The sequence below is a fragment of the Streptomyces sp. NPDC006739 genome, from assembly GCF_042869815.1.
In the GTDB taxonomy this organism is placed as follows: domain Bacteria; phylum Actinomycetota; class Actinomycetes; order Streptomycetales; family Streptomycetaceae; genus Streptomyces.
In genome coordinates, this window is the sequence record NZ_JBIAGM010000019.1 from 1 (window position 1) to 110541 (window position 110541).

Annotated in this window: 106 protein-coding genes and 1 pseudogene (1 of these 107 only partly in view); 66 read left to right on the plus strand and 41 right to left on the minus strand. The window is 72.5% G+C overall.

Features of this window, described 5'->3' with window-relative positions; genetic code table 11:
* Positions 1-185: 185 nt before the first annotated feature.
* Positions 186-638, minus strand: a complete 453-nt coding sequence (locus ACFYMM_RS31145; protein WP_388392448.1) for a MarR family winged helix-turn-helix transcriptional regulator — start codon at positions 636-638, stop codon at positions 186-188.
* A gap of 408 nt (positions 639-1046) precedes the next feature.
* Between ACFYMM_RS31145 and ACFYMM_RS31150 the strand changes: the two genes are divergently transcribed.
* Positions 1047-1865, plus strand: a complete 819-nt coding sequence (locus ACFYMM_RS31150; RefSeq protein WP_388392451.1) for a putative protein N(5)-glutamine methyltransferase — start codon at positions 1047-1049, stop codon at positions 1863-1865.
* A gap of 7 nt (positions 1866-1872) precedes the next feature.
* On the opposite strand, the gene ACFYMM_RS31155 is transcribed toward ACFYMM_RS31150, so the two are convergent.
* A complete protein-coding gene (locus ACFYMM_RS31155; RefSeq protein ID WP_388392454.1) occupies positions 1873-3951 on the minus strand; it encodes a SpoIIE family protein phosphatase in 2079 nt (692 codons plus the stop codon).
* A gap of 313 nt (positions 3952-4264) precedes the next feature.
* Between ACFYMM_RS31155 and ACFYMM_RS31160 the strand changes: the two genes are divergently transcribed.
* From ACFYMM_RS31160 to ACFYMM_RS31170, 3 genes are all read left to right on the plus strand, one after another.
* Positions 4265-4639 (plus strand): hypothetical protein, encoded by a 375-nt coding sequence (locus tag ACFYMM_RS31160; RefSeq protein WP_388392456.1) that lies wholly within the window; start codon positions 4265-4267, stop codon positions 4637-4639.
* Between the two features lie 109 nt (positions 4640-4748).
* Complete coding sequence (locus ACFYMM_RS31165) at positions 4749-6764, plus strand: FAD-dependent oxidoreductase (RefSeq protein WP_388392459.1); 2016 nt, start codon at positions 4749-4751, stop codon at positions 6762-6764.
* A gap of 29 nt (positions 6765-6793) precedes the next feature.
* The gene (locus ACFYMM_RS31170; RefSeq protein WP_388392461.1) at positions 6794-7336 is read left to right on the plus strand and encodes a PadR family transcriptional regulator; all 543 of its coding nucleotides are present in this window, start codon (positions 6794-6796) and stop codon (positions 7334-7336) included.
* 18 nt (positions 7337-7354) lie between these two features.
* Here ACFYMM_RS31170 and ACFYMM_RS31175 read toward each other — a convergent pair whose 3' ends face one another.
* Both ACFYMM_RS31175 and ACFYMM_RS31180 read right to left on the minus strand, forming a co-directional pair.
* On the minus strand, positions 7355-7894 hold the full coding sequence (locus ACFYMM_RS31175; protein ID WP_388392464.1) for a hypothetical protein: 540 nt from the start codon (positions 7892-7894) through the stop codon (positions 7355-7357).
* A 155-nt stretch (positions 7895-8049) separates the two neighbouring features.
* Entirely contained in the window at positions 8050-9036 is a 987-nt protein-coding gene (locus ACFYMM_RS31180; RefSeq protein WP_388392466.1) for a fibronectin type III domain-containing protein, read from the minus strand.
* 398 nt (positions 9037-9434) lie between these two features.
* Between ACFYMM_RS31180 and ACFYMM_RS31185 the strand changes: the two genes are divergently transcribed.
* Positions 9435-10139, plus strand: coding sequence for a glycoside hydrolase family 75 protein (locus ACFYMM_RS31185; RefSeq protein WP_388392828.1), 705 nt, complete (start codon positions 9435-9437; stop codon positions 10137-10139).
* An 88-nt stretch (positions 10140-10227) separates the two neighbouring features.
* Here the strand turns inward: ACFYMM_RS31185 and ACFYMM_RS31190 are convergent, their stop codons facing one another.
* The 3 genes from ACFYMM_RS31190 to dhaK are packed head-to-tail and all read right to left on the minus strand — an operon-like array spanning position 10228 to position 12278.
* Positions 10228-10638, minus strand: a complete 411-nt coding sequence (locus tag ACFYMM_RS31190) for a PTS-dependent dihydroxyacetone kinase phosphotransferase subunit DhaM (RefSeq protein ID WP_388392469.1) — start codon at positions 10636-10638, stop codon at positions 10228-10230.
* Positions 10631-11239, minus strand: a complete 609-nt coding sequence (dhaL, locus tag ACFYMM_RS31195; RefSeq protein WP_388392472.1) for a dihydroxyacetone kinase subunit DhaL — start codon at positions 11237-11239, stop codon at positions 10631-10633. The genes ACFYMM_RS31190 and dhaL overlap by 8 nt, the downstream gene beginning before the upstream one ends.
* Positions 11240-11285: 46 nt before the next feature.
* On the minus strand, positions 11286-12278 hold the full coding sequence (gene dhaK / locus ACFYMM_RS31200; RefSeq protein WP_388392475.1) for a dihydroxyacetone kinase subunit DhaK: 993 nt from the start codon (positions 12276-12278) through the stop codon (positions 11286-11288).
* A gap of 217 nt (positions 12279-12495) precedes the next feature.
* Here dhaK and ACFYMM_RS31205 point away from each other — a divergent pair, with 217 nt between their 5' ends.
* Together ACFYMM_RS31205 and ACFYMM_RS31210 are read left to right on the plus strand one after the other, a co-directional pair.
* Positions 12496-13389, plus strand: coding sequence for an alpha/beta hydrolase (locus ACFYMM_RS31205; protein WP_388392478.1), 894 nt, complete (start codon positions 12496-12498; stop codon positions 13387-13389).
* A 153-nt stretch (positions 13390-13542) separates the two neighbouring features.
* A complete protein-coding gene (locus ACFYMM_RS31210; protein WP_388392481.1) occupies positions 13543-14217 on the plus strand; it encodes a response regulator in 675 nt (224 codons plus the stop codon).
* A 317-nt stretch (positions 14218-14534) separates the two neighbouring features.
* Here ACFYMM_RS31210 and ppk2 read toward each other — a convergent pair whose 3' ends face one another.
* Positions 14535-15338 carry a polyphosphate kinase 2 gene (ppk2, locus tag ACFYMM_RS31215; RefSeq protein WP_388392482.1) on the minus strand — a complete coding sequence of 268 codons (804 nt, stop codon included), beginning with the start codon at positions 15336-15338 and terminating at the stop codon, positions 14535-14537.
* Positions 15339-15531: 193 nt separating this feature from the next.
* On the opposite strand from ppk2, the gene ACFYMM_RS31220 reads away from it, so the two are divergent.
* Complete coding sequence (locus ACFYMM_RS31220; protein ID WP_388392485.1) at positions 15532-15861, plus strand: SHOCT domain-containing protein; 330 nt, start codon at positions 15532-15534, stop codon at positions 15859-15861.
* A gap of 223 nt (positions 15862-16084) precedes the next feature.
* On the opposite strand, the gene ACFYMM_RS31225 is transcribed toward ACFYMM_RS31220, so the two are convergent.
* Positions 16085-16726, minus strand: coding sequence for a methyltransferase family protein (locus tag ACFYMM_RS31225; protein WP_388392488.1), 642 nt, complete (start codon positions 16724-16726; stop codon positions 16085-16087).
* A gap of 224 nt (positions 16727-16950) precedes the next feature.
* Here ACFYMM_RS31225 and ACFYMM_RS31230 point away from each other — a divergent pair, with 224 nt between their 5' ends.
* Positions 16951-17307, plus strand: coding sequence for an ANTAR domain-containing protein (locus tag ACFYMM_RS31230; protein ID WP_388392490.1), 357 nt, complete (start codon positions 16951-16953; stop codon positions 17305-17307).
* Between the two features lie 72 nt (positions 17308-17379).
* A complete protein-coding gene (locus ACFYMM_RS31235; RefSeq protein ID WP_388392492.1) occupies positions 17380-17697 on the plus strand; it encodes a DUF3040 domain-containing protein in 318 nt (105 codons plus the stop codon).
* 226 nt (positions 17698-17923) lie between these two features.
* On the opposite strand, the gene ACFYMM_RS31240 is transcribed toward ACFYMM_RS31235, so the two are convergent.
* Positions 17924-18487 (minus strand): hemerythrin domain-containing protein, encoded by a 564-nt coding sequence (locus ACFYMM_RS31240; RefSeq protein WP_388392494.1) that lies wholly within the window; start codon positions 18485-18487, stop codon positions 17924-17926.
* Positions 18488-18668: 181 nt separating this feature from the next.
* Between ACFYMM_RS31240 and ACFYMM_RS31245 the strand changes: the two genes are divergently transcribed.
* Together ACFYMM_RS31245 and ACFYMM_RS31250 are read left to right on the plus strand one after the other, a co-directional pair.
* On the plus strand, positions 18669-18860 hold the full coding sequence (locus ACFYMM_RS31245) for a hypothetical protein (RefSeq protein WP_388392497.1): 192 nt from the start codon (positions 18669-18671) through the stop codon (positions 18858-18860).
* 131 nt (positions 18861-18991) lie between these two features.
* The gene (locus ACFYMM_RS31250) at positions 18992-19435 is read left to right on the plus strand and encodes an RpiB/LacA/LacB family sugar-phosphate isomerase (RefSeq protein ID WP_388392499.1); all 444 of its coding nucleotides are present in this window, start codon (positions 18992-18994) and stop codon (positions 19433-19435) included.
* Between the two features lie 66 nt (positions 19436-19501).
* Here ACFYMM_RS31250 and ACFYMM_RS31255 read toward each other — a convergent pair whose 3' ends face one another.
* Positions 19502-19867: a DUF6479 family protein gene (locus tag ACFYMM_RS31255; protein WP_388392502.1), complete on the minus strand. Its 366-nt coding sequence runs from the start codon at positions 19865-19867 to the stop codon at positions 19502-19504.
* 129 nt (positions 19868-19996) lie between these two features.
* On the opposite strand from ACFYMM_RS31255, the gene ACFYMM_RS31260 reads away from it, so the two are divergent.
* The 9 genes and pseudogenes from ACFYMM_RS31260 (at position 19997) to ACFYMM_RS31300 (ending at position 31812) form a co-directional block, all read left to right on the plus strand.
* Positions 19997-20371 (plus strand): ferredoxin, encoded by a 375-nt coding sequence (locus ACFYMM_RS31260; protein ID WP_388392504.1) that lies wholly within the window; start codon positions 19997-19999, stop codon positions 20369-20371.
* A 95-nt stretch (positions 20372-20466) separates the two neighbouring features.
* The gene (locus tag ACFYMM_RS31265; RefSeq protein WP_388392506.1) at positions 20467-21645 is read left to right on the plus strand and encodes an acyl-CoA dehydrogenase family protein; all 1179 of its coding nucleotides are present in this window, start codon (positions 20467-20469) and stop codon (positions 21643-21645) included.
* Positions 21646-21896: 251 nt separating this feature from the next.
* Positions 21897-22541 (plus strand): annotated as a pseudogene (locus tag ACFYMM_RS31270) (RICIN domain-containing protein); the annotation flags it as partial.
* A gap of 118 nt (positions 22542-22659) precedes the next feature.
* Positions 22660-23529 (plus strand): oxygenase MpaB family protein, encoded by an 870-nt coding sequence (locus tag ACFYMM_RS31275; RefSeq protein ID WP_388392509.1) that lies wholly within the window; start codon positions 22660-22662, stop codon positions 23527-23529.
* 122 nt (positions 23530-23651) lie between these two features.
* Positions 23652-25850, plus strand: coding sequence for a tetratricopeptide repeat protein (locus tag ACFYMM_RS31280; protein WP_388392512.1), 2199 nt, complete (start codon positions 23652-23654; stop codon positions 25848-25850).
* 55 nt (positions 25851-25905) lie between these two features.
* Positions 25906-27480 (plus strand): phytoene desaturase family protein, encoded by a 1575-nt coding sequence (locus tag ACFYMM_RS31285; RefSeq protein WP_388392515.1) that lies wholly within the window; start codon positions 25906-25908, stop codon positions 27478-27480.
* 104 nt (positions 27481-27584) lie between these two features.
* Positions 27585-28709, plus strand: coding sequence for an NAD(P)H-dependent flavin oxidoreductase (locus tag ACFYMM_RS31290; RefSeq protein ID WP_388392518.1), 1125 nt, complete (start codon positions 27585-27587; stop codon positions 28707-28709).
* Positions 28706-30256 (plus strand): acyl-CoA synthetase, encoded by a 1551-nt coding sequence (locus ACFYMM_RS31295; RefSeq protein WP_388392520.1) that lies wholly within the window; start codon positions 28706-28708, stop codon positions 30254-30256. The genes ACFYMM_RS31290 and ACFYMM_RS31295 overlap by 4 nt, the downstream gene beginning before the upstream one ends.
* Positions 30257-30315: 59 nt before the next feature.
* A complete protein-coding gene (locus tag ACFYMM_RS31300) occupies positions 30316-31812 on the plus strand; it encodes an acyl-CoA synthetase (protein ID WP_388392523.1) in 1497 nt (498 codons plus the stop codon).
* 45 nt (positions 31813-31857) lie between these two features.
* Here ACFYMM_RS31300 and paaK read toward each other — a convergent pair whose 3' ends face one another.
* A complete protein-coding gene (gene paaK / locus ACFYMM_RS31305) occupies positions 31858-33156 on the minus strand; it encodes a phenylacetate--CoA ligase PaaK (protein ID WP_388392526.1) in 1299 nt (432 codons plus the stop codon).
* A gap of 200 nt (positions 33157-33356) precedes the next feature.
* On the opposite strand from paaK, the gene ACFYMM_RS31310 reads away from it, so the two are divergent.
* Positions 33357-34265, plus strand: coding sequence for an alpha/beta fold hydrolase (locus tag ACFYMM_RS31310; RefSeq protein ID WP_388392529.1), 909 nt, complete (start codon positions 33357-33359; stop codon positions 34263-34265).
* Here the strand turns inward: ACFYMM_RS31310 and ACFYMM_RS31315 are convergent.
* Positions 34262-35884, minus strand: coding sequence for an acyl-CoA synthetase (locus ACFYMM_RS31315; protein ID WP_388392532.1), 1623 nt, complete (start codon positions 35882-35884; stop codon positions 34262-34264). The genes ACFYMM_RS31310 and ACFYMM_RS31315 overlap by 4 nt on opposite strands.
* A 178-nt stretch (positions 35885-36062) precedes the next feature.
* On the opposite strand from ACFYMM_RS31315, the gene ACFYMM_RS31320 reads away from it, so the two are divergent.
* The 6 genes from ACFYMM_RS31320 (at position 36063) to ACFYMM_RS31345 (ending at position 41077) form a co-directional block, all read left to right on the plus strand.
* Positions 36063-36863: a crotonase/enoyl-CoA hydratase family protein gene (locus tag ACFYMM_RS31320; protein WP_388392535.1), complete on the plus strand. Its 801-nt coding sequence runs from the start codon at positions 36063-36065 to the stop codon at positions 36861-36863.
* Positions 36864-36929: 66 nt separating this feature from the next.
* Positions 36930-37871 (plus strand): Zn-ribbon domain-containing OB-fold protein, encoded by a 942-nt coding sequence (locus ACFYMM_RS31325; protein ID WP_388392537.1) that lies wholly within the window; start codon positions 36930-36932, stop codon positions 37869-37871.
* Complete coding sequence (locus ACFYMM_RS31330) at positions 37868-38926, plus strand: thiolase domain-containing protein (protein WP_388392539.1); 1059 nt, start codon at positions 37868-37870, stop codon at positions 38924-38926. Before ACFYMM_RS31325 ends, ACFYMM_RS31330 begins: the two co-directional genes overlap by 4 nt.
* The gene (locus ACFYMM_RS31335; protein ID WP_388392541.1) at positions 38923-40089 is read left to right on the plus strand and encodes a thiolase domain-containing protein; all 1167 of its coding nucleotides are present in this window, start codon (positions 38923-38925) and stop codon (positions 40087-40089) included. Before ACFYMM_RS31330 ends, ACFYMM_RS31335 begins: the two co-directional genes overlap by 4 nt.
* A gap of 82 nt (positions 40090-40171) precedes the next feature.
* Positions 40172-40414 carry a DUF397 domain-containing protein gene (locus tag ACFYMM_RS31340; protein WP_388392543.1) on the plus strand — a complete coding sequence of 81 codons (243 nt, stop codon included), beginning with the start codon at positions 40172-40174 and terminating at the stop codon, positions 40412-40414.
* A 165-nt stretch (positions 40415-40579) separates the two neighbouring features.
* Positions 40580-41077, plus strand: coding sequence for a hypothetical protein (locus ACFYMM_RS31345; RefSeq protein ID WP_388392545.1), 498 nt, complete (start codon positions 40580-40582; stop codon positions 41075-41077).
* Between the two features lie 5 nt (positions 41078-41082).
* On the opposite strand, the gene ACFYMM_RS31350 is transcribed toward ACFYMM_RS31345, so the two are convergent.
* Together ACFYMM_RS31350 and ACFYMM_RS31355 are read right to left on the minus strand one after the other, a co-directional pair.
* The gene (locus tag ACFYMM_RS31350; RefSeq protein WP_388392547.1) at positions 41083-43086 is read right to left on the minus strand and encodes an N-acetylmuramoyl-L-alanine amidase; all 2004 of its coding nucleotides are present in this window, start codon (positions 43084-43086) and stop codon (positions 41083-41085) included.
* A gap of 258 nt (positions 43087-43344) precedes the next feature.
* Positions 43345-44487 (minus strand): aminoglycoside phosphotransferase family protein, encoded by a 1143-nt coding sequence (locus tag ACFYMM_RS31355; RefSeq protein ID WP_388392550.1) that lies wholly within the window; start codon positions 44485-44487, stop codon positions 43345-43347.
* Between the two features lie 256 nt (positions 44488-44743).
* Here ACFYMM_RS31355 and ACFYMM_RS31360 point away from each other — a divergent pair, with 256 nt between their 5' ends.
* Positions 44744-46237, plus strand: coding sequence for a hypothetical protein (locus ACFYMM_RS31360; protein WP_388392552.1), 1494 nt, complete (start codon positions 44744-44746; stop codon positions 46235-46237).
* A 54-nt stretch (positions 46238-46291) separates the two neighbouring features.
* On the opposite strand, the gene ACFYMM_RS31365 is transcribed toward ACFYMM_RS31360, so the two are convergent.
* Complete coding sequence (locus tag ACFYMM_RS31365) at positions 46292-47731, minus strand: PP2C family protein-serine/threonine phosphatase (protein WP_388392554.1); 1440 nt, start codon at positions 47729-47731, stop codon at positions 46292-46294.
* Between the two features lie 337 nt (positions 47732-48068).
* Here ACFYMM_RS31365 and ACFYMM_RS31370 point away from each other — a divergent pair, with 337 nt between their 5' ends.
* Positions 48069-48485, plus strand: a complete 417-nt coding sequence (locus ACFYMM_RS31370; RefSeq protein WP_388392556.1) for an SsgA family sporulation/cell division regulator — start codon at positions 48069-48071, stop codon at positions 48483-48485.
* Between the two features lie 24 nt (positions 48486-48509).
* On the opposite strand, the gene ACFYMM_RS31375 is transcribed toward ACFYMM_RS31370, so the two are convergent.
* Both ACFYMM_RS31375 and ACFYMM_RS31380 read right to left on the minus strand, forming a co-directional pair.
* Entirely contained in the window at positions 48510-49535 is a 1026-nt protein-coding gene (locus ACFYMM_RS31375) for a Gfo/Idh/MocA family protein (RefSeq protein ID WP_388392558.1), read from the minus strand.
* 122 nt (positions 49536-49657) lie between these two features.
* Positions 49658-50752, minus strand: a complete 1095-nt coding sequence (locus ACFYMM_RS31380; protein WP_388392561.1) for a chemotaxis protein — start codon at positions 50750-50752, stop codon at positions 49658-49660.
* A gap of 185 nt (positions 50753-50937) precedes the next feature.
* Between ACFYMM_RS31380 and ACFYMM_RS31385 the strand changes: the two genes are divergently transcribed.
* Both ACFYMM_RS31385 and asnB read left to right on the plus strand, forming a co-directional pair.
* Positions 50938-51717, plus strand: coding sequence for an alpha/beta fold hydrolase (locus tag ACFYMM_RS31385; RefSeq protein WP_388392564.1), 780 nt, complete (start codon positions 50938-50940; stop codon positions 51715-51717).
* Positions 51718-52000: 283 nt separating this feature from the next.
* Positions 52001-53842: an asparagine synthase (glutamine-hydrolyzing) gene (gene asnB, locus ACFYMM_RS31390; protein WP_388392567.1), complete on the plus strand. Its 1842-nt coding sequence runs from the start codon at positions 52001-52003 to the stop codon at positions 53840-53842.
* Here asnB and ACFYMM_RS31395 read toward each other — a convergent pair.
* The gene (locus ACFYMM_RS31395; RefSeq protein WP_388392570.1) at positions 53835-54425 is read right to left on the minus strand and encodes a DUF4232 domain-containing protein; all 591 of its coding nucleotides are present in this window, start codon (positions 54423-54425) and stop codon (positions 53835-53837) included. The two genes, asnB and ACFYMM_RS31395, sit on opposite strands and share 8 nt — an antisense overlap.
* A gap of 125 nt (positions 54426-54550) precedes the next feature.
* Positions 54551-56179, minus strand: coding sequence for an alpha/beta hydrolase (locus ACFYMM_RS31400; RefSeq protein ID WP_388392573.1), 1629 nt, complete (start codon positions 56177-56179; stop codon positions 54551-54553).
* Between the two features lie 242 nt (positions 56180-56421).
* Here ACFYMM_RS31400 and ACFYMM_RS31405 point away from each other — a divergent pair, with 242 nt between their 5' ends.
* From ACFYMM_RS31405 to ACFYMM_RS31415, 3 genes are all read left to right on the plus strand, one after another.
* Positions 56422-57096, plus strand: a complete 675-nt coding sequence (locus ACFYMM_RS31405; RefSeq protein WP_388392575.1) for a chaplin — start codon at positions 56422-56424, stop codon at positions 57094-57096.
* Positions 57097-57445: 349 nt separating this feature from the next.
* On the plus strand, positions 57446-58300 hold the full coding sequence (locus ACFYMM_RS31410; RefSeq protein ID WP_388392578.1) for a GNAT family N-acetyltransferase: 855 nt from the start codon (positions 57446-57448) through the stop codon (positions 58298-58300).
* 62 nt (positions 58301-58362) lie between these two features.
* Positions 58363-59139, plus strand: coding sequence for a GNAT family N-acetyltransferase (locus ACFYMM_RS31415; protein WP_388392581.1), 777 nt, complete (start codon positions 58363-58365; stop codon positions 59137-59139).
* A gap of 41 nt (positions 59140-59180) precedes the next feature.
* Here the strand turns inward: ACFYMM_RS31415 and ACFYMM_RS31420 are convergent, their stop codons facing one another.
* Positions 59181-59444 (minus strand): GlsB/YeaQ/YmgE family stress response membrane protein, encoded by a 264-nt coding sequence (locus ACFYMM_RS31420; protein WP_388392583.1) that lies wholly within the window; start codon positions 59442-59444, stop codon positions 59181-59183.
* A gap of 213 nt (positions 59445-59657) precedes the next feature.
* On the opposite strand from ACFYMM_RS31420, the gene ACFYMM_RS31425 reads away from it, so the two are divergent.
* Positions 59658-61124, plus strand: coding sequence for a hydrolase (locus ACFYMM_RS31425; protein WP_388392586.1), 1467 nt, complete (start codon positions 59658-59660; stop codon positions 61122-61124).
* A 49-nt stretch (positions 61125-61173) separates the two neighbouring features.
* Here ACFYMM_RS31425 and ACFYMM_RS31430 read toward each other — a convergent pair whose 3' ends face one another.
* The 4 genes from ACFYMM_RS31430 to ACFYMM_RS31445 all read right to left on the minus strand — a co-directional run bounded on the left by ACFYMM_RS31430 (position 61174) and on the right by ACFYMM_RS31445 (position 66745).
* A complete protein-coding gene (locus tag ACFYMM_RS31430; protein ID WP_388392588.1) occupies positions 61174-62040 on the minus strand; it encodes a restriction endonuclease in 867 nt (288 codons plus the stop codon).
* A gap of 73 nt (positions 62041-62113) precedes the next feature.
* Complete coding sequence (locus tag ACFYMM_RS31435; RefSeq protein ID WP_388392591.1) at positions 62114-62650, minus strand: cysteine hydrolase family protein; 537 nt, start codon at positions 62648-62650, stop codon at positions 62114-62116.
* An 86-nt stretch (positions 62651-62736) separates the two neighbouring features.
* On the minus strand, positions 62737-65457 hold the full coding sequence (locus ACFYMM_RS31440; protein ID WP_388392593.1) for an exo-beta-D-glucosaminidase: 2721 nt from the start codon (positions 65455-65457) through the stop codon (positions 62737-62739).
* Positions 65458-65560: 103 nt separating this feature from the next.
* Complete coding sequence (locus ACFYMM_RS31445) at positions 65561-66745, minus strand: ROK family protein (RefSeq protein WP_388392595.1); 1185 nt, start codon at positions 66743-66745, stop codon at positions 65561-65563.
* Between the two features lie 125 nt (positions 66746-66870).
* On the opposite strand from ACFYMM_RS31445, the gene ACFYMM_RS31450 reads away from it, so the two are divergent.
* Entirely contained in the window at positions 66871-68325 is a 1455-nt protein-coding gene (locus ACFYMM_RS31450) for an APC family permease (protein WP_388392598.1), read from the plus strand.
* Between the two features lie 109 nt (positions 68326-68434).
* On the plus strand, positions 68435-68959 hold the full coding sequence (locus ACFYMM_RS31455; protein ID WP_388392601.1) for a GNAT family N-acetyltransferase: 525 nt from the start codon (positions 68435-68437) through the stop codon (positions 68957-68959).
* 66 nt (positions 68960-69025) lie between these two features.
* On the opposite strand, the gene ACFYMM_RS31460 is transcribed toward ACFYMM_RS31455, so the two are convergent.
* Positions 69026-69466 (minus strand): SPW repeat protein, encoded by a 441-nt coding sequence (locus tag ACFYMM_RS31460; RefSeq protein ID WP_388392603.1) that lies wholly within the window; start codon positions 69464-69466, stop codon positions 69026-69028.
* A 120-nt stretch (positions 69467-69586) separates the two neighbouring features.
* Positions 69587-70975, minus strand: coding sequence for a cryptochrome/photolyase family protein (locus ACFYMM_RS31465; RefSeq protein WP_388392607.1), 1389 nt, complete (start codon positions 70973-70975; stop codon positions 69587-69589).
* A 219-nt stretch (positions 70976-71194) separates the two neighbouring features.
* Here ACFYMM_RS31465 and ACFYMM_RS31470 point away from each other — a divergent pair, with 219 nt between their 5' ends.
* Positions 71195-71359, plus strand: a complete 165-nt coding sequence (locus ACFYMM_RS31470) for a hypothetical protein (RefSeq protein WP_388392610.1) — start codon at positions 71195-71197, stop codon at positions 71357-71359.
* 21 nt (positions 71360-71380) lie between these two features.
* On the opposite strand, the gene ACFYMM_RS31475 is transcribed toward ACFYMM_RS31470, so the two are convergent.
* Positions 71381-72313, minus strand: coding sequence for a LysR family transcriptional regulator (locus ACFYMM_RS31475; protein WP_388392612.1), 933 nt, complete (start codon positions 72311-72313; stop codon positions 71381-71383).
* Between the two features lie 143 nt (positions 72314-72456).
* Here ACFYMM_RS31475 and ACFYMM_RS31480 point away from each other — a divergent pair, with 143 nt between their 5' ends.
* The 5 genes from ACFYMM_RS31480 to ACFYMM_RS31500 all read left to right on the plus strand — a co-directional run bounded on the left by ACFYMM_RS31480 (position 72457) and on the right by ACFYMM_RS31500 (position 76723).
* A complete protein-coding gene (locus tag ACFYMM_RS31480) occupies positions 72457-72534 on the plus strand; it encodes a putative leader peptide (protein ID WP_362645082.1) in 78 nt (25 codons plus the stop codon).
* 109 nt (positions 72535-72643) lie between these two features.
* A complete protein-coding gene (gene sfnG / locus ACFYMM_RS31485; RefSeq protein WP_388392615.1) occupies positions 72644-73765 on the plus strand; it encodes a dimethylsulfone monooxygenase SfnG in 1122 nt (373 codons plus the stop codon).
* A 43-nt stretch (positions 73766-73808) separates the two neighbouring features.
* On the plus strand, positions 73809-74363 hold the full coding sequence (ssuE, locus tag ACFYMM_RS31490) for an NADPH-dependent FMN reductase (RefSeq protein WP_388392618.1): 555 nt from the start codon (positions 73809-73811) through the stop codon (positions 74361-74363).
* A gap of 5 nt (positions 74364-74368) precedes the next feature.
* The gene (locus ACFYMM_RS31495) at positions 74369-75553 is read left to right on the plus strand and encodes an SfnB family sulfur acquisition oxidoreductase (RefSeq protein ID WP_388392621.1); all 1185 of its coding nucleotides are present in this window, start codon (positions 74369-74371) and stop codon (positions 75551-75553) included.
* A 27-nt stretch (positions 75554-75580) separates the two neighbouring features.
* Positions 75581-76723, plus strand: coding sequence for an LLM class flavin-dependent oxidoreductase (locus ACFYMM_RS31500; protein ID WP_388392624.1), 1143 nt, complete (start codon positions 75581-75583; stop codon positions 76721-76723).
* A 27-nt stretch (positions 76724-76750) separates the two neighbouring features.
* Here the strand turns inward: ACFYMM_RS31500 and ACFYMM_RS31505 are convergent, their stop codons facing one another.
* Complete coding sequence (locus ACFYMM_RS31505; protein WP_388392627.1) at positions 76751-77812, minus strand: acyl-CoA dehydrogenase family protein; 1062 nt, start codon at positions 77810-77812, stop codon at positions 76751-76753.
* A 98-nt stretch (positions 77813-77910) separates the two neighbouring features.
* Here ACFYMM_RS31505 and ACFYMM_RS31510 point away from each other — a divergent pair, with 98 nt between their 5' ends.
* From ACFYMM_RS31510 to ACFYMM_RS31525, 4 genes are all read left to right on the plus strand, one after another.
* Positions 77911-78261, plus strand: coding sequence for a YciI family protein (locus tag ACFYMM_RS31510; protein ID WP_388392831.1), 351 nt, complete (start codon positions 77911-77913; stop codon positions 78259-78261).
* Complete coding sequence (locus ACFYMM_RS31515) at positions 78261-79451, plus strand: RNA polymerase sigma factor (protein ID WP_388392630.1); 1191 nt, start codon at positions 78261-78263, stop codon at positions 79449-79451. The genes ACFYMM_RS31510 and ACFYMM_RS31515 overlap by 1 nt, the downstream gene beginning before the upstream one ends.
* 98 nt (positions 79452-79549) lie before the next feature.
* Positions 79550-80896: an aldehyde dehydrogenase family protein gene (locus tag ACFYMM_RS31520; protein WP_388392834.1), complete on the plus strand. Its 1347-nt coding sequence runs from the start codon at positions 79550-79552 to the stop codon at positions 80894-80896.
* Positions 80897-80929: 33 nt separating this feature from the next.
* Entirely contained in the window at positions 80930-81835 is a 906-nt protein-coding gene (locus ACFYMM_RS31525) for an aldo/keto reductase (RefSeq protein WP_388392633.1), read from the plus strand.
* A gap of 15 nt (positions 81836-81850) precedes the next feature.
* Here the strand turns inward: ACFYMM_RS31525 and ACFYMM_RS31530 are convergent, their stop codons facing one another.
* The gene (locus ACFYMM_RS31530) at positions 81851-82975 is read right to left on the minus strand and encodes a sodium-dependent transporter (RefSeq protein WP_388392636.1); all 1125 of its coding nucleotides are present in this window, start codon (positions 82973-82975) and stop codon (positions 81851-81853) included.
* Between the two features lie 259 nt (positions 82976-83234).
* Between ACFYMM_RS31530 and ACFYMM_RS31535 the strand changes: the two genes are divergently transcribed.
* From ACFYMM_RS31535 to ACFYMM_RS31550, 4 genes are all read left to right on the plus strand, one after another.
* Complete coding sequence (locus ACFYMM_RS31535; RefSeq protein ID WP_388392638.1) at positions 83235-83603, plus strand: BlaI/MecI/CopY family transcriptional regulator; 369 nt, start codon at positions 83235-83237, stop codon at positions 83601-83603.
* Complete coding sequence (locus ACFYMM_RS31540; protein WP_388392641.1) at positions 83603-84532, plus strand: M48 family metalloprotease; 930 nt, start codon at positions 83603-83605, stop codon at positions 84530-84532. Before ACFYMM_RS31535 ends, ACFYMM_RS31540 begins: the two co-directional genes overlap by 1 nt.
* Positions 84533-84649: 117 nt before the next feature.
* Entirely contained in the window at positions 84650-85105 is a 456-nt protein-coding gene (locus tag ACFYMM_RS31545) for a VOC family protein (protein WP_388392643.1), read from the plus strand.
* Complete coding sequence (locus tag ACFYMM_RS31550; protein WP_388392646.1) at positions 85102-86172, plus strand: adenosine deaminase; 1071 nt, start codon at positions 85102-85104, stop codon at positions 86170-86172. The genes ACFYMM_RS31545 and ACFYMM_RS31550 overlap by 4 nt, the downstream gene beginning before the upstream one ends.
* Here the strand turns inward: ACFYMM_RS31550 and ACFYMM_RS31555 are convergent.
* Entirely contained in the window at positions 86154-86669 is a 516-nt protein-coding gene (locus ACFYMM_RS31555) for a DUF664 domain-containing protein (RefSeq protein WP_388392649.1), read from the minus strand. The genes ACFYMM_RS31550 and ACFYMM_RS31555 overlap by 19 nt on opposite strands.
* A gap of 123 nt (positions 86670-86792) precedes the next feature.
* Positions 86793-87716, minus strand: coding sequence for a LysR substrate-binding domain-containing protein (locus ACFYMM_RS31560; protein WP_388392652.1), 924 nt, complete (start codon positions 87714-87716; stop codon positions 86793-86795).
* A 109-nt stretch (positions 87717-87825) separates the two neighbouring features.
* Between ACFYMM_RS31560 and mgrA the strand changes: the two genes are divergently transcribed.
* Positions 87826-88818 (plus strand): L-glyceraldehyde 3-phosphate reductase, encoded by a 993-nt coding sequence (mgrA, locus tag ACFYMM_RS31565; protein ID WP_388392655.1) that lies wholly within the window; start codon positions 87826-87828, stop codon positions 88816-88818.
* 18 nt (positions 88819-88836) lie between these two features.
* Here the strand turns inward: mgrA and ACFYMM_RS31570 are convergent, their stop codons facing one another.
* A complete protein-coding gene (locus ACFYMM_RS31570) occupies positions 88837-89220 on the minus strand; it encodes a nuclear transport factor 2 family protein (RefSeq protein ID WP_388392657.1) in 384 nt (127 codons plus the stop codon).
* A 269-nt stretch (positions 89221-89489) separates the two neighbouring features.
* Here ACFYMM_RS31570 and ACFYMM_RS31575 point away from each other — a divergent pair, with 269 nt between their 5' ends.
* From ACFYMM_RS31575 to ACFYMM_RS31590, 4 genes are all read left to right on the plus strand, one after another.
* Positions 89490-89900, plus strand: a complete 411-nt coding sequence (locus ACFYMM_RS31575) for a hypothetical protein (protein ID WP_388392659.1) — start codon at positions 89490-89492, stop codon at positions 89898-89900.
* A gap of 93 nt (positions 89901-89993) precedes the next feature.
* Positions 89994-92327, plus strand: coding sequence for an FHA domain-containing protein (locus tag ACFYMM_RS31580; protein ID WP_388392662.1), 2334 nt, complete (start codon positions 89994-89996; stop codon positions 92325-92327).
* An 8-nt stretch (positions 92328-92335) separates the two neighbouring features.
* Positions 92336-92920, plus strand: coding sequence for a hypothetical protein (locus ACFYMM_RS31585; RefSeq protein WP_388392664.1), 585 nt, complete (start codon positions 92336-92338; stop codon positions 92918-92920).
* On the plus strand, positions 92920-93900 hold the full coding sequence (locus tag ACFYMM_RS31590; protein WP_388392666.1) for a serine/threonine-protein kinase: 981 nt from the start codon (positions 92920-92922) through the stop codon (positions 93898-93900). Before ACFYMM_RS31585 ends, ACFYMM_RS31590 begins: the two co-directional genes overlap by 1 nt.
* Before the next feature lie 43 nt (positions 93901-93943).
* Here the strand turns inward: ACFYMM_RS31590 and ACFYMM_RS31595 are convergent, their stop codons facing one another.
* The gene (locus ACFYMM_RS31595) at positions 93944-95212 is read right to left on the minus strand and encodes a streptophobe family protein (protein ID WP_388392668.1); all 1269 of its coding nucleotides are present in this window, start codon (positions 95210-95212) and stop codon (positions 93944-93946) included.
* Between the two features lie 214 nt (positions 95213-95426).
* Here ACFYMM_RS31595 and ACFYMM_RS31600 point away from each other — a divergent pair, with 214 nt between their 5' ends.
* Positions 95427-96809 (plus strand): DUF6777 domain-containing protein, encoded by a 1383-nt coding sequence (locus tag ACFYMM_RS31600; protein WP_388392670.1) that lies wholly within the window; start codon positions 95427-95429, stop codon positions 96807-96809.
* A gap of 130 nt (positions 96810-96939) precedes the next feature.
* Positions 96940-97392 carry an ATP-binding protein gene (locus ACFYMM_RS31605; RefSeq protein ID WP_388392673.1) on the plus strand — a complete coding sequence of 151 codons (453 nt, stop codon included), beginning with the start codon at positions 96940-96942 and terminating at the stop codon, positions 97390-97392.
* Positions 97393-97464: 72 nt separating this feature from the next.
* Here ACFYMM_RS31605 and ACFYMM_RS31610 read toward each other — a convergent pair whose 3' ends face one another.
* Positions 97465-98352, minus strand: a complete 888-nt coding sequence (locus ACFYMM_RS31610) for an RNA polymerase sigma factor SigF (protein ID WP_388392676.1) — start codon at positions 98350-98352, stop codon at positions 97465-97467.
* 229 nt (positions 98353-98581) lie between these two features.
* On the opposite strand from ACFYMM_RS31610, the gene ACFYMM_RS31615 reads away from it, so the two are divergent.
* Positions 98582-98977, plus strand: coding sequence for a helix-turn-helix domain-containing protein (locus tag ACFYMM_RS31615; RefSeq protein ID WP_388392679.1), 396 nt, complete (start codon positions 98582-98584; stop codon positions 98975-98977).
* Positions 98978-98982: 5 nt separating this feature from the next.
* On the opposite strand, the gene ACFYMM_RS31620 is transcribed toward ACFYMM_RS31615, so the two are convergent.
* The gene (locus tag ACFYMM_RS31620) at positions 98983-100200 is read right to left on the minus strand and encodes an epoxide hydrolase family protein (protein WP_388392681.1); all 1218 of its coding nucleotides are present in this window, start codon (positions 100198-100200) and stop codon (positions 98983-98985) included.
* Between the two features lie 133 nt (positions 100201-100333).
* On the opposite strand from ACFYMM_RS31620, the gene ACFYMM_RS31625 reads away from it, so the two are divergent.
* Entirely contained in the window at positions 100334-100816 is a 483-nt protein-coding gene (locus tag ACFYMM_RS31625; RefSeq protein WP_388392683.1) for a VOC family protein, read from the plus strand.
* A gap of 43 nt (positions 100817-100859) precedes the next feature.
* Here ACFYMM_RS31625 and ACFYMM_RS31630 read toward each other — a convergent pair whose 3' ends face one another.
* The 3 genes from ACFYMM_RS31630 to ACFYMM_RS31640 form a co-directional block, all read right to left on the minus strand.
* Positions 100860-101738 (minus strand): geranyl diphosphate 2-C-methyltransferase, encoded by an 879-nt coding sequence (locus ACFYMM_RS31630; protein ID WP_388392685.1) that lies wholly within the window; start codon positions 101736-101738, stop codon positions 100860-100862.
* A gap of 62 nt (positions 101739-101800) precedes the next feature.
* Entirely contained in the window at positions 101801-102850 is a 1050-nt protein-coding gene (locus ACFYMM_RS31635) for a family 2 encapsulin nanocompartment cargo protein terpene cyclase (protein ID WP_388392687.1), read from the minus strand.
* Between the two features lie 16 nt (positions 102851-102866).
* Positions 102867-104309: a family 2B encapsulin nanocompartment shell protein gene (locus ACFYMM_RS31640; RefSeq protein ID WP_388392690.1), complete on the minus strand. Its 1443-nt coding sequence runs from the start codon at positions 104307-104309 to the stop codon at positions 102867-102869.
* Positions 104310-104591: 282 nt separating this feature from the next.
* On the opposite strand from ACFYMM_RS31640, the gene ACFYMM_RS31645 reads away from it, so the two are divergent.
* Both ACFYMM_RS31645 and ACFYMM_RS31650 read left to right on the plus strand, forming a co-directional pair.
* Positions 104592-105386 carry a VOC family protein gene (locus ACFYMM_RS31645; RefSeq protein ID WP_388392692.1) on the plus strand — a complete coding sequence of 265 codons (795 nt, stop codon included), beginning with the start codon at positions 104592-104594 and terminating at the stop codon, positions 105384-105386.
* A gap of 34 nt (positions 105387-105420) precedes the next feature.
* The gene (locus ACFYMM_RS31650) at positions 105421-106113 is read left to right on the plus strand and encodes a ribonuclease H (protein ID WP_388392695.1); all 693 of its coding nucleotides are present in this window, start codon (positions 105421-105423) and stop codon (positions 106111-106113) included.
* A 34-nt stretch (positions 106114-106147) separates the two neighbouring features.
* On the opposite strand, the gene ACFYMM_RS31655 is transcribed toward ACFYMM_RS31650, so the two are convergent.
* Both ACFYMM_RS31655 and ACFYMM_RS31660 read right to left on the minus strand, forming a co-directional pair.
* A complete protein-coding gene (locus ACFYMM_RS31655; protein WP_388392698.1) occupies positions 106148-106969 on the minus strand; it encodes a tyrosinase family protein in 822 nt (273 codons plus the stop codon).
* Between the two features lie 33 nt (positions 106970-107002).
* Complete coding sequence (locus ACFYMM_RS31660) at positions 107003-107404, minus strand: tyrosinase cofactor (protein WP_388392701.1); 402 nt, start codon at positions 107402-107404, stop codon at positions 107003-107005.
* A 377-nt stretch (positions 107405-107781) separates the two neighbouring features.
* Here ACFYMM_RS31660 and ACFYMM_RS31665 point away from each other — a divergent pair, with 377 nt between their 5' ends.
* The 3 genes from ACFYMM_RS31665 to ACFYMM_RS31675 all read left to right on the plus strand — a co-directional run.
* Positions 107782-109248, plus strand: a complete 1467-nt coding sequence (locus ACFYMM_RS31665) for an MFS transporter (RefSeq protein WP_388392704.1) — start codon at positions 107782-107784, stop codon at positions 109246-109248.
* Positions 109249-109253: 5 nt separating this feature from the next.
* Positions 109254-109865 carry a TetR family transcriptional regulator gene (locus ACFYMM_RS31670; protein WP_388392708.1) on the plus strand — a complete coding sequence of 204 codons (612 nt, stop codon included), beginning with the start codon at positions 109254-109256 and terminating at the stop codon, positions 109863-109865.
* A 140-nt stretch (positions 109866-110005) separates the two neighbouring features.
* A protein-coding gene (locus ACFYMM_RS31675) for an SDR family oxidoreductase (RefSeq protein WP_388392711.1) crosses the window boundary here: on the plus strand, positions 110006-110541 show its 5' portion. Its footprint extends 370 nt past the window's final position; only the first 536 of its 906 coding nucleotides appear in the window; it begins with the start codon at positions 110006-110008; the stop codon falls past the right edge of the window.

The following is a 110541-nucleotide window of genomic DNA, read 5'->3' on the forward strand; positions in this document are numbered from 1 at the left end:
GTGCCCGTAACACCACCGTCCCGCACCCGCCCCCGAGCACCCGAAACACCCCGCCACCTGGATATATACCCCGAGAAAGAGGAATCCAGCACTAGTAGGACTCCGACCGGGGTTGGGTCGGCCGGTTCGAGGACGCCTGCCGCGACGGTCCGCAAGACGGGCCGGGCCCGCTCAGCCGGGCCCGTTCAGCCGGGCTCGGCGGCAGGCGTCGGCGGCCCCGCGTTGTAGCGCTCCAGATAGCCCGCGAAGCGGATCAGGTCCTCCTCCGGCCAGTCGGCGAGCCGCTCCCGGAAGGCGGCCCGGCGGTTGCGGGTGACCTGGGCGAGGATCTCCTCGCCGGCCTCGGTCGGACACAGCACCTGGACGCGGTGGTCCTCCGGGTCGGGGCGCCGCTCGACGAGGCCGGCCCGCTCCAGCGCGGTCACCTGCCGGCTGACCGTCGACTTGTCGAGGGCGTAGTGCGCCGCCAGGTCGGTGGCCCGGCAGCCGCCGCTCTCCTCCAGATGCCCGAGCAGGGTGTACGACACCAGCGACAGCTCGGGGTGCATACGGCCCGCCGCCGCCCGGGCCCGCCGGGCGAAGACCGTCATCTCGCGCTGGATGGTCTCCACTGCCGTCCTCGCCGCTGTGTCTGTCATGCACGGCATTCTAGTTGCATTATGCAACTTGGCGTGCAGGCCGCGGCGGAGGCGGGCGGCGGGTTCCCGGCCATGGGTACGGGCCACGGAACGCGGCTGGAGATCGACATCGACGCCCGCGGCGGCGCACGCACCGGCCCGGTCCCCGACCTCGGTCCGAGTGGGCATCAGCGTCCCCCACCCGTTGTGCCATGCGTTTTCGGGGAGTTGGATCCGGGACGCCGACGGCCGTTGGGGTATCGTGGGCGCCCGACCGCGGACGGACCCGGTCGCAGGCAGCCGAGGAGGTGGGACCCATTACCGCTGTGTCAGGTCGGGTGCTCTCTCCTCGTGACCGTGCGGTGCACCGCAGGCGGTGACCGCGAGAGCGCCCTTCGGCCCCAGGCTCCCGAAAGGCTCTCGGCTTCCATGCCTTCCTCTCCTCGCACGCCCCGCACCCCCTCCGTGCCCCCGCTCCCGCCCACCGCCGTCGTCCGCGCGCTGCGCGCCGCCGGATGCGTCTTCGCCGAGGACGAGGCGGAGTTGATCCTGTCCACCGCCCGCACCCCCGACGAGGCCGCCGCCATGGTGGAGCGGCGCGTGTCCGGGCTGCCCCTCGAACAGGTCCTCGGCTGGGCCGAGTTCCACGGACTGCGGGTCACCGTGGAACCGGGGGTCTTCGTGCCCCGCCGTCGCACCGAGTTCCTCGTCGACCAGGCCCTGGCCCAGGGCCCGGACGCCACAGTGGTCGTGGACCTGTGCTGCGGCTCCGGCGCGGTCGGCGCGGCCCTGGCCGCGGCCCTCGACGGCATCGAAGTGCACGCCGCCGACATCGACCCGGTCGCCGTGCGCTGCGCCCGCCGCAACCTCGCCGCCGCCGGCGGACACGTCCACACCGGCGACCTGTTCGACGCCCTGCCCGCCTGCCTGCGCGGCCGCGTCGGCATCCTCACGGCCAACGTGCCCTACGTCCCGAGCGCCGAGGTCGGCCTGCTGCCCGCCGAGGCCCGCGACCACGAGCCGCTGGCCGCCCTGGACGGCGGCGCCGACGGCCTGGACCTCCTGCGCCGCGTCGCCGCCGCCGCCCCCGAGTGGCTCGCTCCCGGCGGCTGTCTGCTGAGCGAGACCAGCGAACGCCAGGCCCCGGCGGCGGTGGAGGCATTCGGCCGGGCCGGCCTCAGCACCCGGATGGCGGTGTCACGGGAACTCTCCGCACAGGTGGTGATCGGCGTGCGTCCCGCCCGGTGAGACGGGTCTACGGCAGCTCCTGCGCCCGGGCGATCAGCAGTGCCACGTCGTCGTGGTTGTCGGGATGGTGCAGGGTCTCCAGGAGGAGGTCGCAGGTCTCCTCCAGCGGGCGGGCGGGGTCGTCCAGCAGGGACAGCAGGAAGTCGAGGCGCTCGTCCAGCGAGTGGCTGCGCGTCTCCACCAGCCCGTCGGTGTAGAACACCAGCTCGTCGCCGGGCTCGAAGTCGACGGTGACGGTGGTGAAGCCGACGCCGCCCACCCCCAGCGGCACCCCGGTCGGCAGGTCGAGCAGCTCCGGCGGCCGGCCGGGGCGGACCCGGGCCGGCGGCAGATGGCCGGCGTTGGCGATCCGGCACTGGCGCAGATGCGGGTCGTGGACGGCGTACACGCAGGTCGCGATGGAGTGGTCCAGACCCGAGGTCGTCTTGTCGAGGTGCTCCAGCAGCAGCGCCGGGTCCAGCTCCAGCGCGGCCAGCGTGGTGGTCGCGGTGCGCAGCCGGCCCATGGTGGCCGCCGCGCTGATGCCGCTGCCCATCACGTCACCCACCACGAGCGCCGTCCTGCCGTCCGCCAGCGGGATGACGTCGAACCAGTCCCCGCCCACCTCGCTGGTGGCGCCCGCCGGCTGGTAGCGGGAGGCGACCTCCAGACCGGTGGTCACCGGCGGGTCGCTGGGCAGCAGACTGCGCTGCAGGGTGAGCGCGGTGTTGCGGGCGTTCTGGTACCAGCGTGCGTTGTCGATCTGTACGGCCGCCCGGGCGGCCAGCTCCCGGGCCAGCAGCAGGTCGTCCTCGTCGAAGGGCGCCGGGTTGCCGGTGCGCTTGAGGTCGAGGGCGCCGAGCACCTCGCCGCGCGCGATCAGCGGGACGGCCAGATACGAGTGCACACCCACCTGGCCCAGCAGTACGGCCGTCTCGGGGGAGCGGGCGATACGCGGCAGGTCCTCCTCCTCCACCCGCGCCACCAGCACCGCCTGTCCGGTGCGCACACACTCGGTGATCAGCCGGTCCGGGGCGTAGCGGGTGACCCCGCCGGGCGGGTCCGCGGCCCGGACGGCGTCCGCTCCCTGCTCGGCGCGGACGGCGAGCGCGCGCAGCACCGCGGGCTCGGCCGGCCCCAGCGTGCTGCGGCGGCCCTCCACCACGGCGTCCAGCAGGTCGACGGCCGCCACGTCGGCCAGCTTCGGCACCGCGACGTCGGCCAGCTCCCAGGCGGTGCGGTCCAGTTCCAGGGTGGTGCCGATCCGGGCCGAGGCGTCGGCGATCACCGCGAGGCGGCGCCGTGCCGTCTCCGCCTCGATCCCCGCCCGGTACTGCTCGGTGACGTCCACCATCGAGCCCGCCACGCCCAGCACGTTGCCCATGGCGTCCTCGAGCCGGTACAGCGACAGGGACCAGGCGTGGTCCTCGTCGGGGTCGGCCGGGGTACGGCCCACGATGGACCAGTCGACCAGCGGTTCGCCGGTGCCGAGGACCCGGAGCGCCGCGGCCTCCAGGGCGTCGGAGTCCAGCCCGGGGGCCACCTCCCGCATGGTCCGCCCCACGTGGTCCTCGGCGGGCCGCCCGTTGATCTTCTCCAGGGCGGGGTTGACCGACACGAACCGCAGCTCGGTGTCGAGCACGGCGAGGCCGATCGGCGACTGCGCCACCATCCGTTCGGACAGCGCCACGTCCTGCTCCAGCCGGCGCACGGTCGACTGGTCGGCGGCGAGCCCCAGCGCGTACACGTCGCCGTGGTCGTCCAGCAGCCGCATGTTGCGGAACTCGACCACCCGGGTGCTGCCGTCCTTGAGCCGGATGGGGAAGCCGCCGGCCCAGCTCTGACCGGTGCGCATGACGTCCGCGAACAGCTTGCCGACCAGGTGGACGTGCCGCTCGTGGACCATCAGCCGGGCCGCGTACTGCCCGAGCGCCTCATCGGCCCGGTAGCCGAACAGTTCCTCCGCCTGGGGGCTCCACAGCACGATGCGTCCCTCGGAGTCCAGCACCACCGAGGCCACGCCCAGCACGTCGAGCAGTCCGCCCGGGCGTACCGGCCCGCGCGCGGGTTCGCCCCCCTCGACCGCGGGGGCCCTGGCTGCAGTCATGCCACGCACCGCCTTCGGACGTCCGCACGGCACGTCGTCCCCCGTGCCGACTCCCCTTGTTCCACCGTGCTCACACCCGACTCTCCGTCGCCGTCGCCGTCTCTCTCCACCATCTCTCAACACGGCGGCGGGCGTGCGCCGAAGTCGGCACGTCGGCGCGGTGCACTGCATCGAGCCGTATCAGCGGGACTCCGGCAACCCGAGAGCCGGCCCGCACCGGTCGTGCTCCGGGGCCGGTGGTGATTTCCTGAGGATGGACGCGGCTGGGCGGGGTACCCCGTTCCACCGCAGCACGGCCACGAAAGGAGCGATCATGACCGACGCGGAGCGGTCGCATCCGGAAACCGTCTCGGTGGAGATCAGCGGGTGTTCCAAGGAGGACGCCCGGCTCGTCTTCGACGCCCTGAGCGGCTGTTTCAGCTCCGACCGGGGCGAGGACGAGGTACCGCAGCAGCTCCACGAGACCCGCCCCATGGTGTGGCTCGGCACCTATGACGTTGCCGAGGCCCACCAGAAGTCCTGCACCCCGGTCCGCCTGGACTCGTCCGTCCTCGCGGACGTCCAGGGCGGCTACTGGGCCGTGGACCGCTTCCGGACGACCCTGGACTCGATGTTCACCGTCCACGAGACCTGCGCGGCCTCCGGCGATCAGGAGAGGGACCTGCACCTTCGTCTCGAAAGCCGCTGACCGCGTCCGGTGTGCCCGGGCTCACCTCCCCGTGTTTATGCAACTAGTTGCACAATGGGTGGCGTCTCCTCTAGAACTACAGGCGACGACCACCCGCACGGAGGACCGGATGAGCCGCTACCCGAATCTGCTGAGCCCGCTCGACCTGGGCTTCACCACCCTGCCCAACCGCGTGCTCATGGGTTCCATGCACGTGGGCCTGGAGGAGGCCGAGAACGGCTTCGAGCGGATGGCGGAGTTCTACGCGGCCCGGGCGCGCGGCGGGGTCGGGCTCATCGTCACCGGTGGCATAGCACCGAACGAGGAGGGGCGGCCGTACGAGGGCGGCGCCAAGCTCACCACCGAGGCGGAGGCCGAACAGCACACGGAGATCACCCGGGCCGTCCACCGCGAGGGCGGCCGGATCGCGATGCAGATCCTGCACTTCGGCCGCTACGCCTACCATGAGGACCTGGTGGCGCCGAGCCCGCTCCAGGCCCCCATCAGCCCGTTCGTGCCGCGCGCCCTCACCGACGACGAGGTCGAGCGGACCATCGACGACTACGCCCGAGCCGCCCGCCTGGCCCGGCGCGCCGGGTACGACGGCGTAGAGATCATGGGCTCCGAGGGCTACCTCGTCAACGAGTTCATCGCCGCGCCGACCAACCGCCGCGAGGACCGCTGGGGTGGCTCGTACGAGAACCGCATGCGGTTCCCCGTGGAGATCGTCCGCCGGGTGCGCGAGGCAGTCGGCGAGGACTTCATCATCGTCTACCGGCTGTCGATGCTGGACCTGGTGCCGGGCGGATCGTCGTTCGACGAGGTGATCGCCCTCGCCCGGGCCGTCGAGGCCGCCGGAGCGACCATCATCAACACCGGCATCGGCTGGCACGAGGCGCGCATCCCCACCATCGCCACCTCCGTGCCGCGCGGCGCCTACACCTGGGTCACCAAGAAGCTGATGGGCGCGGTCTCCGTTCCGCTGGTGACCACCAACCGCATCAACACGCCCGAACTCGCCGAGGAATTGCTGGCCGGCGGCTACGCCGACATCGTCTCGATGGCCCGTCCGATGCTTGCCGACCCCGACTTCGTCGCCAAGGCCGCGGCCGGGCGGCCCGAGGCCATCAACACCTGCATCGGCTGCAACCAGGCCTGCCTCGACCACACCTTCAGCGGGCAGATCACCTCCTGCCTGGTCAACCCGCGCGCCTGCCACGAGACCGAACTGGTCCTCGCCCCGACCCGGCTCGCGAAGCGCGTCGCGGTCGTCGGCGCCGGTCCGGCCGGACTCGCCTGTGCCGTCAGCGCCGCCGAACGAGGCCATCAGGTCACCCTGTTCGACGCCGCGAGCGAGGTCGGCGGCCAGCTCAACGTGGCCCGCAAGGTCCCCGGCAAGCAGGAGTTCGACGAGACGCTGCGCTACTTCCGCCACCAGCTCGACACCCACGGCGTGGACGTACGGCTGAACACCTGGGTGGACGCGGCCGATCTGTCCGGCTACGACGAGGTCGTGGTCGCCACCGGTGTCACCCCCCGCGTCCCGGACCTCCCGGGCGTCGACCACCCGCGCGTCCTCGGCTACCTCGACGTGCTGCGCGACGGCGCCCCCGTCGGCGACCGGGTGGCCGTGCTCGGCGCCGGCGGCATCGGCTTCGACGTCGCCGAGTTCCTCACCGACGCCGGCGACAAGGCGAGCGAGGACCCGGCGACGTACTTCCGGCACTGGGGCGTCGACATGGACCACCGGGCGCCGGGCGGGCTGGCCGCCCCCAGCCGGCCCACGCCGCCGCGCACCGTCCACCTGCTGCAGCGCAAGGCCAGCAAGGTCGGCGCCGGACTCGGCAAGACCACCGGCTGGATCCACCGCACCGAGCTGAAGCACCGCGGCGTCACCATGGTCCCGGGCGTCCAGTACGACCGGATCGACGACGCCGGCCTGCACGTCACCATCGACGGCCGCAGCACCGTGCTGGAGGTCGACACGGTGGTGTTGTGCACCGGCCAGGAGCCGCGCCGCGGCCTGTACGACGACCTGCTCGCCGCCGGGCGCAGCGCGCACCTGATCGGCGGCGCGGACGTCGCGGCCGAACTGGACGCCAAGCGCGCCATCAAGCAGGGCACCGAGCTGGCGGCGGCCCTGTAGGGGCCGTACGGCCTCCCTAGGATGAGCCCATGTCACTGCCGCACGCGATCCTCACCGCCCTGCTGGAGAAGCCGTCGTCGGGGCTGGATCTGACGCGCCGGTTCGACAAGTCGATCGGCTACTTCTGGTCGGCGACGCACCAGCAGATCTACCGTGAGCTGGGAAAGCTGGAGGCCGAGGGGTTCATCCGCACGCTGCCGGCCGAGCAGCCGGCCCGTGGGCAGCGCAAGCGGTACGAGGTCCTGCCCGCGGGCCGCGCCGAACTGGCCCGCTGGACGTCCGCGTCCCAGGATCCCAAGCCGCACCGCGACGTCCTGCTGCTGCGACTGCGTGCCGCGGCGGTGGTCGGCACGGCGGGCCTCCAGGGCGACCTGCGCCGCCATCTGGAGCTGCATCGACGGCAGTTGGCCGAGTACGAGGAGATCGAGCGGCGCGACTTCCCGCCGGACCGGGACGGCCCGCAGGACCGGCTGCGGCACCTGGTGCTGCGGGCGGGCATCGACCTGGAGACCTTCTGGACGCGGTGGCTCAGCCACGCGCTGCGGGAGTTGGACGAACTGCCGGACGAGTAGCCGCCCCGGGCGCGGGCGTCAGAGCCGGTGGGGCTTGGAGCGGCGGCGCAGGAACCAGCCGGCGGCGATGACACCGGAGCCCACCAGGGCCGCGCCCACGCCCAGCGTGAGGGGGCCGTAGTCGCGGGCGGCGCCGCCCAGTCCGCCCATCACGCCCCGGGAGGGCGCCGGTGTCGACGTCGAGGAGATCGTCGGGCCGGAACCGCCGGACACGATCACCGACTGGGTGCCCGCGGTACTGCCGTTGGAACAGACCACGACGACGGTGTACGTCCCCGGGCTGACCCCCGTCCAGGCCGCGGACTGGCTGATGGAGGTGCCCGACAGTGCCACCTGCCGGCCCTGGGCGAAGCCCGCCTGGCGGCTGCTCAGCAGGGAGGCGGTGCCCCAGTTGCCGTTGTTCTGGACACACGCGCTGGTGACCACCGAGACCGTGGACCCGATGGCGCTCACGGAGATGCCCGAGGCGGCTGCGGACGGCCCGGCGAGCCCGGCGGGCAGCGCGGCTGCCGCCGCCAGGGTCAGACCGGAGCGGAGGAGGAGTCGGGAAGTGCGCATTGGCTGCCCTCCGGCGGCACGGTTGGCGGAACATCCCATGCACCGCCGGGGGTCGGGAAACGTCCGTGCTGCCTGAGTCGCAGCCAACGCGACGCCGCCCGCTCCCGCATGGGGAGGGCCGCCGGACAGGTGACGGACCCCTCCGTCCGGTGCCGTCAGCCGGCCATTCCCGTTGTCACCGTCCGCTCGGCCGAGAAGCCGCCCCAGGCGCCGTCCGGCAGCCACGCGCGGATCCGCAACCGGTGGCCGGAGCCGGCCTCACGGCCGAGGTAGAAGCTGTAGGCCGCCCGCCCCGGCGGTGGCGTGCCGCCCCACACCAGGGAGGTGGCCGCGCTGCCGTCGACCTGGATCTGGTACTCGGTGACGACCCCGTCCACCGGTGGCGGATTCCACGAGAGGTCGACGTAGTACGCCCCGTCGGCGCGGTGGGTCGTGGCCCGGAAGCCGGTGGGGGCGGTGCCGCGGCCGTCGTCGTGCCCCGGCGTGGTGAGACGCACCGGGGCGCTCGCCGGGGAGAGGTTGTCGGCCGCGTCCCGGGCCCGCACCGTGAAGACGTAGCGGATGCCGGGGCGCAGCCCGGTGACCACGGTCGCGGTCCGGTTCCCGCCGACGCTGTGGATCTTCGCGTCGCCCTGGTAGACGTCGTACGACACCACGCCCCGGTCGTCCCGGGACGGGGCCCAGGACAACCGGACCGCCCGGCTGCCCAGCACCCGGCCGGCCGGCTCGGCGGGCCGGGTCGGCGCCGAGCGGTCCGCCGGGGTGTCGGCCGGTGTCCGGGCCCGCACCTGACGTCTGGGCGGGCCGAGGCGGCCATCGGTGTCCCGGGCCCGCACGGTGAAGACGTACATGGTGGACGGCCTGAGCCCGGTGACGTCCACCATGCGTTGGGGGGGGGCGGGGACCTCGGCGGCCCTGACGGTGCCGCGGTACACCGCGTAGGCGCGCACACCGGCGCCCTCCCCGGTCACCGCGTTCCACATCACGTGCACGCTGTCGGCGCTGCCGGCCGTCGCGGTGACGCCGGTCGGCGCACCGGGCATTCGGCCGCTGTCGCCGTCGGCCGCCCGGCCCCAGCCGCAGGCGGCGAGCAGTGACAGTGCGCCGACGACCACCAGGGAGGGCAGGACAACGCGTCGCACGGCTCGGCCTCCCGGAGGACGGGACGACGGACAGCAATGGTCCGGACCAATATGGCCCCGCCGGTGTCCTCGCATCAAGAGGGCCGCGTTGGCGGGTCGTCCGGGACGTTACGTATGCTGGGACTCCCGATGGCCGAACTCGCCAGCAACGCAGGGGAGTTCATGCCGGTGGCGCGGAAACGCTGTCGTCGCCGATCCCGCGCCGGCGCGGGTGGCCGGGGTGGCCTGGGCCGGACACGGGCCCAGGTTCCCGGCCCCTGTTGCCTTCTCACAAAGTGTCAGAAGTGTGCGCCATCTGGCTCCCTAGCGGTCGCTGAGTGATCGGACCCGACCCAGATTGGGCAGGGTGTCCTCCATGTCCCCCAGGGAGAGGGTCCTTCATCGTGCGTCTTCAGTCCGTGCGCGTCCAGTCACTGACTCTGGCCGCGGCCGGCGCCGCCCTGCTCGCCCCGACGACGCTCCCCGCCACCCCCGCCGCCACCGCCCACCCCACCAAGGAGCCCGTGCTGCACAGCGAGGGCAAAGTCGCCGCCGCCGACCTGCTGGCCCGCGTGCGCGACTGCGCCCAGGTCTCCCGGGGCCGTTACCGCACGGACGAGGGAGAGCCCGAGACCGTGCCGGTCTGTGCCACCGAGGACGCCGTCTTCTGGAAGGCCGACCTGGACATCGACTGCGACGGGCAACGCACCGAGCGCTGCAACCCGCGCACCGACCCGCAGTTCTCCCCCGCCACCGCCTTCCAGCAGTCCGACGGCCGCCACTTGAACGCCGAGAAGCTCCCCTACATCGTCGTGCCCGCGCCGGGCCCCCACTGGGACCACAGCGCCCACGACGTCCGGGGCGGCTCACTCGCCGCCGTGGTCTACCGGGGCCAGGTCCTGTACGCGGTCGTCGGCGACACCGGCCCCCGCGACATCATCGGCGAGGCCTCCTACGCCACCGCACGGGCCCTCGGCATCCCCTGCGACCCCCGAAGGGGCGGCGTGTCCTCCGGCGTCACCTACATCGTCTTCAAGAACTCCCGGGTCACCCCCATCGAGGACCACGCGGCAGCGGTGGCGGCGGGGGACCGGCTGGCCCAGCGGTTCGTGCGCGGCGGCTGACCCCACGCCACCGAAGCGCCCGCCGTCGAGCCGGTGGTGCGCGGCGCCCGGGCCGCGGAGACCGCCCGACGCCCGGCGCCCCCGTCGCTCACACCTTCCGGTAGCTGTACGCCTCCCTGGCGGCAGCCTCCACCGCGTCCAGGTCGGCGCCCGTCGCCGCCGTGACCACCGCTGCCACGGCGCCCTCGACGAACGGTGCGTCCACCAGGCGCGCCCCGTCCGGGAGTTCACCGCCCTCGGCGAGCAGTGCCTTCACGGTGAGCACCGCGCTGCCGAGGTCGGTGAGGACGGCGACACCCCGGCCCCGGTCCACGGCTGCGGCCGCGGCCGAGATCAGCTCCGCACTGGTCCCGAGCCCGCCGGCCCCGGTGCCGCCCGCCGACGCGACGGGCACCGCCGGGGCACCGCCCGCGAGACCCTTCGCCAGCTCGGCCACCGACGCGGCCACCTCCGCGCTGTGCGACACCAGCACGATCCCGACCGGCTCCTCGTCACTCACCTCGCACTCCCGAGGCCACGTCGAGCGCGGCGATCAGCAGGGCCGCCGAGGTGGCGCCCGGGTCCTGGTGGCCGATGCTGCGTTCGCCGAGATAGCTCGCCCGGCCCTTGCGGGCCTGGAGCGGGATGGTCGCCCGCGCTCCCTCGTCGGCCGCGGCCCGCGCGGCGGCGAAGCCGTCGCCGAGCGCGTCGACGGCCGGTACCAAAGCGTCGATCATGGTCTTGTCGCCGGGTGCGGCGCCGCCGAGCGTCATCACCCCCTCCACGCCCGCCCGCAGCGCCTCCTGCAACTGCTCCTCGCTGACCTCGGCGGCCTCCCCGAGCGCCTTGCCGGTACGACGCAGCAGGGTGCCGTACAACGGCCCGGACGCCCCGCCGACCGTCGAGATCAACTGGCGTCCGGCGAGCGTCAGGACGGCCCCCGGGGTGTCCGGCGCGTCCTTCCCCAGGGTGGCCGCGACGGCGGTGAACCCGCGCTGCAGATTGCTGCCGTGGTCGGCGTCCCCGATGGGCGAGTCGAGGGCCGTGAGCCGTTCCGCCTCGCGGTCGACGGCCGCGGCGGTGGCCGTCATCCAACGGCGGAAGAAGTCGGCGTCGAGCACTGGATCTCCTTGCGTGGTAGGGGCGTTGGGCGCTTCTTCCGCCGTATCACATTCCCCAGCGCAGGGCCGGGGTCTTCACCGGCGCGTCCCACAGCCTGAGCAGCTCCTCGTCGACCTGGCACAGGGTGACCGAGGCGCCCGCCATGTCCAGGGAGGTGACGTAGTTGCCGACGAGGGTGCGGGCCACGGCGACACCGCGTTCGGCGAGCACCCGCTGGACCTCGGCGTTGAAGCCGTACAGCTCCAGCAGCGGGGTGGCGCCCATGCCGTTGACCAGGACGAGGACCGGACTGCGCGGGGGCATGTCCTCCACGATGGCGTGCACCGCGAAGTCGGCGATCTCGCCGGAGGTCATCATCGGCCGCCGCTCCCGGCCCGGCTCGCCGTGGATGCCGATGCCCAACTCCAGTTCACCCGGCGGCAGATCGAAGGTGGGGCTGCCCTTGGCCGGGGTGGTGCAGGCGCTGAGCGCGACACCGAAGCTGCGGGAGTTCTCGTTCACCTGACGCCCGATGGACTCCACCCGCTCCAGCGGCTGCCCCTCGGCCGCGGCGGCACCCGCGATCTTCTCCACGAACAGGGTCGCCCCGGTGCCGCGCCGGCCGGCCGTGTAGAGGCTGTCGGTGACGGCCACGTCGTCGTTGACCAGCACCTTGGCGACCTGGACACCCTCGTCCTCGGCCAGCTCGGCCGCCATGTCGAAGTTGAGGACGTCACCGGTGTAGTTCTTCACGACGAACAGCACGCCCGCCCCGCTGTCCACGGCGGCCGCGGCCCGTGCCATCTGGTCCGGCACCGGCGAGGTGAACACCTCTCCGGGACAGGCCGCCGACAGCATGCCGGGACCGACGAAACCTCCGTGCAGGGGCTCGTGCCCGGACCCGCCGCCGGAGATGAGCGCGACCTGACCGGCCACCGGGGCGTCACGGCGTACGATCACCCGGTTCTCCACGTCCACGGTCAGATCGGGGTGGGCGGCGGCCAGCCCGCGCAGCGCATCGGCGACCACGGTCTCCGGGACGTTGATCAGCATCTTCATGGGTGCCTCCTGGTGAGACTTCGTCGTCGTTGGCGGCTCGGGTCACACGCTGATACCGGCAGTATCGACCTTGCGGCCGGGAAAGGTCACGCGGAACAGCCTGCCCCGGCCGCCGGTGATCGGCGGCCTGCACGTGGCTCACCATTGCGCAACGAGTGACGAGCATCCATTATCAGGATTCCTGATACTTCAAAGTTCCAGTGATGGTGGATCCCCCATGCCCTTCAGCACAGACGTCCAGGCCAGAGCGATCCAGCTCATGCTCGGCCGCATGATGGCCCGCGTGCACGTGGACCTGCGTTTCAGTGACACCCCCAAGCGCACCCAGACCCTCAGGGTGGAGACCGGCGCCGGACCGGTGACGTGTGTCGTCTACCGCCCACCAAGCACCGCCGACGTCCCGCCCCCCGTGTACGTCAACTTCCACGGCGGCGGTTTCCTGGTCGGGCGCCCCGAGCAGGACGATCACATCTGCCGCCGCATAGCCGCCACGGCCGGCTGCGTGGTGATCAACGTGGACTACGCCGTCGCACCGCAGAAGCGTTTCCCGGTAGCCGTCACCCAGGCCTACGACGTCACGGCGTGGATCGCCCGGAACGGCCCCGCCAACGACTGGGACGGTTCGCGGCTCGCCGTGGGCGGCCACAGTGCCGGGGCCAACCTGACAGCCGCGGTCTGTCGCCTGGCCCGGGACCGCGCCGCCTTCTCGCCCCGGCTGCAGATCATCGACTCGGCACCGCTCGACCAGCTCGCGGACCCCGCCACCAAGCAGTCCCTGATCGCCAAGCCGTTGCTCAGCCCACGGCTCATGCGGGTCTTCACCGCCGCCTACGTCCCGGACCCGGCCGACCGCGCGCATCCCCTGGTCTCGCCCGGACTCGCCGACGACCTCGACGGACTGCCTCCCGCTCTGGTCGTCACCGCGGGGAACGACCGCCTGCGCGACGAGGGCGACGCGTACGCCAAGGCGCTGGAAGCCGCCGGGGTCCCGGTCACCCACCGTGTCTTCGAGGGCGTCGACCACTACTTCACGCACACCGGCCCGGTGCCGGCGGCGAAAGAAGCCATCGAACTGATGGCCACCACCCTGCGCACCGCCCTCAGCGCCTGACGAGTCGTCATCGGGAACCGCCCTGGCTCGCTCGTCCATCGGCGAGACCTCAGGGCCAGGGGCATGTGTGCCGCGGGTTCGCCGTGGCAAGGTGGACAACAGGGCCGACCGGTCCTGGTCCCTCGGACCCGATCCGAGAACAGGGGGCTTCCCATGGCGGACGGGGAGCGGGGCAGTACCATCCGGGTCTTCCTGCTGGACGACCACGAGGTGGTGCGGCGCGGTGTGCGCGACCTGCTGAGCGACGAGCCGGACATCACCGTGGTCGGCGAGGCCGGCACGGCGGAGCAGGCCCTGGTGCGCGTCCCCGCACTGCGCCCGCAGGTCGCGGTGCTCGACGTACGCCTGCCGGACGGCGACGGCGTGACCGTGTGCCGGGAACTGCGCTCCAGGATGCCCGAGCTCGCCTGCCTCATGCTGACCTCCTTCGACGACGAGGAGGCCCTGCTCGACTCGATCATGGCGGGCGCGTCCGGCTATGTCCTGAAGCAGATCCAGGGTGCGGACCTCGTGTCCGCCGTCCGCACCGTGGCCGGCGGACAGTCCCTGCTCGACCCGAACGCCACCACCAGGCTGATGACCCGGCTGCGCGGCGGTCACCGGCAGGAGGAGCAGCCGGACGAACTGCGGCGCCTGACGGAACGTGAGCGGGAGATCCTCGCCCTGGTCGGGGAAGGGCTGACCAACCGCCAGATCGGCCTGCGTCTCTACCTTGCCGAGAAGACGGTGAAGAACCACATCTCCCGGCTGCTCGCCAAACTCGGCGTCGAGCGGCGCATCCAGGCCGCCGTCATCGCCACTCAGGTCCAGGACAGGCAGCGGCGGTAAGGGCCGCCGCCCATGTGCCGACGGGCGACGGCCCCCGCGCGAGCGTCGTGCCCCCCGGCACGAGACCCGCGCGGACGTCCTCGCTCCTCGTGGGGGACCGCGGGAGAGGACCGCCCCATCTCGTCCGAGCCGCGAGGACGTGGCACCGCGACCCGGTCGACGTCGTGTCCCGGGGGAGGGCCGCGGTCCCTGCCTTCGAGGGTCGAGCCGCGAGACGTCGCCGGGAAGAGGGCCGACCGGCCCTCGGGCACGGGTCGAAAGGCCCCCGCCGCGCCGCCCGCCGTCTCGGGAGGATCAGGTTCGTGCCGGCCGGCTGCTCAGAGGTTCGCCGCATGGTCGGGGACGTAGGTCTGCAGGTCGCGCGGTGGACGCTCGTAGCCGGTCGACCCGGGACGGGGCGGAAGCTCCAGGACCGGCGGCGGCACGTCGTGGTAGGGCACGGTGCTCAGCAGGTGGGCGATCATGTTCAGACGGGCCCGGCGTTTGTCGTCGCTCTCCACGACGTACCACGGCGCCTCGGAGATGTCCGTGTGGACCAGCATCTCGTCCTTGGCCCGGGAGTACGCCTCCCACCGCGTGATCGACTCCAGGTCCATCGGTGACAGCTTCCAGCGTCGCAACGGGTCCTCCAGCCGACGCCGGAACCGCTCCTGCTGCTCGGTGTCGCTCACCGAGAACCAGTACTTGCGCAGCAGGATCCCGTCCTCGACCAGCATCCGCTCGAAGATCGGGCACTGCCGCAGGAAGAGCTGGTGCTCCTCCCTCGTGCAGAACCCCATCACGTGCTCGACCCCGGCCCGGTTGTACCAGGACCGGTCGAACAGCACGATCTCCCCGGCGGCCGGCAGATGCTCGACGTACCGCTGGAAGTACCACTGGGTGCGCTCCCGCTCGGTCGGCTTCGGCAGCGCCGCGATCCGGGCGATGCGCGGGTTGAGGTGCTCGGCCACCCGCTTGATGGTGCCGCCCTTGCCCGCCGCGTCCCGGCCCTCGAAGACCACCACCAGCCGGGCGCCCGCCGCCCGCACCCACTCCTGCAGCTTCACCAACTCCATCTGCAGACGGAGCAGTTCCTTCTCGTACGCCTTGCGCGGCAGCTTCGCCGCGTTCTTGTCGCCCATGTCACTTCCCGCTCGGCGGCTCCCGGAGCCGCCACACCAAGGTCGAGCACCTGGACGCCACCGTACTCACCGGCGCGCAGCGGCGCACTCCGCGGGCCCTTCGCCCCACCGCCCTTCCGCGAGCGAGGATGGACAGGGAGAGAACTGCTGACCCGGTCCTTGTCACGGGATGACCCGGGAAGGTGAGGCACAGATGTTGTTCTGGTACGGCCACGGCATGAACGGCTGGGTCTGGTTCGTGATGTCGGTCGGTACGTTGCTGTTCTGGGCGCTGATCATCACCGTCGGTGTGCTGCTCTTCCGTGCCCTGGCCCGCCCCACTCCGCACGGCCCCGGGCGCGGTGCCTGGCAGGCGACGCGTCCGGCCGACGGCCCCGAGCGGATCCTCGCCGAGCGGTACGCACGCGGCGAGATCGAGGACGAGGAGTACCGCCGCCGTCTGGCCACTCTTCGTGGATCGCCGGCAGGCCCCTCCGGACCCCCGGATCCCTCAGGCCCCCCAGGCCCCCCAGGCCCCTCCTGAACGTCGCCGTCGGACGGCGATCGGATGCGCTGCCGATCTGCGCAGGACAGATCCACCATTCATGGTCCGGGGGAACTCCGAGTGAGATCAAGCCTGTTCGCGAGCGTCCAGACCTGGATCGGCGTGAAGTAGCCCGCATCTCACCCGCCCGGCGGCATTCATGGGCGTGGACCCTGGCCGGTGCCGGCGACGAAGAGGGACTCATGACGCGAGACGCCTGCAGTTACGACTGGCCGCCCGTGTGCGGGAACCCGCCCAGGGCCGGCCGGAGCCTGGGTATGAGCGCCGGGACGCGGGACCGGTAGGCCTCGTAGGCCGCACCGAACCGGTCGGCCATCAGGCCGTCCTCGACCCGCACCCGGCGCAGCAGCCAGGGGACGGTGACGGCGAGGACGACCACCCAGACGCCGAAGCCGAAGGTCAGCATGGCACCGGTGACCAGACCCAGGAGGCCGGTGTAGATGGGATGGCGGACCATGCGGTAGGGGCCGTCGGTGCGCAGTTCGTGGTGCTCGTGGACCATCGGGATACTGGCCCACATGGTGCCCAGCACCCAGCGGGACCACAGCAGCCAGACGGTGGAGGAGACCGCCGACAGAGTGCCCGCCAAGGCGAGTTCGGGTTGCCAGAACTGCAGGTGGTGCCACCAGGAGTGAGGGGAGCGTTCGAGCAGCAGGCGGAGGACGAGGACGCCGGCGATCAGCAGGACCCGGCGGGGCAGAGTGGTGCGCAGGCCGCGCACCCAGCCGCCGAGCCCGTCCTCACTGCGGACGCCGAAGTAGACGGCACCGGCGATCCACGCCGCCACGAAGACGAGGACGCAGGCGCCGGTGAGAGCGACGAGTGCGGAATGTAGCGAGCCCATGCGTCAAGACTCCTCCGCACGGCCGGCGGATCACCAGCACCCAGGGGTTGAACCCGGCCCCCACCCACACGCCGAGTGCCCGCCCCACCCACGGGTGGAGAGACATCGCGACAACATCGCGACAACCGGTCGCGGACCGGTCGCGGGACTCATGCCCGGTCCGGATGGGGGTAGGCGCACGGAGTGGCCGGACGGCTGCTGCTCGGACGGACGGAATGATTCGCATGGCCTTCTTCGCGACGATCAAGGGTATTCCCCTGCGGCCCATGTCGGTGGGCGAGTCGATCGGGGAAGTGGAGCGGCTGCGGACCACGAACGGCCAGCTCCAGCGGGCGGTCTCCTCACACGCGCTGGTGGACCAGGCGATCGGTGTGGTGGTGGTGCTCGCCGGTGTCGACCCCGCGACGGCCTGGGAGGTACTCCGGGAGATCTCCCAGCGCACGAACACGAAGCTCTCCACGGTCGCCGCCGACGTCCTCGACTTCGCCCAGGGAGCCTTCCTCAGCGGGCGGGTCCGCGACGAACTGCGTACCGCGTTCGCCAGTCACTGCGTCCAGGGCGGCCGGGAGGCCTCGGTCTGACCGCTTCGCTCCGGCCGTCGGGGGAACTCGGCAGGGCGAACCGGGCGTGGGCTGGAAGAAGGTGCCGTTGCCGTGGACGACTGGGACCACCTCGACGACGTACGACTGTCCCCCCTGGAGCGCCTCGCCCTGCTGGAGATCGAGTCCCGCCTGTCCGAAGACCGACGCCTGGTGCGCGTCATGCGCGGACCCCACGGGGGCGTACGGCTGCCGTCGGCGCTCCCGTCGGCGGTCGCGCTGCTCGCGATGGCGTCGGTCTTCGTGGTCGTGATGGGCATCCGCACCTCGGACCCCCTTCTGCCGTGGTGCTTCGCCGCTCTGTGGCCCCTGACCCTGCTCCAGGCGATTCGCCTGCTGCGCCGGCTGAGGCGGCGGCCCGGGGGGCGGTGAGGCGGCGGTCCCAGGGGCTGGTCCCTCCGTGGCGCGGAGGACACTCCCGGCCGAGAAGAAGCCCCGAGCCGCGTGAGCCGCGCGGCGGGCCCCCGCCCGCAGACCGAGCGAGGCCCCACCGCGCCGCCGCAGGCCGGCCAGGCCCCCGCCTCCCAGCCCTCGCCTACCGGACAAGCCGGACCAGACCAGGCGGGTCCCGCACGAGCGGGGCCCCGCCTGCTCCTGCTCAGCTTTCCTTGCCCCTCCCCGACAGCGCGTCGCGCAGGCGGTCCACCAGGCCGGTACCCGGCGCAAGGAGCTTGTTGGCCGGCGGGTGGTCCGGCGCCGAGGGGTGCGGGCGGGTCGGTGCGGTCTTCTTCGCGCGGCGGACCTTGTCGCCCAGGTCGTCCAGGGCCTCCGGGGGACAGGCCGCCTCCAGGCGCGGGAAGAGGTTCTGCTCCTCGTCGGCCACATGGGACCGGATCTCGGTCATCAGACTGCTGATGAGGCGGTCGAACTCGGGCTCGTCCGCCTCCAGCGCCTCCAGGTCCTTCATGATCTGCTCGGCCTTGGAGTGGTCCTCGATCTCTTTGTCGGCCAGGGCGTCCCCGCCGGTCAGGTGCTGACGGACGGCCGGGTAGAGGTATGCCTCCTCGGCGACCGAGTGGCGGACCAGTTCGATCGTGGCCTGGTCGGCGAGTACCTTGCGTTCCTTGTCGCCGGGCGGCAGCGCGGCGATGCGGCCGAAGATCTCCTCGACCTCCCGGTGATCGGTCATCAATTCGTTGATGACATTTCCGCCGTGACCCATCCTTCTCCACCTCCAGTCAGAACGAGGCGCCCGCGATACGGCGGGCCGCCGTCGCTCCGAGTGCCCTCTCGGGGGTCCCCTACACGACGAGCCGCCGGTGCCCGTGGCGCCGTGAGTCACTCGTGCCGCCCGGGGAACCCGGCCGGCACAGACCACCCAACACCCGGAGGGAGTCCGGCGCATGTCCAGTCCACAGCAGCCCGAGCAGCGACGCAGCACCAAGGGAGGCGCCACTCCGCAAGACGTCGGTGAACTCAAGGCCCGCCAGGCGGCCCGCCGCGAGACGGCCCGTGCGCAAGGGACCGACAAGGGAGACAAGGGTGGCGGCGAGGGCGGCGGGGTCCCCCCGGACCAGCAGCCCGAACACCCCTGACCCCTCGTTCCCCCGACGTCGTGACCCTGACCCCCGACGTCGCAGAGGTGAGCCATATGGCTCACCTCTGCCCGTCTCCTCCGCCGAAAACGGCTGCGCCCCGGTCTCCCGAACCGGCTACGCTCGCGCCCATGCGGATCTCTGTCTCCTCCGACATGGACGAACCCGTGGCCCGGCTCCTCGTCGACGAGCTGCGGCGGCGCGGGCACGAGGTGCGACCGCATGGCGCCCTGCGCCCCGGAGCGGACCCGCGGTGGGCGGTCTGCTCGGAGGCGGCCGCGCGTGACGTGGCCGAGGGGGCGGCGGACCAGGCGGTGGTCTGCTGCTGGACCGGCACCGGCGCCTCGATCGCCGCGAACAAGGTGCCGGGCGTACGGGCGGCCCTGTGCACGGACGCGTACACCGCGGACGGTGCCCGCCGCTGGAACGACGCCAACGTCCTGGCGCTGGGTCTGCGTCTGACCTCGGAGCCGGTCCTCAAGGAGATCCTGGACGCCTGGTTCACGGCCGAGCCGAGCCGGGACGACGAGGACCGCCGGAACGTGGCCCATGTCGGGAGCCTCGACACCCGCTGATGACACCCGTCAGCTCATGACAACAGCCCATGACACAGCTGGCGTGGTGCGCGGTTTCAGTGTGTTTCAGTGGGCGCCCAGCCCGCCCCCGCCGAACGAGCCGCTGGAGCCCTTGCTCCAGCGCGGCCGGTCCTTGGACTCGCTGGGCCTGGTTTGCATGTTGCTCAGCTCGTACGGGGTGAGCGGACGACCGCCCTTCGGTATCTGCGGTATCTCCTCGGGCTCGCGGTTCTCCCGGACCTCGTGCACCGCGCCCTCGGGCGGCAGCTGCGGCTGCTCCTCCGGGCGGGGCCGCGGGGACTCGCGGTACTTGACGCGGGAGCCCAGCCAGAAGCCCCCGGCGAGGAGGGCGAGGAGGACCACGGCCACCCCGAAGAGTCCGAGACTCATCAGGCCGCTCGCGGCGGCCAGCTGCATCGCTGCGCTACTCATAGCAGAGGAATACCCCTGCCGGAACTGGGTGAATCGGACATATTTCCGTAGCGTGGAGTCACGCTCCGTGCCGGAAGTTCGCCGCGACCCGAGGGGTTTGCCGCGACCGGGTCCGGCTACCCGCCAGGTGTGACACCGTCGACTTCCCAGCAGGAGCTCTACCGGTTCCTGGAGGATCGTTTCACCTGCGCCCAGGCGTGCACCGAGTGCGCTCGGGCCTGCGCGGTGCGCGCGAGCCTCTTCGACCCGGACGGCACCGAGCAGCAGGAGCGCGTGCGGCGCCTCGGCATCATGTGCGCGGAGGTGTGCGACGCCACGTGCCGCATGCTCTCCGAGCAGAACCGGCAGGACGAGAGCGGCATCCGGATCCAGTTGGAGTGGTGCCGTACCGTCTGCCTCGAATGCGCGCACGCCTTCGATGCCCAGGACGGGGCCGAGGACAGTGCGGCCGTCTGCCGCTCCTGTGCCCGGGCCTGCACCGAGTTCCTCGCCACCCTCAACTGATCGAGACCCCGACCCATCGAGAACCATTCCCAATTTCTGGAACACGTTCTACGGTGTGCGCCGTCAGGACCGCCCTTGTGGAGCCTGGAGGCGCCGTGCATCTCGACCACACGCCCGAGCAGCATCGACTGCGCGCCGAGCTGCGCGCCTACTTCGCGGAACTGGTGCCCGACAACGCCTACGCGCGCTACGCCGACCCGGCTGCGCAGAAGCGTTTCTACCGGGACACCATCCGCCGGCTCGGCACGGACGGCTGGCTCGGCGTCGGCTGGCCCAAGGAGTACGGCGGGCGCGGCCTGACCGCGATGGAGCAGTTCATCTTCTTCGACGAGGCCGCCCAGGCCGGCGTACCGCTGCCGCTGATGGCGCTGAACACCGTGGGCCCGACGATCATGCAGTTCGGCACGGAGGAGCAGAAGGCGTACTTCCTGCCGCGCGTCCTCTCCGGTGAGATCGACTTCGCGATCGGTTACAGCGAGCCCGCGGCCGGCACCGACCTGGCGGCGCTGAAGACGCGGGCCGTACGCGAGGGCGACGAGTACGTCGTCAACGGGCAGAAGATCTGGACCACGAACGGCGACACCGCCGACTGGGTGTGGCTGGCCACCCGCACCGACCCGGACGCCCCGCCGCACAAGGGCATCACCATGCTGCTCGTGCCGACGTCCGACCCCGGCTACTCGTGCACCCTCATCAACACCCTGGCCTCGCACGACACCACGGCCAGCTACTACGAGAACATCCGCGTCCCCGTCTCCCGCCGGGTCGGCGCCGAGAACCAGGGCTGGCGGCTGATCACCAACCAGCTCAATCACGAGCGCGTCACCCTCGCCGCCCACGGCACCATGGCGATCCGCGCCCTGCAGGACGTCCAGCGCTGGGCGATGGAGACGAAACTCGCCGACGGCCGCCGCGTGGCCGACCTGCCCTGGGTGCGCCGCCTGCTGGCCCGCACCCACACCAGGCTGGACGCGCTGAAGCTGCTCAACTGGCAGATGGTCACGGCGGTCCAGGAGGGCACGCTCACCCCGCAGGACGCCTCGGCCGTCAAGGTGTACGGCTCCGAGGCCCGGCGGGACGCCTACGCGTGGCTCATGGAGATCGTCGCCGCCGCGGGCCCCCTGAAGGAGGGGTCGGCGGGCGCCGTACTCCACGGCGAGCTGGAGCGCGGCTACCGTTCGGCGGTCATCTTCACCTTCGGCGGCGGCAACAACGAGATCCAGCGCGAGATCATTTCCTGGATCGGGCTGGGGATGCCCAGGGTGCGGCGTTAGCCGCTGTCGTCGAGACATCGGATGCATTGAGAGCGGTCGACAGGGTCGTTGTCCAGGGGTGGGGCGAGCTTTCTGCTGAAGTGGCCGGGCGGGGGCCGCCGCGCGGGAAAGCCGTAGGGCAGTCATCGGATGATCCGATCGCGTCGGAAGCGTTGACCGGGATGTTGGCGGCCCTTACCGTGCTCGCACGAAAACGCACTCCAACCAACATTTCCCAACGTCTTCCGGGCGTGGGCCACCGCCGCCCGCACTACGGCTCCCAGACCGCCTACGTCCTGCCCGTCCAGGGCACCTCGGGCACCTCGTACCTGTACATGGGCGACCGCTGGGGCAACTCGATGGGCGGCACCGTCAACGACTCCCGGTACATCTGGCTGCCGCTGACCTTCCCGACCAGCACGACCATGGACCTGCCCTGGTACCCGCAGATCGGCGTCGACACGGCAACCGGCACGGTCACCGGCGTGGGCGGCGGCCCCTCCTACGACTTCGTCGCCCGGCACAGCGGCAGATGCGTCGACGTCTCGGACAACTCCGCCGCCGACGGCGCGCTCATGCTGCAGTGGGCCTGCAACGGTGGCCTCAACCAGCAGTGGCGGCTGACCGACGCGGGCGGCGGCTACGTCCAGGTCATCGCCGAGCACAGCGGCAAGTGCATGGACGTCACGGGCGCTTCCACCACGGACGGCGCCTACGTGAACCAGTACCACTGCACCGGTGGCACCAACCAGCAGTGGCTGCCGCAGGACCAGGGCAACGGCTACTTCCACCTCGTCGCCCGGCACAGCGGCAAGTGCCTGGACGTGAAGGACGCGTCCACCGCCGACGGCGCCCGCCTCATCCAGTGGACCTGCGGCACCGGCACCAACCAGCAGTTCCAACAGCGCACGTCCTGAGCGCGAGCCACCGCACGCCGTGCCGGGTGAGCGCGCCGGCGGTCCCCGCCGGTGCCGACCTCGTCGTGTTCGACGTGAGGCCCTTGAGACACCTGGCGGCAGTGGTCACACTGCCGGTATGCCCGATGCTGTGAAGGTCCTCCCGGGAGGCGACCCCGGGCTGTTCGGACCGCGTTCGGTGACCTGGCAGATGCACGGCGACCCCATGATGTGGGTCGCCGGCATCCGCGCGCTCTACCTCCAGGCCCTGCACCCGCGCGCGGTGCGCGGGGTGATGCAGAACTCCGACTTCCGCCGGGACGCCTGGGGCCGGCTCATGCGCACCGCCGACTTCGTCGGCACCACCACGTACGGCACCACCGAGGCGGCCGAACGGGCCGGCGCCCGGGTCCGGAAGATCCACCGCCTGCTGGGCGCCACCGACCCGGACACCGGAGAGCGCTACGGCATCGACGAACCCGGGCTGCTGCTGTGGGTGCACTGCGCGGAGATCGACTCCTATCTGCACGTCCTGCGCCGCTCCGGCTACCCGCTCACCGACGCGCAGGCCGACCGCTACCTGGCCGAACACCGGGTCAGCGCCCGGCTGGTCGGTCTCGACCCCGACACCGTACCCGCCGACCGGGCCCAGCTCGCGGCGTACTTCGAGAAGGTGCGGCCGGAACTGGCCGCCGGGGCCGACGCACGCGCCGTGGACGACTTCCTGCTCCGCCCGCCGACGCACCCCCTCCTCGTCCCGGCGCGCGACGTGCTCTGGCGGCGCGTGGCCCACCTGGCGTACGCCTCTCTGCCGCCGTACGCCCACGAGCTGTACGGCAGACCGGTCCCCGCACCCCCCACCGTCACCCGCCGACTGCGCGCCACCGGCACCGTGCTGCGCTGCGTTCCCGCACGTCTGCGCTGGCAACTCCCGCCCAAACACATCCTGCGCGCGATGGCGCGGCTCGGCTCCGGCGCACGCCCGGCACCGTACAAAGCGGGGCGATAGACCGCCATACTGGACGAGCAGGGGGGTGTGTCACGGATCGGGCCGACGCCACGCCGGCCGCGCCGTGACGGCGGCCCCCAGTGGCGGGCGGGGGCCGACAGCGACGGGGGCGACGGCGCGCGATGGGGGAGACCAGGCTGGTCCACGGCCGCTACCGGCTGCTCGATCTGATCGGTCGGGGCGGGATGGGCGAGGTGTGGCGGTCCCGCGACGAGTCCCTGGGCCGGCAGGTCGCCGTGAAGTGCCTCAAGCCGCTCGGCCCGCAACACGACCAGTCCTTCACCCGCGTCCTGCGGGAACGCTTCCGCCGTGAGGCCCGGGTGGCCGCCGCGCTCTCGCACCGCGGGGTGACCGTCGTGCACGACTTCGGCGAGTACGACGGCATCCTCTACCTGGTCATGGAACTCCTCGAAGGCCGCAACCTCAGCCAGCTCCTGGAGGACAACAAGAACCATCCGCTGCCCGTCGCCGAGGTGATCGACATCGCCGACCAGGTCGCCGCGGCCCTCGCCTACACCCACCGGCAGGGCATCGTGCACCGGGACCTGAAACCGGCCAACATCATGCGGCTGACCGACGGCACGGTGAAGATCTGCGACTTCGGCATCGCCCGCCTCGGCCATGACATCGGCTTCACCTCCCGGCTGACCGGCACCGGCATCGCGATGGGCACCCCGCACTACATGTCCCCGGAGCAGATAACCGGCACCGAGGTGGACCAGCGCAGCGACCTGTACTCGCTGGGCTGCGTGCTGTACGAGATCGCCACCGGGGCACCGCCGTTCGACCTGGACGACGCCTGGGCGATCCTCGTCGGCCACCGCGACACCCCGCCCCGGCCGCCGCGCAGCCACCGCGCCGAACTGCCCGCGTACGTCGACCGGATCATCCTCGACCTGCTCGCCAAGGAGCCGGGTCGACGCCCCTTCGACGCCCGTGAGCTGGGGCGGCGCATCAAGGAGGGGCGGACGACGCCGGCGTTCCCGCCCGCCGTGGTGCCGCCCCGGCCGGACGAGCCGACGTCCCGTGCGCCGCGGCTGCCGTCCTGGACCCGGGGCATGACCACCGGCCACAAGGCGGCCGGTGCCGGTCTGCGCGCGGCGGCGCCGGACGCCGGAGCGGCCCTGACCGGCCGGTGGACGCCGCGGCCGGGCTCCGCCGGGACCGGACCCTCGGCCGAGGCCGTCCTGGCCCTCGCCCTACGGCACGGCGAGGGCCTCGGCCTCGGCCGGCGCGGCCGCTGGGAGGAGGCGGGCGAGGTGCACCGGGCGGTCGCCGCCGAGCGCGCCCGCCTCCTCGGCCCCGACCATCCCGACACCCTCGCCAGCCGCTACGAGGTCGCCTTCACCCTCAGCCGTACCGGCCGGGCCGCCGAGGCCCTGGACGGATACACGGAGGTCGCCCGGGCGAGAGCGCGGGTGCTGGGCCCCGACCATCCCGACACCCTCGCCGCCCGTCAGGAAACCGCCTTCGTGCTGGGCCGGCTGGGGCGGCACTTCGAGGCCCACCAGATCTACACGGCGGTCCTGGCCGCCCGGCAGCGCAGCATCGGCGCCGACCATCCGGACACCCTGCGCTGCCGCCACAACCTCGCCTTCAACCTCAGCAGGCTCGGCCGGCTCGACGACTCCCACCGGATGGCCTGCGAGGTGGCAGCCGCCCGCGCCCGGGTGCTCGGCCCCGACCACCCCGAGACCCTGGTCACCCGCTACGAGGTCGCCTACGCGCTCGGCCAGCTGGGCCGCTGGGAGGAGGCCCTGGCCACCTACCGCGAAGTCGCCGCCGTCCGCGCGCAGGTCCTCGGCCCCGACCACCCCGACACCCTCGCCGCCCGCTACGAGATCGGCATCAGCCTGGGCCGCCTGGGCCGCAGCGCGGACGCCCTCCAGCTGTACCGCGACCTGATCGACGACCGCGCCCGCGTCCAGGGCCCGGCCCACCCCGAGACCCTGCGCGCCCGGCACGGCCTCGGCGTCAACCTCGGCCGCCTCGGCCGCTGGGAGGAGGCCCTGGCCGAGTCCCGCGACGTGTGCGCCCTGCGCGAGCGGATCCTCGGCCCCGACCACCCGGACACCCTGGTCAGCCGCCGCGAGGTCGCCGTCGGCCTGGGATGGCTGGGCCGCTGGCCGGACGCGCTGGCCGAGTACCGCTCGGTGGCCGCCGCCCGGGAGCGTGTCCTTGGCCCCGACCACCCCGACACCCTGGCCAGCCGCAACGACGAGGCACACTGTCTGGAGCAGCTCGGCCGGGGAGCGGAGGCCGTCGAGCTGTACCGCAGGGTCGCGGTACTGCGCCAGCAGCGGGCGTCCGGCGGACACTGACCCGGCACCGGCACGCCTCTGGCCGCCGTAGATCATCACGTGTTACGAAGAACGTATGCCCCCACACGAGCCATCCCGGAGCTACGACGCCGTCATCGTCGGCGGCGGCCACAACGGCCTGGTCGCCGCCGCCTACCTGGCCCGGGCGGGCCGGTCCGTGCTGGTGCTGGAACGGCTGGGCCGCACCGGCGGCGCCGCCGTCTCCACCCGCCCCTTCGCCGGGGTCGACGCCCGTCTGTCCCGCTACTCCTACCTGGTCAGCCTGCTGCCCCGGAAGATCGTCCGGGACCTCGGTCTGAACTTCCGCGTCCGTGGCCGCACCGTCTCGTCGTACACCCCCGTGGAGCGGGCGGGCCGGCCCACCGGACTGCTGGTGGGCGGCGGCGAGCGCCGTACCCGCGAGGCCTTCGCCCGGCTGACCGGCGGGGCGCGTGAGTACGAGGCGTGGAAGCGCTTCTACGGCATGACCGGACGGGTCGCCGAACGTGTCTTCCCGACCCTCACCGCACCCCTGCCCACCCGCGAGGAACTGCGCGCCCGCGTCGACGACGAGGCCGCCTGGCGAGCACTGTTCGAGGAGCCCGTCGGCGTCACCATCGAGGAGAACTTCAACGACGACCTGGTGCGGGGCGTGGTCCTCACCGACGCCGTCATCGGCACCTTCGCCGACGCCCACGACGCCTCGCTCGCCCAGAACCGCTGCTTCCTCTACCACGTCATCGGCGGCGGCACCGGCGCCTGGGACGTGCCGGTCGGCGGCATGGGCGCCCTCACCGACGCCCTGGCCACCACCGCGCGGGCGGCGGGCGCGGTGCTCGCCACCGGGCACGAGGCCGTACGCATCGACACCGACGGACACCGCGCCGAGATCGGCTACCGCACCGCCGACGGCGAGGGCACCGTCGCGGCCCGGCACGTCCTGGTCAACGCCTCCCCGCAGGAGCTGGCCGCGCTGACCGGCAGCACCGCCCCCGAGCCCGCCGAGGGCGCGCAGCTGAAGGTGAACATGCTGCTCACCCGGCTGCCCCGGCTGCGCGACCGCTCGGTCGACCCCCGGGAGGCGTTCTCCGGCACCTTCCACATCGCCGAGGGCTACGAGCAGCTGGCCACCGCCCACGCCCAGGCCGCCGCCGGTGAACTCCCCGCCGCGCCGCCCTCGGAGATCTACTGCCACTCCCTGACCGACCGCACGATCCTCGGCCCGGACCTGGCCGACCGCGGCTACCAGACACTCACCCTCTTCGGCCTGCACACCCCGGCCCGCCTCTTCACCCGCGACAACGCCGCCGTACGGGAGGAACTCCTGAAGTCGACCCTCGCCCAGCTCGACGCCCACCTCGCCGAGCCCCTGACCGACTGTCTGGCCGTCGACGCCGACGGCCGCCCCTGCATCGAGGCGAAGACCCCGCTCGACCTGGAACGCGACCTTCGCCTGCCCGGCGGCAACATCTTCCACCGCGCCCTGGCCTGGCCGTACGCCCAGCCCGGCACCGGCCGCTGGGGCGTGGAGACCGGCCATGCCAACGTCCTGCTGTGCGGGGCGGGCGCGGTGCGCGGGGGAGGGGTGAGCGGGGTACCGGGGCACAACGCGGCGATGGCTGTCCTGGAGAGCGACGCCCGGACGATCTGACGGTCCGGACATCCGACGGGCGGGACGACGCGACGGGCCAAATAATCTGACGGGCCATCAGAAAAGCTCTTCCGTCGTCCGGAGGACTGCGGCATCCTGCGCCCATGCAGACGGAGCTGAGCAAGAAACTCGGAGTCGAGTACGCCGTCTTCGGCTTCACGCCGTTCCCCGCCGTAGCCGCCGCCATCAGCCGGGCCGGCGGCTTCGGAGTGCTCGGCGCGGTCCGCTACACGGCCCCCGACGACCTCAAACGCGACCTGGACTGGATCGAGGCACACGCCGAGGGACGGCCCTACGGCCTGGACGTCGTCATGCCCGCGAAGAAGGTCGAGGCCCCGAAGAATCAGACACTGACCGAGGCCGACGTCGAGGCGATGATCCCGGACGGGCACCGGCAGTTCGTGCGGGACACCCTCGCCAAGTACGGCGTGCCCGAGCTCGCCGAGGGGGAGGCGTCCGGGTGGCGCATCACCGGCTGGATGGAACAGGTCGCCCGCACCCAGCTCGACGTCGCCTTCGACTATCCGATCAAGCTGCTCGCCAACGCCCTCGGCTCACCGCCCGCCGACGTCGTCGCCCGTGCCCACGACCGGAACGTCCTGGTCGCCGCGCTGGCCGGCAGCGCCCGGCACGCCCGAAAGCACCAGGAAGCCGGCCTCGACATCGTGGTGGCCCAGGGCTACGAGGCGGGCGGCCACACCGGGGAGATCGCCTCCATGGTGCTCACCCCCGAGGTCGTCGACGCCGTCGACCCGCTGCCCGTACTGGCCGCCGGGGGCATCGGCAGCGGCCGGCAGATCGCGGCGGCGCTGGCCCTCGGCGCCCAGGGAGTGTGGCTGGGCTCCCTGTGGCTGACCACCACCGAGGCCGACCTCCACTCGACCGCCCTGACCCGTAAACTCCTCGCCGCCGGATCCGGCGACACGGTCCGCTCCCGCGCCCTGACCGGAAAACCCGCACGCCAGCTCCGTACCGAATGGACGGACGCCTGGGACGACCCGGCCGGACCCGGCACCCTGCCCATGCCCCTGCAGGGCCTGCTGGTCGCCGAGGCGGTCTCCCGCATCCAGAAGTACGAGGTCGACCCCCTGCTCGGCACGCCCGTCGGCCAGATCGTCGGCCGCATGAACAGCCGGCGCGACGTCCAGACCGTCTTCGACGACCTCACCCGCGGCTTCGAGCAGGCCGTCGACCGCGTCAACCGCATCGCCGGAAGGAGCGGCCAGTGAGCACACCTCCCACCGGGTTCTGGGCCCAGGCGGCCCAGAACCCCGACCGCACGGTCCTCGTCGCCCCCGACGGCGAGCAGTGGAGCGCCGGACGTCTGCACGCCGCCGCCAACCGGCTGGTGCACGGGCTGCGCGCGGCGGGCCTCGAACGCGGCGACGCCTTCGCCGTCGTCCTGCCCAACGGCGTCGAGTTCCTCACCGCGTACCTGGCCGCCACGCAGGCCGGCCTCTATCTCGTCCCCGTCAACCACCATCTGGTCGGCCCGGAGATCGCCTGGATCGTCTCCGACTCCGGCGCCAAGGTGCTCCTCGCCCACGAACGGTTCGCGCGGTCCGCGCGCGCCGCCGCGGACGAGGCGGGACTCGCCGCCACCCACCGGTACGCGGTCGGCACGGTCGAGGGTTTCCGGCCGTACGCCGAACTCCTCGACGGACAGCCGGAGTCGGCGCCCGCGGAGCGCGAGCTGGGCTGGGTGATGAACTACACCTCCGGGACGACCGGACGCCCGCGCGGCATCCGCCGGCCGCTGCCCGGCAAGCTCCCCGAGGAGTCCTACCTGGGCGGATTCCTCGGCATCTTCGGCATCAGGCCGTACGACGACAACGTCCACCTGGTCTGCTCACCGCTCTACCACACGGCCGTGCTCCAGTTCGCCGGCGCCTCCCTGCACATCGGTCACCGGCTGGTCCTGATGGACAAGTGGGTGCCCGAGGAGATGCTGCGGCTCATCGACGCCCACCGGTGCACCCACACCCACATGGTCCCCACCCAGTTCCACCGCCTGCTCGCCCTCCCCGAGGAGGTGCGCGCCCGCTACGACGTCTCGTCCATGCGGCACGCCATCCACGGCGCGGCCCCCTGCCCGGATCACGTCAAGCGGGCCATGATCGACTGGTGGGGCCACTGCGTGGAGGAGTACTACGCGGCCAGCGAGGGCGGCGGCGCCTTCGCCACCGCCGAGGACTGGCTGAAGAAACCCGGCACGGTCGGCAAGGCCTGGCCCATCAGCGAACTCGCCGTCTTCGACGACGACGGAAACCGGCTTCCGCCCGGCGAACTCGGCACGGTCTACATGAAGATGACCACCGGCGGCTTCTCCTACCACAAGGACGAGACCAAGACGAGGAAGAACCGCATCGGCGACTTCTTCACCGTCGGCGACCTCGGTTTCCTGGACGAGGACGGCTACCTCTTCCTCCGCGACCGCAAGATCGACATGATCATCTCCGGCGGGGTCAACATCTACCCGGCCGAGATCGAGTCCGTCCTGCTCTCCCACCCCGCCGTCGCCGACGCCGCCGCCTTCGGCATCCCCCACGACGACTGGGGGGAGGAGGTCAAGGCCGTGGTGGAACCGGCCCCCGGACACGAACCCGGACCGGCCCTCGCCGCCGCCCTCCTCGACCACTGCGCCGACCGGCTGGCCGGCTACAAACGCCCCAAGAGCGTCGACTTCACCGCCGAGATGCCCCGCGACCCCAATGGCAAGCTGTACAAGCGCCGGCTGCGGGACCCCTACTGGGAGGGGCGTACCCGGCCGGTGTGAGCGGCCGTCGTCAGCCCGGTCCTTGACCTCCGTGTGCGGCGGGCCGAGGATCATGTGGCATGACGCAGGGACACGGCAGCACGGTCGACGGGGTGCTGCGGCGCAGCGCCCGGCGCACCCCGGCGCGCGTCGCGGTGCGCTACGGGGCGCGCAGCTGGACGTACGAGGAACTGGACGACGCCGTCTCCCGGGCGGCCGGGCTGCTGCTCGGGGAGGGGCTCGGCCCGGGTGACCGGGTCGGCGCCTACGGGCACAACTCCGACGCCTATCTGATCGCGTTCCTCGCCTGCGCCCGCGCCGGCCTGGTCCATGTGCCGGTCAACCAGAACCTGACCGGGGACGACCTCGCCTACCTCGTCGGCCAGTCGGGCAGCACGCTGGTGCTGGCCGACCCGGACCTCGCCGGCCGGCTCCCGGACGGCACACGGGTGCTGCCCCTGCGGGACGCCGACGACTCGCTGCTGGCGCGGCTCGCGGACGCGCCGCCGCACGACGGTCCCGAACCGCGCACCGAGGATCTGGTGCAGCTGCTGTACACCTCCGGCACCACCGCCCTGCCCAAGGGCGCGATGATGACCCACCGGGCCCTGGTGCACGAGTACCTGAGCGCGATCACCGCCCTCGATCTGAGCGCCGGGGACCGGCCCGCGCACGCGCTGCCGCTGTACCACTCGGCGCAGATGCACGTCTTCCTGCTGCCCTACCTGGCCGTCGGCGCGACCAACGTCATCCTCGACGCGCCGGACGGCGACACGCTCCTCGACCTGATCGAGGCCGGACGGGTGGACAGCCTGTTCGCGCCGCCCACGGTCTGGATCGGCCTGGCGAACCGGCCCGACTTCGCCACCCGCGACCTCGGCGGTCTGCGCAAGGCCTACTACGGGGCGTCGGTCATGCCCGTGCCCGTACTGGAGCGGCTGCGCGAACGGCTGCCGAAGCTCGCCTTCTACAACTGCTTCGGGCAGAGCGAGATCGGCCCCCTGGCCACGGTCCTCGGACCCGACGAGCACCGGGGCCGGCTCGACTCCTGCGGCCGCACCGTGCTCTTCGTGGACGCGCGGGTGGTCGACGAGAACGGCGAGGACGTGCCCGACGGCACGCCCGGCGAGATCGTCTACCGCTCACCGCAGCTGTGCGAGGGCTACTGGGACAAGCCGGAGGAGAGCGCCGACGCCTTCCGTGACGGCTGGTTCCACTCCGGCGACCTCGCGGTGCGGGACGCGGACGGCTACTTCACGATCGTCGACCGGGTGAAGGACGTCATCAACTCCGGTGGCGTACTGGTCGCCTCGCGCCAGGTCGAGGACGCGCTGTACACCCACGAGGCGGTCGCGGACGCCGCCGTGATCGGCCTGGCCGACGAGCGGTGGATCGAGGCCGTCACGGCCGTCGTCGTCGCGCGCGGCGAGGTGACCGAGGACCAGCTGATCGCCCACGTGCGGGAGAAGATCGCCCCCTTCAAGGCGCCCAAGCGGGTGCTGTTCGTGGACGAGCTGCCGCGCAACGCGAGCGGGAAGGTCCTCAAGCGCGAGCTGCGGGACCGGTTCGGCGGTTAGGCGGCGCCGCCCGACGATCCGGACGACAGGAGGTGGCCGCCGCCGTCAGCGGGGACGCAGGTCCACGATCCGGCGGATCTTGCCCACCGACCGTTCCAGCGACTCCGGTTCGACGATCTCCACCGTGACGGACACGCCGATGCCGTCCTTCACCGCCGCGGCGATGGCCCCGGCCGCCTCGGCCCGCGTCCCGGGCGTGGCGCCGGGGCGGGCCTCGGCCCGTACGGTGAGGGAGTCCAGGCGGCCCTCCCGGGTCAGGCGCAGCTGGAAGTGCGGCGCGACACCGGGCGTGCGCAGCACGATCTCCTCGATCTGGGTCGGGAACAGGTTGACCCCGCGCAGGATCACCATGTCGTCACTGCGGCCGGTGACCTTCTCCATGCGCCGGAACACCCGGGCCGTGCCGGGCAGCAGCCGGGTCAGGTCCCGGGTCCGGTAGCGGATCACCGGCATGGCCTCCTTGGTGAGGGAGGTGAACACCAGCTCGCCCCTCTCGCCCTCCGGCAGAACCTCGCCCGTGACCGGGTCGACGACCTCCGGGTAGAAGTGGTCCTCCCAGATGTGCAGCCCGTCCTTGGTCTCCACGCACTCCTGGGCGACTCCCGGCCCGATCACCTCCGACAGCCCGTAGATGTCGACGGCGTCGATCGCGCACCGCTCCTCGATCTCGCGCCGCATCTGCTCGGTCCACGGCTCGGCGCCGAAGATCCCGACCCGCAGCGAGGTGCCGCGCGGGTCCACACCCTGCCGTTCGAACTCGTCCAGCAGGGTGAGCATGTAGGACGGGGTGACCATGATGACGTCCGGCGCGAGGTCCCGGATCAGCTGGACCTGCCGGGCGGTCATGCCCCCGGACGCCGGGACGACCGTACAGCCCAGGCGCTCGGCGCCGTAGTGGGCGCCCAGGCCACCGGTGAACAGCCCGTAGCCGTACGCCACATGGACCGTGTCACCGGGCCGGCCGCCCGCCGCGCGGATCGAACGCGCCACCATGTCCGCCCACACGGAGAGGTCGCCGTCCGTGTAGCCGACCACCGTGGGGCGCCCGGTGGTGCCGCTGGAGGCATGGACCCGGCGGACCTGTGAACGCGGCACGGCGAACATGCCGTACGGGTAGTTCTCCCGCAGGTCGGCCTTGGTGGTGAACGGGAAGCGGGCGAGGTCGGCGAGCGAGCGGCAGTCCTCCGGACGGACCCCGGCCCGGTCGAACGAGTCCCGGTAGAAGGGCACGTTGTCGTAGACGCGTCGCAGCGTGGCACGCAGCCGCTCCAGCTGCAGCGCCCGCAACTCGTCCGGGCCGAGCCGTTCCCCCGGGTCGCGCGGGTCCGTCGTCGCATCCGCCACCGGTACTTCTCCCTCGTCGGCCACACCGTCCCGGTCGACCGATCATTCGGTCGGCATCTTCTCGGGACACTAATTCAGGCCACCCGGGGCGAGGCAAGAGGTGCGCCGCATTTTTCACGGGAGCGGACCGGGCGTCCGGCCCCGCGCGCGGGACGGAACTCCGTTGCCCTCGGGCCGGCCGGCCCTGGATGATCGGCTCCATGCCGACGTTCACCACGCCCGACGGGACCCGACTCGCCTATCACCTGCGGGGCAAGGGGGCGCCCCTCGCCGTGCTGCCCGGCGGGCCGATGCGGGCCTCCGCCTACCTCGGGGACCTCGGCGGGCTGACCGCCCACCGCCGGCTGGCCCTGCTCGACCTGCGCGGCACCGGTGACTCCGCGGTGCCGGCGGACCCGGCGACGTACCGCTGCGACCGGCTGGTGGACGACGTGGAGGCGTTCCGCGCCCACCTGGGCCTGGAGCGCCTGGATCTGCTCGCGCACTCGGCGGGCGCCTGCCTGGGGGTCCTCTACGCGGCCCGGTACCCGCACCGGGTGCAGCGGCTCACGCTGGTCACCCCGAACCCCTCGGCCCTCGGCGTACGGGCGACGCCCGAGGAGCGGCTGGCCGCGGCCCGGCTGCGGGCGGGTGAGCCGTGGTTCGACCAGGCGTTCCCCGCACTGCGGGCCTGGCTGACCGGCGAGGGCGACTTCGACGAGGTGTTCCTGCCCTTCTTCTACGGCCGCTGGGACGACACCGCCCGGGCCCACACGGCCGGCGAGGTGAAGCAGACCAACGCCGAGGCCGGCGAGCACTACTTCGCCCAGGGCGCCTTCACCCCGGACGCCACCCGTGCCGCCCTCACCGCCCTGACCGCTCCGGTCCTGGTGTACGCGGGCGAACTCGACAACAGTCCCCGCCCGGACCTGGCCCGCCGCGCCGCCGGGGCCTTCCCGCACGCGGAACTCGTCGTCCAGCCCGACGCAGGCCACTTCCCGTGGCTGGACGACCCGCGGTGGTTCGTACGGCGAACGGTCGCGTTCCTCGACAGCGACGCCGACACGGACGGCGACACCGACGCCGACGCCGACACGGACGGCGGCACGGACGGGGGCGCGGGGCGCTAGCGGTCCGCCGAGACCGCCACCTCCCGTGCCCACCGGTAGTCCGCCTTGCCGCTCGGCGACCGCTGGATCGAGGGGGTGATCACCAGCTGGCGCGGGATCTTGTAGCCGGCCAGCTGGGTACGGCAGTGGCTCTGGATGTCGGCCAGCGACGGCGCCGGCGCCCCCTCGCGCAGCTGCACCACGGCTGCCACGTGGTTGCCCCACGTGGCGTCCGGCACGCCGGCCACGAGCGCGTCGTACACGTCCGGATGGGACTTGAGGGCCTGCTCGACCTCCTCCGGGTACACCTTCTCGCCGCCGGTGTTGATGCACTGCGAGCCCCGGCCGAGGACCGTGACCACGCCCTCCTCGTCGACCGTCGCCATGTCGCCGAGCAGTACCCAGCGCCGCCCGTCCTTCTCGAAGAACGTCTCGGCCGTCTTCCGCGGGTCGTTGTAGTAGCCGAGCGGCACATGGCCGCACTGCGCGACCCGGCCGATCTCGCCCGCGCCCACCGGCTCATGGGTGGCCGGATCCACCACCTGGGTACGGGAGTTGACGCGGATCCGGAAGCCCTGACCGGCGCCGGAGTCCTGCGTCGCGGTGCCGTTGAAGCCGGACTCGGAGGAGCCGTAGTTGTTCAGCAGCACGGCGCCCGGGAGCAGTTCCCGGAACTGCCGGCGGACCGTCTCCGACATGATGGCGCCGGACGAGGAGACGCTGAACACCGAGGAGCAGTCCGTGCCCTTCATCGGCCCGGCGAGCGCGTCGATCAACGGCCGGAGCATCGCGTCCCCGACCAGCGACATGCTGGTGACCTTCTCCTTCTCGACGGTCCGCAGCACCTCCTCGGGCACGAACTTGCGGTGGATGACGACGCGTTGCCCGAAGTTGAAGCCGATGAACGCGGTGAGCGTCGACGTGCCGTGCATCAGCGGGGGAGCGGGGAAGAACGTGATCCCGGACCCGCCCGCCGCGACCCGCTCGGCCAGCTCCTGGGGCTTGCCCACCGGCTCGCCGGTCGGCGCTCCCCCGCCGAGGCCCGCGAAGAAGAGGTCCTCCTGGCGCCACATCACCCCCTTGGGCATCCCGGTCGTGCCGCCGGTGTAGATGATGAACTGGTCGTCGCCCGAGCGCGCCGGAAAGCCCCGCCCGGGCGACCCGGCCGCCTCCGCCTCGGTGAACGGCACCGCGCGCGGCAGCGCCGTGGCCCCGGCCTCCGGGGGCCCCACCCGCAGCAGGTGCCGCAGCTTCGGGGACCTGGGCAGCGCCGCCGCCACCCGGTCGGTGAACTCCGCGTCGAAGACCAGGGCGGCGAGATCCGCGTCCCGGTAGAGGTACACCAACTCTTCTTCGACATAGCGGTAGTTGACGTTGACCGGCACGATCCGCGCCTTCAGGCAGCCGAGCACCGTCTGGAGGTACTCGACGCCGTTGTACAGGTGCAGCCCGAGGTGCTCGCCGGGCCGGATCCCGCTGTCGGCCAGGTGGTGGCCGATCCGGTTGGCGGCGGCGTCCAGCTCCGCGTAGGTCAGGCGGCGCTCCGCGCCGGTGCCGGGGTGGTCGACGTACACGAGCGCCTCGCGGTCCGCGACCACGTCGACGACCGACTCGAACAGGTCGGCAAGGTTGTACTCCACCGCTCCTCCTGACCCCGGGCGACACCTGGCATCTGTCGGTTCGCCGGTCATCAGAGCAAAGGGCGCGGCAACTGTGAAGGGTCTCCGCCCAAGAAATCTGACTGTCTGTCAGAAAACCCTTGAAGTGCCCTCCCGCCTACTGCAACCTGTTCTCGTTCTTTCAGAGGGGAGATGGGCAATGGGTGGCACGGAACACCTCACCGTCCGACGCGAAGGCGCCACACTGGTGCTCACGCTCAACCGGCCCGAGGCCAGGAACGCGCTCTCGATCGGGATGCTCGTCGGTCTCTACGACGGCTGGCTCGAGGCCGACGAGGACGACGCGATCCGCTCCGTCGTGCTCACCGGAGCCGGCGGCTCCTTCTGTGCCGGGATGGACCTCAAGGCGCTGGCCGGCGACCCGATGGCGGGGGAGCACCACCGCGACCGGCTCAAGGCCGACCCGGACCTGCACTGGAAGGCGATGCTGCGCCACCATCGCCCGCGCAAACCGGTGATCGCCGCCGTCGAGGGCCACTGCGTCGCGGGCGGCACCGAGATCCTCCAGGGCACCGACATCCGGGTCGCGGGCGAGTCCGCGACCTTCGGCCTGTTCGAGGTCAGGCGCGGGCTGTTCCCGATCGGCGGCTCCACCGTCCGGCTGCAACGCCAGATCCCGCGCACCCACGCCCTGGAGATGCTGCTCACCGGACGGCCCTACAGCGCGCGCGAGGCCGCCGGCATCGGGCTGATCGGCCACGTCGTACCGGACGGCACCGCGCTCACCGAGGCCCTGGAGATCGCCGAGCGGATCAACGCCTGCGGCCCGCTCGCCGTCGAGGCCGTCAAGGCGTCGGTGTACGAGACCGCCGAGCTGACCGAGACCGACGGACTCGCGGCCGAACTCAAGCGCGGCTGGCCGATCTTCGACACCGCCGACGCGCGGGAAGGCGCCCGCGCCTTCGCACAGAAGCGGCCCCCCGTCTACAAGCGCGCGTAGGCGCCCCCCCCGGCGGCCGGTTCACCACCCCGGTCGGCTGTGCCCCCCGTTCCGTGAGGAGATCCCGTGCCCGAAGTCCTCAAAGCCCCCCTCGTCGTCGAGTTCCCCTTCACCCGCTCCCTCGGACCGGTCCAGAGCGCCTTCCTCACCGGACTGCGCGAGCGCGTGGTCCTCGGCGTCAGGACCGGTGACGGGCGCACACTCGTCCCGCCCGTCGAGTACGACCCCGTCACCGCCGAGGAGATCCGCGACCTGGTCGAGGTCGCCCCCACCGGCACGGTCACCACCTGGGCCTGGAACCACGAGCCCCGCCGCGGCCAGCCCCTCACCAGCCCCTTCGCCTGGGTCCTGGTCCGCCTCGACGGCGCCCACACCTCCCTGCTGCACGCCCTCGACGCACCCGGCCCCGACGCCGTGCACACCGGCATGCGGGTCCGGATCCGCTGGGCCGAGGAGCGCACGGGCGCCATCACGGACATCGCCTGCTTCGAGCCGTACGACGGCGAGGACACCGAGTTCACCGTCCGTGCGGGGGAGTTCGGGGAACCGGTCACCGGCATCGTCGCCCACGCCCGACTCGACTACACCTACTCGCCCGGCCGCGCCCAGACCGCCTACATCAACGCCCTCTCCGGACGGCGGACCGTCGGCGAGCGCTGCCCCTCCTGCCGCAAGGTGTACGTCCCGCCGAGGGGCGCCTGCCCCACCTGTGGCGTCGCCACCTCGGAACAGGTCGAAGTGGGACCCGGGGGCACGGTCACCACCTTCTGCATCGTCAACATCAAGGCGAAGAACCTGGACATCGAGGTGCCCTACGTCTACGCCCACATCGCCCTCGACGGCGCCGGCCTCGCCCTGCACGGCCGTATCGGCGGCATCCCCTACGACCAGGTGCGCATCGGACTGCGCGTCGAGCCCGTGTGGACGGACGGGGCCCGCTATCCCGACCACTACCGGCCCACCGGTGAGCCCGACGCGGAGTACGACACCTTCAAGGAGCTGCTGTGACCCGTGAGATCCGTGAGATCGCGGTCGTCGCCTTCGCCCAGAGCGACCACCGGCGCACCAGCGAGGAACTGTCCGAGGTCGAGATGCTCATGCCGGTCCTGCACGAGGTGCTCGGGCGGACCGGCCTCAAGACCGCCGACCTCGGCTTCACCTGCTCCGGCTCCAGCGACTACCTGGCCGGCCGCGCCTTCTCCTTCACCCTCGCCCTCGACGGCGTCGGCGCCTGGCCGCCGATCTCCGAGTCGCACGTCGAGATGGACGGGGCCTGGGCCCTGTACGAGGCCTGGACGAAGCTGCTGACCGGCGACGCGGACACCGCGCTCGTCTACTCCTACGGCAAGTCCTCACCCGGCTCCGTGCGAGACGTCCTGACCCGGCAGCTCGACCCGTACTACGTGGCGCCGCTGTGGCCCGACTCAGTGGCCCTGGCCGCCCTCCAGGCCCAGGCGCTCATCGACGCCGGCCACACCGACGAGCCCGCGCTCGCCGCGACCGGTGCCCGCGACCGGCACCACGCCACCACCAACCCCCACGCGCAGCTCAGGGGTTCGGTGCCGCAGGGCGACTACCTGGTACGTCCCCTGCGCACCGGGGACTGTCCGCCCATCGGCGACGGCGCCGCCGCCGTGGTCCTCGCGGCGGGGGAGCGGGCCCGCGAGCTGTGCGCGCGGCCCGCCTGGATCCGGGGCATCGACCACCGCATCGAGGCGCACGCTCTGGGCGTACGCGACCTGACCGACTCGCCCTCCACCCGGCTGGCCGCCGAGCGGGCCGGGGCCTTCGAACGGCCGGTCGACACGGCGGAGCTGCACGCGCCGTTCAGCTCGCAGCAGGTCGTGCTGCGCAGGGCGCTGCGGCTCGGCGACGACGTGTGCGTCAACCCGTCCGGCGGGGCCCTGGCCGCCAACCCGATCATGGCCGCGGGGCTGCTGCGCATCGGCGAGGCCGCCGCCCGCATCCACCGGGGCGAGTCCGACCGGGCCCTCGCGCACGCCACGTCCGGTCCCTGTCTGCAACAGAACCTGGTCGCCGTACTCGAAGGGGATCCGCGATGAGCAAGGAGCCCGTGGCCGTCACCGGCATCGGCCAGACCAAGCACGTGGCGGCGCGCCGGGACGTGTCGATCGCCGGACTCGTCCGCGAGGCGGCCCGACGCGCCCTCGACGACGCCGAGCTGACGTGGGCCGACATCGACGCCGTCGTCATCGGCAAGGCGCCCGACTTCTTCGAGGGCGTGATGATGCCGGAGCTGTACCTGGCCGACGCGCTCGGCGCGGTCGGCAAGCCGATGCTGCGCGTGCACACCGCCGGTTCGGTGGGGGGCTCGACCGCCCTGGTCGCCGCCAACCTGGTCGCGGCCCGTGTCCACGGCACCGTGCTGACGCTGGCCTTCGAGAAGCAGTCCGAGTCGAACGCCATGTGGGGACTGTCCCTGCCCATCCCCTTCCAGCAGCCGCTGCTCGCCGGGGCCGGCGGGTTCTTCGCCCCGCACGTGCGCGCCTACATGCGGCGCAGCGGCGCGCCCGACACGGTCGGCTCGCTGGTGGCGTACAAGGACCGGCGCAACGCCCTGAAGAACCCGTACGCGCATCTGCACGAGCACGACATCACCCTGGAGAAGGTCCAGGCCTCGCCGATGCTGTGGGACCCGATCCGCTACTCGGAGACCTGCCCCTCCTCCGACGGCGCCTGCGCGATGGTGCTGACGGACCGGGCGGGTGCGGCGCGGGCGCCCCGCCCGCCGGCCTGGATGCTGGGCGGCGCGATGCGCAGCGAGCCCACCCTGTTCGCCGGCAAGGACGCCGTGTCGCCCCGGGCCGGGAAGGACTGCGCCGCCGACGTGTACCGGCAGGCCGGCATCGCCGACCCGCGCCGGGACATCGACGCCGTCGAGATGTACGTGCCGTTCTCCTGGTACGAGCCCATGTGGCTGGAGAACCTCGGTTTCGCCGACGAGGGCGAGGGCTGGAAGCTCACCGAGTCCGGGGTGACCGAACTGGACGGTGACCTGCCCGTCAACATGTCGGGCGGTGTCCTGTCCACCAACCCGATCGGCGCCTCCGGCATGATCCGCTTCGCCGAGGCCGCCCTCCAGGTGCGCGGACAGGCCGGAGAACACCAGGTCGAAGGCGCCCGCAAGGTACTCGGTCACGCCTACGGCGGCGGCTCGCAGTTCTTCTCCATGTGGCTCGTGGGATCGCTGCCGCCCGACTCCTGAAAGGTCCCGTTCACACGGCCTGTTGGCGGTGGGAACCGATCGCTAGGCTGGCCGCGGACGACGAATCGGGAGGAGCACGGACGTGGCCGAGAGCACCATCCAGCAGCAGCCGCTCCTGGGCTGGGACAAGCCGGAGCTGGACCTCAGCGAGGCCGAGTGGCAGTCCAGCAGCCGAGGCCTTGGAGATGTCCAGATCGCCTTTGTCGAGGGTTTCATCGCCATGCGCAACAGCGGCCGCCCGGAGAGTCCCTCCCTGATCTTCACGCCCGCGGAATGGGGCGCGTTCGTGTCAGGTGCCCGGGAGGGGGAGTTCGACCTGACCTGACCACGCACGACGCCGCCCGCCACGGGCAGTGCCCGGTGGCCGTCGTACGGCCACCGGGGCCCTCTCCCGCGTCATCGACGCCTCATCGGGGAAACCGGGGGAACGGCCCGGCGCGGAAGGCCGCCCGGACGCCATGGATCATGCCGGGGCACGTACCATGGCCGCATGTCGTTCCTCCGCCGCCGCAGTGCCACCCCTGCCGGACCCGACTTCGATGTGCTGGCCATGGACCCGGGTGACTGGCCGGGCAACCTGGGCGCGGGGCTCCTGCCCGCTCCCGACGGCACCTGCCAGGGTGTCTTCCTGCGCTACGACCTGTTCGGCGGCCGTGGTCCGGCCATGATCATCGGCAATCTGCCCGAGGGCTCCCCGGCCCGCGAGGTCGCCGACCAGGAGGTCCCCTTCGAGGTGGCCCAGCTGCTGCTGGCACTGGAGAACGACGAGGAGGTCACCGTCGTCGGCACCGAGGACATGCCGGTCCTGCAGGGCGACAACCTCCTGATCGTGCGGCGCCTGAAGCTCTCCGAGAGCCGGATCTCCTGCGTCCAGTTCGACCGCAGCGACGGTGTCCTGGTGACCATCGCCGCCTGGGACCGTCCCATCACGGACGACCTGTACGCCCTGCTGAAGCCGCTCCCGGCGGAGCTGTTCCAGCAGGGCTGACCGGGCTATCCGGCCGACGGCCGCACGGTCACGTCCGCCGCCCGCACGAACGCCACCCGGTGGCCGTACTGGATCTCGTAGTACAGGTCCTTGCCGACCACCACCCGGTGCGTGTCGGTGGCGAAGGTGACCGAGTAGAAGTACTCACCCGGCAGCACGTCCCCGACGACGTACCTCTGCCCGGCGGGCAACGTGTAGCTCAGCGGCACCACCGACTGGGCGGGCACCCCGGCCGGATACGCCTCCTTCTCGGGGTACGCCCTGCCGTACACGGGGACACTCGTCGCACCGTCCTTCGGTGTGACGACGAGACCGGCGGAGTTCACGGCCGTCGGATCCTTCTTCGGGTTCTCGAACCAGGCCTTCTGGCCCAGGTACCAGACGGCCGTCCAGTCGCCCCACTGGTCCGCGACCGCGTACTGCTGTCCGGTGGACGCCCGCGAGGACAGATCGTTCACCCCGTTCGTCGGGTCCGTACCGAGACCGATGTCCCGGATCAGCGGCGCGTTGCGGTCATGGTCGGAGTACAGCCGCACCTCGCTGGAGCCGTGCGCCGCGCAGGGCTCGCCCTTGGTGGTGCAGCCGGTGTACACGGGCTGGTTCGAGGCGTAGCCGGGCAGGATCGTCACCATGCCACCCTGCTTGCCCGCCCGGTGTTTGAAGGGGTGGTCCAGCAGCTCGAAGTAGTGCCGCCAGTCCCAGTACGGCCCCGGGTCGGTGTGCATGCCGGGGATGGAGGCCGTCGCCGGGCCCGGCACGTTGTCATGGCCGAGGATGTGCTGCCGGTCCAACGGAACCCCGTACTTGTCGGCCAGGTACTTCACCAGCCGCGCCGAGGACCGGTACATCGCCTCCGTGTACCAGGCGTCCGGTGCGGCGAGGAAGCCCTCGTGCTCGATGCCCACCGACTTGGCGTTGATGTACCAGTTGCCCGCGTGCCACGCCACGTCCTTCGCCTTGACGTGCTGGGCGATCAGACCGTCGGTGGAGCGGATCGTGTAGTTCCAGGACACGTAGGTGGGGTCCTGGACCAGGTTCAGCACCCCGTCCCAGGTGCCCTCCGTGTCATGGATGACGATGTACCGGATGCTCTGCGACGCCGGCCGGTCGCCGAGGTCGTGATTTCCGTAGTCGTTGTCCCCGAACTGCGCGTACGGCGCCGGGACCCACTCGCAGGACACCGTCTTCGGGCACTCCGTACCGTCGTCGGAGAGGGTGCGCAGCCCGGCCCGCGCCAGCTGGCCGGTGTCCGCGCGCAGCAGCGGCTGGGCGGCCAGCACGACCAGCTGACCCTCGTCCGTGAGGCGCCGCTCGCCGGTGCGCAGGACGTCGTACACGTCGTTCGCGTACGCCGCCGCGGTCGCCGTGTCGTCGGCGCCGGAGAAGCGTGCCACCGCGCCGTACCAGTCGGCCGGGTCGGCGCTCAGCGGCTCGCCCAGGTTCTTCTGGGCGGCGGCGAGCAGCGCGGCGCCGCCGGCCACGTTCGCCGCCGGGTCCGTCCGCAGCTCGGCGGCCGGGATGCCGGTCAGCGCCGCCGCCTCGGGCAGCGTCCTGAGGCGGGCCGGGAGCGCGGACTGCTTCGGCAGCCGCGGCTCGGGGTGCCGGGCGCCCCGGGCGCCGTCGCCCCGGGCGTCCTCCGTGCCCTCGGCGAGATGCTCGGTGGCGGCCAGCGCGGCACGCGCGTCGGTGAGGTGCATGGGGCCGTACCCGCCGGTCACACTGGGCGCCCCGGCGTGCGTGTCCCAGCGGGACTGCAGGTAGGAGACGGCCAGCAGGACGCTCTGCGGCACGTGGTACCGGGCGGCGGCCGAGGCGAACGCGCGCTGCAGCTCCCGCGTGGACGACGCGGGCGGCGCGGGCGATGCCGATGACCCGCCGGCGCTCCCGGACGGGGGCGGGGCCGCGCCCAGCAGCGGCAGCAGCAGGGCCGCCGAGGCCAGCGCGCCGGCGGTGCGGCGGGTGCGTCTGCGGCCGTGCCTGGACGTGGGATCGGTGACGGAACCTCGCATGGCGGCCTCCTGTGACGCGCGGGCGTGGCGGGTCGTGCGGCGCCGAGCTGGGTCAGTGGTACCCGCTTGCCGACGATCCGTCAATAATGCCCGGAGGGGGGTGATTTCCCATGTCACGTAAGTATTCGGCGAGTTTCGTGGCGGCCGCCTTCGGGCCAGCGGGGCGTCAGTGGCGTATACCACTGAACGGCCCTGTCGCATACGAAGATCCGCGGTGCGCCGCCGCTGGCTGGGGCGCACCGCGGACCGTCGTCCCCGTCAGCGAGTGCCGACCGCCGCGCGTACGGCCCGGCGGGCCAGCTGGCAGTCGTCGTGCAGCCGCCTGAGCAGCAGCCGCTGTTCCTCGCCGGACGGCGCAGCACCCGGGTGGGCCACTACTCCCGGTGCCGCCGGGGCCGTGTCGTGCATCGAACGCTGCACGGCCGTCTCGTACGTACGGATCTCCCGCGTCAGGACCAGCATCAGGTTCACCAGGAAGGCGTCCCGCGAGGCCGGGCCCGCCGACTGGGCGATCTGACTGATCTGCCGCCGGGCCACCGGGGCGTCCCCCAGCACCGACCACAGCACCGCCAGGTCGTACCCCGGCAGGTACCATCCCGCGTGCTCCCAGTCCACCAGCACTGGACCGGCCGGTGAAAGGAGCATGTTGGACAGCAGGGCGTCGCCGTGGCAGAACTGGCCCATCCCCTGGCGGCCCGCCGCGTGCGCGATCCCGCGCAGCAGTTTCTGCAGGTCACCCATGTCGCGGTCGGTGAGCAGGCCCAGCTCGTGGTACCGGGAGATGCGCGCCGCGTAGTCCAGCGGGGCGTCGAAGGTGCCCGCCGGGGGCCGCCAGGCGTTCAGCCGGCAGATCGCGCCCAGAGCCGCCCGGATGTCCGCGCGGGGCGGGGCCTCCGCCGGATGCCGCTGGAGTGCCGCGACCCGGCCCGGCATCCGCTCGATCACCAGGGTGCAGTTGTCCGGGTCCGCCGCGATCAGCCTCGGCACCCGGATCGGCGGCCGGTGCCGGACGAACGAGCGGTATGCGGCTATTTCATGGCGGATCCGCTCGGCCCAGGCTGGGGAGTGGTCCAGCAGACACTTGGCCACGGCCGTGCTGCGCCCCGTCGTCCCGACGAGGAGCACGGACCGCCCGCTGCGGCGCAGCACCTGCACCGGAGCGAACTCCGGACAGATCCGGTGCACCGAGGCGATCGCGGTGCGCAGCTGGGCTCCCTGGGGGCCGGACAGGTCGAGTCTCCCGCTGAGCGGTTGGGTGCCGAGCCCCGGGCGGCGCGGTGGCCGGCCCGCCACCGGCACCGGAACACCCGGACGCGCCACCGGGTCGAGGTAGGGGCCTCCCGCCGGTCGGGGCCGCAGCGGCCGGGGCGGGGCGGACACGGAGGACGATGCTGCGTACATGGGCGATACAGATCCCTTCGTGTGCCTGCGGTGCCTGCCTGTGAGTCCTCACGCCGACCCGGCCCGGCCGCCCGGGAGCATCCTGGGGAATGCTCCCGTTTGTCAGGTGGCGACCGGGTCGGGGTGGCGCGTTCCTACTCGACACCCGATGCCCAGTGGCACACCATCTGGCGCACCCTGGCGAACCCTGGCGAATAGTCGCTCGGCAACTTCTCCCGGGCTACTGTCAACTCAGCCGAGAACCTGGGGGCTTGACGTGAGCGGACAACCCAACACCCGCCTGACGGACCTGTTCGGCCTGGCCGGCTGGTCCAAGGGGGAACTCGCGAGGCTGGTCAACCGGCAGGCGGCGGCCATGGGCCACCCCCAGCTGGCGACCGACACCTCCCGGGTGCGGCGGTGGATCGACATGGGAGAGATCCCGCGCGATCCGGTGCCGCGGGTGCTGGCGGCCCTGTTCACCGAGCGTCTCGGCCGTGTCGTGACCATCGAGGACCTCGGTCTGGTGCGGCACGGGCGTACGGGGAAACGGCCGGACGGCGGGATCGCGGAACATCCCGACGGAGTGCCGTGGGCGCCCGAACGCACGGCCGCGGTCCTCACCGAATTCACGGGAATGGACCTCATGCTCAACCGACGCGGCTTGGTGGGTGCGGGTGTCGCGCTCACCGCGGGATCCGCACTCAGCAGCGCCATGCACGACTGGCTGCACACCGACCCCACCCTGAGGGCCGACGCCCCTGTTCTCGACGACCCCCTGCACGCCGACCCCGCTGGGTTCGACCGCTATGAGGCCGCCCCCATCGGGTCGCAGGAGATCGAGGAACTGGAGCGCTCCGTCGAAGTGTTCCGGGCCTGGGACGCCGCCCGCGGCGGCGGCCTGCAGCGCAAGGCGGTCGTGGGCCAGCTCAACGAGGTGGGCGGCATGCTCGCCTACCGTCACCCCGACCATCTCCAGCGGCGCCTGTGGGGCGTCGCCGCCAACCTCGCCGTCCTCGCGGGCTGGATGTCGCACGACGTCGGCCTGGAACCCACGGCCCAGAAGTACTTCGTCATCGCCGCCCATGCCGCGAGAGAGGGCGGCGACCGGCCCCGTGCCGGGGAGGCGCTCTCCCGGGCGGCTCGCCAGATGGTGCACCTGGGCCGGCCCGACGACGCGCTCGACCTGATGAAGCTCGCCCAGTCCGGTTCCGGCGACGAGGTGCTGCCCCGCACCCGGGCGATGCTCTACACCATCGAGGCCTGGGCCCAGGCCTCGATGGGCAAGGGCCAGGCCATGCGCCGCACCCTCGGCCGGGCGGAGGACCTCTTCGTCTCCGACAAGGGCGACGTGCCGCCACCGAGCTGGATGCAGATGTTCAAGGAGGAGGATCTGTACGGCATGCAGGCCCTGGCCTACCGCACGCTGGCCGAGCACGACCCGAGCGCGGCCGCGCACGCCCAGCACTACGCGGAGAAGGCCCTGGCCCTGCGGGTGGACGGACGGCAGCGGTCGAAGATCTTCGACTTCCTGTCCATGGCATCCGCCTGCTTCATCGCGGACGACCCCGAACAGGCCGACCGGTACGCGCGTCTCGCCCTGATGTCGATGGGATCCAACTCCTCCCACCGCACCTGGGACCGGCTGCGCCAGATGTACCGGCTGACCGCCGAGTACTCCAGTTATCCGAAGATCCACGAGCTGAGGGAGGAGATCATGCTGGCCCTGCCCGGGACGAAGGGCAGGGGGAGCAGCAGCGCACCGGCATAGGGCACCGGTCCGTCGGCCTCTCCCGCGCCGGCTCGCCGGTCCCGCCGGCCCTTCCTACTCGGTCACCTTGGCGATGAGCAGGCAGGCATTGTCCTCGCGCTCGCTCACGCCGAACTCCTCCACCACGGTCCGCACACATTCCTGCGCGGTGCGCGCCGTGCCGAAGCGTCGGGCCAGGTCGAGGAGATGTTCGGTGGCCTCCGCTCCGCCGTGCCCCGGCACCAGTCCGTCGGTGTGCAGCAGGAGGATGTCGCCCGGCTCCAGGGTCACTTCGGCCTGTCCGTAAGTGGCTCCGGAGGTCGCGCCGAGCAGCACGCCGTCCGGTGCGTTCAGCACGCGCCCCGTCCCGTCGCGGTACAGCACCGGGGCGGGGTGTCCCGCCTGTGCCCACACCAGGGTGCGGGTGGCGGGCTGATAGCGGCAGCAGACGGCGCTGCCGAGGGCGGGTTGCACGGTGGCGTCGAGTAACTGGTTGAGCAGGGCCATCAGCCGTCCGGGCCGGCTGCCGGCCATCGCCATGCCGCGCAAGGCGCCCAGCAGCATCGCCATGCCCGAGGTGACGGCCACGCCGTGCCCGGTGAGGTCGCCGACGCTCAGCAGCGTCTCCCCGTCGGAGAGTTCCAGGGCGTCGTACCAGTCGCCGCCGATCAGCGCGCTGGTCGCGGCCGGCAGGTAGTGGGCCGCCAGATCCAGGGTGCGCGGCCCCCGGTGCGGCAGCCGCAGGGAACTGCGCCAGGGCGGCAGCACGGACTCCTGCAGCTCGACCGCGAGCCGGTGCTCGGTCTGCGCGTGGTGTCGGTGGTGCTGCATCGAGTCACGGCTCTCGCGCACCGCCCGCCGCCGCCGGCGCAGTTCGCTGACGTCCCGCAGCACCGCCCACATCGAGACGGTGCCGCCGTCGGCGTCGAGCACGGGTTCGCCCATCATGTGCACGGTGCGGACGGATCCGTCCGGCCGTACGACACGGAACTCGCCGTCGATCGGCTTGGCGTCGACCAGACAGTCGGTGACCATACCGGTCAGCTTCGGCCGGTCCTCGTCGAGGACGAGGGACGGCAGTTCGTCGAGGGTGAGCGCCGGACCGGCCGGATCGAGGCCGAGGATCCGGTACAGCTCCCCGGACCAACTCGCCTCGTCCGTCAGCAGGTTCCACTCGGCGCTGCCGACCCGGGTGAGCAGGGAGCCGCGCGAGACACCGGCCGGCGCGGGGCGGAGCGTGGCAAGGGTGCCGCTGTCGGCCGGGGCGGGCGGCACCGGCGGCGGCCCGTCCCGCAACTGCGCCAAGTGGGCGTCCAAATCGTCGAGTTGGTGCAGCGCGAGGTCGTACAGGGCGCGCTGCCAGCGTTCCTGGGGATCCTCACCGTCGCCGTGCGTGTCCCGCCGTACGGCGTCCACGTCACCCTTGAGCCGTCGCGCCTGGGTGATCAGCGCGTCGACCGAGCCGCGCCCGGGCGGTTGGGCGGCTGGGCGGTCCGCGGAGACTGGGGACGGCATGACGGACTCCGATAGGGGGACGGTACGGCCAGGGCGGGCGAGGGACCGTTACGACTGTCGCACAGCCCGCGACTCCCTGTAAGGGATTCGGCAACACACGATACGGTGGTGCTTCTGGTATATGCCAGAGTCTTCCCGGAGAGGTCCTCCGGTCTCCGTGACGTAGGCGGTCGTGCAGGTCAAGGCGTAGGAACCGTACGGGAATTGAGGGCTCCGGGGGTAGCCCTCAGGCGCGTGTTCGACGGCCCTTTGTTCTATGGCCGGGTGGCCCGTCGAACCGTCCCGACTCTGTCTGGATTTCGTGCCATGTGAACCGCCTCTGCGGACTCCTAAGAGCATGGACATCATCACCTTTCAGCAGCCCGCCCGCGCCCGCCTGATCACCGCCGAGGACCAGGAGCTTCCCGTCACCGCCGTGCTCCGGTACACCTCGGCGGACCCGCTCGCCGTCTTCGTCGACTTCCCGGCCGAGGCCACCCTCGACGGCGAGGCGACCACCTGGACCTTCGCACGCTCCCTGCTGAGCGAGGGGCTCGGTGCCCCGGCCGGGTGCGGGGACGTACAGCTGTGGCCGTGCGGGCCGGCGCGTACGGCCGTGGAGTTCCACTCGCCCTACGGTCTGGCCCTGCTCCAGTTCGACACCGCGGCACTGCGGCGCTTCCTGCTGCGCACCCATGCCGTGGTGGCCGCCGGACAGGAGGACGTGGCGGCGGTCGTCGAGCGCGGTCTGACCGCCCTCTTCGGCGGGGTGTGAGGGGGCGGCGGGGCGCGAGACCGGCTACTCGTCCGCGTCGGCGTACAGACTCGGGCGCGGAGCGAGTCGTACGGCCGTACGGCCGCCGGTCTCCAGTGCCCGCACTCCCGCCTCCGCCACGGCGGCGGCCGCGTAGCCGTCCCAGGCGCTCGGCCCGCCGGCCCGCCCCGACCGGGCGGAGTCGACCCAGGCCTGCACCTCGCGGTCGTACGCGTCCGCGAACCGCACCAGATAGTCCTGGGCCACCTCCTCGCGGGCGCCGCCCCGCGCGGTCACGACCATGGTGTGCTCGTCGCCGATCCGGGCGCTGCCCGCCTCGCACACCGCCTCGCAGCGGACCTGGTAGCCGAAGCCGCAGTTGACGAAGACCTCCACGTCCACCAGCGCGCCCCGCTCGGTCTCGAACAGCACGAACTGCGGATCGCTCAGCCCCTCGGGCGCGCCCGCCGAGGGGGCCGGACGCAGCACGGTCACCGCGGTCAGCTCCTGGCCGAGCAGCCAGCGGGCGGCGTCGATCTCGTGCGAGACCGAGCTGTTGATCAGCATGGCGCTGGTGAAGCCGGGCGGCGAGGAGACGTTGCGGTGGGTGCAGTGCAGCATCAGCGGCCGCCCCAGGCCGCCGGTGTCCAGCAGGGCCTTCAGACGCCGGTACTCGGTGTCGTAGCGGCGCATGAAACCGATCTGCGCCAGCCGGCGCCCGAGCCGCGCCTCGGCCTCCACCACCCGGTACGCCCCGGCGGAGTCGGGCACCATGGGCTTCTCGCACAGCACCGGCAGCCCGCGCGCGAAGGCCCCGAGCAGCGCCTCCTCGTGCGCGGGCCCCGGGGAGGCGATCAGCACGGCCTCGACGCCGGGCGCGTCCAGCGCGGCCTCCGCGTCGCTGTGCACGGTGGCCCCGTCCAGGCCCGCGGCCGCGGCGGCGGCGCGATCGGTGTCCGGGTCGGCCACGGCGGCGACCCTGGCCCCGCCGACCACCCGACCGAGGCGCCGTACGTGGTCGGCGCCCATGTGCCCGGCACCCAGTACGGCCACGCCCAGCAGGTCACCCACGTGCGCACTCCCTCTCCGCCGACGATCACGCCGTAGCGTAGACGCCGGCGGACGGCCGCGGGAGGGCCGGGAAGAGCCGGGGGGAGAGGCGCGGCCGAGCGGCAACCGCCGGGCGGGGGCCGTCAGTAGCGCAGCGCCGCCGCGATCCCGGCCGCGTCGCCGAGCGCGCCGTCCGGGACGAAGCGGACGTCCGCCCCGGTCTCCAGGCACTGCTCGACGATCTCGTCCACGATGTCCTCGCGCGCGTCCAGGTCACCGGCCTCGGCCGGGATCAGATGGTCTCCGGCGTCGCGGACGGTGGCCCGGTAGTTCTCCTCGACGGCTAGCAGCCGCACCCGCCCGTCGCGCGCGCTCTGCCACAGCTCGTCCAGACCGGCCGCGAAGGCCTTGCGGCCCCGGGCGGCGTCGAGTTCCCGGGCCACGGCCCGCGCGCCGCTGCGCGCCTGCTCGTCGAGAACCGGCCGCAGCGCCTGCCCCACGGCCTGCGGTGTGCCGTGCGCCAGACCGCCCTGCGGGACGTGGACGGCGGTCCGGGCGATCCCGCCGAACTCGTCGAGCAGCGACAGCGCGGCCTGCTCGCCGGTGATGTACAGCGGCCGGGGGTCCGCCCGCAGGAGGGCGGTCATCGCCAGGTCGGCCTCGCGCAGGAAGTGCCGGGTGTCCTCGTCGCGGAAGGTGCTCGGCATGTCGCCGATGCGCTGCCGGCGCTCGGCGTCGAAGTTCACGCGTTCCCTGGTCATCGGGAAACCGCCGGCGCGGGCCTCGGTGACGCGTTCGCCGCCGCCGTTCCACAGCGTGGCGCGGTCGGCGGAGACCGAGAGCACCCAGAAGGGCCGCTCGGCGGCCTGCGCGGAGACCAGGTTGCGGGTGAGGAAGGTGTCCGAGAGCACCACGCGCTCGGGCACGTCACGGGCCAGGGACCAGACCTGGTGCTCGCCGGGTGCGGCGAAGATCACCAGACCGTCCTCGGCGTAGGTCAGGTCCACCTCCGCCAGGGCCCGGTCGAGCTGCTCGGCGACGTCGGTGCGCCGCTCCCGGGTGACCGCGGGGTCGGACTCCAGCCGCTTCTTGGCCTCGGCCACCACATTGCGCAGCCGGACGGTGTCCTGGGCGTTGTCGGGTTCGCGGCGGTGGGTCGGCGTCAGCACGGACACCGCGGGGTAGGGGCGCGGGCGCCGCAGCTCGGAGAGGGTCGCGGGACTGAGTGCAGGCTCCATAAGAGCACGATAGGTCGTATTCACCGATCGGGCATTTGGGGTAATTCGCCGCACCGGTGCAAGTGTCCGGGTGCATCGCCGGGTTCCCCGGCGAACCCCGGTGACGGGGGGCCGGGCCGCCGGTTACCGTACCGGTCAGTAACCGGTCGGCCGTCGGCCGCACCACCGCATCCCAGGAGGCTCCCATGCCGCAGCTCGAAGTCGACGGCGCCACACTGACGTACGACGACGAGGGCCCCCGTGACGGCGACGGCGTGCCCCTGGTCTTCGTCCACGGCTGGACGGCGAACCGGCACCGCTGGGACCACCAGCTGGCCCACTTCGCGGGCCGGCGCCGGGTGATCCGGCTGGACCTGCGCGGACACGGCGAGAGCGGCGGCGCGGGCGTGCCCACGATCGAGGACCTGGCCCGGGACGTGCTCGCCCTCCTCGACCACCTGGAGATCGAGCGGTTCGCGCTCGTCGGCCACTCGATGGGCGGGATGATCTCCCAGACCATCGCGCTGTCCCACCCCGCACGCGTGGAGCGGATGGTGCTGGTCTGCTCGATCGGCCGGATGACCTACAGCCGGGGCCGGGGCCTGCTGATGGCGGCGTCCACCCTCGCCCCGTTCAAGCTGTTCATCGCGGCCAACATCCAGCGGGCCTTCTCGCCGGGCTATCCGCGCGACGAGGTCCGCGCGCACATCCGCGCCTCCGCCGGCACCCCGCGCGAGGTCGTCATGACCCTGTACGGCGCCATGCGGGCCTTCGACGTCCTGGACCGCGTCGGCGAGATCCGCACCCCGACGCTGATGGTGCACGGCTACCACGACATCCAGCTGCCGGTGCGGCAGATGCTGCGGATGGCGAAGGCGTACCCGGACGCCACCGTGCGCATCCTCGACGCCGGCCACGAACTCCCCGTGGAGAAGCCGGCGGAACTGACCTCGGCCCTGGACCGGTTCCTGACGGCGAAGTCATAGCACGAGCCGGCCGCCCCTGGTGAAGTTTTTGCCGATGGCCGGTTCCGCGCGCCCCTGCCCCGGCGCGAGCGGGATCCCGGTGTCTCGCGAAGGCAAAACGCGGCCGAAACCGCCGGGCGCCGAACGCCGTCCGTGCGACAGCCGCGTTGACCGCCCGGAGTGCCTGGCACAGGCTCGTCATATAGGTGCTGGATGCAACTGGATCCGCGGAGTCCCTCCGCCCGCGCCGGGAAGACGCAGGTGAGCGGGGGATGGACGACGGATCCCAGGCAGGAGGCAGCGCATGTGCGGCATCACCGGATGGGTCTCCTTCGACCGCGACCTCACCGCCGAGGCGGCCGCTCTGGACGCGATGACGGCGACGATGGCCTGCCGTGGTCCCGACGACCGCGGCACCTGGGCCGAGGGCCCGGCCGCCCTGGGACACCGACGGCTGGCCATCATCGACCTGCCCGGCGGCCGCCAGCCCATGACCGCCCGCACCCCGCAGGGAACCGTCGCCCTCGTCTACTCCGGCGAGACCTACAACTACACCGAACTCCGCCGCCGACTCACCGACCGGGGACACCACTTCACCACCGACTCCGACACCGAGGTGGTCCTGCGCGGCTACCTCGAATGGGGCGACGCCGTCGCCGAGCGGCTCAACGGCATGTACGCCTTCGCCGTCTGGGACGGCCGCCACGACAAGCTCGTGATGATCCGCGACCGCATGGGCATCAAGCCCTTCTACTGCCACCCCACCCCCGACGGCGTCGTGTTCGGCTCCGAACCCAAGGCGATCCTCGCCAACCCGCTGGTCCGTCCCCGCATCGGCCTCGACGGCCTGCGCGAGCTGTTCACCCTGATCAAGACGCCCGGCCACGCCGTCTGGGACGGCATGCGCGAGGTCGAGCCCGGCACCGTCGTCACCGTCGACCGCACGGGCCTCAGGACCCGCGTCCACTGGCGGCTGGAGACCCGCCCGCACCCCGACGACCGCGACACCACCGTCGCCACCGTCCGCACGCTCCTTGACGACATCGTGCGCCGTCAGCTGGTCGCCGACGTACCGCGCTGCACCCTGCTCTCCGGCGGTCTCGACTCCTCCGCCATGACCGCGCTCGCCGCCCGCCAACTGGCCGTCCACGGCGAGAAGGTCCGCAGCTTCGCCGTCGACTTCGTCGGCCAGAGCGACCACTTCGTCGACGACGAACTGCGCGGCACCCCCGACACCCCCTTCGTGCACGACGTGGCCCGGCTCGCCCGCACCGACCACCAGGACATCGTGCTCGACGCCCAGTCCCTCGCCGACCCCGCCGTCCGCGCCCAGGTGATCCGCGCCCGCGACCTGCCGGCCGGCTTCGGCGACATGGACGCCTCACTCCTGCTGCTCTTCCGCGCCGTCCGCGACCAGTCCACGGTCGCCCTGTCCGGCGAGTCCGCCGACGAGGTCTTCGGCGGCTATCTGCAGTTCTTCGACGAGGAGGCGCGGCGCGCCGACACCTTCCCCTGGCTGGTCCGCTTCGGCCGCCACTTCGGCCACGACAGCGACGTGCTGCGCGCCGACCTCGCCAAGTCCCTGGACATGGAGACGTACATCGCCGACGGCTACCGCACTGCGGTCGCCGGCATCCGCCGCCTCGACGGCGAGAGCGACTTCGAGTACCGGATGCGGCAGATCTGCCACCTCCACCTGACCCGCTTCGTCCGCGCCCTGCTGGACCGCAAGGACCGGATGAGCATGGCCGTCGGCCTGGAGGTCCGCGTGCCGTTCTGCGACCACCGGCTCGTCGAGTACGTCTACAACGCGCCCTGGGCCCTGAAGTCCTTCGACGGCCGGGAGAAGAGCCTGCTCAGGGAGGCCACCGCGGACGTCCTGCCCCGGTCCGTGTACGACCGTGTCAAGAGCCCCTACCCGTCCACCCAGGACCCGCTCTACGCCCAGGCGCTCCGGGAACAGACCAAGGACCTCCTGGCCCGGCCCTCCCACCCCGTCTTCGACCTGGTCGACCGGGGGAAGGTCCACGAGGCCGCCCACCGCGACACCCCGGTCAGCAGCCAGGTGGCCCGGCGCGGCCTGGAGCGGACCCTCGACCTGGCCCTGTGGCTCGACCTCTACCGGCCCGAGGTGACCCTCAGCTGAGGCCCAGCGCCCGGTCCGCGGCCGCCGCCGACGGCTGCCACCAGGTCGTCACCGGCTCCCACACCCGGACGGCGCGCCCCGCGCCCAGCTCGGCGGCGGTGAAGGAACGGCCCGCGCGGGCCGCGACTGGCGACACGGCGATGCCCGGCACCCGGCGGGCCTCGGGGTCCGCCGGGTCGGCGATCGTCCGCACGGCCGCGTACGCGGCCCGGCCCGCGCCGAGCCGGTACGTGCCGCCGCCACCCGCCGGGACGGGCAGCGCGGCGCCGTCGAGGTTCCCGAAGGTGACCGTGGGCACGCGGTCCACGGTGCAGGCGCGGCCGGAACGGTTGGTGACGCGGATCCGCACCACGGACGGGTGCGCGGCGGACGCCTTCGCCCGCAGTGCCAGAGCCCGCGCCGGGCAGACGGCGGTCCGGGCGGCATGCCCGGAAGCGGCCGGCACCGAAGCGGCCGGCACCGAAGCGGCCGGCACCGAAGCGGCCCGTCCTGGGGCGGCCTGGCTCTGCGGCGCGGTGAGCAGCAGGGCCGCGGCGGCGGCCGAGACGGCGGGTACGGCGAGGGCGGCGACACGGATACGCATGGTGGATTCCCCTGTTCCGGTGGCGTACGGAGCGGCGGTCCGGAGCGCTCCTACCGAGGGTGACGACCGGGGTGGCCCGGAGGTTGTGGCGGATCGGCGCCTGTTACCCGCTCGCGCCGTCCCTGTCATCGACCGGTGGTGTTCGCGGCGGCCTTCCAGCCGGTCGTGTCGGCCGGACAGGAACTGCCGTCGGCGGGCAGGGAGCCGTACAGCAGGAAGTCGTCGATCCTGCGGTGGACGCACTTGGAGGAGGAGTACCCGGTGTGGCCCTCGCCCCTGTTGTCGAGCACCACGGCCGACGAGCCGAGCCGCCGGGCCGTCTCCACGGTCCACTGGTACGGCGTCGCGGGGTCGCCGCGCGTGCCCACGAGCAGCATGCGCGCGCTGTCCACGTCCTTGACCCGGTCACGGATGAAGTCGGTGCCCTTCGGGCGGCCGTAGCACATCAGCAGCTGGGTGAGCCGGTAGCGGCCGAAGACCGGAGACGCCCGCTCGTATTCGGCGCGCAGACCCTGGAGGTCCTTGGCGATCCGGGCGGCGTCGGGACGGTCGGGGTCGTCCGCGCAGTCGATCGCCGTCAGCGCGGCCGGCAGGTTGTCCGCGGGGATGTCCTGCGGGGCCACCAGGCCGCCGCCGCCCTTGGGGTGGCCGTCCGGCTGCCGGACGGGGAGGGCGAAGCCGGCCGAGGCGAAGTTCTCCACCCCGCGGATGTCGCCGTCCTCGACGAGGGAGACCAGGGCCCGCTCCAGCGCCGGCCACAGCTCCTGGCTGTAGAGGGCCTGGCCGATGGCGCCCACCAGGTCCTGACCGGAGAACCGCCCGCCGAAGTCGTCGGGTACCGGTTCCCGGTCGAACGACCGCACCAGCCGTACGACACGTTCCCCGGCCACGCGCCGGTCCTGTCCGAACGGGCACGCCAGGTCCGTCACGCACCAGTCCAGGAAGTCGTCCAGCGCCGTCTGCTGCCCCGCGGCCCCCGCCACCCCCTGCTCGGACAGGGGCTCGGTCAGTGTGTCCACCCCGTCCAGCGCCATCCGGCCGACCCGGTGCGGGAACTGTGCCGCGTACACCGCGCCGAGCCGGGTGCCGTAGGAGAAGCCGAGGTAGTTGAGTTTCCCGTCGCCGAGGGCCTGGCGGATGACGTCCAGGTCCCGGGAGGTGTCCACGGTGCCTATGTGCGACAGGACCGGGCCGGAGTGTGCGGCGCACCGGGCGGCCGCCTTGCGCAGCTGTCCGAGCAGCAGCCGCGGGCGCCCGAGGTCCACGTCGTCCTGCGCGGTGGCCGAGGCCTCGTCGGCGCCGTTGCCGCAGCTGACCGGCGAGGAGCGGCCCACGCCGCGCGGATCGAAACTGACCACGTCGTAGCCGTTCGTCAGGTCCATGAACTCCTTGCCGCCCGAGGCCAGCGCGCTGACGCCGGGACCGCCCGGACCGCCGAAGTTCAGCAGGACCGAACCCTGGGACGGACCCGTGGCGCGGTAGCGGGCCAGAGCCAGGTCGAGCGTGCCCGCGCGCGGCCGGGCGTAGTCGAGCGGCACGGTGACCTTGCCGCACTGCAGGTCCTTCGGCATGCCGGCCCCCTTGCAGGCCGCCCAGGCGATCTTCTGCCGGTAGAACCGGGACAGGTCGGGCTGGGCCGGCTTCGGCCGCTCGGCCACCGTCGCCTGCAGCCCCGCCCCGAGCAGGACGACGGCGAGGACACCGGCGCCCGCGCAGCGCCGGACGGCGGGCCCTGTGGACGGCTTGGCCTGCATGGATTCCTCCAGCAATGCGCCCCCTGCGGACCGGACAGCACCCTCGATCACCATAAGCGGGGTCCGGACGGCACGCCTCCGGGAGAGCAGGGCCTGACGGCATTCGACGGCTTTGCACACAGTTCGACAACCGTGCCACTCGATGGGGTGAAAGGCCGATGAGCCATAACTCGCACTGGTTCCTCAGCGTTTTATCCGATGCGGGCGAGCGCCCGTGACCATGTCTGGAAGGCAGGGAACCTATGAAACGGGTTACCCGAAACGGTGTTCTCGCCGTCGCCGCCGCCTCCGGCGCGATGGCCGTGGCGATGCCGGTCTCCGCCGCCCTCGCGGCCGACGGCGCCGTCGCCGGCGGCTCGGCGGCCGGCTCGCCGGGGTTGATCTCCGGCAACACCGTGCAGCTCCCGGTGGACGTCCCGGTGAACGTGTGCGGGAACACCGTGAACGTGGTGGGACTCCTCAACCCCGCCGTGGGCAACGCCTGTGCGAACACCGGCGGCGCCGCCAAGGCCGGACCGGGCGGCGGCCCGGACGCGTCGGGCGGCGCCTCGGCGCAGGGCGGCGGAAAGGATTCGCCGGGAGTGCTCGCCGGCAACACCGTGCAGCTCCCGGTGCACCTCCCGGTGAACGTCAGCGGCAACACCGTGAACGGGGTGGGCATCGGCAACCCCGCCCGGGGCAACACCTCCGTGAACACCTCCGACGGTCCTGTCGAGCCCCCCGCCCCGCAGCGGACCGTCCCGTCCGCCAGGCAGCACCGCGGACCCCGGGCGGCACGGCCCGCGTCCGCACCGGCGGTGGCCACCCTCGCCCACACCGGGGCGGACCTCACCGTCCCCGCCGCCGCGGGCGGTGCCGCGCTCCTGCTCACCGGCATCGTGCTGCGCCGCCGTTTCCGGCCCGGCCGGTTCCACTGACGCAGGTGAGGCGGTGGCCCGGCTCATCCGGCTGATCAGCCGATCCACCTTGTCGAGCTGATCCGGCTGATCCGCCTGATCCGCCTGATCCGCCTGATCCGCTGAGCGGACTCCCGCGGCCGGGCCCCACCGGACACGAGCGACCGGTGGGGCCCGGCCGTGCCCGGCTCGAAACATCCTGCCCGTACGGCCGGTTGACGCGCTCCGTCGGCTGGATCCCGGCGTGGCGCATCCACCGGTGATCGGGAAGGATGCTGCGGGCGCGACCGACCACCGCGCCGACGCCCGCCCCGAGGGGAGCCCTTACGGGAAGCCCCAGGGAAAGCCCCCACGGAAATGGAGCGCACCGATGACCCCTCCGGCCCCCCAGGACCTCGTCGTCACCCGGGCCACCCTCGCGGACTGGCGGGTGATCAGCGGGTGGGCGGCGGACGAGGGCTGGAACCCCGGTCTGTCCGACGGCCCGGCCTTCTTCGCCCAGGACCCGGAAGGGTTCTTCCTCGGCCGGGTCGCCGGTGAGCCGGTCTCGGCCATCTCCGTGGTGAACCACGGCCCCCGGTACGCGTTCCTCGGCTGCTACCTGGTCCGCCCCGACCTGCGCGGCCACGGCCACGGCATCACCACCTGGAAGACCGCACTCGCCCACGCCGGCGACCGCACCGTCGGCCTGGACGGAGTCGTGGCCCAGCAGGACAACTACCGCCAGTCCGGCTTCCAACTCGCCTACCGCACCATACGGTTCACCGGCACGGCCCCCGAGGCCGAGGCCCCCGCGGACGTCCGCCCCGCCGGGCCCGCCGACCTCGCCGCCCTGACCGCCTACGACAGCGCCTGCCACCCGGCCGACCGTCCGGACTTCGTGGCCGCGTGGCTGAACGGCACCGGCCACCGCGCCGTCCTCCGCCACGACGGCGAGCGCCTCACCGGCTACGGCGTGATCCGCCCCGGCCGCGACAGCCTGCGCATCGGCCCCCTCTTCGCGGACACCGCCCAGGACGCGCGGGCCCTGTTCGCCGCCCTCACCGCCGGCGTCGCCGGAAGCGAGATCGCCATCGACGTACCCGAGCCGAACACGGCCGGTGTCGCGCTGGCCGAAGCGGCGGGCCTGCGGCCGTCGTTCGAGACGGCCCGCATGTACACCGGTCCGGTACGCGACCACGCCCGGGAGCGGGTGTTCGGCGTCACCACGCTCGAACTGGGCTGACTCCTTTCGCGCCGGGCCGCAATCCCGTTGCCGCCCGAGGCCCCGGATGCTGGAGTGAGCCCATGGACCACACGGCGGTGCTCGCCCTCTACGACCGGGACATGCGCGAGGGCGCCCGGCCCGACGGCCCCGGAGCCCGGGTCGAACGCGCCGGGCGCGTGGTGCGCCAGGTCGCCGACGCGCACGGCTGGAACGGCGTCCTCTGGTCGGACCTGGACGAGTCGACCGCGGACGCGGCCATCGCCGAACAGATCGGCTGCTTCACGGGGCTCGGCCGCGACTTCGAGTGGAAGCTGTACGGCCACGACCACCCCCTCGACCTCGGCCCCCGGCTCCTGGCCGCCGGATTCCGGGCCGAACCCGAGGAGACGCTGATGGCCGTCGAGGTCAACCGGCTGTCGTACGACGCCGAGCCGCCCGACGGACTCCGCGTCGTCACCGCCACCGACCCGGCCGGCGTCGACCTCGTGGTGGAGGTGCACGAGAAGGCCTTCGGCACCGACGGCACCCGGCTGCGCCACCGGCTGCTCGACCGGCTGGCCGCCGACCCGGACAGCGTCGTCGCCGTGGTCGCGCTGGCCGGTGACGAGCCGGTCAGCGCGGCCCGCATGGAACTGGTGCCGGGCACCCGGTTCGCCGGACTGTGGGGCGGCGGCACCGTCGCGGCCTGGCGCGGACGCGGCGTCTACCGTGCCCTGGTCGCCCATCGCGCCCGCGTCGCCGCCGCCCACGGGTACCGCTATCTGCAGGTCGACGCCTCGCCCATGAGCCGCCCGATCCTGGAACGCCTCGGCTTCCACGCGCTGAGCACCACGACCCCGTACACGTACGGAAGCTGAACCGGGGCCGGCGGCTTTGCCCCCGCGTGCCGCCGCCGGCGTCAGTGGCGCACCCGGGCCCGGTCCAGCGCGGCGATGCCCAGTGCCGCCAGGGCGATCTGGATGAACCACTCGATCCAGTCGGGACCCTTGGTGTCGGCCACCCCGAACCCGGCCGCGAGCGCCGAACCCAGGAGCGCCGCCACGATGCCGACCAGGATGGTCCACAGGATGCCGATGTGCTGCCGTCCCGGGACGACCAGCCGCCCCAGCACACCGATGACGAGCCCGATGACGATGGCACTGATGATGCCTGAGATCTCCATCTCCGCCCCTCTTCCTCAGTAACGGTCACCGTCCCGGTGCCCGCAGAAAGCGGAGGCAGTCCGCTCCGGTTATTGCCGGGACTTTCTGTTCACCCACCCGTCATGCCATGTACCTTTCAACCGATCGACGCGTGTAGAACGCTCAACCCGGTTCTACGCGCGCAGACTTGGCGCCCGCACCGCCTCTACCCCACCTTCACGGAGGTTCGCCGGATGCTTGGATCCGAGAGATCCCGTCGCAGATTCACCACGGTCCTGGCCGGATTCGGGCTGCTCGTCACGGGAGCGGCCCTCCAGTTCAGCACCGCCGCCACCCCCGCGGCCGCGGCCACCACGCACCGCGTCCTGTTCGACAACGCCCACGCCGAGACGGCGGGCAACGCCGACTGGATCATCTCCACCAGTCAGCCCGACCCGCTCGGCCAGAACCCCTCCCCGTCCTCCGAGACCGACTGGACCGGCGCCCTGTCCTCCTGGGGCGTCGCGCTGCAGAAGACCGGCGCCTACAGCCTGAAGACGCTGCCCTCGGGCTCCAGCCTCAGCTACGGCGGCTCGTCCTCGACCGACCTGTCGAACTTCGACACCCTGGTCCTGCCGGAGCCGAACACGCTGTTCACGACGGCGGAGAAGACCGCCATCATGAACTTCGTCAAGAACGGCGGCGGTCTGTTCATGATCTCCGACCACACCGGAGCCGACCGCAACAACGACGGCTACGACGCGGTCAAGATCCTCAACGACCTGATGACCAACAACAGCGTCGACTCCTCCGACCCGTTCGGCTTCTCGATCGACTCGCTGAACATCGCCTCCGGTTACCCGGCCGCCATCAGCGACAGCACGGACCCGGTCCTGCACGGCTCCTTCGGCACGGTCACCAAGAGCCTCATCGCCAACGGCACCACCGCGACCCTCAAGCCCTCCGACAACCCGGCCGTCAAGGGTCTGCTCTACCGCTCCGGTTACTCGGGCAACACCGGTGCCTTCTTCCTGACCAGCACCTTCGGCAGCGGCCGGGTCGCGTTCTGGGGTGACAGCTCACCGATCGACGACGGCACCGGACAGTCCGGCAACACCCTGTACGACGGCTGGAACGACTCAGGCGCCACCAACGCGGCCCTCGCCCTCAACGCCACGGCCTGGCTGGCCGGTTCGGGCGGCACCAGCGGAGGCGGCGGCGGTGGCGGAGGCGGCGGTGGCACCGGCACCTGCACCGCCGCGCAGCTCCTCGGCAACAACGGCTTCGAGTCGGGCAACAGCACCTGGAGCGCCAGCAGCGGCGTCATCACCAACTCCAGCGGTGAGCCGGCCCGCACGGGTTCGTACGACGCCTGGCTCGACGGCAACGGCACCGCGACCACCGACACCCTCTCCCAGTCGGTGGCCATCCCGTCCGGCTGCTCGGCGGCCCTGAGCTTCTACCTGCACGTCGACACCGCCGAAACGTCCACCAGCACCGCGTACGACACGCTCAAGGCGCAGGTCCTCAACAGCTCCGGCACGGTCCTGGGCACCCTGGCGACGTACTCGAACCTCGACGCCGCTTCCGGCTACACCCGGCACAGCTTCGACCTGAGCGGCTACGCCGGGCAGACCGTCACGCTCAAGTTCACCGGTACCGAGGGCTCCAAGCTCCAGACGTCGTTCGTCCTCGACGACACGGCGCTCGACGTGAGCTGACGCCCCGAGCCGGCACCCCGGGGCCCGGTGGGCGAGGGACACCACCCCCTCACCGGGCCCCGTGGCACTCGTCCGCCTCCGCGGGGTCACCGTACGCGAAGCCGCGCTCGGCCCCGGCCGGGGTGGCCGCGGCGCCGGTCAGCTGCCACGGGCTGGGGCCGGTGCCGTGGCGCCATGCCAGGAGGCCGGGGCCGTCCACGCAGACGATGCCGCACTGCCGCGCGTACTCCAGCGCGGGGTCCGTGAACTCACTCGTCGTCACCAGCGCCGCGACATCGGCCTCGTGGATGGTGAAACAGGTACCCCCGAAGCGCTGCATGTCCTGCGAACCCACTTTGTGGGCGTCGCCGTACTGTTTGCACTGGATGACCAGGCGCCGTCCGTCCGGTGTGAGCGCGAGGACGTCCGCCCCCAGATCGCCCGCGCCCCCCACCACCTCGACCTCCCGGCAGCCGTGGGCGGCGCAGAGATCGGCCACGGCTTCCTCGAAACCGTCGGGGTCCAGCTCGGCGTAGTCGGCCAGGCGCGCAAGCGGAACCGTGGCTTCGGCCCGGGGTTCCGCCGGCCGGGGGAACGTCTGGTCGATGGCCGTAACCCTGTCCGTTCCCGCCTGCGTCGACGCGGCGTCGGACGCTATCTCGGCCGCTTCCTCCAGCGCCCGGGCGGCCCGGCCGGCGCAGCGCGCGACGGACACCCTGCGCCACCCGGACCGGGACATCAGGACGCCCGCGACGCCGAGCGCGGCGAGGACGCCGGCCCACAGGGGGCGGTGCTCGACGATGCCGGCCGCCGTGCGCGCCAGGAACGCCAGGACGCAGAGGACGATCGCCAGCAGTACGAAGAACAGAGCGGTGGCGCGCAGGTCGAAGCGTCGTTCTCGGCGCGTACGGCGAACAGGGTGCGTCGGTATGGCCATCCCGGCTTCCTCCTGGGCAGTGAACGAAGATCAGTGATCTACGCATGCCCAAGATCGTGGAATGGTCTGCCTGTCACACCCAGAGGTCCTGGCTCGTGCACACACGCGCCCCCATGTTCCGCTCCATCATCCGCAGGGCCGCCCGCGCGAGATCCTCGTGGATGGGCGCGACCGCGTCCTTCGGGACGATCACGTCGAAATGGCGTATGTGGGCGTCCAGGGCCGAATAGAGCACGCACTGTTCGGTGACCTGTCCGCAGAGCACCAGCCGCTCGATGTCCTGCTGGTGCAGCAGGTACTGGAGCGGGGTGTCGTAGAAGACCGAGTGGCGGGTCTTGAGGACGAACAGGGAGTCCTCGTCGGGCCGCAGGGGTTCCACGAGATGGGCATGAGGTCCGGCGAGGGCGTTGTCGAGCAGTTCACCGTGATGGGAGCGCCACTCGCCGAAGTTGTCGTTGACGTAGATGACCGGCACCGAACGGCGCCGTGCGCGCTCCGCGAGGTCGGAGATGACCGGAACGACCGACTCGGCCGAGGGGAGCAGCAGCTCGGCGTCCTTGTGGTCGTACGTATTGATCATGTCGATGATGATCAGGGCGGTCTTGCTCACGGGCTCTGGTCTCCGTCCAGGGTGGCGGTGCGCCCCTTGGGGAAGCATTCACAACATTAGCCTCCCCAGGGGGTCGCGGCACCGCCTCACACCGCCGGCACGGTCCGCTCGTCGGTGTTCCAGCCGGAGATCCGCACCTGGGGTGACGACCCGTGCAGGTCCGCGGTGCGGTAGGTGGCGGTGAGCGTCACCGACTCGCCGGGCCACAGGCTGACCTCGTTGTCCGACCAGCGCACCGGCAGCACCGGCCGTCCCTGCGCGTCCACGAGGTGGACGTCCGTCAGCAGCGACGGAGTCCTCCCGCCGTCCGTGTTCCGTACGGTCACCGTGGTGGTCGACGTACCGTCCGCGGACCGCGTCGACGCCGTCGCCGCCACCGGCGCCTTCGCCATCGAGGCGAGTCCCGTCAGGTCGGCGTAGCTGGTCGTGGGCGTGTACCACCAGTCGGTGTGCGCCCAGTCGAGGGTGTCGGGCCCGGTCGAGAGCCAGTACACGTTCCGGCTCACCTCCCTGCCGACGCCGTCGGTCAGGACCAGCCGTGCCAGATACGTCGTGGACAGTCCGCTCACCGACGCCGGCAGGGTGAGTGCCGTGGTGTGCGCGCCGTCGCCGTTCACCCGTACACCGGTGACGGTCCTGTCGTACTTCTGGGTGCCGTCGGGGTCGAACAGCGTGGCCCGGGCGGTGAGTCCGGTGGCGGGGGAGTGCAGGTTGTCGACCACGACGACGGAGCGGTTGTCGTAGGAGTACTGGACGTGCAGCGGTTCGTTGGCCTTCTTCGCGCCGAAGTAGGCGCCGCCCTGGTCGAGGTAGCGGTCCATCAGCTGCCAGTGCAGGGACGTCCAGCCGCTGTTGAACATCCAGTAGATCACCCCGGTGGCCGGTCTCGAGGAGTCCGTCGCGCCTCGCCGGTAGGCCTCGTACTGGGCGCGGACGTTCTCGTACTGGGCCAGCTGTGCCTTGCGTACGTAGTCGGCGAGGCTCGTCGGGGCGCCGTAGCGGCCGGTGAGGGCGTCGTCGTAGAGCTTGAGGGTGCCGAAGGTGGCGGACGGCGAGCGGTGGTACTGCTGGGCGTCCGGGTTCTCCCAGAGGGTGTCGAGTTCGGCCGGGGTCATCATGCGGCGCAGGGTGTCGAGGGTGGGGATGTCGGGGCCGGCGCTGGTCTCGGAGTTGAAGCCGGTGGCGCCGCCCTCACGCTTGGCGTACCAGTAGCCGGGCGGGACCCAGTCGTAGGGGCCGGTCATCTTCATGCCCGAACCGCCCAGCCGGGGCGCGGACTTGTCGGAGGCGGCGGCCACCACGGGAGCGGTCCAGTCGGCCGCCTTCAGCGCGTCCAGGTAGGTCTTCTCGATCTTCGCGTCGGGCGCGAAGTCGCTGCCGACCAGGAAGGAGATCACGCTCGGGTGGTCGCGCAGCCGGGCGGCCTCGGCGGCCATCGACGCCGACGCGACCGGGTAGTCGGCGTCGGTCCACTTGTCCCCCTTCTCGTCGCCGTTGACGTTGCCCTCCCACTTGTCACAGCACTCCCATCCCGGCAGCGTGAGGATGCCGTACCGGTCGGCGAGGTCGAAGAACTCGTCGGGCTCCAGGTGTCCTTCCAGACGGATGGTGTTCAGACCCAGGTCGAGGGCGTACTTCAGCCGGTCCTCGGCATAGGTGCGGTCCCAGCGCAGGAACTCGTCCGGCGACCAGCCACCGCCCCTGATCAGCAGCGCGCGGCCGTTGATCCGGTACTGGCGGGCGCCGTCGGCGTTCAGGGGAGCCTGTACGTCACGGATGCCGAAGGTGTCGTGGGCGGTGTCCGAGACCGCGCCGGAGACGGACGCGGTGAGGTCGAGGTCGTAGAGCGGCTGTCCGCCCATGCCGGCCGGCCACCACACCCGGGGGGCGGTCAGGTGCAGGCCGGGGGTGTCGGCGGGGGTGAAGGTGACGGTCTTCGTCTCGTGCGCGGCGAGCCGCACCGTCGTGGCGAGGTCCGTGCCGCCGACGCTGCCCGTCACCTCCGCCGTCACCGGGGCACCGGAGTCGTTGCGCGCCTGTGCCCTGACCGTCAGGTCGGCGGTGGCCAGTGACGGCACGGCCAGCCGGGTCACCACGTGCGCGTCCCTCAGGGCGACGGGGCCGCCGCGCCGGACGAGGACGTCACGGACGATGCCCATGTTCTGGTCGGGGGGCGGCTGGAGCCAGTCTATCCAGCCCATGGTCAGGTCCTTGTTCGGGTCGTTGGGCCGGACACGGAAGGCGACCGTGTTCGTGCCGGGCCCGACCAGCGAGGTGATGTCCAGCTCGTGGTGGGTGTAGGCGCCGGTGACGTCCGCGGCCCCGGCGGCCCGGTGGCCGTCCACGTAGACGTCGGCCGCCGAGATCACCCCGCTGAAGTCGAGATACGTGCGCCGACTGGTGTCCGTGACGGTGAAGTCGGAGCGGTACCACCACGGGACCTGGAAGTCGGCCTTCGGAATGTCGCGCAGGCGGGTGGAGAAGAACGGGTCGGCGTACACGCCGTCGGCGAGGAGCGCGGCGAGGACGGTGGAGCGGGGGCCGGCCGGGTACCAGCCGGTCGCCGGGTAGCCGGGGGAGGAGACGGCCTCGGCCGGGTCGCCCACCTTCGCCGTGGACTGGATCGCGTAGCCGGACAGGGGGGTGGCGGTTCCGGCGGTGGCCGGTACGTGGGTCGGCCGGACGGACGGGTGCGGCGGGGACGGGTCCCGGACTGCGGCCCCGGCGCTGGTGCCGAGCGAACACAGCAGGCCCAGGGCGACGGCGGCCGTGACGAGACGGCGGCGGGCGGCGGGGCGACGGAACACGGCGGTCTCCAGCCTCGTAAAGTTAGGAAACTTTACTAACTCGCTTCAAGCTAGGGCGCGGAGTGCGGGGTGTCAATCACCGGGGCTGTCGCGAAAGCCGCCGTCAGGACTGGGACGCCCGGCGTTCGAACACCAGGTCCCGGGCCGTTCCCAGGGCCGTGGCCACCGCGCCGAGGAGCACCGCGTCCTCGCCGAGCCCGCTCGCGGCGACCCTCGGGCGCAGCGGCGTGAGGGTGCGCAGGTGCTCGCGGACCGGGCGCAGCAGCAGGTCCACGCTGTGGCCGACGCCGCCGCCCAGCACCACTAGGTCGGGGTCGAGTACGGCGGCGGCCGCGGCCACCGTGTGCGCGATCCGCTCGCCCTCCAGGCGCACCGCCTCGACCGCGGCCGGATCGCCCTGCCGGGCCGCGTCGAAGACCGCCTTCGCGGTGAGCTGCCCTCGCATCCCGAACCGCCGGGCCGCCTCCACCACGGCCAACCCGGACACCGCGTCCTCCAGCCGCTCCGGCTTCTGCCGCCCCGGCCAGGGCAGGAAACCGATCTCCCCGGCCAGCCCGTGCGCGCCCGTGAACAGCCGTCCCTCGCTGACCACGCCCATTCCGAGACCGGTGCCGATCAGGATGTACGCGAACAGCCGGCTGCCCGCGCCGACGCCGAACGCGTACTCGCCCAGCGCGGCCAGGTTGGCGTCGTTGTGCACCTCCAGCGGGAGGCCCAGTTCCTCCCGCATCCGGTCGAACAGGCCGGCGCGGCCCCAGCCCGGCAGGTGCATCGCGTAGCGGACCCGCCGCCGCTCCTCGTCGTACACCCCGGGCGTGCCCACCACTCCGTGCACCACCTCGGCCGGGTCCACCCCGGAGCCCGCGACGACCTGGCGGGCGGTGCCCACGACCAGCTCGGCCATGGCGCCGGAGGTCCGGGCCCGGTTGCGTACGTCGGAGCGGGCGACCACGCTGCCGTCCAGGTCGGCGACCGCCACCCGCAGCCAGCTGCGGCCGACGTCCACGCCCAGCACATGGCCGGCGGCCGGATCGGGGGCGTAGAGCACGGCGGTACGGCCCCGCTCGGGGGCGTGTGTGCCGACCTCGTGGACCAGTCCGGCCGCCGCCAGCGAGGCCAGCGCGCTCGACACGGTCGGCTTGGACAGGCCGCTCTCACGGGCCAGTTGGGCGCGGGAGGCGGCGCCGAGGGAGCGCAGCCGGTCCAGCAGCATCCGCTCGTTGGTGCTGCGCAGGCGCTGCCGGTTCCAGGGCTGTCCCGGCTGCTCTACGGCATCACTGGCGGGCATCTCACCATTCTCGTGCATGGGCGGCGCGTACTTGACGCATCTAGTAAAACTCCTTAACTATGTCGGCCACTCGGTCACTCGGCCCCGCCGGGCGAGTCCCTCCCTGCAGCGCGTCAGGAGTCCCCATGTCCGGTAGCCCGCCACCCTCGGGTGGCTTCCTCCGCCGTGTCGGCCTGTTCCAGGCCACGGCCATCAACATGAGCCAGATGTGCGGCATCGGTCCGTTCGTCACGATCCCGCTGATGGTCGCCGCGTTCGGCGGCCCGCAGGCGGTCATCGGCTTCGTCGCGGGCGCGGTGCTGGCCCTGTGCGACGGTCTGGTCTGGGCCGAACTGGGCGCCGCGATGCCCGGCTCCGGCGGCAGCTACGTCTACCTCCGCCAGGCCTTCCAGTACCGCACCGGGCGCCTGATGCCGTTCCTGTTCGTATGGACGGCGATGCTCTTCATCCCGCTGATCATGTCCACGGGCGTGGTCGGCTTCGTGCAGTACCTCGGCTACCTCGCGCCCGGCCTGGGACAGACCTCCGGCGACCTGACCGGGCTCGGCGTCATCGCCCTGGTGGTGCTGCTGCTGTGGCGCGGCATCGAGCACATCGCCCGCATCACCGCCGTGATGTGGGTCGTGATGATCGCCTCCGTGCTGCTGGTGATCGTCGCCGCGGCCGGCGACTTCAGCCCTCACCTGGCCTTCACCTACCCGGCCCACGCCTTCGACCTGACCAGCAACCACTTCTGGATCGGCTTCGCGGCCGGCCTGACCATCGGCATCTACGACTACCTCGGCTACAACACCACCGCCTACATGGGCGCCGAGATCAAGGACCCCGGCCGGATCCTGCCGCGCTCCGTCATCCTCTCCATCGTCGGCATCATGGCGATCTACCTGATGCTGCAGATCGGCACCCTCGGCGTCATCGACTGGCGGCGGATGGCTGACCCGCACGACATCGCCTCCACCTCGGTGGCCTCCGCGGTGCTGGAGAAGACCTGGGGCAAGGGCGCCGCCGACACGGTGACCGTGCTGATCCTGGTCACCGCGTTCGCGTCGGTGTTCACCGGCCTTCTGGGCGGCTCCCGGGTCCCCTACGACGCCGCCCGCGACCGCGTGTTCTTCCGCCCCTACGAGAAGCTGCACCCCCGCCACCGCTTCCCGACGCTGGGCCTGGCGACCATGGGCGTGATCACCGCGGTCGGCTTCCTGATCGGCCGCCACACGGACCTGGCGACCCTGATCCAGCTGCTCACCACGGTGATGGTGATCGTCCAGGCGCTGGCCCAGATCATCGCGCTGACCGTGCTGCGACGGCGGCAGCCGACACTGCGCCGGCCCTACCGGATGTGGCTCTACCCCCTGCCGAGCATCCTCGCCCTGGTCGGCTGGTGCGTGATCTACGGCTACGCCGACAAGAACTCCCCGGGCCGCCACCCCATCGAGTGGTCCCTGGCCTGGCTCGCCCTCGGCTGTGCGGCCTTCGCGGTCTGGGCGCGGCTGGAGAAGGTGTGGCCGTTCGGGGAACGGGAGATCAGCGAGGAGTACGTCTCCGGGCGGGCGCCGGACGTCGAGCCGGCCGGCACCTGACCCCAACAGCCGTTCCATACGCTACAGTTACTTCCATCTGTCAGCCTCCCCGGTCGGATACGCTTCGGCCGGGGAGGCTTTTTTCATGCCAGATTCCATGCCAGATGCCATGCCGGATCTCTTGTCGCAGACCTCCGGGCCGGACGTGTCCGTTCGCCCCGCGCATCCGTCCGACAAGCCCACCGTGGAACGGTTGTGGCTGATGTTCCGTCACGACCTCTCCGAGCCCCGGGGGGTCCTGCCCCATCCCGACGGGAGCTTCCGCAGCGAGTGGGTGGAGGCCGCCTTCACCGAGCCGGGCTGGGCGCCCTATCTGCTGACCTGCGGCGAACGGCCCGCGGGACTGGCCTTCGTGCGGGGGCTGACCGGCCCGACACACGTCCTCAACAGCTTCTTCGTGGTGCGGGGGGCCAGACGGCAGGGGGTCGGACTGCGTGCCGTGCGGCAGGTGCTGGCCCGGCACCCGGGGCGGTGGGAGATCGCCTTCCAGCACGACAATCCGCCCGCCGTGGGCTTCTGGCGCCGGGTCGCCCGCGAGGTCGCCGGGGACGCCTGGACGGAGGAGCTGAGGCCGGTACCGGACCGGCCCGAGCTGCCGCCGGACGCCTGGATCTCGTTCGCCGTGGCGGACTGAGGAGCCGGCCGGCCTCCGGCAGGGGGAGGCCGGTCCGCTCGCGCGGACCGGCCCCACCGGTTCCTTTCAGGGCCTCGGGACGCTCTTCGCCGCCGTACCGGCGCACATCAGCCCGAGGAGGATCGCCAGCGCGCCGATGACGATGTTGTTGACCACCACACCGGTGTCCGGGCTGCTGCCCACCACCCACGGCGCGATGATCATCCAGACACCCATGGCGCACATGGCCCAGCTGAGGCCGTACATCCGCGCGGGGGCCGAGGTGAATCCCAGGGCCAGCAGGCCTATCGCGATGCCCACGATCAGGTTGTGGGTCACCAGCGCCGGCTGGCTCAGCGTGTAGTGCAGGATCCACGGGGATGCCGCGCAGTACAGACCGAGCAGGAACACCGGTCCGTCCACGAGCGCCACATCACGGCCGCCGAGCATGCGGGCGTAGCGTTCCCGCATTTCGGAGGCATCCGGGTGGCTCGTTATGTCACCTCTGGGGTGCGAGAGGTTGGCCATGGCTTGGTCTCCTTCGACTGGCAGGCCCGACCGCGCGGTGCGGTATGCGGTAAGCGCCGCTTGCCTCCATTCTGCTCTTATTCAACCTTTATGTGTAGATGCGTTCATGTGCGGATACGTCTATGCGGAGATGCGTCCGCGGGCCTGTCTGAACCGGGCCAGCCCTTCGGCGAGGTCCACGACCGGCTCCGGGTAGTCGAGCGCCGCCCGTTCCGCACCCGGCAGTTTCCAGGGCTCGTGCACCGAACCGTCCGCCAGCGAGGCCAGTTCCGGCACCCAGCGCCGGACGTAACCGCCCTGCGGGTCGTACCGCCTGGCCTGGAGGACCGGGTTCAGGACGCGGTTCGGGCGGGTGTCGGTGCCGGTGCCGGCCATCCACTGCCAGTTCAGCTGGTTGTTGGCCACGTCGCCGTCGACCAGGAGGTCCAGGAAGTGCCGGGCGCCCACCCGCCAGTCCACGTAGAGCGTCTTCACCAGGAAACTCGCGGCCAGCAGCCGGGCCCGGCCGGGCATCCAGCCCTCGTGACGGAGCTGGCGCATGCCCGCGTCGACGACCGGATAGCCGGTGCGGCCCTCCCGCCACGCCTCGATGTCCTCGCGGGCCGTCCGCTCCGTGCGCCAGCGGTCGTGCCGCGTGCGGTAGTCGGCGGTGGCCGCCTGCGGCCGGGCGGCCAGCACCTGCCGGTGGAAGTCGCGCCAGGCGAGCTGCCGGACGAACGCCTCCGCGCCCGGGCCGGCCGCCCGCCGGCACCGGTGCACCAGCTCGACGGGGGAGAGGGTGCCGAAGTGCAGGTGCGGGGAGAGCCGGGAGGTCGCGTCGCCGGCCAGGTCGTCGTGGCGGTCCTCGTACCCGGCGAGACCGGAGCGCAGCCAGGCGGTCATCCGCCTGCGGCCCACCGCCTCGCCCCCCGCGGCCAGCCCGGCGGACACCCCGCGAACGGCCGAACGCGAGGGCGGTTCCTCGGAGCCGATGCCGTCCGGGACCCGGACCGTGCGGGGCGCGCCCAGGGTGTCGCGCTGCCGGTGTACCGCCCATCGCCGGAAGTACGGGGTGAACACCGCGAAGTGGTCCGAGGCGCCGGGGGTCAGCGCGCCGGGCGCGACGGCCGACGTCACGGTGTCGTGGACGTGCAGCCGGCGCCCGTCGGCCGCCAGCGCGCGGCGCAGCCGCTCCTCGCGGCGCTGCGCGTAGCCGCTGACGTCGGCCGCCATGTGCACCTCGTCGGCGTCCGCCGCGCCGGCCACCTCGCACACCTGTGCCACCGGGTCCCCCGACCGGACGACCAGCCGGCCGCCGCGCTCGCGCAGCCCCGCGTCCAGCGCGCCCAGGCAGTCGGCCAGGAACGCCGTCCGGTTCGGCGCCGTGAACCCGGCGCGCTCGATACCGGTGTCCCGTACGAACAGGGGCACCACGGCGGCCGAGCGCTCCAGGGCGGCCCGCAGCGGCGGATGGTCGTGCAGACGCAGGTCGGCGGTGAACAGGACGACCGAGACGTTCGAGACGTTCATGGTGTGGCTCCGGGGCGCGGTGAGAAGGCGGAGGGCGGTCGGTCAACTGCTTCCGCCTCACCGGCTCCCCTGACCGTGGGCGGCCCCGCGTTCCCTCTCCCGGGTGAACGCGACGGCGCGACTCCAGGCCGGGGGACATGACAGCACCGAACCCGGGCAGCCGAATGACACGGCATCCGAAGGACTCGTCGGTTCTCGACCCAGGAGGTGTTCACCGCGATGAGCGCGAAGGTGTTGGAACGGTTCCCCGCCGGGTCTCCCCGTGGCTCATGGCCGGCCGAGGAGTACGCGGCCGCGCGCCGCGCCGAGGGCGAGGCCGCCACCGTGATCATGGATTTGAAGTCCGACGCCTTCCTCGTCGTGGTGCCGCAGGACGACGACTGAGGGTACGTCCCACGGGCTCGCTCACCCGGCCGGGCCGGGGGCTTCGGTCAGCGTCCCGCCCAGCTCCCGGGCCCGGCGCACGAACGCCCCGTACAGGTCCCGGGCGGCGCGCGGCACCGAATCGGCCCGGCGGCGGTGCAGCATCAGCCGGACCCGGGTGGTGTCCCCGGCGATCGGCCGGTAGGTGATCGTGCCGCCGCGCTCCAACGGGTCCCCGATCACGCTGAAGTCCGGCAGCACCGTCGCTCCGAGGCCCTCCGCCACCATCAGCTTGCCCATCTCCGCCCCGTCCGTGGAACAGGAGAAGGCCGGGGCCCGGCCGTCGAGCAGACGGTGGACGTAGCGGTGCATCACATAGCCGGCCCGCATCGCGATCAGCGGCTCGGAGAGCAGGTCGTCCGGTGTCACCGCCGACCGGGACGCGAGCGGACTGCCGGGACGCACGCACACCACCGGACGGCCCCGCAGCAGCTCCGTGGCCTCGAACCCGGCCGGTGTGTCGTCCCCGTCCAGGTGGTTGACCAGCCCCAGGTCGAAACCGCCCTCCGCCAGCGCCCGGTGGATCTCCGTCTGCTGGGCGCCCACCACCTTGACCTGGGTGACCGGATGCGTGGCACGGAAGTCCCGCACCACCGGAACTAGCAGCGGCACGGTCGCCGCGTTGACCGTGCCGACGCGCACCATACGGCTGATGCGGTGCTGCTCGCCCGCCGCCGACCGCAGCCGGTCCACCGCCTCCAGCACGGTCAGGATGTGCGGCAGCAGCTCCCTTCCCGCGGCGCTCATCGTCGCCCCCGACCGTTTGCGCTCCAACAGGTCGACGCCCAGCTCGCGTTCCAGATTGCGCACGGTCTCGCTCAACGCGGGCTGCGACAGGCGCAGTTCGTCGGCCGCCCGGCGCAGTGAGCCGAGCCGGGTAACGGCCGCTATGTATTCCAGCTGTTCGGTCCGCACCGCCGCAGAATGCGGGTGCCGCAGCGGACCGTTCAAGGGTTTTCCTGTCACACCTTCGTGAAATTCAATGGTCCGCGATACGAGACCGGTCGGGTTCTCCTTGACGGTTCTCGCGGACGGCTGCCACGATCGACGGCATGAAGATGCGACTGGACCTCACGCGGCGACGCCATGTCGACCTCGCGCGCGTCTCCAGCGCCTCCTGTTGCGCCGTGGCCTGATCCCCGTCCCGATCGGCCCCGCCCTTTTTCGTACCCGCCTGAAATTCGCCGCCCCTGCCCGGGCCGAATTCGGCGTGCCCGAAAACGCATTCCGCAACAGGAGTTCCGCATGCCCGCCGCACCCGTGAAATTCGCCTACTGGGTCCCCAATGTCAGCGGGGGACTCGTCACCAGCAGGATCGAGCAGCGTACCGACTGGGGATACGACTACAACCGCGAACTCGCCGTCCTCGCCGAGAACAACGGGTTCGACTACGCCCTCAGCCAGGTCCGTTACATGGCCAGCTACGGCGCCGAGTACCAGCACGAGTCGACCAGCTTCAGCCTCGCCCTGCTCCTGGCCACCGAGCGCCTGAAGGTCATCGCCGCCGTCCACCCCGGACTGTGGCACCCCGGCGTCCTCGCCAAGCTCGGCGCCACCGCCGACCACCTGTCCCACGGCCGGTTCGCCGTCAACGTCGTCTCCGGCTGGTTCAAGGGCGAGTTCACCGCGCTCGGCGAACCCTGGCTCGAACACGACGAACGCTACCGCCGCTCCGAGGAGTTCATCACCGCCCTGCGCCGGGTCTGGACCGAGGACCACGCGGAACTCGGCGGTGACTTCTACCGGTTGCGTGACTTCACCCTCAAGCCCAAGCCCCTCGGCACCCCCGAGCGGCCGCACCCGGAGATCTTCCAGGGCGGCAACTCCACCGCCGCCCGGCGGATGGCCGGCCGGGTCTCCGACTGGTACTTCTCCAACGGCAAGGACTTCGACGGAGTCACCGAGCAGATCGACGACGTACGCAGGTCCGCCGCCGAAGCCGGCCGCACCCCACCCAAGTTCGGCCTCAACGGCTTCCTCATCGCCCGTGACACCGAGGCCGAGGCACGTGACACCCTCCGCGAGATCGTCGCGCGGGCCGACACCGAGGCGGTCGAGGGCTTCGGGGCCGCGGTGAAGCAGGCCGGCCGGTCCACCGCCGACGGCAAGGGCATGTGGCAGGACTCCGGTTTCGAGGACCTGGTGCAGTACAACGACGGCTTCCGCACCGGCCTCATCGGCACCCCCGAGCAGATCGCCGAGCGCATCGTCGCCTACAAGAGGCTCGGAGTCGACCTCTTCCTGCTCGGCTTCCTGCACTACCACGAGGAGGTGGAGTACTTCGGCAAGCGGGTGCTGCCCCTCGTCCGTGAACTGGAGGCCCGGCTCCCCGAGGAGCAGGCCCACTCCGTCCCCGCCCACGCCTGACCGGTACCCGAGGCGAACCGCCCACCTTCAGAAAGAGGCCCCCATGGCCACCGTCCTGTCCGTCTCCGGCAGCCCCTCCGCCTCCTCACGCACCGGCCGCCTGCTGCGCCACCTGGACCAGCGGCTCATCGCCCAGGGCCACGAGGTGGTCCCGCTGGACGTCCGTACGATCCCCGCCGAGGCCCTGCTCGGAGCGGACTTCCGGCACCCCGCCATCGTCGAGGCGACCGAACTGTTCGCCCACGCCGACGGCGTCGTGGTCGGCACCCCCGTCTACAAGGCGTCGTACTCCGGAGTCCTCAAGGCGCTGCTCGACCTTCTCCCGCAGTACGCGCTCACCGGCAAGACCGTGCTGCCGCTCGCCACCGGCGGCTCCACCGCGCACGTCCTCGCCATCGACTACGCGCTGCGTCCGGTGCTGAACTCCATGGGCGCCGCCCACATCGTCCAGGGCTGGTTCACCCTCGACAAGGACATCACCGCCCGGGAGGACGGCTCGGTGACCCTCGCACCGGTCGCCGGCGAGGCGCTGGCGCAAGTGGTCGACCAGTTCTCGGCCGCCCTGGGCCGCACCCCGGTGCTGGCGGCGGCGGGCTGAACGGCATGCCCGCCCATGTGATCGCCGACGACGCGGAGGCGGTCGCCGTCGCGGCGGCCCTGGCCGAGGAGTTCCGCGCCGGGGCCGCCGAGCGGGACGCCGAACGCCGGCTGCCGCGCGCGGAGCTGGACCGTCTCTCCGCCTCCGGGCTGCTCGCCGTGACCGTGCCGGCCGACCACGGCGGCGCGGACGTGAGCGCCCGGACCCTGGCCGAGGTGTTCCGCCTCCTCGGCACGGCCGACGGCAGCCTCGCCCAGATCCCGCAGAGCCACTTCGCCTACGTCAACGTGATCCGCCGTCAAGGCACCCCGGAGCAGCAGAAGTTCTTCTTCGCCGAACTGCTCGCGGGCCGCCGCCTCGGCAACGCCCAGTCCGAGGCCGGCACCCGGCACGTCCAGGACATCCGCACCCGCCTGTCACCCCGGCCCGACGGCTCGTACGTCCTCGACGGCGTCAAGCACTACTCCACCGGCGCCCTCTTCGCCGACTGGATCCCGGTCCTGGCCCGCGCCGAGGACGACGCCCTGCACGTCGCCTACGTCCCCCGGGACGCCCCCGGCCTCACCGTGGCCGACGACTGGGACGGCATGGGCCAGCGGACGACCGCGAGCGGCACCGTCCGCCTGGACGGTGTCCGGGTGCCCGCCGACCGGGTGCTGCCCCACCACCTCACCTTCCGGGGACCGCAACTCCACGGCGCCGTAGCCCAGTTGCTGCACGCCGCCATCGACACCGGGATCGCCGCCGGAGCACTGGCCGAGGCGGCGGAATTCGTGCGCACCAAGAGCCGCCCCTGGTTCGAGAGCGAGGCGGCGACCGCCGCCCAGGACCCGCTGCTCATCCAGCACTTCGGTGAACTGGACCTCAGGGTGAGGGCGTCGGCGGCGCTGCTGCGCGAGGCCGCCGGCACGGTCGACACGGCCCGCGCCCGCCTCACCGACGACACGGCGGCCGAGGCGTCCATCGCGGTCGCCGCGGCCAAGGTGCAGGCGGCCAGGACGGCGGTGGACGTGGCGGGCGCCCTGTTCGAGGTGGCCGGCACCCGGTCGGCGCTCAACTCCCTGAACCTGCACCGGCACTGGCGCGACGCCCGCACCCACACCCTGCACGACCCGACCCGCTGGAAGGTCCAGCACATCGGCCGGTACGTGCTGGGCGGCACGCGCCCGCCCCGCCACGGTCTGCTCTGACGCACGTTCCCGAACGGAGACCCCCACGTGTCCCTCACCTTCCACTGGTTCCTGCCCACCAACGGCGACAGCCGCCACGTCGTCGGCGGCGGCCACGGCACCCCGGCCACCGCCTCCGGCCGGGACCGGCCGCCCACGGTCGCCTACCTGAGCCAGATCGCCCAGGCCGCCGAGGACCTCGGCTTCGTGGGCGCGCTCACCCCGACCGGGGCCTGGTGCGAGGACGCGTGGCTGACCACCGCCATGGTCAGCCGGCACACCGAGCGGCTGAAGTTCCTGGTCGCCTTCCGGCCCGGCTCCGTCTCGCCGACGCTCGCCGCGCAGATGGCGTCCACCTTCCAGCGGCAGAGCGGCGGGCGGCTGCTCCTCAACGTCGTCACCGGCGGCGAGAGCCAGGAGCAGCGGGCGTACGGCGACTTCCTGGACAAGGACGCCCGCTACCGGCGTACCGGCGAGTTCCTGGAGATCGTCCGGGGACTGTGGGAGGGCAAGAGCGTCGACCTGCACGGCGAGCACCTGCGGGTCGAGGACGCCAAGCTCGGCCGGGTGCCCGATCCGGTGCCCGAGATCTACTTCGGCGGGTCCTCGCCCGTCGCCGGTGAGGTCGCCGCCCGGCACGTCGACGTGTACCTCACCTGGGGCGAGCCGCCGGCGCAGGTCGCGCGGAAGATCGCCTGGATCAGGGAGCTCGCGGCCGGGCAGGGCCGCACCCTGCGCTTCGGCATCCGGCTGCACGTCATCACCCGGGACACCGCCGAGCAGGCCTGGGCCGAGGCGCGCCGGCTCCTCGACGGCTTCGATCCCGAGACCGTGAGGTCCGTCCAGGCGGGCCTCACGCGCAGCGAGTCCGAGGGGCAGCGGCGGATGCTCGCCCTGCACGGCGGCGGCCGGGACGGGCTGGAGATCCACCCCAACCTGTGGGCCGGGATCGGACTGGTGCGCGGCGGCGCGGGCACCGCCCTGGTCGGCAGCCACGACGAGGTCGCCGAGCGGATCGAGGAGTACCACGCGCTCGGCATCGACGAGTTCGTCCTGTCCGGCTACCCGCACCTGGAAGAGGCCTACTGGTTCGGCGAGGGCGTGCTGCCCCGGCTGGCCGCGCGGGGGCTGTGGCGGCATCCGGCCGGTACGACGGTGGCCGCCCCGCCGCAGGTGCCGTTCGCGAGCTGAGCGGCCGGGCCCACCGTCCGACGGGGCTCACCGTCCGGCCCCCGGCCCGCCGTCCCGCAGAGCCGCCAGATGAGCCCTGCGGGACTCCGTCGTCTGGCCCTGCACCAGCAGGAACAGCCCCTCGCGGGCGAGCCGCTGGGCGCGGCTGGACAGCGAGAGGGCACGGCCGCCCCCCGCCACCACCGCAGCCGTGGTCGCCGTACGCATCACCTCATGGGCGCGGGCCCGCACGGCCAGCCGCTCCCCGGCGTCCCCGGCCGGCCCCGGCGCGTCGGCCAGGGCGTAGGCCCGGTCGCGGACGCCGGCGAGACGGGCGCGCAGCGGACCGGCCGTCTCCTCGTCCAGCAGGGCCAGGGCCGCCTCGGCCACACCGAAGACCGCCGGGTTCGTGTTCAGCGTCTTCGGACGGTCCGCCGCCGCCCACCGCTCGTACGGCATCCGCAGCGCCACCGCCTCCTCGGGCACCCACAGGCCGTCCAGGTCCAGCGACACCGTACGGGCGGCGGTGAGCGCCGCCAGACGCAGCGGCCGCGAGGCCTTCAGACCCGGCTGCTCCCGGGCCTCGGCGAAGGCGAAGAGGACCTCGCCGGTGTCCGTGACGCCCGCGAGCAGCACTACGTCGTTCAGGCCCCAGCCGGTGTACCAGGGGACCGTGCCGTCGAACCGCCAGCCGGCGCCGGCCCGGCCGTCCGGCTCGACGCGCACCGGGACCCGCGGATACGACCGCAGATGCGCGTAGGCCACCCCGGACAGCAGTTCACCGCGCGAGAGCGGGCCCAGCAGTCTCTCCCGCACCGGGAGCGCGCTGTTCGCCAGCGTCTGCACCGGCGTGTGGTGCTGCGTCTGCACGAACCAGGTCGAGCAGCACGCCCCGGCCAGGATCTCCGCCGTCTCCCGCACCACCGCCACAGGCGCCGCCGAGCCGCCGTACGCCGTCGGCGCGCCCACCCCGAGCAGCCCGGACCGTTTGACCGCCTCGATGTGGCTCACCGGCACGCCCTCCTGGTCGACGCGCTCGGCCTCCGGCGCGAGGAGCTCGTCCGCGAGACGCCGGGCACGGTCGACGAGTGGGTGTGCTGCGATGGTCATGGAGAAGATTCTTCCGATGCCGGGGCACGAGGTGTCGATCCGGGGGCCCGCCGTTCGTGTAGGAGATGACAGAACCCCACGACGCCATGGAGGACGTCATGAAGCACTACCTGCTCAGCGTGGTCCAGCCGACCGGTGCCCAGCCGCCCGCGCCCGAGGCGCTCGCCGCGATCATGCGCGACGTCGAGGCCTTCAACGACGAGCTGCGCGCCGCCGGCGCCTGGGTCTTCGCCGGTGGTCTGCACGGCCCGGAGACGGCGACCGTGCTGCGCGCCAAGGACGGCGACGTACTGATCACCGACGGCCCGTACGCCGAGGGCAAGGAGTACCTGGGCGGCCTGTGTCTGATCCGCGCCGCCGACCTCGACGAGGCCCTGGAATGGGGCAGGAAGGCCGCCGTGGCCACCACTCTCCCGATCGAGGTACGTCCCTTCGTGGACCGGCACTGATGCCGGACACCCCCGGTGTCGAGGCCGTCTTCCGCGCCGAGTACGGGCGCGCGGTCTCGGTCCTGGTCCGCTTCCTCGGCGACATCGACCTCGCCGAGGAGGCGGTCCAGGACGCCTTCGCCACCGCCGTGCGCACCTGGCCGCGCACGGGCGTGCCGCCGAGCCCGGCGGGCTGGATCATCACCACCGCCCGCAACCGGGCGGTCGACCGGCTGCGCCGCGAGTCCTCCCGCGACGCCCGGTATGCCGAGGCCGCCCTGCTGTACGCGCCCGACGCACCGTCCGACGAGGAGGGTCCCGTGCGCGACGACCGGCTCCGTCTGATCTTCACCTGCTGCCACCCCGCGCTCGCCCTCCAGTCCCGGGTCGCCCTCACCCTGCGCCTGCTCGGCGGCCTGAGCACCGCCCGGATCGCCCGTGCCTTCCTGGTGCCGGAGGCCACCTTGGCGCAGCGCCTGGTCCGGGCGAAGGCCAAGATCCGCGACGCGGGCATCCCGTACCGGGTGCCGCGCGACGCCGACCTGCCCGACCGGCTCGGCGGCGTCCTCGCCGTCCTGTACCTGATCTTCAACGAGGGCTACACCGGCGACCCCGACCTGTGCGCGGAGGCCGTACGCCTGGCCCGGCTGCTGGCGGCGCTGATGCCCGACGAACCCGAGGTCACCGGTCTGCTCGCGCTGATGCTGCTCGTCGAGGCACGCCGTCCCGCCCGGCAGGACGCCGCCGGCGCCCTGGTACCGCTGCCGGAACAGGACCGCACCCGCTGGGACCGGACGCTGGTCACCGAGGGCCAGGACCTGGTGCGCCGCTGTCTGCGGCGGGGCCGGCCGGGGCCGTACCAGATCCAGGCCGCCGTCAACGCCGTCCACAGCGACGCGCCGACGGCCGCCGCCACCGACTGGGGGCAGATCCTGCGCCTGTACGACCAGCTGATGGCCATGGCGCCCTCTCCGGTCGTCGCCCTGAACCGGGCCGTCGCGGTCGCCGAGACCGACGGCCCGGACCGGGCCCTCGACCTGGTCGACGCCCTCGACCTCGGCGGCTACCACGTCCTGCACGCCGTACGCGCCGACCTGCTGCGCCGCCTGGGACGGCCCACCGAGGCGGCGGCGGAGTACGAGGCGGCCATCCGGCTCGCCGGCGGTGACGCCGAGCGGGCGCATCTGGAACGGCGGTTGCGCGAGCTGTGAGCGACTGCTCGCGGAACGTAGTCCGGCGCCCCGGGAATTGTTTTGGCGACTGAAAGGTTGGTATATACACCTGACTGTTTCCGTATGGCTATCTCCCTCTGACCGTCACCCAGCGAGGCACCGTGAACCAGCCCACCCCCGAGCAGCCCGCCGACGTCGTGGCCCGGCTGCGCGCCACCTTCCGCACCGGCCGCACCAAGCCCGTCGAGTGGCGCACCGCCCAGCTGCGCCGGCTGCGCGAGATGCTCACCGAGCGCGGCGACGACCTCGCCGCGGCGCTCCGCGCGGACCTCGGCAAGAGCGCCACCGAGGCCTACCGCACCGAGATCGACTTCACGGTCCGCGAGATCGACCACACCCTCGACCACCTCCGGGAGTGGCTGCGCCCGGAGCCGGCCCCCGTCCCGGCGCACCTGGGCGCGGACGCCGACGCCTGGACGCAGTACGACCCCCTCGGCGTCGTCCTCGTCATCGCCCCCTGGAACTACCCGGCCCAGCTCCTGCTCGCCCCGCTGGTCGGCGCGCTCGCGGCGGGCAACGCCGTCGTGGCCAAGCCGAGCGAGCTGGCGCCCGCCACCTCCGCCGCCCTCGCCCGGCTGCTGCCCGCCTACCTCGACACCGACGCGGTCGCCGTCGTGGAGGGCGGTGTCCCCGAGGCCACGGCCCTGCTCGCCGAGCGCTTCGACCACATCTTCTACACCGGCAACGGCGCGGTCGGCCGCGTGGTCATGCGTGCCGCCGCCGAGCACCTCACCCCGGTCACCCTCGAACTCGGCGGCAAGTCCCCGGTGTTCGTCGACCGCGACACCGACGTCGAGGCGGTCGCCGACCGGCTGGCCCGCGGCAAGTTCCTCAACGCCGGCCAGACCTGCGTCGCCCCCGACTACGTCCTGACCGACCCGCGGACCGCCGCCGCCCTGGAGACCGCGCTGGTCCGGGCCGTCGAGAAGCTCTACGGCACCGACCCGGCCACCTCCCCCGAGTACGGCCGGATCGTCAACGAACGCCACTTCGACCGGCTCAGCGGCCTGCTCGACTCGGGCCGGGTGGTGGTCGGCGGCGGCAGCGACCGTACGGACAGGTTCATCGCGCCGACCGTGCTCGCGGACGTCGATCCCGGCTCGCCCGTCATGCGCGAGGAGATCTTCGGCCCGATCCTGCCCCTCGTCACCGTCCCCGACCTCGACGCGGCGATCGCCTTCATCAACGACCGCGACAAGCCCCTCGCCCTGTACGTCTTCTCCGAGTCCGAAACCACGCGCGAGCGCATCGCCGCCGAGACCTCCTCCGGCGCCGTCGGCCACGGCCTGCCGCTCGCCCATCTCACCGTCTCCGACCTGCCGTTCGGCGGCGTGGGGGAGAGCGGCATGGGCAGCTACCACGGCCGCTACTCGATCGAGACGTTCAGCCACCGCAAGGCGGTGCTGGTCAAGCCGCTGCGCTGACGCCCGCCGCCCCGGGTGTGCGAGACTCCGCCGATGACCTCCGAAACGATCACCGCGGACGCCTCCGGCACCTGGGAGCTCGGGGACCTGCCCGTCCACCGCCTCGGCCTCGGCGCGATGCGGCTGACGGGCAGCGCGGCCTTCCACCACGGCACCCCCAGCGACCGCGCCCGCTCGCTCGCCGTGCTGCGCCGGGCCGTCGAACTCGGCGTCGACCACATCGACACGGCCGCCTTCTACTTCTCCTCCCTGCGGTCCGCCAACGAACTCATCAACACCGCGCTCTCCCCGTACCCCGAGGGCCTGGTCATCGCCGCCAAGGTCGGCCCCTACCGCGACTACCACGGCGAATGGGGCACCTCGGCCCGGCCCGACCAGCTGCGCGGGCACGTGGAGGAGAACCTGCGCCAGCTCGGCCGCGACCACCTCGACGTCGTCTATCTGCGCCGCATGGGCCAGGACTCGATAGCCGAGCACTTCGGTGCCCTCGCCGAACTGCGCGAGGCGGGTCTGGTCCGGCACCTCGGGATCTCCGGGGTCGAACCCCGGCACCTCGCCGAGGCGCTGGAGATCGCCCCGGTGGTCGCCGTGCAGAACCGCTACGCGGTCGACCGCCCCGACCCCGTGGACGACGAGGTGCTGCGGCTGTGCGGTGAGCGGGGCATCGCGTTCGTCCCCTTCTACGCCGTCGCGGGCGAAGCCGCGGCCGAGGGCGCCACCGACGCCCACGACGACGAGGTGCTGACCGTCGCCCGGGCCCACGGGGCGACGCCCGCGCAGATACGGATCGCCTGGACCCTCCACCAGGGCCCCCATGTGCTCGCCATCCCCGGCACCGGCAACCCGGACCACCTGGCCGAGAACATCGCCGCGGGCGCGTTGCGGCTCACGGACGAGGAGCTGGCCGGGCTCAACGGGAGCCGCGCGCAGGCGGGCTGACCGACGGGCAGGCCGTCATCCGGGTCCGCGGCCCCGGGGCGGCCGGGGCGTCGCAGCGCGCACGACCCGGCCGGCCGCCACCTTCTGCAGCAGGCCGTAGGCGAGCACCGGCAGCAGGATCTGGGGGCGGTCGGGCAGCGTCGTCGTGATGAGCACCGCGCTCGCGCTGCTGTTGTTCATCCCGCAGGCCAGCGTCACCGAGGCGCCCGCCCGCGCGTCCAGCCGCAGCACCCGCGCCGTCACACCGCCCAGCGCGAAGGACAGGCCGCACACGGTCGCGGCGACGGCGAGCGCGGCCAGGAGCAGCACCGGCCGGGGGTGGCGCAGGAAGGGGCCCAGTACGCCGCAGGCGTTGACGTACGTCAGCAGCAGGGAGCCCAGCAGCGCGGCCGGGACCACGGCGGCGAGCAGTCCCTCCCGGGCCCGTCCGGGCAGCGCCAGCCGGCACAGCAGGCCCGCGGCACAGGGCATGAGGATCGAGGTGAGCGCGAAGGCGTGCCCGGCCGTCTGCGCGGCGGCGGCCATCCGGCCCGCGTACCCGCCGCGCAGCAGCGGGGTCAGGGCGGCCAGGGTGAGGGGCACGGTCAGCGGGCTGACCAGCGTGGAGGCGAGGACCAGTCCGACCGCCGTCGGCTGGTCACCCTCGCCCTTGGCGGTCCACACCGTCGCCCCGGCCGCCACCGGCATGGCCACGATCAGGATCATCGCGGTCACCATCCCGCTCCCGCCGTCGCTGTCGGGGGAGTGTCTCAGCGCGAACGCCACGCCGGGGACGATCAGCAGCGGCGCCACCACGTGCGAGGCCAGCCCGGCGAGCAGCGCGGCGGGGCGGCGCAGCAGCAGGCCCAGAGTGCGCAAGGGCACTTGCAGACCCGCGGCGAACAGGACCAGGCCGAGCAGTGACTGCGGGACACCGAAGGGGAGTTCAGCGGCTCCGGCGAACCCGACCGGGTGCGGGTGACGTAGCCACAGACCGGGCGCCGGCAGCAGCGCGGCGGCGGCGTAGGCCACGGCCACGGCCCGGCCGAGGCGGCGCCGGAGCAGGCCGTAGGCGCGCTGCGCGGGCGAGGGCGAGGGCGAGGGTGATGGTGAGGGCAGGGGGTGCGCAGGGGTGCGGGGAGGTACGGGCGGGACGCTCATGGCGGCAGGACTCTTCCGTCGTCGGGCCTGGGAGGAGACGGAAGGTGCGTATCGCGCGGGGGTCCGCCGTCAGATGCGGAGACCGGTGTGCGCGAAACCGCTCGGCCATGGTCGGCGGCCCCTTTCATAATGGACGTGCGAATGCGGGACGTGCGGGCGAGGGGCAGACGGGGGCACGGCCGTTCACGGCACCCGGCTGACTACAATCGTGTAGACGGTGTTCCGAACTGTAGACGAAGACGGGGTGAGGAACGTTCCCATGACCGACGCGAAGGACCAACGCCGGCCGGCCGGCGAGCTGGAGGCGAGCGTCATGGCCGCGCTGTGGGCCGCCGGTGCGCCGCAGACGCCCGGCCAGGTCCAGCTGAGCCTCGGCGCCGCGCTCGCGCGCACCACGGTGACGACCATCCTCACCCGGCTGCACGACAAGGGTGTCGTCGAGCGGCGGCGGCAGGGCCGCGGCTACGCCTACCATCCTGTGCAGGACGCCCAGGGGCTCACCGCCCGCCGGATGCACACCGAACTGGACCGCGACAGCGACCGGGAGACGGTGCTCGCCCGCTTCGTCGCCCAGCTCAGCCCCGACGACGAGCGTGTCCTGCGTGTTCTGCTCGAACCCGGAGAGTGATGACCGCCCTGCTGCTGTTGCCCCTGGTGCTGCCGTTCGCGCTGCCGGCCCTGGCCCGGCGGGCCCTCGACCGGCTCGCCCCGCCCACCGCGCTGTGGGCGGTGACCGTCTCGGCGGTCGTCCTGGGCGGCTGCTCCCTCGCCGCTCTCGGCGCGTTCGTCCTCACCGGCCTGCTCAAGCTGCCGCTCTTCGCGGCCCTCGGTGAGCTGGTCCAGCCGCTGCACACCGCCTCCGACCTCTTCGTCCTGCCGGCCGCCGCGACCTCCGTCGGTGCCCTCGCGGTGTGCGGCTGGACCCTCGTGCGCTCCGTCCTGCGCCAGACCCGTGCCTTCCGCGCCGCCCGCACGGAGGCCGGCGGCGGGCCGGCCGCGGGGGACCTGTGCGTGGTGGACTCGCCGCGCCCGGACGCGTACGCGCTGCCCGGCCGCCCGCACCGCATCGTCGTCACCACCGCGATGCTGCGCAGCCTGGACGGCCGCGAACGGGAGGCGCTGTTCGCCCATGAGCGGGCGCACAACGACGGCGGCCACCACTACTTCCTCGCCGCCGCCGAACTCGCCGCGCACTGCCATCCCGCGCTGCGCCGGGTCCGCCCGGCCATCCGGCTCGCCGTGGAGCGGGCCGCCGACGAGGCCGCCGCCACCGCCGTCGGCGACCGGCGCCTGACCGCCCGCGCCATCGCCCGTGCCGCCCTGGCCGGCCGGGAGGCCGAATCCACCCGCCCCGACTTCGCCCCCGCCGCGACGGCCGGCCCCGTCCCGCAGCGCGTCCAGGCCCTCCTGGCGGCCCCCCGTGCCCGCCATCGCGCCGGCACCTGGATCGCCGCCCTCCTCGTCGCCTGCGCCGCCGTCTCCTGTCTGGCCTCGGCGACCGGGATGATCGACTTCCACCACCGGGTGGAGGTCGCCCAGGGCGAGGAGAGGCGCTGACGGGCGGGCCCCCGCCCGGACCTCGAGCCCTCGTTTCCCGGGGTTTGGCGTCCGTCGGGTTTTACGTATAACCTCACCCGCCTGACCCCTCCGGCCCGCCGCGCACGAAAGGTCCCGATGAGACGCGTCGCCCTGGTCACCCTCGTCGTCGACGACTACGACGAGGCGATCCGCCACTACACCGAGGCCCTCGGATTCCGGCTGGCCGAGGACGAGCCACGGCCGGACGGCTCCCGCTGGGTCGTCGTCGAACCGGGCACGGCGGGCCAGGACCCGGCCGGTCACGGCACCGGTCTGCTGCTCGCCCGCGCCAAGGACGAGCGGCAGCGGGCCCGGGTCGGGGACCAGACCGGCGGACGGGTCGGGTTCTTCCTGTACACCGACGACTTCGCCCGCGACCACGCCCGGATGGCCGCAGCCGGCGTGACCTTCCTGGAGGACCCGCGCCACGAGCCGTACGGCAGCGTCGCCGTCTTCCAGGACCTGTACGGCAACCGCTGGGACCTGCTCCAGCCCGCCACCGCCCGAGCCACCGAAACCACCGCACCACCTGCCGAGGAAACACGCCCATGACCGCGCCCCGCATCGACACCGACACCCTCCGCAGGCTGCCCAAGGCCGTGCTGCACGACCACCTCGACGGCGGCCTGCGCCCCGCGACCGTCGTCGAACTCGCGGCCGCGGTCGGTCACACCCTGCCCACCACCGACCCCGACGAGCTGGCCGCCTGGTACGTCGAGGCCGCCAACTCCGGTGACCTGGTGCGTTACATAGCCACCTTCGAGCACACCCTCGCCGTCATGCAGACCCGCGAGGGCCTGCTGCGCGTCGCCGAGGAGTACGTCCTCGACCTGGCCGCCGACGGTGTCGTCTACGCCGAGGTCCGCTACGCACCCGAGCTGAACACCAACGGCGGTCTGACGATGGCCGAGGTCGTGGAGACCGTGCAGGAGGGCCTCGCCGTCGGCATGGCCAAGGCCGCCGCCGCGGGCACCCCGGTACGGGTCTGCACCCTGCTGTGCGGGATGCGGATGTTCGACCGCGTCCGCGAGGCCGCCGAGCTGGCCGTCGCCCACCGCGACGCCGGCGTGGTCGGCTTCGACATCGCCGGTGCCGAGGACGGCTTCCCGCCCGCCGACCACCTCGCCGCCTTCGAGCACCTGCGCCGCGAGAGCGTCCCGTTCACCATCCACGCGGGCGAGGCGCACGGCCTGCCCAGCATCCACCAGGCCCTGCAGGTGTGCGGCGCCCAGCGCATCGGCCACGGCGTGCGGCTCACCGAGGACATCGTCGACGGCAAGCTCGGCCGCCTCGCCGGCTGGGTCCGGGACCGCCGTATCGCCCTGGAGATGTGCCCGACGTCCAACCTCCAGACCGGCTGCGCCACCTCGATCGCCGAGCACCCGATCACGGCCCTGAAGGACCTGGGCTTCCGGGTCACCCTCAACACCGACAACCGGCTGGTCTCCGGTACGACGATGACCCGCGAGATGTCGCTGCTGGTCGAGGAGGCGGGCTGGACGGTCGAGGACCTGCGCACCGTCACGGTCAACGCCCTCAGGAGCGCGTTCATCCCGTTCGACGAACGCACGGCCCTCATCGAGGACGTCGTCCTGCCGGGCTACGAAGCCGCGCTCTGAACCAGCCCCCTGAGATAGGCGGCCTGTCCGACGTGCTGGAGGTCGTCGGACAGGACGCTCACCAGGCGCACGCCCAGGGTGACCGGCGGATCCCAGCGCACGTCGACGACGCGTTCGAGGTCCTTGGCGGCGAGGGCGCGCAGTGCCCCGAGGGTCTGCTCGTGCACGGCGTCGTAGTACCCGGTGAGCAGGTCGGCCGACGCCACCCGCACCTTGCCGGCCTTCGCGGCGCTGTGGCCGTACCCGGTGTCGTGGCGCGGCAGATCGAGGCCGAAGCGTTTCTCCCAGCCCTGGGCGAGCCACACCTGGTCGAGATCGAAGGCGTCGGCGACATGGTCGTCCTGGACCCGGCTCAGATGCCAGACCAGCCAGGCCACCGAGTTGGCGTCGGGGGCCGGGCGGGCGTGCAGCTCGTCCGGGCCGAGGCCGTCGAGGGCGGCATGGACCTCTTCCCGGATGCGGTCGTAACCGTCGATGAGGATGTCCTTCGCATGCATGGGTCCACCATCGCGCATCGCGGGCCGCCGTGTGCGGTCATCCGTCCAGCCGTCGCACCGCGCCTTCCCCGAAGGGGGAGTGACGTCGCGTCACCTGTCGTGGGGGAGCGGCAGCCGCGGACGTCAGGCCGGGCCAGGAGGGGCGAGCCCGGTCCGGGGCGGTGCCGGGGCGCCGGTTTCCAGCAGGGCGACCAGGGCGCGGGCCGCCGGGCCGGTGGCCGCCTCGGGGGGCAGCAGGGCGACCGTCTCGTACTCCGCCTCGCCCGTCCCCTTCAGCTCCAGCGCGGCGAGCGCGGGCCGCTTGCGGGCGAAGTGCCGGGGTACCACGGCGATCCCCAGGTTCTCGTCCACCAGGTCCAGCAGGCTGTGGACGTCGTTGACCTCCAGCGCGACCGTACGCCGTACCCCGGCCGAGGCGAACGCGGCGTCCGTGGTGCGGCGCGGCCCCCAGTCGGGGTGGAAGTCGACGAAGACCTCCCCGGCGAGGTCGTCGGGGGCGAGAGCCGCGCCGGCCGAGGCCAGCCGGTGCTCCGGATGGCACAGGACGGTCATCGGCTCGCTGGTCAGCGGCACCGAGCGCGGCTGCTCGGTGTCGGCCCGGGTGCGGTAGGCGAACGCCAGGTCCAGCCGCCCGGCCGCGACCTCCTCGGCCAGCGCGCCCGAGCCCGCCTGCCGGAGCCGGATCTCCACGTCCGGGTGCCGCCGCCGGAACGCCGCCAGCAGCCCCGCCACGTGCACCCCGGCGATGCACTGCTCGGTGCCGAGGGCGAGCGTGCCGCGCAGCACGCCCTGCACCGCCGCCACCGCCTCGTGCGCCGCCCGCACCTGCGCCAGGATCCGCTGCGCCTCGGTCAGCAGCGCGCGCCCCGCCTCGGTCAGCGTCACCCGGCGGGTGGTGCGCACGAACAGCGGGGCCCGCAGCTCCCGCTCCAGCGCGCGGATGGAGGCCGACAGACCCGACTGGGACACCATCAACCGCTCGGCCGCCCGGGTGAAGTGCTGGTCCTCGGCGACCGCGACGAAGTGCTGGAGATGGCGCAGTTCCATGATTGAGAAGTTTATCCGCTGAATTCCATCCGATTCTTCTGTTGGACCGCTGTGCGCGGCGCGGGCAAGAGTGGACCGGTAGACCATGCGCCAACCCCCTGGAGTCGCGTTGTACACCGCACACCCCGACCGCTACGCCGACATGCCCTACCGCCGCACCGGACGCAGCGGACTGAAGCTCCCCGCGCTGTCGCTCGGCCTGTGGCACAACTTCGGCCCGGACCGGCCCGTGGAGACCCAGCGGGCCATCCTGCGCCGCGCCTTCGACCTCGGCGTCACCCACTTCGACCTCGCCAACAACTACGGCCCGCCGCCCGGCGCCGCCGAGTCCGCCCTCGGTGAGGCGCTCAGGGCGGACTTCGCGCCGTACCGCGACGAGCTGGTCATCTCCACCAAGGCCGGCTACCTGATGTGGCCCGGCCCGTACGGCGAGTGGGGCTCGCGCAAGTACCTGCTGTCCTCCCTCAACCAGAGCCTCACCCGGATGGGCCTGGATTACGTCGACATCTTCTACTCGCACCGCCCCGACCCCGACACTCCGCTGGAGGAGACGATGGGCGCGCTGCACACGGCGGTCCAGCAGGGCAAGGCGCTCTACGTCGGCATCTCCAACTACTCCGCCGAGCAGACCCGCGAGGCCGCCCGCATCCTCGGTGACCTGGGCACACCGCTGCTCATCCACCAGCCGCGCTACTCGATGCTCGACCGGCGCCCCGAGGACGAGGGCCTCCTCGACACCCTCGACGAGCTGCGGGTCGGCTCCATCGTCTTCTCCCCGCTGGAGCAGGGCCTGCTCACCGCCCGTTACCTCGACGGCATCCCGGAGGGCTCCCGGGCGGCGAGCGACAGCCCCTTCCTGAACTCCGACGCGATCACCGAGGACCTGGTCTCCCGGCTGCGCGCCCTCGACGAGATCGCCAAGACCCGCGGCCAGACCCTCGCCCAGCTGGCCCTCGCCTGGGTCCTGCGCGGCGGCCGGGTGACCTCCGCGCTGGTCGGCGCGAGCAGCCCGCGGCAGCTGGAGGACAGCGTGGGCGCGATCCGCAACCTGGACTTCACCGAGGAGGAACTGACGCGGATCGACGCGATCGTACGGCCCTGAGCCGAGGTGCCGGCGGGGTCAGGCCCCCGCCGGCACCCGGTCCAGGAAGCCGAGCACCTGACGGATGCGGCCCTCCCCGTCCAGGGTGACCACGTCGAAACCGGCCACCGGCGCCGAGCCGTCCGCCTGGTTCACCAGCTCCCAGGAGAAACGGGCGGTGTCGTGGTGCCCGTCCACGGCCCCGAGGAGACGGAAGACGAACCCCGGGAACTGCTCGTGCGCCGCCTCGATGACCGCCGCGACCTGCTCATGTCCGCGGACGTCCGCCAGCGGGTCGGTGTAGCCGCCGTCGGCGGCCCAGGCCGCGGCGACCGCCTTCCGAACTGCCTCGGCCCCCGTGCTGTTCCACGCCTCGAAGTAACGGGCGACGGCGCTCTCGTAACGCTCGGTGTTCACGGACATGGCGAATCAGCCTCCAACGAGGTCGTATCTGCTGGTCAGGTACCGGATCTCCGGTCGCGTCGATCCGGTGTGACCACCATGCCCGCCCCCGGCGGAGCGGTCGATTACCTGCCGGGTAATGACGAATATGCCAAGAGACTGGCCGGAAAGTCATGGTGACAGTGTTTCGGCAGTGAAGATACTCGAACGCCAGGGGCACTTCACCGCACAGGAGCCGCACGGAAAGCGAGGGTCGGCCCGGACACCAGCGAGGCGACGGGGGAGTGATCGTGCACGACGAATTCCTGTGCCATGTCACGGCGTACGGAATATGCGGCGGGCAGCGCGTCGGCGTACCGCTGGGTACCTACCGCGCGCCCACCCTGGCGCTCGCCCTGTGGTGGCTGCGGGACCGGGCGTCCTGGATCGCCGAGCGGCTCGACCCGCTGCCCGAGGATCCCGCCTTCCCGCCGGGGGCGCTCGTCCCGGTGGCGGACACGGTGCCCGACGTGCCCCGGCTGCTGCGCGCCTGGTGCGCCGACGTCGTCCAACAGGAGCTGGTCGCGGACGAGTTGGTGGGCGGCCGGCTGGTGCGGGTGGCCGCCAGCGACGAGACGACCGAGTACGAGCTGCTCGCCGAGTCCGTCGACGCCCTGCGGATGCAGCGCACCGTCCCCGCGCTCGTCGTTCCCGTCGCCTGACACGTGACACCTGGAGTCTGATACCGGGGCGTCGGGCCGTGGGTCCGCTCCCTGGCCAGGCGCAGATGCGGGCCAATCGGTAGAATTCCTGACATGGAGGAGTGGCCGGACGCCCCGACGGCGCCCGAACTCGTCCTGGAGACCGATACCGGTTCCCTGCTGATGAGTCCGGGCCGCGACTACCACGTGGGACGCGACCCGTTGAGCGACATCGTCCTCGACGACGCGCGGGTCTCGTGGCACCACGCGGTGCTCCGGCCCAAGGCCGGCCAGTGGACGCTGGAGGACACGCACAGCACCAACGGCACCTACGCCGACGGCCGCCGCATCCACGAGTGGGACGTCGGCCCCGGCAGCGTCATCCGCTTCGGCAGCGCCGCCGACGGCCCCCGCGCCGTGCTGGCCGACCACCCGCCGCCCGCCTGGGACCGCCCGTTCACCGTCTCCATGCCCGCCACGACCGGCACCTTCCGGGAACCCACCACGGTACGGCAGCTGCCCACCCGTACCGTCCGTATCGGCCGGGCCGACGACAACGACCTGGTCCTCGACGACCTGACGGTCTCCCGCCACCACGCCGAGCTGCGCGCCCGGCCCGACGGCAGCTACGAGATCGCCGACCTGGGCAGTCACAACGGCACCTACCTCGACGGCCTGCCCGTCACCAGCGCCACGATCGGCACCGGCGAGGTCATCGGCATCGGCCACTTCGCGTTCTGCCTGGTCGGCGACGAACTCCAGGAGTACGTCGACACCGGCGAGGTCTCCCTCGACGTGCAGGACCTCACGGTCGCCGTCGACCAGGGCCGCAAGGTTCTCCTCGACCGCGTCTCCTTCCCGGTCGGCGAGAAGTGCCTGCTCGCGGTGGTCGGCCCGAGCGGCGCGGGCAAGTCCACGCTGCTGGGCGCCCTCACCGGACAGCGCCCCGCCGACCACGGCGCCGTCCTCTACGACGGCCGCGACCTCTACCGCGACTTCGCCGAGCTGCGCCAGCGCATCGGCCTGGTCCCGCAGGACGACATCCTGCACACCCAGCTGACCGTGCGCGCCGCCCTGACCTACGCGGCCGAGCTGCGCTTCCCGCAGGACACCGCGCGGGCGGAGCGCCGCGCCAGGGTCGACGAGGTGCTGCGCGAACTGGGCCTGGACCAGCGCGCCTACCAGCCCGTGCACAGCCTCTCCGGAGGCCAGCGCAAACGGGTCAGCGTGGCCCTCGAACTGCTGACCAAGCCGTCGCTGCTCTTCCTCGACGAACCGACCACCGGGCTCGACCCCGGCATGGAGCGTTCGGTGATGCACATGCTGCGCGGCCTCGCCGACGACGGCCGTACCGTCATCGTCGTCACCCACAGCGTCCTCAACCTCGACGTCTGCGACCGCCTCCTGGTGCTCGCCCCGGGCGGCCGGGTGGCGTACTACGGACCGCCCGAGGACACCCTCGCCTTCTTCGGCTTCGACCAGTGGCCGGAGGCCTTCGAGGCCTTCGAGGGCGACCGCGACCGGGACTGGGCGGGGCAGTACCGCGACTCGCCGCTGCACCGGCGCTACGTGGTCGAGGCCGCGACCCAGCCCCACCAGGGCGACGCCGGGCCGGTCCCGAAGGCGCCGCCGCCCCGCCCGCGCAGCCGCCGCGCCCAGCTCGGCACCCTGGTCCGCCGCTACACGGCCGCGCTCAGCGCGGACCGCACCTTCCTCGTCGTCATGATCGCGCTGCCGTTCGTGATGGGAGCGATGGCCCGGGCACTGACGGGCCGCAGCCTCACCCGGACGGGCGCGATGGACGCGCTGCTCATCCTGTGCGTCGGCGGCGTCCTGGCCGGCGCGGCCAACTCGGTCCGCGAACTGGTCAAGGAACGCGTCATCTACCAGCGCGAACGCGCCGTCGGCCTGTCCAGATCGGCGTATCTGCTGTCCAAGGTGGTGGTGCTGGGCACCGTCACCGTGCTGCAGGCCGTGGTGCTCACCCTGGTCGCGCTGCTCGGCGTCGACCTGAAAGCGCCCGGCGGACACGGCGTGCTGCTGCCACCCCTGGTCGAGATCACCCTGGCCGTCGCCCTGCTGGCCTTCACCGCGATGATGCTCGGCCTGGTGGTCTCCGCGCTGGTGCGCAAGGAGGAGGTGACCATGCCGCTGCTGGTGCTGCTGGCCCTCGTCCAGGTCGTCTTCTGCGGCGCCCTGCTCACGCTGCACGGCGTGCGGGTCCTGGAGCAGCTGTCCTGGCTGGTGCCGTCGCGGTGGGCGTTCGGCGCCATGGCGGGCACCATCGGGCTCGACCGGATCGTGCCCGGACAGTCCGACCCGCTCTTCCGGCACTCCACCGGCGTATGGCTCCTGGACATGGCGATGCTGCTGGTGCTGGCGGCCGTCTTCGGCCTGGTGGTCTCCCGGCTGCTGCGCCGCCGCGAGCCCGCCGTGATGCGGAAGTAGGCGCCGCGATGACCGGCCACGCCTTCCGGCCCACGCACGTCGTCCCGCCGTCCGGCCTGCCCGCCTGGGCGGACCCGGACCCCGGCCGGCCCACCGCGCCCCTCGACCCGCTGCTCCCGGTACAGCTCATGGAGCGGCGCGGCGACTGGGGGCACGTCCGCTGCGCCAACGGCTGGGACGCCTGGGTCGACGGCCGCCACCTGGTCGCCGTCCCCGGGGACCCGCCCGCCACCGCAGGCCGGCCGCTGGACACCACCGACCCGCGTCCCCTGCTGGCGCGCGCCGAGCGGGCCCTGGCCGAATACCGGTCCGCCGTGGAGGAACTGGCGGACGGCGTCGCGGACGGGGAGGCCTTCCACGCCCGTACGCGCGGCCTGCGGATCGGCGTGGTGGTCGACGGGGAGGACATGTGGCTGTACGACGCCGGTGGGCGGCAGTGGCGGTACGGCGACGGGCGGCGGCTGAGCACCTACGCCACCGACGAGGCGGCGGCCCCCGGGGACACGGCGGAGGGCGCCCATGCCCCCGACGGCACGGACGGCGGGTCCCGGCACGCCCCGACCCGGGTCGTCGGCTCCGAGGACGGGTTCTGATGGCAGGCGGGACGGGGCTGCACCCCGGCACTCCGGCGGAACCGGTCGGCCGGCAGGTGGCGAGCTACCTGGTGGAGAGCGAGATCGGCCGCGGCGGCATGGCCGTCGTCTACCGGGCCCACGACCTGCGCCTGGACCGTACCGTCGCGCTCAAGCTCCTCGCCCCCGAACTGGCCCGCAACGACATCTTCCGGCGCCGCTTCACCCATGAGTCCCGGGTGGCCGCCGCGATCGACCATCCGCACATCGTGCCCGTCTTCGAGGCCGGGGAGACCGAGGGCGTCCTGTTCATCGCGATGCGCTACGTCGCCGGCAGCGATCTGCGCCGTCTGCTGGACCGGCGCGGACCGTTGCCGTTCCCGGTCGCGGTGCGCATCGCCGCGCAGGTGGCGTCGGCGCTCGACGCGGCCCACGAGCACGGGCTGGTCCACCGGGACGTCAAACCCGGCAACATCCTGGTCTCCCGGGGCACCGACAGCGAGCACCCCGAGCACGTCTACCTCACCGACTTCGGGCTGACGAAGAAGTCCCTGTCGCTGACCGGATTCACCACCGTCGGGCAGTTCGTCGGCACCCTGGACTACGTGGCCCCGGAGCAGATCTCCGGCCGGCCCGTCGACGGCCGCTGCGACGTCTACGGCCTCGCCTGCGTCCTCTACGAGTGCCTGACGGGCCGCCCGCCCTTCCAGCGCGAGGCGGACATGGCCCTGCTGTGGGCCCACCAGTACGACGACCCGCCCCCGCCCTCAGCCGCCCGCCCGGACCTGTCCCCGGCCGTCGACACGGTGTTCGCCAAGGCGCTCGCCAAGAGCCCCGACCGCCGTCATGCCTCCTGTCTCGCCTTCGTCACCGCCCTGCGCGCCGCCGGCACCGACGCCCCGGCCGGCCACCGCCCGCCCCCGGAGGAAGAGCCCGGGACGACGGGCCCGCCCGGGCCGCCACGCTGGGCCGCCCCCGTCTTCGGCGCCCGCCGGCACTGACCGCCGGCCTTCGACGGGCGGCACCCGAGCGCGGAGCGTGCCGCTAATCCGCCTCCGCCGCTCCCGGCCGGTGCACCGGCCGGGCCAGCAGCGCGCCGACGAACCCCGCGACCAGCCCCCACAGCGCGCCCAGGCCCACCGCCGATCCCAGGCGCGGCACGAGGAACAGCTCCCCGGACAGTCCGCCGCCCATGTCGCCGATGCCGAGCAGGGACAGGCCGTAGTGCGCCGAGATCCGGCTGACCAGGCAGATCATGAGTACGGTCAGCGCGAGGGCGACGGCCAGACGCAGGGCGTGCCGCCAGGCCGGGACACGGGCCGGTGAGCGCGCCGCCATCACGAAGGCCACCGCCGCCAGCAGCACGGCGTCCGCCACGACCAGCCACCACATCCTGCCGTCGTGCTCGGTGAGCGTGCGCAGGTTCAGGGTGGAGACGTCCGGGGTGCGCAGCACCTCGTCCAGCACCCGCGGCAACGGCAGCCCGAACGGGCCGTCCACCCTGCCGTTCCAGGTTGCGCCCAGACCCAGGGTGAGGGCCGGCCAGGCCACGTTGGGCAGGCCCAGCAGGATCAGCGCGAACGTCCGGGCCACATGGCCCCGCGTCGCGGCCGACAGCAGCGCGACGACCAGTCCGAGAACCACGAAGGCGAGCAGCAGGACGACCATGGCGTGGGCGGCCGGCCGTACCGACTCCTGGAAGCGCAGCAGCCGCCCGGGCAGCGGCGCCCCGCGCGAGACGAGCAGCGCAAGTGTCAGTACGCCGGCCAGCCACAGCAGCCCGAACAGCACCGTCGGCGGAACGTCCGTGGTGAACCCCACCTTCGGCGTGGCGTCGAACAGACCGGTGATGTCGCTGAGCGTGCCGTTGCCCACGTCGATCGCGAAGGTCTGCCGGGCGCTCAGCGCCAGCCCGACCAGCGCGGCCGTCCACAGCACCGCGATCCGCGCGGCCCAGCCCGCCAGTTCCGTCGCCGAGGCGACCGCCCGGTGCCGCAGCGGCCGCAGGAACCCGGAGCCGACCACCAGGGCTCCGGCCAGCGTCACGGACAGCGGGATCACCGTGAGAGCGGCCCTCGTCTCGGCGAGCGCGCCCGCGTTCCCCGACAGCCTGGCCGAGCCACCGACGGCCGTCACCACGGCCGCCGCCACCACCCGGGGGAACGCCCCGCCGGGCAGGCCGGCCGCCCCGGCCGCCCACAGGCCCAGCGCGGCGACCACGCCCATGGCGACCAGCCCGGCCAGGACCACGGCCACGGCACGAGGCCAGCCATGGCGGGGGACGGGCCGGTCGGAGGCGGTGGGAGGGCTCACCCTCGTCACGCTAGGCAGCCCCGGGACACCGCGCCCGCCGGGTGGGCCGTCCGCGTCGGCCACCCGCCCGCGTCGGCTTGCGAGGCCCACGGGGCCGGAGCACACAATGGGTCTGTCGTGCGAGAAGTGACTTCTGCGACAAAAGCGCCCAGGTGCCCTGCGCATGACGAGCCGCGCATGACGACCCTGCGCATCACGACGGGGAGACAAGCCCGTGAGCGAGGAACCGCCGTTCTCCGGCCGCCCCACCGAGTCGTTCTCCGCCCGCCCCACGGGCCCGCCGCACGGGCCGCTCTCGGGGGACACCCCACCGCCCACCGGGCCGCCCACCCGGCCCACGGGCGGCGGCCCCGGCGGGGACGGCGGAGAACCGCACCCGCCGTGGTGGAGATCCGCGTCGCGCATGGCCGTGCTCACCGGCGTCGTGGTGCTCGCCGTGGTCCTGGGCCTGGTGTTCCTCCGCCCCGGCGGCGGCTCGTCCGCCAAGGGGCCCGAAGTGGTCATGCAGCCGGCCGGGGAGCAGGGCCAGGACCCCTACACGCAGTCGACGGCGAACCAGTCCTCCATCGCGCCGGTCTCCCCCTCCCCGGGCACCTCGTCGGGTTCCACGAACGTGCTGCGCGGGGTGAGCGGCGGGGCTCCGGGCCTGTACGGCGGCACCCGCGACGTCGCCAGCTGCGACGTGGAGAAGCAGATCAGGGCCCTGCGGACCGATTCGGCGAAGAACCGGGCGTTCGCCTCCGTGGCGGGTGTCCAGCCCGCCGGTGTCCCCGCCTACCTGCGCTCGCTCACCCCGGTGCAGCTGCGGGCCGACACGAGGGTCACCAACCACGGTTACCGCGACGGCGCCCCCACGGCGTACCAGGCCGTCCTCCAGGCCGGTACGGCCGTGCTCATCGACGCGCACGGTGTGCCCCGGGTGCGCTGCGCCTGCGGCAACCCGCTGACCCAGCCGGTCGCCCAGCAGACCACGCCGAGGCTGACCGGCCCCTCCTGGCCGTCCTTCCGGCCCTCGAACGTCGTCGTGGTCACGCCCACCGTGCGGGTCGTCAAGGTCTTCGTCATCTTCGACCCCCGCCACGACACCTGGTTCCAGCGCCACCGCGGCGACGACACGGGGCACCACGACCGGCCGACCGGAGCGCCGGCGCACTGGACCGACCCGGTGATCCCGCCGCGCACCCCGCCTCCGCCGCCGTGCACCGCCTCGCCGGGTACGAGGGGCACACCGTGCGCGCTCAGGCCGAACAGCCCGTCGCCCTCCGGTCCCTCGTCGTCCGGTCCCGGTGCGTCGCACTCGTCCCCCTCGTCGAGTCCGCCGTCGGCGTCCTCGTCGTCTGCCTCGCCGTCCTCGCCGTCCTCCTCCGGTTCGTCGCCGTCGTCGTCGCCCTCGTCGTCCTCGCCCGGTTCGGGATCCCCGTCCTCGCCCTCACCGTCGTCCGGGTCCGCCTCCTCGGGATCCCCGTCCTCCGGGTCCCCGTCCTCGGAGTCCGCCTCGACCGGGGCGTCGTCCCCGGGGTCGCCCGCCCCGGGGTCGTCGGCCCCCGAGACCTCCGTCGTTCCCGAGACCTCGGGGCAGGGCGTTCCGGCACCCTGAGCGCCTTCGCGGCGCGCGATGTCCGTTGTGCGCGGTGGGTGAACGCGCTCGGGGGACTGCCGGGGCTTGCTCGGGGTACGAGCATGGATGCACCATCGACCGGCCAGACCGGCTTCCGAGAGAGAAACGCATGATCGATCATCCGGGCGGTTCCGTGATACCGACTGGCTTCGACGTACCCGTGGAACCCCTGCGCAGGGCGGCCCACTACACCGGCGAACCCGGCTGCATCGCCGAGGCGCGCGCGTTCGCGGCCCACTTCCTCCAGCAGCTCAAGACCGAATGGTGTGCGGCCGTCGACACCCGGGCGGGCGGCGATCTGCTCCTGGTGGTCAGCGAGCTGGTCACCAACGCGGACCGGCACAGCAACGGCCCGTACATCCTGGAGCTGGAGGGCACGGACAGCGCCGTGACGGTGTCCGTCTGCGACAGCAGCATCGCCCTGCCCCGCCGCTTCCCGCGTGACCCGCAGCGCATCGGCCGGCACGGACTGGAGATCGTGCACGCCCTGGCCGCGGAGATCAGCGTGGAACGCGTACCCGTCGGCAAGCGGGTGAGGGCCCGGGTGGACCTGGCACCGTGAACGGTGCCGCCGCCACGCGGTGCATGGCGGCGGCGTGCTGTGATGTCGGGGTGCTGTGATGTCGGGCTGGGTTCAGGCGCAGCCGAGTTCGCCCAGCATCCCCTCGCGCAGCCGCGTGATGATCCGCTTGATCAGCCGGGAGACGTGCATCTGGGAGCAGCCCAGCCGCTCGCCGATCTCCGCCTGGGTGGCCTCCTCGACGAACCGCATGTGGAGGATCCGCCGGTCGCGCTCGCTCAGTTCGGCCATCAGCGGGGCCAGGGAGTGGAAGTCCTCGACGAGCCGCAGGCCCTCCTCCTCGATGCCGATGAAGTCCGCGAGCACGGCCTCGCCGTCCTCGGGGCCGTCCCCGGTGAGCGCGGCGTCCAGCGACGAGGAGTTGTACCCGTTGGAGGCGAGCTGGGCCTCGACCACCTCGTCCTCGCGGATGTTCATCAGCGTGGCCAGCTCGGCGACCGTCGGGTCCCGGTCCAGCCGGCTGGACAGCTCCTCGCGCGCCTTCGCCAGCTCGACCCGCAGTTCCTGCAGCCGACGCGGCACGTGCACGGCCCAGGTGGTGTCGCGGAAGAACCGCTTGATCTCACCCACGATGTACGGCAGCGCGAAGGAAGTGAACTCGACCTCGCGCGACAGGTCGAACCGGTCGATGGCCTTGATCAGCCCGATCATCCCGGTCTGGACGATGTCCTCCATGTCGTCGCCGCGGTTGCGGAACCGTCCGGCCGCGAACCGCACCAGGGACATGTTCATCTCGATGAGGGTGTTGCGCGCGTACTGGTACTCGTGCGTCCCCTCCTCCAGCTCGGCGAGCCGCTGGAAGAAACCGCGGGACAGCTCGCGTGCGTCACGGGGGGCCACGGCCCTGGGGTCCGCAATTCCAGGCAGTGATCCCTCGCCCGTCCCCTGCTCGGCGCTCGTCTCGACGACCTCGGCTTCCGACCGGATCACGGCGGTGTTCATTACCTCTCCCACGAAAGTCACGGCTCGACTGCTGCCTCTTCGGCCTGTGCTGGGCCCTGTCCAGGGTGTGTGCGTGGGGGGCGCGTACCCGGAGTCCGACGTTTCATGCGTGCCCACGCTCCTCCTCGCCGGTCGGGTACCCTCCGTCACCGCATGCATGCGGCCCGTGCGCCCAGCTGGCCGAAATCAGCTCCCCCGGACGCCGCCGGGAAGGCCCTACGCTGAACCGGTGAGCAACCAGATGCGCGACGAGGCCCGTGTCATCCCGCTGCGTCCCGGCGCCCCCGCCGGGCCGGACGCCGCCGAGGCCCCCGCGCGCCGGGAACCCCTGTGGCGGGACCTGGTCGGCGAGGTGCTGCGCGGTGAGCGGCTGGCGCAGGAGCGGACCCTCCGGGAGGTCGCCGAGGAGGCCAGGATCTCCCTGCCCTACCTCTCGGAGATCGAGCGCGGCCGCAAGGAGGCATCCTCGGAGGTCCTCGCGGCCGCGGCCGCCGCCCTCGGCCTGGGCCTCGGCGACCTGCTGTCGCTGGCCCAGGACCGGCTCGCCCGCCAGGCGGCAGGCCGACGGCGTACCGCGCCCGCGCGCACCACGCCGTACGGCGGGCTGTGCCTGGCCGCTGCCTGACGACGTCAGCCCACGGGCGGGGTGCCGTCCTGGTCGCGCAGCTGCCGGAAGAACGCCCTGAGGTCGCCGACCAGCAGGTCCGGCTCCTCCATCGCGGCGAAGTGCCCGCCCCGGTCGAACTCCGTCCAGCGCACGATGTTCTCCGTGCGGTCCGCCTTGTGCCTGAGCGGGATCTGCGGGTCGGCGGGGAAGAGCGCGAGTGCGGTCGGCGCGGTCGACGGGGTGGACAGCCGGGTCTCCCAGTCGCCGGCGGCCGCCCGCTCGTAGTAGATCCGGCCGGACGAGCCGGCGGTGCCGGTCAGCCAGTACAGCATCACGTCGGTCAGCAGCAGGTCCCGGTCGACCGCCTCCTCCGGAAGCTCCTCGCAGTCGCTCCACTCGCGGAACTTCTCCACGATCCAGGCCAGCTGACCGACGGGCGAGTCCGTCAGGGCGTAGGCCGGGGTGTGCGGCCTGGTGGACTGCAGGACGGCGTACCCGGTGCCTTCCCGGGACCACCGCTCCCACCGGCGCCAGGAGGCGAGGGTGCTCTCGCGCTCCTCGGGGGTGAGCGCGGCCAGCTCCCGCGCGGTGGGCTCGGTGGCCGCCTGCGCGCCCGGCAGCAGGTTGAGATGGACGCCGATCACCCGGTCGGGGTAGGTGCGGCCCAGCTCGCGGGAGATGCCGGCGCCCCAGTCGCCGCCCTGCGCGCCGAACCGCTGGTAGCCGAGCCGGCGCATCAGCTCGGCCCAGGCGTCCGTCACCCGGCCCACCTCCCAGCCGGGCTCGGTGGTGGGCCCCGACAGTCCGAAGCCCGGGATGCTCGGCAGGACGACATGGAAGGCGTCGGCCGGGTCGCCGCCGTGCGCCGCCGGATCGGTGAGCGGCGCCACCAGGTCCAGGAACTCGACGACCGAGCCCGGCCAGCCATGGGTGATGATCAGCGGCGTGGCGTCCGGCTCGGGGGAGCGGACATGCGCGAAGTGCACGGTGGCCCCGTCGATCGTGGTCGTGAACTGCGGCCACGCGTTCAGCCGGGCCTCGGCCGCCCGCCAGTCGTACTCGTGCCGCCAGTACCGCACCAGTTCGCGCAGATAGCCGTCCGGAACGCCGTACTCCCACCCCGCACCGGGCATCGCGGCCGGCCAGCGGGTGCGGTCCAGACGGTCGTGCAGGTCATCGAGGTCGCTCTGCGGAACGGAGAGGCGGAAGGGCCGGATGCTCTGGGCGGACGAAGATGTCATGCACCGGAGGCTAATGGGCGAGCCCGGACACCCGTCCGGGTCAATGCGCGGGCCGGCCGATGAGTTCCGCGGTCAGGATCGGTCGATACAGGAGACCGCGTTCCACGCCCGCTGCACGCCCCAGGAGGTACTCATGACCACCGACGGATTCACCACGTGTCTCTGGTTCGACGGTCAGGCCGAGGAGGCCGCCCACTACTACGTGTCGATCTTCAAGAACTCCGGCATCGGACGGATCGGCCGGTACGGCGAGAGCGGCCCGGGGGAGGCCGGCTCCGTGATGGCCGTCGAGTTCACCGCCAACGGCCAGAAGTTCGTCGCGCTCAACGGCGGCCCGCAGTTCACGTTCACCGAGGCGATCTCCTTCCAGATCTTCTGCTCCGACCAGGACGAGATCGACCACTACTGGACCAAGCTCACCGAGAACGGCGGCGAGGGCGGCCCGTGCGGCTGGCTCAAGGACAGGTACGGCCTCTCCTGGCAGGTCGTCTACGGCCGGCTGATCGACCTCATCAGCGACCCCGACCCGGAGAAGGCGGCCCGCACCACGCGGGCCATGATGGCCATGGGCAAGCTCGACGTCGCCGAACTGGAGAAGGCGTACGCCGGCGGTTGAGACCCCCTGCGTACGCCCGCGCGTCCATGCGGTGTCGTCGGCGTCAGACCCGGTCGGCCGCGATCAGCAGGTACTGGAAGCTGCCGTTGCGGTACGCCGACAGGAACGTGTCCTCGATGCCGGTGACCAGATGGTCGGCCTCCTTGCGCAGCTCCCAGTACGGGATCGTCGCCTCCGTCAGGTCCGCCACATGGACCGGTACGAGGCGGTGGCGGGCCATTGCTTGGAAGTACGCCGAGCGGGGATGGATGTCGCAGATGTAGTGCGCGTTGATCAGGGACACCTCCCGCGAGGCCCGCCCGTAGGTGTCGTTGTAGCAGCCGGTGACCACCACGTAGCGTCCGCCGCGGCGCAGCAGCCGGGCGTGCTCGCCGAACAGCAGGTCGAGTTCGACGTACATGCTGGACTCGTTGTTCCAGGACGCCGCGTAGGCGCCCGTCTCCAGGCCCGTGTCCAGCATGTTCCGGTGGTGGTAGCGCACCTTGTCGTCGATGCCCCGCTTGCGGGCCTGCTCGTTGGCGAAGTCGGCCTGCTTGGCGGAGATGGTCACGCCGTCGGCGTGGCAGCCGTAACGCAGGTTCGCCACGACGCTGCCGCCGCCGCGCCCGCAGCCGGCGTCGAAGACCCGGTCGGCGGGGGAGAGCGGGCCGAGGTGGGAGGCGAGCAACTCGGCCTGGGCGTGCTCCAGCCGGTGCAGCTCCGCGGTGATCCGCTCACGGCGCAGGGTGGGGTCGGGTTCGTCGAGCACCGAGCGGTCGGCGCCCCCGATCCCGTAGTGGTGGTGGTAGAGGTCGTCGATCCTGCCGAGTTCGAGGTTGACCGGGTTCTCCTCGGCGTTCCAGTAGTCCGCGACGCGGGTCTGGTACGTGGACTGGGTGGGCACCGGGGCTGCCTTGGTGCGCGCGGCGGGGACGGTGGTCAACGGTGACTCCTCGTGGTGCGTGTGATGCGGTTGACGGTGAACTGCCGGCAGTCGGTCAGGTACTACCAGTAGTCGGGCAGGTGGTAGCGGTGGGTGTTGGTGGCGTGCCACTCGTGGTTGCCGGCCACCCAGGCGGACAGCCCCTGGGCGTAGCGCCCGACGAGGGGTGAGGCGGCGGACAGCACGGCCGCCTCCTCCTCGAAGGCGTCCATGATCCGGTTGTGGATCTCCACGGACTTCAGATAGGCCGCCTTCAGACCGTGGCGCTCGTTGGCGGCGACGACCTGCGGCAGGTTGAGGTGGTCGGGATCGCTCGCCAGCTCCTTGGTGAAGGAGTACAGGTCGTTGACGATCGTGGTGGCGTTGCAGGCGAGTGCGGTGATCCGCTGGATCTCGGGGCGGGCGTAGACCTGCTCGGGCAGTTCGTAGCCGTCCACGGCGTCGACGATCGACAGACACGGACGGAAGTTGTTGAACTGCCGCATCACCAGGTACTCCCAGACCCGGGGCACGTACCGGGTCTCCGCCCACGCCGCCTCGGCGAGATACCCCAGGTGCAGCCGCGCGATGTCGTGCACGAACCGGTCGGTCTGGCTGGGGGTGGCGAGGGCGGCGTAGTCCTCGAGGGCGAAGTGGTACGAGCGCAGCGCGCCGTCGGCTCGCACGCCGTGGCGCCACTCCTCCTCCAGTTCGGGGATGCCGTGGTACGGGTCGAGCGCCGACTGGGCCATGATCAGCCGACCGCCCAGCCCGCGGTGCGATCCGCCCCGGCCCTCGTCCTCCTCGCAGTAGCAGGTGTCGACGATGTTCTCGGCGAGCAGGAGTTTCCCGGCGGCGGTGAGCCGTTCGAGGTCGGCCGCGTCCGGGTGCTGGAGCACCACCGCGCGCCCGAACTGGAAGCCGGTGAAGTCCCCCTGCCAGGCGGCCGGGAACAGTTCGTGTTCCCGGGCCCAGGTCTCCAGCCTGCGGTCGACCTCCGCCGCCTTCTCCGGGTCGGCCGGTGCCACCGGCCGGTGGCGCAGGCCCGGAATCGCCCCGGTGCGCCGGGACTTCAGACTGGCCGCCAGGTTCGGCGGGCCGGGCAGGGAGCGGGACGTCGTCGGTGCGCTCATGGCGTGCTCCAAGCCGTCATTCGGCGGTGCGGCCGATCTGGACGTTTTCCAGGATCCCCGCCGCGTCGGGGACGAGGATGGCCAGCGAGTAGTAGGCGGTGACGAGGTAGTTGATGATCGCGGCGGTGTCGATGCCCATGAAGCGGACGTTCAGGCCCGGCTGGTGCTCCTCCGGGATGCCCGTCTGGTAGAGGCCGATGACACCCTGGTCGGCCTCGCCGGTGCGCAGGGCGATGATGCTGGTGGTGTGGTCGTCGGTGATGGGGATCTTGCTGCACGGGAACACCGGGACGCCGCGCCAGGCCGGCACCTCGTGCCCGTCGACGTTCGCGGTGCCGGGCACCAGGCCGCGCCGGTTGCACTGCCGGAAGAAGGCCGCGATCGCCTTCGGATGGGCGAGGAACACCTTGGTCTTGCGCCGCATCGACAGCAGCTCGTCCAGGTCGTCCGGGGTGGGCGGGCCGGTGTAGGTGCTGATCCGCTGGCCGTAGTCGACGTTGTGCAGCAGCCCGAACTCCCGGTTGTTGACCAGTTCCCACTCCTGCCGCTCGCGGATCTCCTCGATGGTGAGCCGCAGTTGCTGCTGGGTCTGGTCCATCGGGTGGTTGTAGAGGTCGGCGACCCGGCTGTGCACCCGCAGCACGGTCTGGGTGAGCGACAGCTCGTACTCGCGCGGGGCGAGTTCGTAGTCGACGAAGCCACCCGGCAGCGTGGGCTCGCCGACATGACCGGCCTGCACCGGGACGTCCGCCTCGCCCTTGCGGTTCATGGGCCTGCGCTGCTGCTCGACGTAGGCCCCCAGATGGGCCGCGAGCGAGGGCACCCGCTCGGTGAACTCCTCCACCACGTCCCAGGGCAGCGCCAGCACCACGCCCCCGGTCTCCGCCCGCACCGAGCTGAGCCACAGCGGGTCGGACTGCCCGACCGCCTCGTCGCCCATCTGGTCGCCGTCGGTGACGACGCCGATGATCTCCTCCTCGCCGTACTTGCCCAGGGTGTAGCGGGTGAACCGGCCGTGCACCACCAGATAGGCCTCGGTGACCGGCTGCCCGGCCTCGAACAGGACCTGCCCGGCGCGCACCTCGCGGGGCTGGAAGCGGCCGGCGATCTCCCGCAGCACGTCCGTGTCGGGGTAACCGCGCAGGATCGGCAGCTCGGTCAGCGTCTCGGGAATGACCCGGATGTCGTCGGCGCCGTTCTGCTCGAAGTGCACCCGGCCGCGCCCGGTGCGCAGCGTCAGGCGCCGGTTGACCCGGTAGGTACCGCCCCTGACGTCCACCCACGGGAGCGTCTTCAGCAGCCATCGCGAGGTGATGGCCTGCATCTGCGGCTCGGACTTGGTGGTCGTGGCGAGCTGCCGTGCCGCCTGGGTGCTCAGACTGGTGAGCTGCCCGTCGGCGCGGGTGTCGGGGGCGGGTTCGTCGACGGCGGAACCGGTGGTGATGTCCGGTGTGGACACATTCCCTCCTGCGGAGAGGTGAACAGGGGTGACCGGATCGGTCGGTGGGGTGTGAGGTGGTGGTGCGCTCGGACCAGCCAAACAGGCCGGGTGATCGCCGGATAAGGCGCGAAAGGGGCGCTTTCGTGCTCTGGCGCTGTAAACCTGCATATGGATGCGTTTTGGCGATCACTGCGTGATCACGCGCCGTCCGCTCACTCCCGTGCTTCGGCGCGCGGGCCGCGCATCGGGTGGATAGCGTGAGTATTCGGGACAGGACATCCGATCGGGAGGGCCGCCACCATGGCCGTGCAACCTGAGGGAACCCCGTGCTGGCTCGACGCGACGTTCGGCGATCTGGAGGGGGCCAAGAGCTTCTACGGCGACGTCCTGGGCTGGACCTTCGGCGAGTCGTCGGCGGAGTACGGCAACTACACGCAGGCCTACGTGGACGGCAAGGCGGTGGCGGCCGTCGTACCGCCCATGCCCGGCCAGGAGGGGCACTCACGGTGGTGCCTGTACTTCGCCTCGCCGGACGCCGCGGCCACCGCGGCGAAGATCCGGGAGAGCGGTGGCGAGGTGCTGATGGAGCCGATGCGGGTCGGTGACTTCGGCACCATGGCCCTGGCCCACGAGCCCACCGACGCCGTCTTCGGCGTGTGGCAGGGCGGCACGCACGAGGGCTTCGAGGCGACGGGCGTGCCCGGCGCCTACTGCTGGGCCGAGGTCTTCACCCGTGAGCCCGAGCGGACGGACGCCTTCTTCACCGCGGTCTTCCCCTACCGGGCCAAGCAGCTGCAGGACGAGTCGGTCGACTTCCGGGTCTTCGAACTCGGCGAGAAGGCCGTTCTCGGCCGGATGAGGATGACGGACGACTTCCCGCCCGAGGTGCCGCCCTACGTCAACGTGTACTTCGCGGTCGCCGACTGCGACGACGCCGTGGCGAAGGCCGTGGGGCTCGGCGCTGTCCTCCGCTTCGGGCCCATGACCAGCCCGTTCGGCCGGTTCGCCGCGCTCAGCGACCCGCAGGGCGCGAACTTCTCGGTGATCGATGTCGCGACCACCGAGGGAGAGGTGCCCGAGCACCGGGAGGTCTGACCGGCCCCGGGAGGACGGTCCCGGCGGTCATGGCATGATCGTGTCCATGCGTGAACGTGTGGTGGCCGCGTGCGACGGGGCTTCGAAGGGGAACCCGGGACCGGCCGGCTGGGCCTGGGTGGTGTCGGACGACGCGGCGACCCCGGCCCGCTGGGAGGCGGGCCCGCTGGGCCGGGCCACCAACAACGTCGCCGAACTGACGGCCCTGGAACGGCTGTTGGCGTCGGTCGAGCCGGATGTGCCGCTGGAGATCCGGATGGACTCGCAGTACGCGATGAAGGCCGTCACCACCTGGCTGCCCGGCTGGAAGCGCAACGGCTGGAAGACGGCCGCCGGCAAGCCCGTCGCCAACCAGGACCTGGTGGTCCGCATCGACGAACTGCTCGACGGCCGCTCGGTGGAGTTCCGCTACGTCCCCGCCCACCAGGTCGACGGCGACCCGCTGAACGACTTCGCCGACCGTGCGGCCAGCCAGGCGGCCTCGGTCCAGGAGGCCGCGGGCAGCGCCCTCGGCTCCCCGGTGCCGCCGCCGTCGCCCGACACCCCGGCCGGCTCCGCGCCGCGCGGCAAGGCGCCCCGCAAGGCCGGTGGCGGCTCGTCCGCCCGCACCCTGAAGGCGAAGTTCCCCGGCCGCTGCGTGTGCGGTCGCTCCTACGCGGCCGGCGAGACGATCGCCAAGAACGCGAAGGGCTGGGGCCACCCCGAGTGCCGTTCGGCCGGGGGCTGAGCGGGCGGCCGGACCCTCAGGCGTCGAAGGTCCCTCAGGCGTCGAAGGTGTAGAACGCCGTGTGGTCCAGCAGGTCCGCCGGACGCACGTCGTTCCACGGCTTCATCGTCTCGTCCAGGTCCACCACGTCGGGCGTCCCGCCGTCCGGCACGTACCCGGCGTCCGGGTGCCGGCGCTGCCACTCGGCCCACAGTTTGTCGATGTAGGCGTGGTGCAGCCAGAACACCGGGTCGTTGGGGGAAACCCCGGTGGCCATCTGTCCGCCGACCCACACATGGACCCGGTTGTGCAGATTGACCCCGCGCCAGCCCTCCAGATGGTTGCGGAAGCCGTCCGAGGCGCTGTTGAAGGGCGCCAGGTCGTACGTCGCCATCGCCAGCACGGAGTCCACCTCGGCCGGTGTCGGCAGCTCGCGCACCCCGGAGCCGAGTGAGCGGCGCAGGAAGGTGCGGCCGTCCACGCGTATGGTGATCGGCCAGTTTCCGGTCGAGGCGGCGAACGGGCCGTCCATCACCCGGCCGTCCGAGGCGCGCCCGGTGCCGCCGAGGAAGTCCGGCGCCCACAGCGAGGCGCGCACGGTGCGGTCGGTGCTCCAGTCCCAGTAGGGGAGCGCGACCGAGGGGTCCACCGACTGCAGCGCCCGCTCGAAGTCGAGCAGGAATCTGCGGTGCCAGGGCAGGAAGGACGGCGAACGGTGGCCGGTGCGCTCACCGTCGTCGGTGTCGGACATGATGAAGGCGTTGTGCGTACGGACGAACGCGTCGTAGCGTCCGGCGCGCTTCAGCTCGATGACGGCGGCGACGAAACGCCGCTTCTCGTCGGCGGTCAGGGCGGCCTGGTTCTTGCGTACGGTCATGTGCGCGGTACTCCGGAGGTCCTTCGCGGGTGGTCAGTTGGCGGGGAACGGCAGCAGCCGGGCGCCCTGCAGCTCGTCCACGGCGGCGCGGGCGGCGGCGCGCGGTGTGGGCACCGGGGCGTAGTGGCTCACGACGCTGATCCAGCTGCCGTCGGCGTTGCGCATCACGTGGAGTTCCACCCCGTCGACGGACACGGAGTAGCCGCCCATGTCCATGTGCCCGTGGTGGTGGCCGGCCCCGCTCGTCGGGCGGCCCTGTATCCGGCGGCCCTTGTAGACCTCGTCGAAGGACGCGGGGGTGTCGCCGTGCTGGTGCTGGTGCTGGTGCTGGTGCCCGGTGGCCGAGGCGGCGGGTGCGAGCAGGGTGGCGGCGCCGGCCGAGGCGGCGAGGGCGGCCGCGGTGGTGAGCGCACGGCGACGGGTGAGTTCCGGCATACGGATCCTCCGAGAGGGCGTTCGAACGATGACTCCGTATGCCTATCGGTCCGGCCCCGAGCGGCAGAAATCACCCGGAGCGGGTTGGCTCCGATCCGGACAATCGGTCACATGTAGTACAAGACCGAACAAAGATGATCTTGTCGCGGCGGTGGGCGGCCCGGTACCGGAACGGGAAATTCCTTGCCCGGGAACGAGCGGCCGGGGTCGATCCTTCGCGAGGTGCCCCGGGGGAGTGGTGCGGCTCACCGCCGCAAACTGGCGCGATCCCTCCCACCGGCCAAAACCTTGGTGAATACGCATTCACCCGATAAAGTGAGGCCAGGGAAGTGAATTGCTATTCACCCGCGTGTTCAGTCGTGTTCAGTGGAGTGCCGATGGACCAGCCCGTCCCGATATCCCCTCCCCTCCGGGACCGGCTCACGATTCCGGTGCTGGCGTCGGGCGGCATCCTCATGGCCGTCATGCAGACGGTGGTCGTGCCCCTGCTGCCGGACCTGCCCCGGCTGACCGGCGCCTCGGCGGCCACCGTCTCCTGGATGGTCACGGCGACCCTGCTGGCCGGCGCCGTCCTCACCCCCGTGCTCGGCCGGGCCGGCGACATGTACGGCAAGCGGCGGGTCCTGACCGGCGCGCTCGCCCTGATGACCGTCGGCTCGGTGATGTGCGCCCTGTCCTCGGACATCGGTGTGCTCATCGCGGCCCGTGCCCTCCAGGGCGCCGCCGCCTCCGTCGTCCCGCTGTCGATCAGCATCCTGCGGGACGAACTGCCCCCGGAGCGCCGGGGTTCCGCGGTGGCGCTGATGAGTTCCACCGTCGGCATCGGCGCCGCCCTCGGCCTGCCGCTGGCCGCGCTGGTCGTGCAGTACGCCGACTGGCACACCATGTTCTGGCTGACCAGCGCGCTCGGGGCGCTCGGTGTGGCGGCCGTGTGGTGGGCGGTCAGGGAGTCACCGGTGCGGGAGCCGGGACGCTTCGACGTCCTCGGGGCGCTCGGGCTCGCCGCCGGGCTGACGTGCCTGCTGCTCGGGGTGTCCCAGGGCGGAGTGTGGGGGTGGGGGAGCCCACGGGTCGTGGGGCTGTTCCTCGCCTCGGCGGCCGTCCTGGCGCTGTGGTGGTGGCAGCAGCTGCGGGCCGAGCGGCCGCTGGTGGACCTGCGCCTGGTGACCCGCCCGCGCGTCGGCCTGTCCCATGTGGCGGCCGTGCTCACGGGTTTCGCGTTCTACGCCAACTCGCTGGTCACCGCGCAGCTGGTGCAGGCACCCAAGGGCACCGGCTACGGCCTCGGACTGTCCATCGTCGCCACCGGCCTGTGCCTGCTGCCCGGCGGCGTCACCATGCTGCTCCTCTCGCCCGTCTCGGCCCGGATCTCCGCCACGCGCGGGCCGAGGATCACCCTCGCCCTGGGCGCCGCCGTCATCGCCTGCGGCTACGCGGTGCGGATCGCCGACAGCCGCGACCTGTGGATGATCATCCTGGGAGCCACGGTGGTCGCGACCGGCACCACCCTCGCCTACTCCGCGCTGCCCACCCTCATCCTGCGCGCCGTTCCGGCCGGGCAGACGGCCTCCGCGAACGGCGTCAACGTCCTGATGCGCACCATCGGCCAGGCCACCTCCAGCGCCGCCGTCGCCGCGGTCCTCGTCCACCACAGCAGCCCCCTCGGCGGGGTCCCGGTGCCGACCCTGCACGGCTACCTGCTGGCCTTCGCGATGGCGGCCGCCGTGGCCCTCGCGGCCTGCGCGGCGGCCCTGACCATCCCCGGGGACGCCCCCGGCGGCGACGCGGGGTCCGCGCCGGGCGGCGCCCGGGAGAGCCGGGACGGGGCGATGGAAGGAGCATGAGGAGGATGACCACCGGACCCGGTCCCCAGCCGCCCGCCTCGCCCGCTGCCCAGTCCCCCGCCCCTGTGCGCCGGGACGCCGAGGTGACCAAGGCCGCGATCCTCAAGGCCGCCCGGCAGCTGCTGGCACGGCACGCGCACGCCGACATCACGCTGAAGGCCGTCGCCAAACGGGCCGGGGTGAGCGCCCCCTTGGTCCTGAAGTACTTCGGCAACAAGGACGCCCTCTTCGCCCGCGTCATGTCCTTCGACACGGATGCGGCGGACCTGCTGGACGCTCCCCTGGAGGACCTCGGCCGGCACATGGTCCGGCACGTCGTGGCCAGCCAGCGCGAGCGCGGCTCCGACCCCCTGCTGCGCATCGCCTTCGCACCGCTGCACGGCGACCACGGCGACGTCCTGCGCGCCAACTTCCGCGCCCAGGTGACCGAACGCCTCGCCGACCGGCTCCCCGGCCCCGACGCGGGCCTGCGCGCGGAACTCGCCGTCGCCACCCTGGTCGGCCTCGGCGTCATGTACGGCATCGCGCGCGGCCCGCACCTGCACGCGGCCGACATCACCGCCATCGCCGACCGCTACGGCCCCGCCGTGCAGGCCCAGCTGACCCCCGCGCGCTGACCGGCGGCCCTCGTTCCCGCCTCCGGCCAGGGGTGATGCCCCAAGCGTATGACCCGATGCGAAACAGGCTTTGGACGCCGAGGGCCGCCCGGCCGAAGGATGGAAGCACCTCCCACCGAGCTTCCAAGGAGCACACCACCATGCGGGTTTTCGTCACCGGCGCGACCGGCTTCGTCGGTTCCGCCGTCGTTCCCGAACTCATCGGCGCCGGGCACCAGGTCGTCGGCCTCGCCCGCTCCGACGAGGCCGCCGCGGCCCTGAAGGCCGCCGGCGCCGAGGCACACCGCGGCACGCTCGACGACCTGGCCGGACTCAGGAGCGCCGCGGCCACCGCCGACGGCGTCATCCACCTCGCGTTCCTCCACGACTTCTCCGATTTCGGGGTCGCCGGCGCCATCGACCTGCGGGCCATCGAGGCGATCGGCGCCGAACTCGCCGGTACCGGAAAGCCCTTCCTGACCACCTCCGGGATGCCGGTGACCGGATCGGGGCGCACGGCGACGGAGGAGGACGGGACGGGAGTCGCCACCCACCGGGCCGCGTCGGACGAGGCAACCCTGGCACTGGCCGGGCGGGGCGTGCGCTCGGGGCTCGTCCGGCTCCCGACCGTGCACGGCCGGGGCGACCACGCCTTCGTCCCGCGCCTGATCCGGATCGCCCGGGACAAGGGCGTCTC

Excerpts from the sequence above, each read along its gene's own strand:
- ACFYMM_RS31350 (WP_388392547.1), bottom strand. The coding sequence starts at position 43,086 with ATGCGAGGTTCCGTCACCGATCCCACGTCCAGGCACGGCCGCAGACGC.
- ACFYMM_RS31545 (WP_388392643.1), top strand. The coding sequence starts at position 84,650 with ATGAGACGCGTCGCCCTGGTCACCCTCGTCGTCGACGACTACGACGAG.
- ACFYMM_RS31245 (WP_388392497.1), top strand. The coding sequence starts at position 18,669 with ATGTCCAGTCCACAGCAGCCCGAGCAGCGACGCAGCACCAAGGGAGGC.
- ACFYMM_RS31220 (WP_388392485.1), top strand. The coding sequence starts at position 15,532 with ATGTTGTTCTGGTACGGCCACGGCATGAACGGCTGGGTCTGGTTCGTG.
- asnB (WP_388392567.1), top strand. The coding sequence starts at position 52,001 with ATGTGCGGCATCACCGGATGGGTCTCCTTCGACCGCGACCTCACCGCC.
- ACFYMM_RS31400 (WP_388392573.1), bottom strand. The coding sequence starts at position 56,179 with ATGCAGGCCAAGCCGTCCACAGGGCCCGCCGTCCGGCGCTGCGCGGGC.
- ACFYMM_RS31650 (WP_388392695.1), top strand. The coding sequence starts at position 105,421 with ATGATCGTGTCCATGCGTGAACGTGTGGTGGCCGCGTGCGACGGGGCT.
- ACFYMM_RS31530 (WP_388392636.1), bottom strand. The coding sequence starts at position 82,975 with ATGAGCGTCCCGCCCGTACCTCCCCGCACCCCTGCGCACCCCCTGCCC.
- ACFYMM_RS31380 (WP_388392561.1), bottom strand. The coding sequence starts at position 50,752 with ATGGAGCCTGCACTCAGTCCCGCGACCCTCTCCGAGCTGCGGCGCCCG.
- ACFYMM_RS31670 (WP_388392708.1), top strand. The coding sequence starts at position 109,254 with ATGACCACCGGACCCGGTCCCCAGCCGCCCGCCTCGCCCGCTGCCCAG.
- ACFYMM_RS31160 (WP_388392456.1), top strand. The coding sequence starts at position 4,265 with ATGACCGACGCGGAGCGGTCGCATCCGGAAACCGTCTCGGTGGAGATC.
- ACFYMM_RS31540 (WP_388392641.1), top strand. The coding sequence starts at position 83,603 with ATGACCGCCCTGCTGCTGTTGCCCCTGGTGCTGCCGTTCGCGCTGCCG.
- ACFYMM_RS31320 (WP_388392535.1), top strand. The coding sequence starts at position 36,063 with ATGGGTGGCACGGAACACCTCACCGTCCGACGCGAAGGCGCCACACTG.
- ACFYMM_RS31240 (WP_388392494.1), bottom strand. The coding sequence starts at position 18,487 with ATGGGTCACGGCGGAAATGTCATCAACGAATTGATGACCGATCACCGG.
- ppk2 (WP_388392482.1), bottom strand. The coding sequence starts at position 15,338 with ATGGGCGACAAGAACGCGGCGAAGCTGCCGCGCAAGGCGTACGAGAAG.
- ACFYMM_RS31635 (WP_388392687.1), bottom strand. The coding sequence starts at position 102,850 with ATGAGCGCACCGACGACGTCCCGCTCCCTGCCCGGCCCGCCGAACCTG.
- ACFYMM_RS31505 (WP_388392627.1), bottom strand. The coding sequence starts at position 77,812 with ATGACCATCGCAGCACACCCACTCGTCGACCGTGCCCGGCGTCTCGCG.
- ACFYMM_RS31560 (WP_388392652.1), bottom strand. The coding sequence starts at position 87,716 with ATGGAACTGCGCCATCTCCAGCACTTCGTCGCGGTCGCCGAGGACCAG.
- ACFYMM_RS31300 (WP_388392523.1), top strand. The coding sequence starts at position 30,316 with ATGACGCAGGGACACGGCAGCACGGTCGACGGGGTGCTGCGGCGCAGC.
- ACFYMM_RS31250 (WP_388392499.1), top strand. The coding sequence starts at position 18,992 with ATGCGGATCTCTGTCTCCTCCGACATGGACGAACCCGTGGCCCGGCTC.
- ACFYMM_RS31415 (WP_388392581.1), top strand. The coding sequence starts at position 58,363 with ATGGACCACACGGCGGTGCTCGCCCTCTACGACCGGGACATGCGCGAG.
- ACFYMM_RS31645 (WP_388392692.1), top strand. The coding sequence starts at position 104,592 with ATGGCCGTGCAACCTGAGGGAACCCCGTGCTGGCTCGACGCGACGTTC.
- ACFYMM_RS31665 (WP_388392704.1), top strand. The coding sequence starts at position 107,782 with ATGGACCAGCCCGTCCCGATATCCCCTCCCCTCCGGGACCGGCTCACG.
- ACFYMM_RS31255 (WP_388392502.1), bottom strand. The coding sequence starts at position 19,867 with ATGAGTAGCGCAGCGATGCAGCTGGCCGCCGCGAGCGGCCTGATGAGT.
- ACFYMM_RS31275 (WP_388392509.1), top strand. The coding sequence starts at position 22,660 with ATGCCCGATGCTGTGAAGGTCCTCCCGGGAGGCGACCCCGGGCTGTTC.
- ACFYMM_RS31525 (WP_388392633.1), top strand. The coding sequence starts at position 80,930 with ATGACCTCCGAAACGATCACCGCGGACGCCTCCGGCACCTGGGAGCTC.
- ACFYMM_RS31425 (WP_388392586.1), top strand. The coding sequence starts at position 59,658 with ATGCTTGGATCCGAGAGATCCCGTCGCAGATTCACCACGGTCCTGGCC.
- ACFYMM_RS31610 (WP_388392676.1), bottom strand. The coding sequence starts at position 98,352 with ATGAACACCGCCGTGATCCGGTCGGAAGCCGAGGTCGTCGAGACGAGC.
- ACFYMM_RS31470 (WP_388392610.1), top strand. The coding sequence starts at position 71,195 with ATGAGCGCGAAGGTGTTGGAACGGTTCCCCGCCGGGTCTCCCCGTGGC.
- ACFYMM_RS31495 (WP_388392621.1), top strand. The coding sequence starts at position 74,369 with ATGCCCGCCCATGTGATCGCCGACGACGCGGAGGCGGTCGCCGTCGCG.
- ACFYMM_RS31210 (WP_388392481.1), top strand. The coding sequence starts at position 13,543 with ATGGCGGACGGGGAGCGGGGCAGTACCATCCGGGTCTTCCTGCTGGAC.
- ACFYMM_RS31605 (WP_388392673.1), top strand. The coding sequence starts at position 96,940 with ATGATCGATCATCCGGGCGGTTCCGTGATACCGACTGGCTTCGACGTA.
- ssuE (WP_388392618.1), top strand. The coding sequence starts at position 73,809 with ATGGCCACCGTCCTGTCCGTCTCCGGCAGCCCCTCCGCCTCCTCACGC.
- ACFYMM_RS31570 (WP_388392657.1), bottom strand. The coding sequence starts at position 89,220 with ATGTCCGTGAACACCGAGCGTTACGAGAGCGCCGTCGCCCGTTACTTC.
- ACFYMM_RS31655 (WP_388392698.1), bottom strand. The coding sequence starts at position 106,969 with ATGACCGTACGCAAGAACCAGGCCGCCCTGACCGCCGACGAGAAGCGG.
- ACFYMM_RS31230 (WP_388392490.1), top strand. The coding sequence starts at position 16,951 with ATGGCCTTCTTCGCGACGATCAAGGGTATTCCCCTGCGGCCCATGTCG.
- ACFYMM_RS31365 (WP_388392554.1), bottom strand. The coding sequence starts at position 47,731 with ATGCCGTCCCCAGTCTCCGCGGACCGCCCAGCCGCCCAACCGCCCGGG.
- ACFYMM_RS31410 (WP_388392578.1), top strand. The coding sequence starts at position 57,446 with ATGACCCCTCCGGCCCCCCAGGACCTCGTCGTCACCCGGGCCACCCTC.
- ACFYMM_RS31585 (WP_388392664.1), top strand. The coding sequence starts at position 92,336 with ATGACCGGCCACGCCTTCCGGCCCACGCACGTCGTCCCGCCGTCCGGC.
- ACFYMM_RS31580 (WP_388392662.1), top strand. The coding sequence starts at position 89,994 with ATGGAGGAGTGGCCGGACGCCCCGACGGCGCCCGAACTCGTCCTGGAG.
- ACFYMM_RS31420 (WP_388392583.1), bottom strand. The coding sequence starts at position 59,444 with ATGGAGATCTCAGGCATCATCAGTGCCATCGTCATCGGGCTCGTCATC.
- ACFYMM_RS31370 (WP_388392556.1), top strand. The coding sequence starts at position 48,069 with ATGGACATCATCACCTTTCAGCAGCCCGCCCGCGCCCGCCTGATCACC.
- ACFYMM_RS31590 (WP_388392666.1), top strand. The coding sequence starts at position 92,920 with ATGGCAGGCGGGACGGGGCTGCACCCCGGCACTCCGGCGGAACCGGTC.
- ACFYMM_RS31465 (WP_388392607.1), bottom strand. The coding sequence starts at position 70,975 with ATGAACGTCTCGAACGTCTCGGTCGTCCTGTTCACCGCCGACCTGCGT.
- ACFYMM_RS31205 (WP_388392478.1), top strand. The coding sequence starts at position 12,496 with ATGCCCTTCAGCACAGACGTCCAGGCCAGAGCGATCCAGCTCATGCTC.
- ACFYMM_RS31225 (WP_388392488.1), bottom strand. The coding sequence starts at position 16,726 with ATGGGCTCGCTACATTCCGCACTCGTCGCTCTCACCGGCGCCTGCGTC.
- ACFYMM_RS31550 (WP_388392646.1), top strand. The coding sequence starts at position 85,102 with ATGACCGCGCCCCGCATCGACACCGACACCCTCCGCAGGCTGCCCAAG.
- ACFYMM_RS31310 (WP_388392529.1), top strand. The coding sequence starts at position 33,357 with ATGCCGACGTTCACCACGCCCGACGGGACCCGACTCGCCTATCACCTG.
- ACFYMM_RS31625 (WP_388392683.1), top strand. The coding sequence starts at position 100,334 with ATGACCACCGACGGATTCACCACGTGTCTCTGGTTCGACGGTCAGGCC.
- ACFYMM_RS31145 (WP_388392448.1), bottom strand. The coding sequence starts at position 638 with ATGACAGACACAGCGGCGAGGACGGCAGTGGAGACCATCCAGCGCGAG.
- ACFYMM_RS31285 (WP_388392515.1), top strand. The coding sequence starts at position 25,906 with ATGCCCCCACACGAGCCATCCCGGAGCTACGACGCCGTCATCGTCGGC.
- ACFYMM_RS31480 (WP_362645082.1), top strand. The coding sequence starts at position 72,457 with ATGCGACTGGACCTCACGCGGCGACGCCATGTCGACCTCGCGCGCGTC.
- ACFYMM_RS31335 (WP_388392541.1), top strand. The coding sequence starts at position 38,923 with ATGAGCAAGGAGCCCGTGGCCGTCACCGGCATCGGCCAGACCAAGCAC.
- ACFYMM_RS31620 (WP_388392681.1), bottom strand. The coding sequence starts at position 100,200 with ATGACATCTTCGTCCGCCCAGAGCATCCGGCCCTTCCGCCTCTCCGTT.
- ACFYMM_RS31290 (WP_388392518.1), top strand. The coding sequence starts at position 27,585 with ATGCAGACGGAGCTGAGCAAGAAACTCGGAGTCGAGTACGCCGTCTTC.
- ACFYMM_RS31175 (WP_388392464.1), bottom strand. The coding sequence starts at position 7,894 with ATGCGCACTTCCCGACTCCTCCTCCGCTCCGGTCTGACCCTGGCGGCG.
- ACFYMM_RS31405 (WP_388392575.1), top strand. The coding sequence starts at position 56,422 with ATGAAACGGGTTACCCGAAACGGTGTTCTCGCCGTCGCCGCCGCCTCC.
- ACFYMM_RS31280 (WP_388392512.1), top strand. The coding sequence starts at position 23,652 with ATGGGGGAGACCAGGCTGGTCCACGGCCGCTACCGGCTGCTCGATCTG.
- ACFYMM_RS31170 (WP_388392461.1), top strand. The coding sequence starts at position 6,794 with ATGTCACTGCCGCACGCGATCCTCACCGCCCTGCTGGAGAAGCCGTCG.
- ACFYMM_RS31165 (WP_388392459.1), top strand. The coding sequence starts at position 4,749 with ATGAGCCGCTACCCGAATCTGCTGAGCCCGCTCGACCTGGGCTTCACC.
- ACFYMM_RS31660 (WP_388392701.1), bottom strand. The coding sequence starts at position 107,404 with ATGCCGGAACTCACCCGTCGCCGTGCGCTCACCACCGCGGCCGCCCTC.
- ACFYMM_RS31455 (WP_388392601.1), top strand. The coding sequence starts at position 68,435 with ATGCCGGATCTCTTGTCGCAGACCTCCGGGCCGGACGTGTCCGTTCGC.
- ACFYMM_RS31385 (WP_388392564.1), top strand. The coding sequence starts at position 50,938 with ATGCCGCAGCTCGAAGTCGACGGCGCCACACTGACGTACGACGACGAG.
- ACFYMM_RS31395 (WP_388392570.1), bottom strand. The coding sequence starts at position 54,425 with ATGCGTATCCGTGTCGCCGCCCTCGCCGTACCCGCCGTCTCGGCCGCC.
- ACFYMM_RS31460 (WP_388392603.1), bottom strand. The coding sequence starts at position 69,466 with ATGGCCAACCTCTCGCACCCCAGAGGTGACATAACGAGCCACCCGGAT.
- dhaK (WP_388392475.1), bottom strand. The coding sequence starts at position 12,278 with ATGAAGATGCTGATCAACGTCCCGGAGACCGTGGTCGCCGATGCGCTG.
- sfnG (WP_388392615.1), top strand. The coding sequence starts at position 72,644 with ATGCCCGCCGCACCCGTGAAATTCGCCTACTGGGTCCCCAATGTCAGC.
- ACFYMM_RS31445 (WP_388392595.1), bottom strand. The coding sequence starts at position 66,745 with ATGCCCGCCAGTGATGCCGTAGAGCAGCCGGGACAGCCCTGGAACCGG.
- ACFYMM_RS31355 (WP_388392550.1), bottom strand. The coding sequence starts at position 44,487 with ATGTACGCAGCATCGTCCTCCGTGTCCGCCCCGCCCCGGCCGCTGCGG.
- ACFYMM_RS31555 (WP_388392649.1), bottom strand. The coding sequence starts at position 86,669 with ATGCATGCGAAGGACATCCTCATCGACGGTTACGACCGCATCCGGGAA.
- ACFYMM_RS31150 (WP_388392451.1), top strand. The coding sequence starts at position 1,047 with ATGCCTTCCTCTCCTCGCACGCCCCGCACCCCCTCCGTGCCCCCGCTC.
- ACFYMM_RS31510 (WP_388392831.1), top strand. The coding sequence starts at position 77,911 with ATGAAGCACTACCTGCTCAGCGTGGTCCAGCCGACCGGTGCCCAGCCG.
- ACFYMM_RS31155 (WP_388392454.1), bottom strand. The coding sequence starts at position 3,951 with ATGACTGCAGCCAGGGCCCCCGCGGTCGAGGGGGGCGAACCCGCGCGC.
- ACFYMM_RS31450 (WP_388392598.1), top strand. The coding sequence starts at position 66,871 with ATGTCCGGTAGCCCGCCACCCTCGGGTGGCTTCCTCCGCCGTGTCGGC.
- ACFYMM_RS31430 (WP_388392588.1), bottom strand. The coding sequence starts at position 62,040 with ATGGCCATACCGACGCACCCTGTTCGCCGTACGCGCCGAGAACGACGC.
- ACFYMM_RS31345 (WP_388392545.1), top strand. The coding sequence starts at position 40,580 with ATGTCGTTCCTCCGCCGCCGCAGTGCCACCCCTGCCGGACCCGACTTC.
- ACFYMM_RS31515 (WP_388392630.1), top strand. The coding sequence starts at position 78,261 with ATGCCGGACACCCCCGGTGTCGAGGCCGTCTTCCGCGCCGAGTACGGG.
- ACFYMM_RS31535 (WP_388392638.1), top strand. The coding sequence starts at position 83,235 with ATGACCGACGCGAAGGACCAACGCCGGCCGGCCGGCGAGCTGGAGGCG.